The following is a 113642-nucleotide window of genomic DNA, read 5'->3' as shown; positions in this document are numbered from 1 at the left end:
GGAAGAGTGGAAGGACTACTACAAGGCCAACGTCGAGTTCTTCGACGACCTCGGCTCCCCGGGCGGCGCCAGCAAGCTGGGCCTGATCGAGCGCGATCACCCGTTCATCGCCGCGCTGCCCCCGCAGGCCGAGTAGTCCGCACCGGCGGCCCGCCGCAATACCGTGCCGCCTCGGTCCCGTACGGCCTGATCACGCCCGATCGGCGCCGTACGGGACCGAGGCGTTTGCCGTACCGGCCGTACCGGTCGTACCGAAGAAAGTGAGCAAGGAACCGTGTCCGCAGTCTCCGACCGTCTGCCCACCTTCCCCTGGGACAAGCTGGAACCGTACAAGAAGACGGCAGCGGCGCACCCGGACGGCATCGTCGACCTGTCGGTCGGCACCCCGGTGGACCCGGTCCCCGACCTGATCCAGAAGGCCCTGATCGACGCGGCCGACTCGCCGGGGTACCCCACGGTCTGGGGCACCCCGGCGCTCCGCGACGCGATCACCGCCTGGGTCACCCGCCGCCTCGGCGCCCGGGACGTCACCCACCGCCACGTCCTGCCGATCGTCGGCTCCAAGGAACTCGTCGCCTGGCTCCCCACCCAGCTGGGCCTCGGCCCCGGCGACCGGGTCGCCCACCCGCGCCTCGCGTACCCCACCTACGAGGTCGGCGCCCGCCTGGCCCGCGCCGAATACGAGGTCTACGACGACCCGCGCGACCTGGACCCGGCCGGCCTGAAGCTCCTCTGGCTGAACTCCCCGTCCAACCCGACGGGCAAGGTCCTGTCCCAGCAGGAACTCACGGAGATCGTCGCCTGGGCCCGCGCCCACGGCATCCTGCTCTTCTCCGACGAGTGCTACCTCGAACTGGGCTGGGAGGCCGACCCGGTCTCGGTCCTGCACCCGGACGTCAACGGCGGCTCGTACGACGGCATCGTGGCCGTCCACTCCCTCTCCAAGCGCTCCAACCTCGCCGGCTACCGTGCGGCCTTCCTGGCCGGCGACCCGGCGGTCCTCGGCCCCCTCCTGGAGATCCGCAAGCACGGCGGCATGATGACGTCGGCCCCGACGCAGGCGGCGGTGGTGGCGGCCCTCTCCGACGATACCCACGTCCAGGAACAGCGGGAGCGGTACGCGGCTCGCCGTACGGCCCTCCGGGCGGCCCTCCTGTCCCACGGCTTCCGCATCGAACACAGCGAGGCCAGCCTCTACCTCTGGGCGACACGGGACGAGTCCTGCTGGGCCACGGTGGCCCACCTGGCCGAGCGGGGCATCCTCGTCGCACCGGGCGACTTCTACGGCGAGGCGGGCGAGAACTTCGTACGCGTGGCCCTGACGGCGACGGACGAGCGCATCCAGGCGGCGGTGGCACGGCTGGCCTGAGCGCCCCGTCAGGGGCGCGAGGAACTGCGCGAACAACCCCCACCGGCCCGCAGCCGAAACTCAACGGAAAGGGGCCCGGGGAAAACCCCGGGCCCCTCTCACATCACCGGCCGGACATCACCGGCGTAACGGCGTCAGCCCCCGATGGGGAGCCCCTTGACCGGCAGGCCCCCCTTGGCGAGCCCGTCCGTCGGCAGCCCACCCTTGGTCGCGGTGGACGCCGTCTCACCGAGCAGCCCACCGGCGGAGCCCGCCGCGTCGCCCGCGGTGTGCTGCACCACCGGCGCCGCCTTCTTGACGGCCTTGCCGCCGGTCTGGCCCGCGGCAGGCACCGCCGACTCGATCGCCGCGCCACCGGCGCGGCCGACGGTCCCGGTGACGGTCTGCGCCGCCGCGTCGGCGGTGTTGCCGACGCTCGCCCCGTCCAGCGCGGTCAGGCCGCCGAGGTTCGGGGTGGCGGCCGGCAGGCTCGGGGCCGCGCCGGCGGAGCCGGCCGCACCGACCCCGGCTGCCGCTCCCGCTGCGACGAGCAGCGCGGCACGGGCGATCCGGCGGGTCAGAGGGAGGGACATGATGCTCCATTCGACGGGAGGGAACGTGATCGCCGTGACTACCGCTCGAAGCCCGCGAAGGTTGCGGAGGCCCAAGGTAAAGAGTTGATAACGCATCGCATTATCGGGTGTGGAGAAAAACGGGCAAACGGCACGCCGTCGACGCTCTCGCAGAATCCTTACGTCCCAGCGCTCCCAAGGGATGTCACGCGTGCGCGAGTGACCATGCGAAAACGTGAGCACACCACGCGTGCGGCGTGTCCCGGCTGACCCGCCGGAGGGACCCCCCGAACTACTGCCCGGTCACGATCCGCACCGAGCCGGCGGACTTCTCCGCACCGCTCGTGCCCTGCGTACCGGACGCCGGCTGCCACTGGCTGTCCGTGCTCCCGGCGGCCCACTCCCGGCCCGCGTACGACACCCGCTCGATGTGCAGCGCCGACGAGTTGGCCACCGCCCAGTGCGCCAGCTGCCAGCCCCGCTCGCTCTCGGTGCGTCCCGACTTGTCGGTCTTCTTCCCCTCCGGCACCGGCACGGTCACGGTCCGCCCGTGCGCCGTGGCGGTCACGCTGGGGGTGGGGGTCGGCGTGGCCGACCGGCTCACCTCGGCGCCGGCCTCCTCGACCGCGTCCCGTCCGAAGTCCCGCACGAGCGCGGTCCGTACCGCGTCCGGACCCGTCGCCGCTGCCGCCGTCGCCGCGGTGGTGGCGGCCGGGCGCCCGTCGCAGGTCAGGGTGGCCGCCGCCTGCCCGGTCAGGGCCGCCGCGAGCAGCGTGGCGTCGGTCTCGTGCTTGGCGTACGCCTCCGGGTAACCGCTGCGCTGAACGCGCTGCGCGGCCACCGTCAGCGGCAGGGTCTCGTAGTCGCGCACCTTGGCCAGGTGGGCGTAGAACATGCCCGCCGCGTACGCCGGGTCCAGGATCTGCTTCGGGGTACCCCAGCCCTGCGAGGACCGCTGCTGGAACAGGCCCAGCGAATCCCGGTCGCCGTGCTTGATGTTGAGCAGCCCCGACTCCTGGATCGCGGTCGCCAGGGCGATGGCCACGGCCCGTTCGGGCATGCCACGGCCGGTGCCGACGGCGGCGATGGTCGCCGCGTTCACCGCCTGCTCGGGCGTGAACTGGTACGACTCGTCGTCGCTTCGGCCCGAGACGACCTTGCAGCCCTCGGCGCCACCGCCGCCGGTGACGTACTGGACGACCAGGTAGGCCGCGACGGCGCACAGGATGAGCAAGCCCGACACGAAACGCAGGACACGGCTGCGACGCTTGGGACGGATGGGGGACGGCTCTGGCACGCGTACAACATACTGGAGGGTACGAGCCGCTCACCCCTTGGGCCGGAAGCCTGTGAACCCGCCCGCGGGATCGCGCGCGCTAGGGTCGAGGCCATGGCCGACACCTCGCTTGACCTCACGCTGGACGCCGCCGCGCTCACCGCGCAGCTCGTCGACCTCCCCTCCGAGAGCGGCACAGAGAAGCCGCTCGCGGACGTGATCGAGAGCGCGCTGCGCGCCCTGCCGCACCTCACGGTCGACCGGTACGGCAACAACGTGATCGCCCGGACGAACCTCGGCCGCCCCGAACGCGTGATCCTTGCCGGCCACATCGACACCGTCCCGATCGCGGAGAACGTGCCCTCCCGTCTCGACCCGGACGGTGTCCTGTGGGGCTGCGGCACCTGCGACATGAAGTCGGGCGTCGCGGTCCAGCTGCGCATCGCGGCCACCGTCCCGGCCCCCAACCGCGACCTGACCTTCGTCTTCTACGACAACGAGGAGGTCGCCGCCGACCTCAACGGGCTCAAGCACGTCGCCGAGGCCCACCCCGAGTGGCTGGCGGGCGATTTCGCGGTGCTCCTCGAGCCCTCGGACGGCGAGGTCGAGGGCGGCTGCCAGGGAACCCTGCGCGTCCTGCTGAAGACCTCGGGCGAGCGGGCCCACTCGGCGCGCTCCTGGATGGGCTCCAACGCGATCCACGCGGCCGCCCCGATCCTGGCCCGCCTGGCCGCCTACGAGCCGCGCTACCCGGTCATCGACGGCCTGGAGTACCGCGAGGGCCTCAACGCGGTCGGCATCTCGGGCGGGGTGGCGGGCAACGTCATCCCCGACGCGTGCGTGGTCACCGTGAACTTCCGGTACGCCCCGGACCGTTCCGAGGCCGAGGCCGTCGCCCACGTCCGCGAGGTCTTCGCCGACTGCGGGGTCGAGGAGTTCGTGGTCGACGACCACAGCCCCGGCGCGCTGCCCGGCCTCTCCCACCCGGCCGCGGCCGCCTTCATCGAGGCGGTCGGCGGTACGCCGATGCCCAAGTACGGCTGGACCGACGTCTCCCGCTTCTCGTCCCTCGGCGTCCCCGCGGTCAACTACGGCCCCGGCAACCCGCACTTGGCTCACAAGCGGGACGAAAGGGTGGAAACCACCAAGATCCTGGCGGGCGAGGAGCGGCTGCGCACCTGGCTGACCAGCTGAGCCGCACGACGGCGCTGCGCACCCGACATGCCGACGTCCCGCGCCTGTAACCCGCACGGATCTACGCTGGGGCGGATACACCTGCAAGCGGAGGGAGCGCGCATATGCCTACCGGGAATCCCGAGGGGAAGAAGGTGCCGCCGGACGAGCAGCGCCTGGGACCGGTCCTCCGACGGCGCGGCCAGGTGACCGCGAGCACGACGGACCAGCGCCTGCTGGACGCGGGCGGCCCCTCCGACTGGGTCCACACGGACCCCTGGCGGGTGCTGCGCATCCAGTCGGAGTTCATCGAGGGCTTCGGCACCCTCGCCGAACTGCCGCCCGCGATCAGCGTGTTCGGCTCGGCGCGGACACCGGTCGACTCGGCGGAGTACGACGCGGGCGTGAAGCTGGGCCGCGGCCTGGTCGAGGCCGGCTGGGCGGTCATCACGGGCGGCGGGCCGGGCGCCATGGAGGCGGCGAACAAGGGCGCCCTCGAAGCGGGCGGCGTCTCGGTCGGCCTCGGCATCGAGCTCCCCTTCGAACAGGGCCTCAACCCGTACGTCGACATCGGCCTCAACTTCCGCTACTTCTTCGTGCGGAAGATGATGTTCGTCAAGTACGCACAGGGCTTCGTGGTCCTGCCCGGCGGCCTCGGCACCCTCGACGAACTCTTCGAGGCCCTCACCCTCGTCCAGACCCAGAAGGTCACCCGCTTCCCGATCGTCCTGTTCGGCAGCGGCTACTGGGGCGGCCTCGTCGAGTGGCTGAAGAACACGCTGGTCGCCCAGGGCAAGGCGGCGGAGAAGGACCTCCTGCTCTTCCATGTCACGGACGACGTGGAGGAGGCGGTGGGCCTGGTCTCGAAGGAAGCGGCCCGCTAGGACCGGCCGTTGCCCACCCACCCACCCACCCACCCACCCGACTCGGTCTCTTGAGGAGTGGACCTCGAACGGTCTTTCTGCCTCGTCTTTTCAATCGACCGAGTCGGGTGGTGGGTGGGCGAGGAAATCGGGGGTCTGGGGGCGGAGCCCCCAGGACTCGGCGCGGACGCCGGACTACGCCAGCCCCCGCCGGGCCACCGCCGGAGGGCGGTGGCCGGCGATCGACGCCACCATGTCCAGCACCTGACGCGTCTCGGCGACCTCGTGCACCCGGTACACCTGCGCCCCCAGCCACGCCGACACCGCCGTCGTCGCCAGCGTCCCGATCACCCGCTCCTTCAGCGGCCGGTCCAGGGTCTCGCCCACGAAGTCCTTGTTGGACAGGGAGACCAGCACCGGCCACCCCGTCTCCACCATCTCGCCCAGCCGCCGCGTCGCCTCCAGGCTGTGCCGGGTGTTCTTGCCGAAGTCGTGCCCGGGATCGATCAGCACCGACTCCCGCGGCACCCCCAGCGCGACGGCCCGTTCGGCCAGCCCCAGGGTCACCCGCAGGATGTCGGCCACGACGTCGTCGTACCTCACCCGGTGCGGCCTCGTCCGGGGCTCGGCCCCGCCCGCGTGCGTGCACACCAGTCCCACCCGGTACCGCGCCGCGACCTCGGCCAGCCCCGGGTCGACCCCGCCCCACGCGTCGTTCAGCAGATCCGCCCCGGCCTCGCAGGCGGCCTCCCCGACCGACGCCCGCCACGTGTCCACGCTGATCACGACGTCCGGGAAGCGCCTGCGCACCTCCGCGACGAACCCGACGATGCGCCGTGCCTCCTCCTCGGCGGTGACCTCCTCGCCCGGCCCGGCCTTCACCCCGCCGACGTCGATGATCGCGGCACCCTCGGCGACCGCCTGCTCCACGCGCGCGAGGGCCGGCTCGTCGCGGAAGGTCGCCCCCTGGTCGTAGAAGGAGTCCGGCGTCCGGTTCACGATGGCCATGATCACCGGTTCGTTCGGCGCGAATTCCCGCCTGCCCAGCCTGAGCATCGCCTGTGACCTCTCGTAGTAATTCCCTCGGTGCGACCGCCTGCGACCCTAACTGTCAGACTCGCATGGCACGATCGGACACAGACACATTCGACACCGAGCACGCTGAGCACACTGAGCACCACGAGTGCTGCTGCACCGAGCTTCACCGAGCCTGGGGGCCCACCGCGATGGTTATGTTCCTGTTCCTCGTCGTCGCGCTCGCGGTCGTGGTCGCCGCGGTCACCCTCTCCGTGGTGGGCGGCGGCGAGAGCGGACCGCTGCCCGAGGTGGCGCCCGAGCGGTTCGAGGACCCGCTGCCCCCGGACCGCCCGGTGAACCGCGCGGACGTGGAGAGCATCCGCTTCCCGCTCGTCCCGCGCGGTTACCGCATGGCGGATGTCGACGACGCGCTCAGCCGCCTCGGCGCCGAGCTCGCGGAGCGCGACGCCCGGATCACCGACCTGGAGTCCGCGCTGGCCGGCGTCCAGGCCGCACCGCACAGCCCGCACGCCCCGCACGCCTCGCACACGTCGCTGGACAAGCCCGAGCCGGAGGACCGGTCATGAGCGAGATGACCGACATGATCGAAGGAGCGGCGGTTCCCGGGCCGGACGGCAGGCTGCGCTGCCCCTGGGCGCTGTCCACCGAGGACTACGTGGCGTACCACGACGAGGAGTGGGGCCGTCCGGTCCACGGCGACGACGCCCTCTACGAACGCCTCTGCCTGGAGGCCTTCCAGTCCGGCCTCTCCTGGATCACGATCCTGCGCCGCCGCGCCGGCTTCCGGACCGCCTTCGCCGACTTCCACATCGAGAAGGTGGCCGCGTTCACCGACGAGGACCGCGAACGCCTGCTGGCCGACCCCGGCATCATCCGCAACAGGGCGAAGATCGACGCGACGATGGCCAACGCGAAGATCCTGGCGGAGTGGGGGCAGGGCGAGCTGGACGAACTGATCTGGTCGCACGCCCCGGCGCCGGGTACGTACCCCGCGCCGAAGACCATCGCCGACGTACAGGCGGTGACCCCCGAGTCGACGGCCCTGTCCAAGGCCCTGAAGAAGCGGGGCCTGCGCTTCATCGGCCCCACGACGGCGTACGCCTTGATGCAGGCGTGCGGCTTGGTCAACGACCACCTGGAAACATGCGTGGCGAGGAGCGCCCCTTAGGGGCGCCGGGGGTACCCCCGGCCGAAGGCTGGGGGGAACTGCGCGACCAGCCCCCACGCACCCGCAGTCCGCGACTCTGCTCCCCGCCCCCTCTCTCACCGCCCCAGATACTTCGGCTTCTCCTTGTTCACGAACGCCTGCACGGCAATCCCGTGATCCTCGGAGGCCCCGGCCCTTGCCTGCAGCTCGTCCTCCTTGTCCAGCGTCTCGTCGAGGGAGTGCGTGAGCCCGTAGGCCACCGCTTCCTTCAGCGCCGCATAAGCCACCGTCGGCCCCTCCGCCAGCTTCCGCGCGATCTTCTCGCCCTCGGCCCGCAGGTCGGCGGACGGCACGACCTTGTTCGCGATGCCCAGCTCGTACGCGTCCTGCGCACTGATGCTCCGGGGAAAGAGCAGCAGGTCGGCGGCGCGGCCCGGTCCCACGACCCGCGGCAGCGTCCACGAGACGCCGGAGTCCGCGGTCAGCGCCACCCCCGCGAACGACGTGTTGAAAGCGGCCGTGTCGGCGACCACCCGGTAGTCCGCCGCGAGGGCGAACCCGAAACCGGCGCCCGCGGCCACCCCGTTCACGGCGGCGACGACCGGCTTCGGCGCCGACACCAGCGCCCGCACGATCGGGTTGTAGTGCTCCCGTACCGTCGTCATCGTCTGCCCCGCCCCGGTCTCCCGGTCGGACGCGAGCAGCGTGATGTGCTCCTTGAGGTCCTGGCCCACACAGAACGCCCGGTCTCCGGCGGCGGTCAGCAGGATCGCCCGGACGGCCGTGTCGGCCGCCGCCTCCTGCGCTGCTTCCCGAAGAGCCACCTTCGTCGCGATGTTCAGCGCGTTCATCGCCTCGGGGCGGTTCAGCGTGATCGTCGCGAGCCCGTCGCCCACCTCGTAGAGCACGGTGTCGGTCATGGAGCGTCCCCTCCGTCGTCGTCGTTCGTCTTCGTTCGGCTGCGTCGTCGCGGCTGACGTACCGCTCAGTACGTCCCTGTCCGAAGGACAGCATGGCGGAGATCGTCGTCGTGGGACCGGAGCGGGCGTGTGACCTGCGTCAAAGAATTCCGGAGCCGACTCGGTCGGCGTAAGGACACGAGGTGGCGAAGTATCGCAGTCACATCGCCGAATTGAGTGGTTTTGCTCGCGTGCGTTGCCCAAGCGATGCCGACTGATGTTGGTCATCGGGTCCTGAGATGCGGGATAATGGCTTGGAAGCAATGTGTTCGATGCCGGAGTCGCGTGTCCCGCCAGAGACCGCGCGTGCCCTCGGGGGCCGTCGGCAGACGATGAGCTGTTTTCAGGAAGGGGAACCAGCATGGCGGCCATGAAGCCGCGGACGGGTGATGGCCCGCTCGAGGTGACCAAGGAGGGGCGGGGCATCGTCATGCGCGTTCCGCTCGAAGGCGGCGGTCGGCTCGTCGTCGAGCTGACCCCTGACGAGGCCGCGGCGCTTGCCGACGCCCTCAAGAACGTCGTCGTCTGAGGCGTCAGCGACCATACCCTTTCGGCCGCCCCGGCATCCTAAGCGGTGCCGGGGCGCTGCCGTTTTTCCGGGCCCCCGGCGCTGACCCGGACCCGGCCCCGTTCTCTGCCCGCGAGGGCTACCGCTTGACCGCGCACAGCAGCCCGTCGCCCACCGGCAGCAGCGACGGCACCAGCTCCGGGCTCTCCCGGACCGTGCGCAGCAGTTCGCGCAGCCGCAGCACCTCGGTCGGCTGCGGCCCCGAGTCGACGGTGCGGCCGTTGGCGAAGATGCCCTCGAAGACCACCAGGCCACCCGGACGCAGCAGGCGCAACGATTCAGCGAGATAGTCGGAGTACTCCTGCCGGTCCCCGTCGCAGAAGACGAGGTCGTAGCCGGCGTCCGCGAGACGGGGCAGTACGTCGAGGGCCCGGCCGGGGATGAAGCGGGCCCGGTTGCTGGCGAAGCCGCAGGCGCGGAAGGCCTGCCGCGCGAACTGCTGGTGCTCCGGCTCCGGATCCACGGTGGTCAGCACGCCGTCCGGGCGCATGCCGTGCAGCAGGTACATCCCGGAGACACCGCACCCCGTGCCGATCTCGGCGACCGCCTTGGCGTCCACGGAGGCGGCGAGCATGCGCAGCGCGGCGCCCGTGCCGGGCGACACCGAGCGCAGCCCTGCCTCGCGGGCCCGGTCACGGGCCCACCGCAGTGCTTCGTCCTCGGCGACAAAGGCGTCGGCGAACGCCCAGCTCGTCTGCCGGTTGCCGGTAATGACCCTCTCCTGTCCCCGTGGTTGCCTGGGCGTGACTGTATCCGTTGGCGTCGGGAACCCGCAGATGGGACCGGGCGTTTAGAGGGGTGGAAGACAAGGCGGGGGGACACGAATGGATCACGGCGGAGAGACGGCGGCCGACCACCCGCTGTCGCGGCTGGATGAGCCGTACCAGCACAGATCAAATTCTTGTAAAACCGCTTATCCGGTGCTAACGGGCGAGGTGGCTATGGTAGGGGCTCCACTGGACACCACCAGAGCCGACAGGGGAGGTGCGGCTGCGCCTGGGGATCGGGGAGGAGTGCTGCGGCGCTTCCTCGGATCGGCAGGCAGGCCGAAATCCGTGAACGACACCGCTGCTGACCCAAGCCACGCCGCCGCGCTCGCCATGGGCGAGGACCGGACCGCGACCTTCTCCACCGACGCGGACGGGCAGGCATGGACTCCGCCCACGTGGGAGGAGATCGTCAGCACGCACAGCGGCCGCGTCTACCGCCTGGCCTACCGCCTGACCGGTAACCAGCACGACGCCGAGGACCTCACCCAGGAGGTCTTCGTCCGCGTCTTCCGCTCCCTGTCGACCTACTCCCCGGGCACCTTCGAGGGCTGGCTGCACCGCATCACCACCAACCTGTTCCTCGACATGGTCCGCCGCAAGCAGCGCATCCGCTTCGACGCCCTCGGCGAAGACGCGGCCGAGCGCCTGCCCAGCCGCGAGCCCACCCCCTCGCAGGCCTTCAACGACGCGCACTTCGACGCCGACGTCCAGCAGGCCCTGGACACCCTCGCGCCCGAGTTCCGCGCCGCCGTCGTGCTCTGTGACATCGAAGGCCTGTCGTACGAGGAGATCGCCGCGACCCTCGGCGTGAAGCTCGGCACGGTCCGCTCCCGTATCCACCGCGGCCGCTCCCAGCTGCGCAAGGCCCTCGCGCATCGCTCCCCGGAGGCCCGCAAGGCCGAGCGCCGTTCCTTCGTGCCCCGTGTTCCCGCACTGGGAGGAGGGGGCGCGACCGCGTGAGTGGATCACGACCGAAACCGGCCGAGCGACAGCTCGCCGAGCAGCACCTGGGAGACCGACTCTCCGCCCTGGTGGACGGAGAGCTCGGTCATGAGACGCGTGAGCGCGTCCTGGCCCACCTGGCGACCTGCGCCCGGTGCAAGGCCGAGGCGGACGCCCAGCGCGCCCTGAAGAACGTCTTCGCGGCGGCCGCCCCGCCGCCGCCCTCCGAGAGCTTCCTGGCCCGCCTCCAGGGGCTGCCCGCGGGCGGTGACCCGGACGGCGGCGGTTCGCCGTTCGGCGGGGGAGACCCCTCGGGACGCGGATCCGACAGCGGGGTCTTCGGCATGGGCCGGGACGACCGCTTCGAGTTCGGCTACGTCCCGGCCCGTCCGCACGACCCGGCCGCGGCGGCCGGCCGGGGCTTCCGCATCCACCCCGTCGGCCGCCCGGACGGCGACCGCTCCGCCTCGCGCGGCATGCGGTTCGCGTTCGTCGCCGCCGGCGCGGTCTCGCTCGCCGCCGTCGCCCTCGGCGGCGTCACCGCGGGCCTCCCCGGCACCCCGGCCGCCGACGCCCGCAGCGGCACCGGCGGCGGCAGCGTCGCCCCGGCCGGCACGGCGGGCTCGGGCACCAGCGGGGCCGCCGACTCGCAGCGCCGCCGCCTGCTCACGCCGCTGCTGTCGTCCGGCACGCTGCTCGGCGGCCCTCCCGTCATGCCCACCTCGGTGTCCGCGCCGCTGCTGCCCGGAGTGCCCTCCCCGGCCGCCGCGCAGCAGAAGCTGCGGGAACTGGCCGCACCGGTGATGGCCGGCGCGGCCGCGGTCTCCCCGCTGATACGACCGCTGAGCACCAACCCGCCGTTCGCCCTCACCTCGTGGACCACCGTCCCCGAGGCGACCAGCACCAGCCTGCTCGCCGCACCCGTCCCCGACACCACCTCCGCCCCCTCCCCGTCCCGCTCCTCCCGCGCGGCCCACTGACCGGTCGCTGCCCACCTGCTGAACGGCCCTGCGCGGCGACTCGCGAACCTGGTTGAATCCTGTGAACCAGCCATGCCCGTGGCGCCGCTGCGGGCACGGAGCCGACCTTCCGCGAGCCCGCCCGTGCGCGTACAGGGCCACAGGGCTGCGGTGAGCCCGCGAGGAGAACATGGACGAGGGGATACCGGCGGCGTCCGGCGCCACCACCGGCAGCGCTCCGTCCCTCCCGCAGGGCGATGCGGCCGGGGCCGCGGTACAGCGGCGGCGGTCGCGGAGCCGGCGGACGTTCGCCGCGGGTGCGCTGGCGCTCTCCCTGCTCTCCGCTGCGGCCGGCGGGCTGGTCGGCGGCTACCTGGAGCGCACCGGCGGCCTGGAGACCGTACAGCTGCCCCAGGCCGGTCCGCCCCAGCACCAGCCGGGCCCGCCGCCGCCCGGACGGCCGCCCGGCAGCGCCGCCGGGATCGCCGCGCGGGCGCTGCCCAGCGTCGTCACCCTCCAGGTCACCGGCACCGGCGAGCAGACCACCGGCACCGGCTTCGTCCTCGACACCCGCGGGCACATCCTCACCAACAACCACGTCGTCGCCCCCGCTGCCGCCGCGGGCGGCCGGATCACCGTGACGTTCAGCAGCGGAGCCACCGCCCGGGCGACCGTCGTCGGCCGGGACACCGGCTACGACCTCGCCGTCGTCCAGGTGTCCGGCGTGCAGGGCCTCACCCCGCTGCCGCTCGACGGGCCCCACGACGGCCAGCACGTCCGCCCCGACTCTTCGGACAGGAACTGACAGAAACGTCACAGGCAGGGCCCCACCCGTGCCCCGACTAGGCAAACAACCCGGAAAACCGGTCGTACACACGCAGTCGGACACCTCGGGGCAGTACCGGTCGGACAGGTCCGCCGGGTACCGTGGACCCGGCCCGGACCACGGAACACCCGCAACAGCGACCGGAGGGCCGAGGACCGAGGACATCGCAAGGAGCTTCAGGTGTTCAATGACATAGGACCACTCGAGCTGGTGACGATCATTGTGCTCGCCGTGCTCGTCTTCGGTCCGGACAAGCTCCCGAAGGTCATCCAGGACGTCATGCGGACCATCCGTAAGATCCGGGAGTTCTCGGAGAGCGCCAAAGAGGACATCCGGCAGGAACTCGGCCCGGAGTTCAAGGACTTCGAGCTCGAGGACCTCAACCCCAAGACCTTCATCCGCAAGCACCTGGACAGCGACGAGCTGGGGCTGAAGGAGATCCGCAACGGCTTCGACCTGAAGAAGGAGATGGCCGAGGTCACGGACGCGGTGCACAGCCGCGAGACCGACGCCTCGCCGTCGTCCTCCGGGAGCGGCTCTTCGGGGAGCGGCCGGATCGACATGACCAAGAAGCCGGAGGATCCGGGCACGGACGACCGTCCGCCCTACGACGCGGACGCCACCTGAGTCCGGATCACCCGACCCGCGCATGAGCGGCGCACGTGACGCGTTTCATACCGCGTGTGCGCCGCTCATTCGTCTCTTACGGCCCGAACCAGCCGCCCGTGCGACCCACGCACCGGGCGGTTTCGCGGCTGGTCCCAGCGGTGTCGATATGCTGCCGAGTTGTTGTGCGGACCGGACGAGTGCGCCCGAAGGGGGGCGGGCCGCCCCGGACCGACGAGAGCTAGGAGGCGTCCGGGCAGATGGAGACGACAAGTCGGGTGGACGGACAGGCGCCGGTCGTGGAGGGCGGGCAGCAGGCCCCCTCCGCCCGCCGCACGGTCGACGGCTACCTGGAGGCGCCCTTCCCCTGGTACGGCCTCGACGAGGCGTTCACGGGGCCGCGCTGGCTGATGCAGGTGGGTGCGGCGGCCGACGGCGCGGTGGAGCACGGGTCGATCGGGCACGGCGACGAGCCGTCGGTGCGGAACGAGCATCTCGCCTCGGCTGTCGGTGAGCCGCGGGAGAAGTTCGCGGTCGTCGTGACCGTCGCGGCGAGTCCCTCCCGGCGCAGCGCCGACGGGACGGGGCTGCTGGAGGCCACGTCGGTGTCGTCCGCCGCGTGGCTGGCCGGGGTCGGGCTGCTGTCCTTCACCTGGCCGGGGCAGATGGACCACAGCCTGCGGGACGACTGGCTGGAGCAGCAGACCGAGACGGCGTGGGAGCTGGCGGACGAGCTCGGCGGGCCGGAGTGGTCGACGCTGTCGCTGCCGGTGGACGGGGTGGCGACGCCGTTCCACTACCGGGAGTCGGAGTTCGGGTGGGTGCTCGCCGGGTCCACGGAGGAGGGCGTGCATCTGGGGGCGTACGGGCGGGGGATGTCCGCGTACGGGCTGGGGTTCGCGGTGATCAAGGACGTTGCCGCGTACGCATGACAGCAAAAAGGGGCGCCGGTGGTGTGTGGCGCCCCTTCGCCGTAGGGGTTGCGGGTTGTGCGCGGCTGCGGGTGCGTCGTGGTTGCTCGCGCCCACGCGGCGGAGCCGCATATTGAAACAGCCCCGCGCCCCTTTCAGGGCGCTATGGGTCCCCTCTAGAACTTGTTGCGCGGCGTGATGCCCAAGGACATGCCCGAGAGGCCTCGCTGCCTGCCGCCGAGCTTGCCGGCGATGGCGAGCAGGGCCGCGCCGGCCGGGCTGTCCGGGTCTGTCAGGACCACCGGCTTGCCCTCGTCGCCGCCTTCCCGGAGGCGGACGTCGATCGGGATCGAACCCAGGACCGGCACGGTCGCGCCCGTCGTACGGGTCAGGCCGTCCGCGACCGTCTGGCCGCCGCCCGTGCCGAAGACGTCGACCATCTCGCCGCAGTGCGGGCAGGGCAGGCCGGACATGTTCTCGACGACGCCGACGATCTTCTGGTGGGTCTGGACCGCGATGGAGCCCGCCCGCTCCGCGACCTCCGCGGCGGCCTGCTGAGGCGTCGTCACGACCAGGATCTCGGCGTTCGGGACCAGCTGGGCGACCGAGATGGCGATGTCGCCGGTGCCGGGCGGGAGGTCGAGGAGGAGGACGTCCAGGTCGCCCCAGTAGACGTCCGCGAGGAACTGCTGGAGGGCGCGGTGCAGCATCGGGCCGCGCCAGACGACCGGGGCGTTGCCCGGGGTGAACATGCCGATGGAGATGACCTTCACGCCGTTGGCGGACGGCGGCATGATCATGTTCTCGACCTGGGTCGGGCGGCCGTCCGCGCCGAGCATGCGCGGGACGGAGTGGCCGTAGATGTCCGCGTCGACCACGCCCACCTTGAGGCCGTCGGCGGCCATCGCGGCGGCGAGGTTGACCGTGACCGACGACTTGCCGACGCCGCCCTTGCCGGAGGCGACCGCGTAGACACGCGTGAGGCTGCCGGGCTTGGCGAAGGGGACCTCGCGCTCGGCCTGGCCGCCGCGCAGGGCGGTGGCCAGCTCCTTGCGCTGCTCGTCGCTCATCACGTCCAGGGTGACGTCGACGCGGGTGACGCCCTCGACCCGGGAGACCGCCTCGGTGACGCGCTGGGTGATCGTGTCCCGCATGGGGCAGCCGGAGACCGTCAGGTACACGGTGACCGCGACCGCGCCGTCCTCCCCGATGGCCACCGATTTGACCATCCCCAGTTCGGTGATGGGTCGGTTGATCTCGGGGTCGTTCACCGTCGCCAGTGCCTCGCGCACCGCGTCTTCGCTAGCCATACCCCCGATGGTACGGCGCGGCGCAGGGCCCCTATAACGCCCCTCAGCGGTCGTCTACGTCACGCCTGGCCGACCGTTCTGCCGGGAATACGGCATGTTCGTGATGCCCGTCCCGCCGCTCGTCCATGTCCTTCAGCAGATCCTGGAGCTCGGAGCGGATCCAGTCCCGGGTCGCCACCTCGCCCAGTCCCATGCGCAGGGCGGCGATCTCCCGGGTGAGGTACTCGGTGTCGGCGATGGACCGCTCGTTCTGCTTGCGGTCCTGTTCGAGGTTGACCCGGTCGCGGTCGTCCTGCCTGTTCTGCGCGAGCAGGATCAGCGGGGCCGCGTAGGAGGCCTGCAGGGACAGCGCCAGGGTCAGGAAGATGAACGGGTACTCGTCGAAGCGGAACCGGCCGGGTGCCGCGATGTTCCACAGCACCCAGAGGATGATCACGAACGTCATCCAGACGATGAACCGCCCGGTGCCCAGGAAGCGGGCGATGCGCTCGGAGAGCCGCCCGAAGGCCTCCGGGTCCCACTCGGGCAGCAGCCTGCGCCGTGGCGCGCGCGGCTGGTCCAGGCGGTGACCGCGCGACCGGCCGGCGGCGGTGGCGCCGGACGGCGTCCGCTCCCGGGTGCTCTCGCGCTCAGGCGCCATGGATCCCCGCCCCCTTCTCCGCCGCCTGCTCCTTCTGCTCCTCCTCGTCCAGGTGGAACTCGGTCTCCCGCCAGTCCTCCGGCAGCATGTGGTCGAGCACGTCGTCCACGGTCACCACGCCCACCAGCGACCCCGCCTCGTCCACCACGGGCGCCGCGACCATGTCGTACGTGGCGAAGAACCCGGCGATGACCGGGAGCGTGGCGTCGGGGTCGAGGGGTTGCAGGTCGTCGTCGGCGACGAGCGAACTGACCAGGGTGTACGGGGGATCGCGCAGCAGCCGCTGGAAGTGCACGGTGCCCAGGTACTTGCCGGTCGGGGTCTCGTCGGGCGGCCGGCAGACGTAGACCTGGGCGGCGAGAGCCGGGGAGAGGTCGGCGTTGCGGACCCGGGCGAGGGCGTCGGCGACGGTCGCGTCGGGGCGCAGGACGATCGGCTCGGTCGTCATCAGACCGCCCGCCGTGTGTTCCTCGTACGACATCAGGCGCCGCATCTCGGCCGCGTCCGCCGGCTGCATCAGGCTGAGCAGCCGTTCCTTGTCCTGTTCGGGGAGTTCGGCGAGCAGGTCGGCCGCGTCGTCCGGGTCCATGGCCTCCAGGACGTCCGCCGCCCGCTCCTCCTTCAGCTTGCCGAGGATCTCGATCTGGTCGTCCTCCGGGAGCTCTTCGAGGACGTCGGCCAGGCGGTCGTCGTCGAGGGCCGCGGCCACCTCCGCGCGGCGCTTGGCGGAGAGGTGGTGCAGCACGTTGGCGAGGTCGGCGGGGCGCAGCTGCTCGAAGGTGGCGAGCAGGCTCTCGGCGCCCTGGCCGTGCTCCTCCAGGGAGAACCCGGTGACCTGCGACCACTCGACGGTGAGCGTCTCTCCCCTGGTCCGCCGGAAGGTGCCGGTGCGGCCCTTGCGGACGAAGACCCGGTCGATCTCCCAGTCCCGGCGGGCCGGCAGCTGCTGCACGGCCAGGTCGAGGACGGTGACCTCCTCGCCGGTCTCGGCCAGCTGGACGCGGCGGTCGAGGAGTTCGCCGAAGACCAGGCGTTCGGTGGGGCGCTGCTCGAAGCGGCGGACGTTGACCACACCGGTGGTGATGACCTGGCCGGACTCGACGCCGGTCACGCGGGTCATGGGCAGGAAGACGCGGCGCCGGGTGGACAGTTCGACGACCAGGCCGAGCAGCCGGGGCGGGCGGCGGCCGACGCGCAGCATGACGACGAGGTCCCGGACCCGGCCCACCTGGTCGCCGGTGGGATCGAAGGCGGGGACACCGGCGAGGTGCGAGACGAAGATGCGGGGAGCGCCGGCTGCCATGGGGTTGCTTCCTTTACCTACCGAAGTACTGCTTGCGTGGTTTTCGGTCCCTTCTGCCCGCTCGGTGGGCTTCAGGCTAGCCCGTACCGATCGGATACGCCCTGGTGAGCGGTCCGGACGGACCGGCTCCGCCGGGCGGGTGGGGCACCGGTACGCTGCGGTACGCCCTGCCGGACCCCTCTGAAAGGTGGCCCCGTCTGTGACCGCAATCGCTCCGGGCCGTACTCGCCACGCCGCACTGGTCACCGCAGTGTGCGCACTGGCCGTCCTCACCGGATGCGGCGGGGATCCGGACGCGGGGACGAACGGGGTGGGCAAGCTGGCGCCGGACGTCATCCAGTCGAAGACGCGGACGGCGGCCACGTCGGTGGCGACGGTGCGGATGGCGGGGACGGTGGTCACGAGCGGGCGTACGTACGAGCTGGACATGCGCCTGAACAAGGAGGGCGGGACCGGGTCGGTCACGTCGAAGGGCTCGACGTTCCAGCTCCTGAGGGTCGGCGACACGCTGTATCTGCAGGCCGACTCGGGGTTCTGGAACCACGCCGACGGCAGCGACACGACCGCGGCGAGCAAGCTCGACGGCAAATACGTCAAGGTGCCGCGGACGGATCCCGCGTACAAGAAGTTCAGCGGCTTCACGGACAAGGACGTTCTCCTCTCGGGCCTGCTGACCCTGCACGGCTCGCTCTCGACGGCCGGTCACCACGAGCAGTCGGGTACCCCCACGATCCGCATCACCGGCGACGGCGGCTCCGGCGGCACCCTCGACGTCTCCCTGGAGGGCAAGCCGTACCCCCTCCGTCTGGAACGCGGTGGCGGCGCCGGCACCCTCACCTTCTCCGACTGGGGTAAGGACTTCAGCGTGGTCGAGCCGGAGAAGGGTGAGACGGTCGACTACGGGAAGCAGCTGCCGACGTCGTAGGGGCGGCGGGGGTACGGCCGTTCGACGCAACGGCGGGTGGTCCCCCGGATCCCGCCGCACCGGCGATCCGCGACGGCGGTCCTGTCCGGCGGTGCCGAACTCGGCTCAGGCGTCCGCTACCTGGCCTTCCGGCGCCTCGCAAGCAACCGTGGCAGGGCGGCCGGGACCGGGCGCCGGGTCGTTGCCGGGGAGGAGAGCGGGGGCGCTGCCAGGTTCCCCTCCGGCAGGGGCGCTGTCGTCCCCGTCGGTGTCAGGCGCAGCACCCTGCACTCCCTCGCCCAGCGGTCGGTCATCGCCTCGCCGTCGGGGGCGTTGAGGCGTTTGCCCTTCAGTTCCGCCACCGCCGCGTCCCACTCCGGGGTGCCGGCGGGCAGTTCCGTGACCGTCGCCGTCCAGGTGACCAGCCGGCCCCCCTTGTCCTTGCTGCGGACGGTCACCTCCGCCGACCCGCCGTCGGCCAGCTCACCCAGCGGCTGCTCGGCGCCGTCGCCGACCAGGCACACACCCCCGTCGGCCCACGCGTGCCACACCGCACGCGCCGTCGCCGCCCCGGCGCCCCGCACCCAGATGAGGCCGGACTTCTTCGTGGCCTCCTCGACGAGGGCCTGGTCGAGCAGCTCGCTTGTCATGGCGACCAGCCTAGAGCCAGCCGTTGCGCTTCAGCGTGCGGTGGATGCCGAGGCAGATGCAGACCGTGATGCCCATGATCACCGGGTAGCCGTACTTCCAGTGCAGCTCCGGCATGTACTTGAAGTTCATGCCGTACACACCGCACACCATCGTCGGTACGGCGATGATCGCGGCCCATGCCGTGATCTTCCGCATGTCCTCGTTCTGCGCCACGGACGCCTGCGCGAGGTTGGCCTGGAGGATCGAGTTGAGGAGTTCGTCGAAGCCGACGACCTGCTCCTGGACGCGGGCGAGGTGGTCGGCGACGTCCCGGAAGTACTTCTGGATGTCGGGGTCGACCAGCCGCATCGGCCGCTCGCTCAGCAGCTGCATGGGGCGGAGGAGAGGAGAGACGGCGCGCTTGAACTCCAGTACCTCGCGCTTGAGTTGGTAGATCCGCGCCGAGTCGACGCCTCGGGAGACCCCGCCCTTGCGGCCCGGCGTGAAGACCTCGGTCTCCACCTCGTCGATGTCGTCCTGGACGGCGTCGGCGACCGCGACATAGCCGTCGACGACGTGGTCGGCGATGGCGTGCAGCACGGCCGAGGGGCCCTTGGCGAGCAGCTCGGGGTCGTCCTGGAGCCGGTGCCGCAGCGCCCGCAGCGAGCCCTGCCCGCCGTGCCGGACGGTGATGAAGAAGTCCCGGCCGGTGAAGCACATGACCTCGCCGGTCTCCACGACCTCGCTGTTGGCGGTGAGCTGGTCGTGCTCGACGTAGTGGATGGTCTTGAAGACGGTGAAGAGGGAGTCGTCGTACCGCTCCAGCTTCGGGCGCTGGTGGGCCTGGACGGCGTCCTCCACCGCCAGCGGGTGGAGCCCGAACTCGCTCGCGATACCGGCGAATTCGGCCTCGGTCGGCTCGTGCAGGCCGATCCACACGAACCCGCCGTCGCGGCGCACCAGCCGCATCGCCTCGTGCGGGGTCAGCGGCTTGCCGGTCTCGACGCGGGCGCCGTCACGGTAGACGGCGCAGTCCACGACGGCCGACGGCGTGCCGGGGTCGCGGGTGGTGTCGTACGCGCCGTTGTCCGGCCGCAGGCTCTTGCGGAGCGAGGGGCGGGAGGGGCGGACCACGGCACGGAGGTCGCGGATCATCGACATGGGCAGGCTCCTTCGCGACAGGCAGCGGAAGTCCGCCGAGGAACGGGTGGAACTACCCGGAATGAGGACGTCCTGGCTTCGGATGTTTGGCACGTCCACAAAGCGGGGAGCACCGCACCGTTGCGGTGGCGACTTCGCTACTGATTCAGATCAGACGAACGGATCCGGACAGGTCCGGAACGGACCGGTCAGAGGGATCGGGCAAGCGAAACGAAGTGCTCTTCCGAACGACAACGCGCACGAGAAGGCGGGCAGCCAGCCAGAGAAGAAATCAGAGGCCGGAAGAGCGAGTGGTACTGCACGGGTGACTTCGATCCATGACAGCCCCACCTCCTCCAGCCGGTCCCTCGTAAGGGAGTCCTGTGGGCGTCGGGGTCTGACCGCGACGCGCTGCGTGCTGCCCCGAACCACCGCGGTCAGAGTAGCAGCAGCCCTCAGTGTCAAGGCGCTGCTTTGCCCGGTACTGACGAGTTCTATGCTCACGGCATGGCTGAAGTTCTTCCTCTGGTCGAGGCCCGGTTGACCACCGCACTGGGCGAACCGGACGCGCGCGCGGCGGTCACCTTCCTCGGTACGGACCGCATCGAGGTGCTCCGTTTCCACGAGGATCTCCAGGGCGAGAACGTGGTCCGCTACGCCACGCTCGGCATGTCCGCGCACCCCATGACCGACCCCACCGCGATGGTCGCGGACCCCGTCAAGGGACCGCGCGCCGAGCTGGTCCTGTCGGTCCGGTCCGGGCTCGCCGAGACCGACAAGGTGGTCCGCGCACTCGCCGTACTCGCCGCGTCCCCGCAGGTGGAGGGCCTGGTCGTGACGCCGGGCGCGTCCTTGGACGTCGGTGACCCGCTGTGGCCGGGCGCGCCCTTCACCTCCGTCCTGGTCGGCGAGCCGGGCGGCCTCGTCGAGGATCTGGAGCTGGACGAGCCCCTCGACCCCGTACGGTTCCTGCCGCTGCTGCCGATGACGCCGAACGAGGCCGCCTGGAAGCGCGTGCACGGTGCCGGTGCCCTCCAGGAGCGGTGGCTCGCGAACGGGGCCGACCTCCGGGATCCGCACCGGAAATCCGTCCCGCTGGACTGACGCGGGTGGTGAGCAAGCTCACCAAGCGGCATGCACCGGCGGTCAGTTGGCAAAGAGGGTGACGCTGTCGCCGGAGGCGTGCCGCACGGCGGGAGCCGTTCGTCCACGCGGCCGCGTGCGCTGGACGGGTGATCGTCCTTGACGTGGGGGATCCGGGGTAGGACCGTGGGGCTCTATGAGGGGCGAACCCAGTTGCCCGAAGTGTGGTGGCCGGGTCAGGGCTCCCGGACTCTTCGCCGACACCTGGCAGTGCGATGTCCACGGGACCGTGCATCCGGTACAGCCCGTGATCCCGCCCAGCGTCGAGGCCCTCGGTGTGGTGATGCACCGCACCCAGGTTCCGGTGTGGATGCCCTGGCCGCTGCCGGTCGGCTGGCTGTTCACGGGCGTGGCGTGTGCCGGCGACGACCGCAGCGGGGGCCGCGCGACCGCCGTCGCCTGCTCAGGTCCCGCGCCGCTCGGCGGCATAGGGGAGATGATCCTGGTCGCCGAGGAGCTGGGGGTCGGTCTCGGGGCCCGGTACGCGGGGATCGACGGGCCGGATCCGGGGCGGTACATGACCGTGGAGAAGCCGCCGCAGGCGAAGGTGCTGGCGGCGGGGCGGCCGACGCCGCTGTGGCACGTCTCCGGCGCGCCGGACGACCGGGCCGTCTTCGCGGGCGAGGCCCGCGGGCTGTGGCTGTGGGCCGTGGTGTGGCCCGAGCAGACGGGTCTGCTGATGTACGACGAGTTGGTGCTGACCGATCTGCGGGACGCGGGGGCCGAGCTGGACCTGGTGCCCTGCGGGGCGTTGTCGCCGCGTTTGCTGGAGCCGTGAGCCGTGAGCCGTGAGCCGTGAGCCGTGAGCCGTGAGCCGTGAGCCGTAGGGCCGGTGCGATCGGTCGTCCGCGGGCCGGTGGGGCTGGTCGCGCCCGCGCGGCGGAGCCGCATGTCGAATACAGCCCCGGGCCCCTTCGGGGCGCGTCGTGCTGTGCGTCGGCTGTACGGGGCACCCCCCGTTGTCGGGTGTGACAGGGCACCCTCGGCCGACCGTTATCCTTGACGCGTCCCTTCCGTACCGTCCCGCTGGAGTCTGTGTCGTGCGCATCGATCTGCACTGCCACTCCACCGCCTCCGACGGTACGGACACCCCGGCCGAGCTGGTGCGCAACGCCGCCGCTGCCGGTCTTGACGTCGTCGCGCTGACCGACCACGACACCACCCGCGGGTACGCCGAGGCCGTTGCCGCGCTGCCCGAGGGGCTCACCCTGGTCACCGGGGCCGAGCTGTCCTGCCGTGTCGACGGCGTCTCCATGCACATGCTGGCCTACCTCTTCGACCCCGAGGAGCCCGCCCTGCTCGCCGAGCGCGAGCTGGTCCGGGACGACCGGGTGCCGCGCGCCCAGGGCATGGTCGCGAAGCTGAACGCGCTGGGGGTGCCGGTCACCTGGGAGCAGGTGCTGCGGATCGCCGGGGACGGTTCGGTCGGACGGCCGCACGTCGCCTCCGCGCTCGTCGAGCTCGGTGTCGTACCGACCGTGAGCGACGCCTTCACCGAGGAGTGGCTGGCCGACGGTGGCCGGGCCTTCGTGGAGAAGCACGAGACCGACCCGTTCGAGGCGATCCGGCTGGTCAAGGGCGCCGGCGGGGTGTGCGTCTTCGCGCATCCCGGGGCCGCGAAGCGCGGGCGTACGGTCCCCGAGTCGGCGATCGCCGAGCTGGCCGCGGCCGGTCTCGACGGCATCGAGGTCGACCACATGGACCACGACGACGACACCCGCGCACGGCTGCGGGGGCTCGCCGCGGACCTGGGGCTGCTGGTCACGGGGTCGTCCGACTACCACGGCAGCCGCAAGACGGTGACGCTGGGCGAGTACACCACCGACCCCGAGGTGTACGGCGAGATCACCCGCCGGGCGACCGGTGCGTTTCCGGTCCCGGGGACCGGCGGAGCCTGAGGCCCGGCCCTCGCCCGTCCGAGTCCCTCCTCCCGCAAGGCCTGTAGCAGCCCCATGTTCGATCTCGCCGTCTTCGGCTCCCTCTTCCTGACCCTCTTCGTCATCATGGATCCCCCGGGGATCACCCCGATCTTCCTCGCCCTCACCGCCGGCCGGCCCGGCAAGGTGCAGCGGCGGATGGCCTTCCAGGCCGTGTGCGTGGCGGGCGGTGTGATCACGGTCTTCGGGCTGCTGGGGCACCAGATCCTGGACTACCTGCACGTCTCCGTGCCCGCGCTGATGATCGCGGGCGGGCTGCTGCTCCTGCTCATCGCCCTGGACCTGCTCACCGGCAAGAACGACGAGCCGAAGCAGACCAAGGACGTCAACGTGGCGCTGGTGCCGCTGGGCATGCCGCTGCTGGCCGGCCCCGGTGCGATCGTGTCGGTCATCCTCGCCGTGCAGAAGGCCGACAGCGTGGCCATGCAGGTGTCCGTGTGGACCGCGATCCTCGCCATCCATGTCGTGCTGTGGCTGGTGATGCGCTACTCGCTGCTGATCATCCGGGTCATCAAGGACGGCGGCGTGGTCCTGGTGACGCGGCTCGCGGGCATGATGCTCTCCGCGATCGCCGTGCAGCAGATCATCAACGGCGTCACCCAGGTGATCAAGGGCGCGTAGCGCGGCGTAGGGGCGGCGCAGGGGGGCGTAGGGGGCCCGCAAACGCAGAGCCCCCGCACGGCGTCGGTGCCGTACGGGGGCTCTGAAGACTGTGCGGTGCTCCGCGTGTCGTCGGTGTGGCTGTTCTCGTCTGTCGTTGTCGCGTCGTCTTGTTGCGAAACCTCGTTACGAGGCCTGGGTCTCGGCCGGTCGGATCCACAGGCGCTGCCCCACGGCGGCGGCCTGCTGCACGATCCTGCTGACGGAGGCGGCGTCCACGACAGTGCTGTCCACGGTGGTGCCGTCGACCTCGTCGAGTCGCATGATTTCGAAGCGCATGGCCTCTCCCTTCGTCGTCCTGTTCCGTAGGAGTCAACGGCTTGCGTGTTACAAACATTCCCTACGCTAAAGAAATTTTTCGAACGTCTAATTACTGACCGGTAAGAGTGTGCGGGAGACTGACCGGGACCGGTTGTGTTCGCAGCGTGACCGCCGGGACAATGGAGGCGATGAACGACGACCTCGACGCCCTCCGGGCCCGTATCGACCGCACGAACGAGCTGCTCACCCGCATGCTCGCCGAAGTGGCCAAGACGCCCTCGACGCACGCCATCTTCGTGGACGCGGGCTACCTCTACGCGGCCACGGGCCGGCTCGTCGCCGGGACGGAGGACCGCCGCGCCTTCGACCTCGACGCCGAAGGGCTGATCGAAGCGCTCATCGACAAGGCGCGCCAGATCTTCGCCGACAGCCGCCTGCTGCGCGTCTACTGGTACGACGGCGCCCGCCGCCGCATCCACACCGCCGAGCAGCAGGCCATCGCCGAGCTCCCCGACGTCAAGGTCCGCCTCGGCAACCTCAACGCCAACAACCAGCAGAAGGGCGTCGACTCCCTGATCCGCACGGACCTGGAGTCACTGGCCCGGCACCGCGCCATCAGCGACGCGGCCCTGCTCGGCGGCGACGAGGACCTGGTCTCGGCGGTCGAGGCCGCCCAGGGCTACGGCGCCCGCGTCCACCTGTGGGGCATCGAGGCCCCCGAGGGCCGCAACCAGGCCGAGCCGCTGCTCTGGGAGGTCGACAGCCAGCGCACCCTCGACCTCGAGTTCTTCAAGCCGTACGTCTCCAGACGTGCCGCCCCCGCCTACGAGGCCGGCACCACCAGACCCGCCCGCGAGGACGTCCGGTTCGTCGGTGCGCAGATCGCCGCGAAGTGGCTGTCCGCGCGGGGCCGCGAGGCGCTCGTCGAACTGCTGCCCGGCCACCCCTACCTGCCGGGCTCCGTCGACCAGGACCTCCTCGTCGAGGCCGAGGGGATGCTCCAGTACTCCCTGCGCGGCCAGGCCGACCTGCGCCGCGCCCTGCGGGACGGCTTCTGGGGGCACCTCCAGACGCAGTACTAGCCCCGGTTCCGGTCCGAGGCGTCGGCGGTGCTGTCCCAGGAGCCTGCTATCGCCTCGGCGGTGGCGGCGGGCCGGTCGGTGTTGGGCGAGTGCTCCGCCCCCTCGACGACCGTCCGGTGGGCCCGCAGCCGCAGCGCCATCTCGTCCAGCAGCGGTACCGGCCAGGTGTCGTCCCGCGCGCCCGACAGGACGTGGAACGGCAGCGGTACGGCGGCGAGTTCCGCGACGCGGTCCGGCTCGATGCACAACTGGCGTCCGGTGGCGAGGAGTTGGGCCGGCTTGTTGCCCAGCCAGCGGCGCCGCAGATCCTCGCCGTCCTCCAGACCTTCCTCCGGCGCGTCCGGTTCCTCCAGCTCCTCCGGTGCCTCCATGGCCTGCATGGCGTCCCACACCTCGGCCATCGACATCACGGCGAGCGCGTCCCGCAGCAGCTTCACGCGCTGCTGCTGGGAGGAGGAGATCTGCGCCGGGCCCGAGGACATCAGGGTCAGCGAGCGGAACGGCGTGCGGTCGAGGAGCACGGCCGCGCGGGCGATCTGACCGCCGAGGGAGTGCCCCAGCAGATGCACCGGCCGGCCCGCGCCGACCACCGCCGCCTGCGCGAGCACGTCCCGCGCCAACTCCTCCTGGGCGTAGACCGATTCGTCGTCCGCCGGCCCGTCCGACTCGAACTGCCCACGCCCGTCCACGGCGACCGTCCGGTACCCGCGCCGGCCCAGCGGTACGTGCAGCCGGTTGAAGTCCTCCTTGCTCCCGGTGAACCCGGGCAGCAACAGCGCGATCCCCCTGGGCTCGACCCCGGTGGCCACGGGCGCGTCGACGACGGCGAACTCACCCCGGTCGGTGGCGAGCGCGTACGCACGGGCACCGGAGGGCGGGACGAAGGTGCGAGGCCTGCTCATGGGGAGAGGTTATCCGGCGGCGGGGCCGGGGCTCGGTGGGGGCGGCGGGCGAAGGCGGTCATGGGACGGCGGGGTATGTAGTTGCGGGGGGTCGCGGGGTCGGGTGGGGGAGCGGGGAGCGCCTCCGGCGTGGTGGGAGGCGGGGATGCGGGCGGCGCGGCGTCGACCGGTGCCGAGGACATCGTGCGCGTCACCTCACGAGGTGCGACAGGCTGCTCGGCGTCGGCCTCCGTGTGGCCGTCGGCCGGCCCGGAGGCGCCGTGTTCGCCGTCCCGCGACGGACTTTCCGCGATTGCGGGCTCCTGCCGGGTGTAGGCCAGGTCCGGTTCCGGAGAGCTCTCGTCCAGCGGCCGGTGCCCGCCGAGACGGGTCAGCTCCTCGATCACCTCGTCCGCGGAGGACCGCGCGGCCGGATCCTTGCGCAGCAGCGCGGTCAACAGGGGCCTGAGCGGCTCGGGTACGTCGTCGAACCGCGGCTCCGAGTCCAGCACGGCCCGCATCGAGGCCCACGCGCTGGAAGCAGCGAAAGGCGCACGGCCCGTCACCGCGGCGTACAGCGTCGCACCCAGCGACCAGAGGTCACCCGGTGGCCCGTCGACGCCGCCCGTCAGGCGCTCCGGAGCCATGTAGCCCGGAGTACCGACCAGCACGCCGGTCGTGGTCAGGGTGGTTTCTCCCGGGGCGCGGAGGGCGGCGATGCCGAAGTCCATCAGCACCACGCGGCCACTGGGCTCCAGATGCACGTTGGCGGGTTTGACGTCCCGGTGCAGAACGCCGGCGGCGTGTACGTCACGCAACGCCGTGGCCAGGCCCAGCCCGATCCGTACGGTCTCCCGCAGCCCCAGCGGGCCCTTTCCGGCGACCTGGGCCAGGGAGGGGCCCCGGACCAGCTCCATGACGATCCACAGCCGCCGGTCCTCCTCGACGACGTCGTAGATGCGCACGACGTTCGGGTGGTTGATACGGGCGGCCGCGCGGGCTTCCCGGCGCGTCCGCTCGTACCGGACGCGCTGCCCGGTGGTGTCGGCCGACGGGTCGGGGATGATCTCCTTCACCGCCACCAGCCGGTCCAGCATCTCGTCCCGCGCCCGCCAGACCTGCCCCATGCCGCCCTGGCCGATCCGCTCCAGCAGCCGGTAGCGGCCCGAGACGATCGGGTGCGCCCGGCCCGGTTCGACCGCTCCGCTCATTCCTGGGACCTGCCCTTCCAGAAGGCGAGCTGGTTCCGGATGACCTCGGTGTGCGGATGGCGGCGGCCGAGCACGCGCAGGGTGTCCGGGAACAGCTCCGACAGATGGGCCGCCGCCGCGGACGTGTCGCCCGCGACACCCCGCCAGGCCGCGAGGTTGCAGCGGATGATCAGCGTGTACATGTGGTCCCGGCCGAGGAGCCGCACCGCGTCCGACAGCAGGGCGTCGAAGTCCGCCATCGCGCCTGTGACATCCCCCGAGACGCCCCGCCACTGGGCCAGGTCGCTGCGGGTGGCGAGGGTGTCCGGATGCTCGCTGCCGAGCACGCGCCGACGATGGGTCAGCAGGTCGTCCAGTGCGTCGGCGGCCCCCGTGGCGTCCCCCGCCTCACCCCGCCACACGGCGAGGGCATGCCGTACCGCCAGGGTGTCGGGATGGTCCGCCCCCAGCACCCGTATGGCGTCCGGCAGCAACGCGGCGAAGCCGGCCGCCGCCGCGTGGGGGTTGCCCAACGCGCCTTGCCAGTGGGCGAGGTTGTGGCGGGTGGCCAGGGTGTCGGCGTGGTCGGCCCCCAGAACGCGCTCGCGGTGGGTGAGCAGCTCGGCGAGGGCGGCGACCGCACCGGCCGGATCGCCTGCCTCGCCCCGCCAGGCCGCCAGGTTGTGCCGCGCGGTCAGGGTGTCCGGGTGGTCGGCGCCGGCGTGCTGCGACTGGGCGACGACGAGCTCCGCGTACAACCGCACGGCCTCGGTGATCCGGAAGGCGTCGGCGGCGGCCGAGGCCTCCGCCCACATCTCTGGGAGTTCGTGCGCCTCCACGGGGGACGGGCCGGCCGCGTCGGTGAAGAGGCGTGCCGTCGCTCTTTCGGGCGAAGGCGCACGGTGGGCGTGTCCGGACCGTTCGTGTCCGGGCTGGGCGGGGCCAGTGTGCGGGTCGGCCTCGGCGACCCGGTGCCGACCGCCGTCGCCGTCCTGAGCGACGTTGTCCCGGTTGTCCGGCGGGACGACGGGGTTGTCCGGGACAACCCCGGACAACCCCAGGAGAGTCAGCCGCTGCGTCAACTGCTGAGTGCGGTCGCGCTCCTGGGCCACCGACCGCTCGGCCGCCTGCTGCCTCTCCATCGCCTGTCTGGTCTCGGCCGCCGCCTGGTCGCGGGCTGCCTCGGCGCGGGCGAGTAACTCGCGGACCTGGTTCAGCTCCCGGGTGTGCCGCTCCTCGCGCTTGAGCCGCTTCCGTTCGCCCTTGAGCGCCGCGACTTCCAGCTCCAGCTCCATCCGGCGCTGCAGCAGGCGGGCGAGGTCCGAGCCCGGCGCCCAGGGCGAGGGTGGCTGGGGTGCGGCGGCCGGGTCCGGCGCGGCCCGGGTGTCCCGCAGCGAACGCCGCGCCTCGGCCAGCAACTTCAGCGCACGCCGCTCGTCGCGAACCCGGGACGCCGGGTCCTGCGCGGTGGCGCCGAGCAGGGCGACGACGAAGCCCTCGTGCGGGACCTTGCCGCTCAGGAACTCCGAGATCTGCGTGCGGGACACGTAGATCTCCTGCGCGAGCTGACGGTATGTCTTGCCGCTCAGGTCGACTCGCTCCCGCAGGAACACGGCCAGTTCGCGGGCCTCTTCGGACGCCGCTCGGACAGGCCCCCTGGGGCGTCCGCCCTTCCAGTCCGAGACCACGATCCCCCCTCGCACTCGCACTCGCGCTCGCCCGGCCGCTGTCCTGGACAACGGGTGGACCATCCGAAACTACTCCCGGATCGGGGCGGCCAACTGCAGGTCGCGACAAGGTCGTTGTCGGCGGCCGCGGACTCCTCCGGGCCGGGTTAGGAGACCACGATGTCTGTTCAGTCCCCCGGCACGGAGCCGGTCAAGCCCTCGGGGCCCGGGTGGCCCCACCTCGTACTCGCCGTCCTGCTCGCGGCGATCGGCAACGGCTGGAGCGCGGCCGAGGTCAGGACCCTCGGCTTCGTCCTGCTGGCGCTGGTAGCCGTCGGCGCGGTCGCGAGCCGTGACCGGTAGCGGTGGGTCGGCACCGTGTGGCGGAACGCCGACGGCCCGGCCCACACGAGGTGGGCCGGGCCGTCACGGGGCTCGGTTCGGTTCCGGCCGTCGTCAGGCCTCGGGGGCCGCGGCGGTTGCCTTCCGGGTCCGGCGGGCCTTCGGCTTCGCCTCTGCGTCGGCCGCCTCGACGGATCCGGCGGTCTCGGCGGACTCCGTCGCCTTGCGGGTGGTGCGTCGCCTCGGCTTCGCCTCCGGCTCCTCGGTGGCCTGCGCCGGGATCTCCGCGGTGGCGGCGGCTGCCGTCTTCCGGGTGCGGCGGGGCTTGGCCTCGGTGGCCTCGGCGGTGTCGACGGCGGCCTCGGCCGTCTTCCGCGTGCGGCGCGGCTTGGGCGCGGCTTCGGCCTCGGCGGTCTCCGGGGCGGCGGCCGCCGTCTTCCGGGTCCGACGGGGCTTCGCCTCGGTGACCGCCTCGGCCGTCTCCGGCTCGGCGTCGGTCGCCGTCGCCTTGCGGGTGCGGCGCGGCTTGGCCTCCGTGCCCTCGGCGGTGTCCACCGCGGCCTCGGCGGCTGCGGCCGTCTTGCGGGTGCGGCGCGGCTTGGGCGCGGCCTCGGCTTCCGCCTCGGCGCTCGCCGGCTGCGGTTCGGTCACCGCGGGCTCGACAGGCTCGGCTGCCTTGCGGGTGCGGCGGCGGGCCGGGGCCACCGGGGCCTCGACGGCCTCCGCCGGAGCCTCCGCGACCTCGGCCACGGGCTCGGCGGCCTTACGGACACGGCGGCGGGGCTTGGCCTCGGTGGCTTCGGCGGTGTCCACCGCGGCCTCGGCGGCGGCAGCGGCCGTCTTCCGCGTGCGGCGCGGCTTCGGCTCCGCCACGGTCTCGACCGCCTCGACGGCTGCCGCGGGGGCGGCCGTCTCGGGAGCCTCGACCGTCTTGCGGGTGCGGCGGCGTGCGGGGGTCGCCGGTGCCTCTTCGGACTCCGGAGCCTCGGTCACCACCGGCGTCGTCGCCTCCGCCACCGGCGCGGCCTCCGCGGACCTGCGGGTGCGGCGACGGCGCGGCTTCTCGGCCGCGGCCGGTTCCACGACGGCCTCGACCGTCTCGACGACGGCCTCCGGCGTCACGGCCTCCGGCGGCACGGTCGCCTGGGCGGCGGCCGCCACCGGCTCCTGCGACGCCCCGTTGCGCGTACGGCGACGGCGGCGCGGGGTCCGGGTGCCCGTCGGCTCCGACGCCGCGACGGCGTCGTCGGCGGAGACGGGCGACGCGGACTCGGCGGCCGGCGCCGTGGACGCCGTACCGGATGCCTGCTCCAGGGCCGTACCGCCCCGGGTGCGACGGCGGCGGCGCGGGGTGCGGGCCGGACGCTCGCGCTCCTCGGTACGGGCCTCGGCACGGGGCTCGGGGCGACCGCCCCGGCCACCGCGACCGCGGCCACCGCGACCACCGGTCTCGCCCAGGTCCTCCACTTCCTCCGCCGCCAGCCCGGCGCGGGTGCGCTCCGAGCGCGGCAGGACACCCTTGGTGCCCGCGGGGATCTTGAGGTCCTCGAAGAAGTGCGGGGAGGTCGAGTACGTCTCCACCGGCTCGGGGAACTTCAGGTCCAGCGCCTTGTTGATGAGCTGCCAGCGCGGGATGTCGTCCCAGTCGACGAAGGTGATCGCCGTACCCGACGCGCCGGCGCGGCCGGTACGGCCGACCCGGTGCAGGTACGTCTTCTCGTCCTCGGGGGACTGGTAGTTGATGACGTGCGTCACGCCCTCGACGTCGATGCCGCGCGCGGCGACGTCGGTGCAGACGAGGACATCCACCTTGCCGTTGCGGAACGCGCGCAGCGCCTGCTCGCGGGCGCCCTGGCCCAGGTCGCCGTGGACGGCGCCGGAGGCGAAACCGCGGTGCTGGAGCTGGTCGGCGATGTCGGCGGCGGTGCGCTTGGTGCGGCAGAAGATCATCGCGAGCCCGCGGCCCTCGGCCTGCAGTATGCGCGCGATCATCTCGGGCTTGTCCATGGAGTGCGCGCGGTAGACGAACTGCGCGATGTTCGCGACGGTCGCGCCCTCGTCGTCCGGCGCGGTGGCGCGGATGTGGGTGGGCTGGCTCATGTACCGGCGTGCGAGGCCGATGACCGCGCCCGGCATGGTCGCCGAGAACAGCATGGTCTGGCGCTTGGCCGGAAGCATGGCGATGATCTTCTCGACGTCGGGCAGGAAGCCCAGGTCGAGCATCTCGTCGGCCTCGTCGAGGACGAGCGACTTGATGTGCTTGAGGTTGAGCTTCTTCTGGCCCGCGAGGTCGAGCAGGCGGCCCGGGGTGCCGACGACCACGTCGACGCCCTTCTTCAGGGCCTCGACCTGCGGCTCGTAGGCGCGGCCGCCGTAGATGGCGAGAACGCGTACGTTACGGACCTTGCCGGCCGTCAGCAGGTCGTTGGTGACCTGGGTGCAGAGCTCGCGCGTGGGGACGACGACGAGCGCCTGGGGGGCCTCGGTGAGGGCCTCGGGGGCGGCGCGGCCGGCCTCCACGTCGGCGGGGACGGTGACGCGCTCCAGGAGCGGCAGACCGAAGCCGAGGGTCTTGCCGGTGCCGGTCTTGGCCTGGCCGATGACGTCGGTGCCGGACAGGGCGACCGGGAGTGTCATCTCCTGGATGGGGAAGGGGTTGATGATGCCGACGGCTTCCAGGGCCTCGGCGGTCTCGGGAAGGATTCCGAGTTCACGAAACGTCGTAGTCAGGGTGCTGCCTCTTCTGTGTGGCGCGGCGCGAGGCGAGCGCGGGGGTCTTTGACGGACCGTGCCGGGGGACGTCGGCTGCCTTACGTGCGGGCCGTGGGGGGCACGCCGTAGTGCACGGGACCTCTGCCGACGCTCTAGCGCTCGTACCGCTGAGGGTGTGTCCCTCCGGTCGTCGTACGCACAGTGCCGTACGAGCCGGGAGGGCTGTCGGGTCGGAGCCGATCGGGCCACCGACCGGGCATCCTCATACGTGCGGCCTGTCGAGGTACGTCGGAATTCGACGGCGTACCAGCAGGCGCATTACCACCATACCCCGGAATCGTGCACATGCGATGGCCGATTTGGTCACGTCGTGGTAGTCACAGTGGTTGACCAGGGGCTTCCCCGGGACTTCTCCGGGGCGCCCTGAGACTTTCCGGGGTCGGCCCGGAGCTTCCGCAGGACTTCCCCAGGGCTTCTCCGCGGCGGCGGGCGGGCTATTGTGCGCTTCATGACGAGCTCTGACAAGCCTGAGACCGCCTCCGCCGAACCGACCGGTGTCGCCGCCCAGGACTGGGCGCGGGCGGCCGCCGACCCGCACTACCGCGCCGCGGTCGTGGACCTGCTCGGCGCCCTCGCGTACGGCGAGCTCGCGGCGTTCGAGCGGCTCGCGGAGGACGCCAAGCTGGCGCCCTCGCTGGTGGACAAGGCCGAGCTGGCGAAGATGGCGTCGGCGGAGTTCCACCACTTCGAGCGGTTGCGGGACCGGCTGACGGAGATCGGCGAGGACGCCACGCAGGCGATGGAGCCGTTCGTCGCGGCCCTAGACGGCTTCCACCGGCAGACGGCGCCGTCCGACTGGCTGGAGGGCCTGGTCAAGGCCTACGTCGGCGACTCGATCGCCAGTGACTTCTACCGGGAGGTCGCGGCCCGCCTCGACGCGGACACCCGCGAACTGGTACTGGCCGTCCTCGACGACACCGGGCACGCCGGGTTCGCGGTGGAGAAGGTGCGCGCGGCCATCGACGCCGACCCGCGGGTGGGAGGCCGACTGGCTCTGTGGGCGCGGCGGTTGATGGGGGAGGCGCTGTCGCAGTCCCAGCGGGTGGTCGCCGACCGGGATGCGCTGTCGACCATGCTGGTCGGGGGTGTGGCCGACGGGTTCGACCTCGCCGAGGTGGGGCGGATGTTCTCGCGGATCACCGAGGCGCACACGAAGCGGATGGCCGCGTTGGGGTTGGCCGCGTAACGCCCTGTGAGGGGCGGTTGCGGGGAGTCGCGCGACCGCGGGTGCGTCGGTGGCCGGTCGTGCGGTTCCTCCCCCAGCCGTCGGCCGGGGGTACCCCCAGCGCCCCTTGCGGGGTGCTACGCCGGGATCGATCGTCGGCGCAGGTGGCGGCCCGCCGGGCGGAGCAGCAACGACAGGGACGCCGCCGAGACGATCGCCGCGCCCAGAAGAGTGACCAGGACCGTGCCGGGGCCGAGCGCGCTGTGGGTGACGAAGTCCCCGAAGAGGGCTCCCGCGACGCCCGTGCAGAACACCAGGGGACGGGCCGGGAGCCGGTGGGACAGCCGACTGGTCGCGGCCCACGACAGGGCCAGGCCGAGCAGGGCGGATCCAAGGACTTCCAGGAGCATCACGAGGGGTCCCTCCCACGGCCGGCTGGTGCTTCACGGTCGTAGCCCGTCATACCCGTGACCTGCGGAATGCAATCCTCCTCTGTGGACGACTTGTGGGCCACGTGTGGAAGGCGGACACGGCGGAGGGGCCGGGCGGACACACGTCCACCCGGCCCCTCCGTGCTGCTGCTGTGGTCAGACCGCGCTGAAGCCGACCTTGCGCACCGTCGGCTCGCCGAGCTCGATGTACGCCAGGCGGTCCGTCGGGACCAGGACCTTGCGGCCGCGCTCGTCCTCCAGGGACAGCACCTGTGACTTGCCGGCCAGCGCGTCGGCGACGAGGCGCTCGACCTCCTCGGCGTTCAGACCGCTCTCCAGAACGATCTCGCGGGGCGCGTGCTGCACGCCGATCTTGACCTCCACGGCTATGTCCCTCCGACGGTCAGTGAAGTGCGCGACCTTCCGCGCTGTACGCAGCACACATTAGCCCGGTGAGGGGACGTACACGCTGCGCACGTCCACGCCAGGAGCGAACAGCGAACGGGAATTCCTCCCGACGGTGCTGTCAGCGGCGTTGTCAGTGGTGCGCGTCGATGCCGTGCAGCGGGAATCCCGCGATGCCCCGCCAGGCCAGCGAGGTCAGCAGCTGGACCGCCTGGTCGCGCGGAACGGTGTGGTCGCTGTGCAGCCAGGAACGGGCCACCACCTGGGCGAGACCGCCGAGGCCGGAGGCCAGCAGCATCGACTCGGCACGCGGCAGACCGGTGTCCTCGGCGATGACCTCGCAGATAGCCTCGGCGCACTCGGTGGTGACCTTGTCGACGCGCTCGCGTACCGCGGGCTCGTTCGTCAGGTCGGACTCGAAGACCAGGCGGAAGGCCCCGCCGTCGTCCTCGACGTACGCGAAGTACGCGTCCATGGTCGCCCGGACCCGCTGCTTGTTGTCGGTCGTCGACGCGAGCGCGCCGCGCACCGCCTGGATCAGCGCCTCGCAGTGCTGGTCCAGCAGGGCCAGGTAGAGGTCGAGCTTGCCCGGGAAGTGCTGGTAGAGCACCGGCTTGCTGACGCCGGCGCGTTCGGCGATGTCGTCCATCGCGGCCGCGTGGTACCCCTGCGCGACGAATACTTCCTGGGCAGCGCCCAGGAGCTGGTTCCGTCGGGCACGGCGCGGCAGGCGCGTGCCCCGCGGGCGTGCTGCCTCTGTCTGCTCGATGGCTGTCACGCCGCCTCCCAAAGTCGTCCACATGAGTCGTCCACATGCGGATCGCTCCGCGCGGCCATCGTACTTTTCGGTAACCGTGCTGTGCGCGGTGCGAGCGCAGAATTTCACGTACCGGACGACAGCGAAAGCCGCACCGGGAAATACCTGGACATGCGAACAGTCCAGGTGGACAAGCCGGAGGCCGGCCGGGGTCAGCGGTAGTCGTCCTCGTCGAGGGAGACCACGCGTGCCTGCTCGATCAGATCGGCCTCGTTCGCGCGGTCCGGGTCCACACCGGTGAGCGGGTCGTCGTGGGACGGCGTGACGTCCGTGTGCTGCTCGGCTGCGTCGCCCTCAGGAGCCTCGACATCGATCTCCGGGGCGTCCGCCGCCTCCAGATCGTCGAGTACGTCGGGGTCGGTGGGGTCATGCGCCATGGTGGGCTCCCTTCCTTGGAAGATCCCTGGCGGAGCAGGGGGCCACAAACGGGTGCCCTGCTTACGAGCGTAGGAGACACCGGATGCGGACGCTATGCCATCTCCAGGGCCGTTCGCCCCGGATCTCAGCAGGCCCTTCGCCCGTGGCCGACGCGGCTTGCGCACCCGGAGCCGACGCGGCTTGAGCACCCCGGGCGGTACGCGCCTCGCGCGCGGCTCGCCCGGGCGAATCTGTGACGGCGAACACATGAATCACTGTGTGATCGTCTCGTAACATTGGCCCATGTCTTCGACCGAGCTGCCCTCCGTGCCGCCCACCAGCGTGCTCCCCGAGGCGGCGGCAGTCAGAGTCGCGGAGGGCGAGCGGCTGCGGTCGGTGGGACTGCCCGGAGTCACCCTCTCGGTCCGTTCGCGTCCGCCCGCGCGCGAGGGCCTGCCGCCCGCCCTCTACATCCACGGGCTGGGCGGCTCCTCGCAGAACTGGTCGGAGCTGATGGAACAGCTCGAAGGCGTCGTGGACGGCGAGGCGATCGACCTGCCGGGCTTCGGCGACTCGCCGCCGCCGGACGACGGCGACTACTCCGTCACCGGGCACGCGCGCGCGGTCATCCGCTATCTCGACGCGGTCGGCCGCGGGCCGGTCCATCTCTTCGGCAACTCCCTCGGCGGCGCGGTCGCCACCCGCGTCGCCGCCGTCCGCCCGGACCTCGTGCGCACCCTCACCCTCATCTCGCCGGCCCTGCCCGAGCTGCGCGTGCAGCGCACCGCCGTGCCGACGGTCCTGCTCGGCCTCCCCGGCGTCGCCGGGCTCCTCACCCGTACGACAGGTAAGTGGACCGCCGAACAGCGGGTACGGGGCGTGCTGGCCCTCTGCTACGGCGATCCCAGCCGGGTGACGCCCGAGGCGTTCGAGCACGCGGTGGAAGAGCTGGAACGGCGGCTGCGGCTGCCGTACTTCTGGGACGCGATGGCGCGGTCCGCGCGCGGGATCGTCAACGCGTACACGCTGGGCGGCCAGCACGGGCTCTGGCGCCAGGCCGAGCGCGTCCTCGCCCCGACCCTGCTGATCTACGGCGGCCGTGACCAGCTCGTCGGCTACCGCATGGCCCAGAAGGCCGCGCGCAGCTTCCGCTACTCCCGGCTGCTCTCCATGCCGGACGCCGGGCATGTGGCGATGATGGAGTACCCGGCGGCGGTGGCCGGGGCGTTCAGTGAACTCCTCGCTTCCGCCGACAGGCTGGGCCACGGACCGGCTTCCGGGACCGTCGGCGGCGGTCCGGTCACGCCGGGCGCGGGGAGCTGAGGGGCGAGTGGGACGCCACAGCCGCCGCGGGCCGGCACCCAAGGACGACGCGGCGGACATAGCGAACGGGCGCGCGGCCCGGAAACAGAGCCCGGGCGACCGCGAGCGCGGTCCTGCGGGGCCGACGGTGCCGCGCCCGGCCGACGGAACTCCCGCGGGCGGGGTACCGCGGTTCGCGGACGGAACCCCGGCGCACGGCGTCCCGCGCTTCCCGGACGGGACCCCGGCGCACGGCGTTCCACGCGTCCGTGGCGGTCACCCGCAGCAGCGTGAAGCGGGCGGTGGCTGGGGCCGGTTGGGTGGGGTGGCCGGTGCTCCCTCCGGGCCCGGCGGTACCGCTTCAGGGCCCGCCGGTACCGCTTCCGGGCCTGCCGGTGCCGCCTTCGGGGCGACCGGTGTGTCGATACCGCGGCAGCGGCAGAGCGGGCCCGGCGGTCCGCGGCAGGACTACGTCGACGCCTTCGGTGAGGACGTCGACGTCTTCGCACCCCGCCCCGGCATCGGCGCCCAGCGCGCGGAAACGTATCCGCCCGGCTCCGGTCCGCACACGTCCCCGCTCCCGTCCGGCATCGACGGCGGTGCGGGCGATGCCGACGACGCGCCGCCCACCGGCGAGCCCGCGCAGCCCAAGGGCGGCAAGGGCCGGGCCTTCGCGGGGGTCGCGGCCGCCGCCGTCACCACCGTGCTCGCGGTGATCGTCGCCGGGCAGGTGATCGACGGCCGGGACGGCGACGCCGTACGGTCGCAGTCGGCCGCGGGCGGGACGCGGGCCACCGACGGTGCCGCCTCGCGCGGGGACAGCCGTACGACGCCGTCCGCGTCGGCTTCCGCCTCGCCGGGCGTGGTGACGCTGTCGTACGAGCAGGCGATGGGTGAGAAGTACCCGCTCAGCGCCAAGCTGGCCGGGTCCGGGAAGTTCAGCACCGTGCCCGGGAGCGCGAAGGCGCCGGGCAAGGGGCGGAAGTACACCTACCGCGTCGATGTGGAGCAGGGGCTGGGGCTGGACGGGAAACTGTTCGCCGAGGCCGTGCAGAAGACGCTCAACGACGAGCGCAGCTGGGCCCACGACGGCGCCCGTACCTTCGCGCGCGTGTCCACCGGCAAGCCCGACTTCGTGATCACGCTCGCCAGCCCCGGCACCACCGCCAAGTGGTGCGCCAAGTCCGGCCTCGACACGACCGAGGACAACGTCTCCTGCGACTCGGCGTCGACCGAACGCGTCATGATCAACGCGTACCGATGGGCCCAGGGCAGCACGACGTACGGCGACAAGATCCACGCCTACCGGCAGATGCTGATCAACCACGAGGTCGGCCACCGGCTCGGCTACGGCCATGTGACCTGCGACAAGGACGGCGAGCTGGCGCCGGTCATGCAGCAGCAGACCAAGTTCCTCGACCACGACGGAATCCACTGTCTGCCCAATCCCTGGCCGTATCCCAAGAGTTGACAGGTGGCTCATACATCACATTGACATGCGCAGAAAGTTCGTACATATTTCTGGGCATGTCGTCCCTTCACGCCTCCGCGCGCGCCGCCATCGAGCTGGCGCTCATCGGCGTGACCGCGCTCTGCGTGGCCGACATTCACTGTCGCTGACGTCCGCCCTCGGGCGTTCGCGTCGCGATCTCTCTCTGTTGCCGTGACCTGGGTCACGGCTCTTTCGGCGACCTGACGCCCGGGCAGACGTCTGTTCACTTTCGTCTCACTCCTCGTCAATCTGTCTCACCAATCGAGACTCGCCTTCCGAGAGGTCGTCATTCCGATGCGTCACCCGTCCGTAACCAGCGCCCGCGCGGCGTACGTTTCGCTTGCCCTGGTCGTGGCAGCGGGCGCCGCTGCCTGCGGGCCGAAGGACAACGATGCCAACGGCTCCAGTGGCGACTCCACGCCGCACAAGGGCGGCACGCTCACCGTCCTGAACTCCGACCCCCAGACGGACTTCGACCCGGCCCGCCTGTACACCTCCGGCGGCGGCAACGTGCCCTCCCTGGTCTTCCGTACGCTCACCACCCGCAACCGCGCGAACGGCGCCGCCGGCACCAAGGTCGTCCCCGACCTGGCCACCGACACCGGGCGCCCCAGCAAGAACGCGACCGTGTGGACGTACACCCTGAAGGCGGGCCTCAAGTACGAGGACGGCACCGCGATCACGTCCGCCGACATCAAGTACGGCATCGAGCGCTCCTTCGCGCCCGAGCTCTCCGGCGGTGCGCCCTACCTGCGGGACTGGCTGGTCGGCGCCGCCGACTACCAGGGGCCGTACAAGGACAAGAAGGGGCTCTCGGCGATCGAGACGCCGGACAGCCGGACGATCGTCTTCCACCTCAACAAGCCCGAGGGCGAGTTCCCGTTCCTGGCCACGCAGACGCAGTTCACGCCGGTCCCGCAGGCCAAGGACACGGGCACCAAGTACGAGGAGCACCCGGTCTCGTCCGGCCCCTACAAGGTCGTGAAGAACGAGAACGACGGTGAGCACCTGGTCCTGGAGCGCAACAAGTACTGGTCCGCGGCCGTCGACGACCAGCGCAAGGCGTACCCGGACAAGATCGACGTGCAGTCCGGCCTCGACTCGTCCGTGATCAACCAGCGGCTGTCGTCGTCCCAGGGGACGGACGCGGCCGCCGTGACGACGGACACCAACCTCGGCCCGGCCGAACTCGCCAAGGTGACCGGCGACAAGGAACTCGCCGCGCGCGTCGGCACCGGCCACTTCGGCTACACGAACTACATAGCGTTCAACCCGAAGGTCAAGCCGTTCGACAACCCCAAGGTGCGGCAGGCGATCTCGTACGCCGTCGACCGGTCGTCCGTGGTCAACGCGGCGGGCGGCAGCGCCCTCGCCGAGCCCGCGACCACGTTCCTGCCCAACCAGAAGTCCTTCGGCTACACGCCGTACGACCTCTTCCCGGCGGGTGACACCGGCAACGCGGCCAAGGCCAAGGAGCTGCTGAAGGAGGCCGGTTACCCGAACGGGCTCACCGTCACGCTGACCCACGACAACGCCGACAACTTCAAGACGAGCCCCGAGATCGCGACCGCGATCCAGGACGCCCTCAAGAAGGCCGGCATCACGGTCAAGCTCCAGGGTCTGGAGGACAACAACTACTCCGACACCGTCCACAGCGTGAAGACCGAGCCCGGCTTCTTCCTCGCCGCGTGGGGTGCCGACTGGCCCTCCGGCGGCCCCTTCCTCGCCCCGATCTTCGACGGCCGCCAGATCGTCAAGGACGGCGCCAACTTCAACGCCTCCCAGCTCAACGATGCTTCGGTCAACGCCGAGATTGATGCGATCAACAAGTTGACGGATCTTGACGCGGCCGCCAAGCGGTGGGGTGCACTGGACCAGAAGATCGGCGCCCAGGCCCTGACCGTGCCGCTGTTCCACCCGGTCTACAAGCGACTGGTCGGCAAGGACATCAAGAACGTCGTGATCAGCGACTGGACCGGTGTCCTGGACATCTCCCAGGTCGCGGTGAAGTAGCACCGTGAGCGAGGCACTTGTCGCCCCCCAGGCCCCCGAGGCACTCGCCTCGGGGGCTTCGGGGGCTCGTCAGTTCTGGCGGCGGCTGCGTGCGCAGCGGGCCGCCACGGTCGCGGCGGGGATCGTCGCGCTGCTCGTCCTGGTCGCGCTCGCCGCGCCGCTGCTCACCGCCCTGGAGGGCCAGGACCCGACCACCTACCACCCCTCCCTCATCGACTCCGCGCGCGGTGGCGTGCCGATCGGCTCCCTCGGCGGCATCTCCGCCGACCACTGGCTCGGCGTGGAGCCGCAGACCGGGCGGGACCTGTTCGCACGGCTGGTGTACGGGGCGCGGGTGTCCCTGGGCGTCGCGTTCGCGGCGACCGTGATCCAGGTCCTCCTCGGTCTGATCGTCGGCGTGGCGGCCGCGCTCGGCGGTGGATGGATTGATCAACTGTTGAGCCGGATCACGGAAATCATCGTCGCGCTGCCCCTGATGATCATGTCACTGGCACTGCTCGCGATCGTGCCGCAGAGCTTCCCCCGGCCCGTCCTGGTCACCCTCGTCATCGGGCTCATCTCCTGGGGCAGCATCGCGAAGATCGTGCGCGCCCAGACCCTCACCCTGAAGGGGCTCGACTACGTCGCCGCCGCGCGGCTCAGCGGCTGGGGTGCCTGGCGCATCGCCCGCCGCGAGCTGCTGCCCGGCCTGGCGGCGCCGGTCATCACGTACGCCTCGATCCTCATCCCGGTCAACATCAGCGTCGAGGCGGCCCTGTCCTTCCTCGGCGTCGGCGTGAAGCCGCCGACGCCCTCGTGGGGCCAGATGCTCACCGCCGCCGACGTCTGGTACCAGGCGGCCCCGCAGTACCTGCTCCTGCCGGCCGGTGCGCTGTTCGTGACCGTCCTCGCGCTGGCCGTCCTCGGCGACGGCGTCCGCACCGCCCTGGACCCGCGCGCCGCCTCCCGGCTCGGCGTCGGCACCGGCCGCAGGCGCGCGGCCGGGACGGCGAAGGAGGAATCCGCGTGAACGGCTTCGGCGGCTTCCTGCTCCGCCGCACCATCGGCACCCTGGCGACCCTGCTCGCCATCTCGGTGATCGTCTACGTCGTCTTCTACGTCACCCCGGGCAACGTCGCCCAGATCACCTGCGGCCCGCGCTGCTCCCCGGAGCAGGTGCACCAGGTGGCCCAGCAACTGCACCTCGACGACCCCCTGTACGTGCGCTACTGGCACTTCCTGGAGGGCCTGGTCGTCGGCCAGGACTACTCCACCGGCACCTCCGTGGAGCACTGCTCCGCGCCCTGCCTCGGCCTGTCCTACCAGACCGACCAGCAGGTCCTGAGCATCATCCTGACCAGGCTCCCGGTCAGCCTCTCGCTGGTGACCGGAGCGATGGTGCTGTGGCTGATCCTGGGCGTCGGCACGGGCGTGCTCTCCGTCTGGCGCCGCGGCCGGCTCACCGAGCGGGTGCTGACCGGCCTCACGCTGGCGGGCTGGGCCACGCCGGTCTTCGTCATCGGCCTGGTGCTGATGATCGTCGTCTGCGGCGAACTGCAACTGCTGCCCTTCCCGCAGTACGTGAAGTTCACCGACGACCCCGAGCAGTGGGCGTGGAACCTGCTGCTGCCCTGGCTCTCCCTCGCCCTCATCGAGTCCGCCTCGTTCGCCCGGATGACCCGGGCGTCGATGCTGGAGACCCTGGCCGAGGACCACATCCGCACCTTCCGCGCGTACGGCGTCGGCGAGCGGTCGATCGTCGGACGGCACGCCCTGCGCGGGGCGCTCGCGCCGGTCATCGCGCTGAACGCCAACAACTTCGGCTCGGCCGTCGGCGGTGCCGTGCTCACCGAGACGCTGTTCGGACTGCCCGGCCTGGGCCAGGAACTCGTCCACGCCGTCAGCGTGGTCGACCTGCCCGTCGTCGTCGGCATGGTCCTCGTCGTCGGCTTCTTCGTGGTCCTCGCCAACGCCGTCGCGGACGTGCTGTACGCGGTGGCCGACCGACGGGTGGTACTGACGTGAGTCTCGTCCAAGTCACTGATCTGACCGTCCAGTTCGGCGACCTGCGGGCCGTGGACGGGCTGTCGTTCACCCTGGAGCGCGGCGCCGCCCTCGCCCTGGTCGGCGAGTCCGGCTCCGGCAAGTCCACGGTCGCCTCGGCCCTGCTGGGCCTGCACCACGGCACGGGAGCGCTGCTCGGCGGCTCGATCGAGGTCGCCGGCACCGACGTACAGGCCGCCTCCGACGGCGAACTGCGGAAGCTGCGCGGCGCGAAGGCGGCGATGGTCTTCCAGGACCCGCTGTCGTCCCTCGACCCGTACTACGCGATCGGCGACCAGATCGCCGAGGTGTACCGCGTGCACACGCGCGCGTCCCGGCGCGCCGCACGCGTGCGTGCCGTGGAGGTGCTCGACCGGGTCGGCATCCCGGACGCCCCGCGCCGGTCCCGGTCCCGCCCGCACGAGTTCAGCGGCGGCATGCGGCAGCGCGCGCTGATCGCCATGGCGCTCGCCTGCGAGCCCGAGCTGCTCATCGCGGACGAGCCCACCACCGCCCTCGACGTGACCGTCCAGGCCCAGATCCTCGACCTGCTGCACACCCTGCGCGAGGAGACCGGCATGGGCCTGCTGCTGGTCACCCACGACGTGGGCGTCGCCGCCGAGAGCGTCGACCGGGTGCTCGTCATGCGGCACGGGCGCGTGGTCGAACAGGGGCCGGTCGCCGCCGTGCTCGGCGCGCCCGCCGAGCCGTACACCCGGGAACTGCTCTCCGCCGTCCCGCGCGTGGACGCGGTGCGCGCGCCCTCACAGGCCTCCGAGGAGGTCGTCCTGGAGGCGAAGGGCCTGCGCCGCGAGTTCGGACGTGGGAAGCGGGCGTTCGCGGCCGTGGACGACGTCACGCTGACCGTGCACCGGGGCGAGACCCTCGGCGTCGTCGGCGAGAGCGGCAGCGGCAAGACCACCCTCGGCCGGATGCTGGTCGGGCTGCTGGAGCCGACGGCGGGGGAGGTCCGTTACGACGGCCGCGCGCGCGTGGGCGTGAACCCGGCCGTCCAGATGGTCTTCCAGGACCCGGTGTCCTCCCTCAACCCGCGGCGCAGCGTCGGCGAGTCGATCGCCGACCCGCTGCGGGCGCGGGGTGAGCGGGATGAGGGGCGCATCCGGGGGCGCGTGATCGAACTGCTGGAGCGCGTGGGGCTCGAAGGGGCGCACTACCAGCGCTACCCGCACGAGTTCAGCGGCGGCCAGCGCCAGCGCGTCGGCATCGCGCGGGCACTCGCGGCCGACCCGCGCGTCATCGTCTGCGACGAGCCGGTCTCCGCGCTGGACGTCACCACCCAGGCCCAGGTCGTCGCCCTGCTCGGCGAACTCCAGCGCGAACTCGGGCTCGCGCTCGTCTTCGTCGCCCACGACCTCGCCGTCGTGCGTCAGGTGAGCGACCGGGTCGCGGTCATGCGGCGCGGCCGGATCGTCGAGACCGGGCCGGCCGACGAGGTCTACGACAACCCCCAGGACCCGTACACCAGGCAGTTGCTGGCCGCCGTACCCGCTCTGGACCCCGAGGCCGCGGCCCGGCGGCGGGCGGCGCGCCGGGAACTGGCGTCGGCGTGACGTTTCCGCAGTTCTGCACACGGATCCGGGGGTGACGTTCCGCCGCCGCTCGGTCGCCTAGCGCGACCGAACGCGACCCGCACGGGAAAGTTACGACCGTTCACCCCTTTTGGTGGCGCGATGGACAACCGTCCGTCGCGCCACCGCCTTGTCCGCATACCTTCGTCCCGCTGCGAGCCGCCGAGCCACGGTGGCTCCCCATACGGGAGATCGATCGGGGGTGCACACGTGCGCATCGGACTGGTTACGGAGGGTGGCTATCCGTATGTGGGCGGTGACGCCGGACTCTGGTGCGACCGGCTCGTGCGCGGGCTCGGGCGGCACGAGTTCGACCTCTACGCGCTCAGCCGCACCCGGCGCCAGGAGGACGAGGGCTGGCTGCCGCTACCGTCGCACGTCAGCCGGGTCCGGACGGCTCCTCTGTGGACCGCGGACGAGGACGGTGTCAGGTACGGACGGCGCGCGCGCCGGCGCTTCGCCGAGAGCTACAGCGAGTTCGTGGGGGTGCTGTGCGCCGGTCCGGCCGCGTACGGAACGGATGACGGGGACGGCGCGGTCGGCTTGAACGGCCCGGACGGCTCGAACGGGCCGGGCGACGCGGTCGGCCCCCGGGCCGTGCCCGATTCTCTGACGGACCGTTTCGGCAACGCGCTCCACGGACTCGCCGAACTCGCCCGTGACGAGGGCGGCCTGGCCGGGGCGCTCCGCTCCGACACCGCCGTGCGCGCACTGGAGCGCGCCTGTCGCGCACCCGGCGCACTCGGTACGGCCCGCGACGCGCGCGTGCCCGATCTGCTCGCCGTCGCCGCACACCTCGAACGCGCCCTGCGCCCCCTCTCCCTGGACTGGTACGGCGACGACGGCCTCGGCGCGGCCGATCTCTGCCACGCCACCGCCGGCGGCCCGGCCGCCCTGGCCGGCCTGCTCGCCGGGCACTTCTCCGGCGTGCCGCTGCTGGTCACCGAGTACGGCGTGCAGCTGCGCGCGCACTACCTCGCCGCCGGCCCCGACGCGGCCACCCCCGCCGTACGCGCGCTGCTCGCCGCCTTCCACGGCCGGCTCGCCGCCGAGGTCTACCGCCGCGCCGCGATCATCACGCCGGGCAACGCGCACGCCCGTCGCTGGCAGGAGCGCTGCGGCGCCGACCGCGCCCGCATCCGTACCGTGCATCCCGGCATGGAGGCCGCCCGCTTCACCGAGGTGGGCGAGGCCCCGGACCGGGCCGATCCGGACACGCTCGTGTGGGTCGGCCGGATCGAGCCGGCCAAGGACCTGGTGTCGCTGCTGCACGCCTTCGCCGAGGTCCGCAAGGAGGAGCCCAAGGCGCGACTGCGGGTCGTGGGCGCCCCGGCGGGGCCGGCGGGCGAGGCCTATCTGGGGCACTGCAGGGCGCTCGCCGCACAGCTCTTCCCCGACGAGGCCGAGGGCGTGCACGCCGTCGGCGACAACCCGGTCTCCTTCGACGAGATAGGCGGCCCGGAGGCGCCGACCCTCGCCGACGCCTACGCGTCCGGCGCGGTCGTCGTCCTCTCCAGCGTCGTCGAGGGCTTCCCGGTGGGACTCGTCGAAGCGATGTTCTGCGGCCGGGCGACCGTCTCCACGGACGTCGGCGCCGTGGTGGAGGCCATCGGCGGCACCGGGCTCGTCGTCCCCCCGCGCAATCCGCGGGCACTCGCGGAGGCGTGCGTGGCGCTGCTGCGGGACCCCGAGCGCCGGGAGCGCCTCGGAGCCGCCGCGCGCGCCCGGGCGCTCGAACTGTTCACCGTCGAGCAGAACATCGCGGCATTTCACAGCATTTACCTGGAGATCGTCTCGCACTGTCCGGTACGCCGGGTCGTTCTCGACCAGGCGGGCGAGCCCCTGCCGTTCGCCGTCCCGGCCGAGGCCCACGTGCCGGGCCGTTGGACCGGCCCCACGGCCCGCGTCGCGCATCGCGCCGGGCCCGGCTGGGCCCTGGGTACCGCCCTGCGGCCCACCCCCGTACGGGCCACCCCGCTCACGGCCACCGAGGGGGCGCTGTGAACGGCGACGAGGGCGGCACGGTGAGCGGCGGCCTGGGAGAGCTGGACCGGCCCGGGCGTCCCGGCGCGGCCGACGCCTGGGACACGCGGTCGGAGGGGTGGCTCCTGGGAGCGGACGAGGAGGTCCCGGGGCACGCCTTCCCCGCGAGCGGGACACCGGTGTCCGGCGGGGTCGCCCCGGGCGGCCCGGCTGCCGCCGAGGACCCTGGGCCGGGCCTCATCGGCAGCCGCAGAACGACACCTCGCCGAGGCGCCGCCGCCGACCCGGTGAAGGCGCTGATGCACCGGCACCGCGCACTCTGCGAGCGGGCCGTGGACCCGCTGGAGATCGCGGCCGGCCTCGAAGTGCACGGCGTCACCGACCGCACCGCCGCCCGCTTCCGGCACCGTGACGTCTTCTCCCTCGCGGAAGAGCTCTACGCGCGCGTGCCCCGCGACGGCGACCGACGCCCGCCTCCCGAACCGGAGCCCGTGCCCCGCGTGCGCGCCGACCGGGTACTGCTCACGCTTCTCCCCGGCGCCGTGTGCGCGGCGGCCGTGACCGGCGTACGGCTCACCGAGGGCCGCCCCCGCCTCCTCGCGGCAGCCGCCGGCGTGCTCGCCGTCGCCCTGGCCGTACGCCCGGTCCTGCGCCGCGGCCCCCTGGCCGCACCGGCCCGAACGCCCGCCTGGCGCACCGCCACCGGCACCCGCGGGTGGACCTGCTGGCTCCTCGCCTACGCCCTGCTCGGCGACGGCCTGCTGCGGGCCGTCGTGGACGGCGGCCCCGACGGCCTCCCGACCGGTGCCGCCGACGGCCCCTGGCCGGTGACCACGGCCCCCGTCCTCGCGCTCACCCTGGCCTGCGCCCCGGCCGCCTGGAGCGCCCGCCTCTTCACGGCGGGCGCCCGCCGCAGGCTTGCGGCGAGCCGGGGCCTGGAGGAGTTCACCGGGGCCGTACAGCCGTTGCTGCTCTGCACGTTCGCCCTTTTCCTCGGCGCCCTCACCGCCCTGCTCGCCCTGTGCGGCGCCGCCCTCGGCGAACCCGCCGGCTACCCGGCCGCCCTCGCCCTCGGCGCCCTCCTCCTACTCGCCCGCCTCCTCGCCGTCCACAGCGTCCCGCTGGGACCCGTACTCGCCGTCGCGGCCGCCACGGAAGCGGCGGCCGTGGCCCTCGTTCTGGCCGGCCGACTGCCCGGCTGCGCCTTCCTGGCCGCCCCCGTCGACGCCCTGGTCGACGCCTGGGGAGCGGGCAGCGTCCCGGCCCTCGTCTGCGGCGCCGCCGCCCTCGCGCTGCTGTTCCGCGCGACCCGCACCCTCACCCGGGCCTCGGCCCACGCGCCGACGGGAGATCCGGAATGAGCAGAACCGCCGACGACCTCGCACGCCTCACCGAGCCGCCCCGGCGGCGGGCCCCCGGCACCCCGCCTGAGGCAACCGCACCACCCCTTGAAGGAGACCACCAGATGACCACCTCCCGACCCGGACCCGGAGCGTCCGGAACCACCGGAAGCGCCGGAACCACCGGAGTCGCCGGAGCACACACCCCGGGAGCCGCGCGATGAGGGTTCTGCTGATCGGAGCCAACGGATACCTCGGCCGCTTCGTCGCCGACCGGCTGCTCGCCGACCCGGCCGTCCAGCTCACCGCGCTCGGCCGCGGCGACGACGCCGACGTCCGCTTCGACCTCGCCACCGGCAGCCCCGGCGCGCTCACCCGCTTCCTCGACGCGGTCCACCCGGGCGTCATCGTGAACTGCGCCGGCGCCACCCGCGGCGGCGCCCGGGAACTCACCCGGCACAACACCGTCGCCGTCGCCACCGTCTGCGAGGCCCTGCGCCGCAGCGGCTGCGGCGCCCGCCTGGTGCAGGTCGGCTGCAGCTCCGAGTACGGCCCGAGCCAGCCCGGCTCCTCCACCGCCGAGGACGCCGTGCCACGCCCCGGAGGCCCGTACGGGGTCAGCAAGCTCGCCGCCACCGAACTCGTCCTCGGCTCCGGCCTCGACGCCGTCGTCCTGCGCGTCTTCTCGCCCGCCGGACCCGGCACGCCGGCCGGCTCACCCCTCGGCCGCCTGGCCGAGGCGATGCGCCGCGCCATGCAGTCCGGCGACGGCGAACTCAAACTCGGCGGACTCGGCGCCCAGCGCGACTTCATCGACGTACGCGACGTCGCCCGCGCCGTCCACGCGGCCTCGCTCTCCGCCGCCCAGGGCGTCATCAACATCGGCTCCGGCCGCGCCGTCCGGCTCCGCGACGCCGCCGCCGTCCTCGCCCGGGTCGCCGGATACGGCGGCGCCCTGCACGAACTGGACGGCCCGCCGGGCCCGCTGCGCGGCGCCATCGGCCACCCCCGGATGGACGGCGAGCACACGGGCCCCGTCGCGTACCCGTACCCGGACGGCTGCGGCAGCTGGCAGCAGGCCGACGTGCGCTGTGCCCGCGACCGGCTCGGCTGGCGCCCCCGCATCAACCTCGAGGAGTCCCTCGCGGACATCTGGATGGAGGCGGCGTGCCGCATCTGACCAGTACCAGGGCGGGCGCCGCGACCACCGGCGTCCGCCCCGCCGTCGGCGTCCCCGGCTACGCCCACCCCCTCCTCGCCCCCGCCCAGTGGGCCGAACTCACCCGCCCGGGCACACCCCTGCACTGGGTCGTCCTCAACGTGGCGAACGGCCCCGGCAGCCTCCCCGACCCGCACTGCCTGGAGGCGGCCGGCCGGCTCCGCAACGCGGGCGTCCGCGTCCTCGGCCACCTGGACACCACCTACGGCGCCCGCTCCCACGGCGACCTGATCACCGACGCCCAGCACTTCCACGACTGGTACCGCGTCGACGGCTTCCTGCTGGACCGCTGCCCCACCGAGCGCACCGCGCTCCCCGAGATCCGCCGCGCGGTCGCCGCGCTCCGCGCCATCGGTGACGACACCCACATAGTCCTCGGGCACGGCACCCACCCCCACCCGGGCTACGCCGAGAACGCCGACCAGCTGGTGACCTTCGCCGGTCCCTGGAGCGACTACCGCTGGTCCCAGGTCGCCGAGTGGACCGCCGACTACCCGCCCGACCGCTTCTGCCACTTCGTGCACGGCGTGCCCCTCGGCCACCTCGACGAGGCACTGCGCATCGCCCGCTGGCAGGGCGCCGCCACCATCTACTTCACCGACCGGACCGATCGCTGGGGCCGGGCCGATCCCTGGGAGGCCATGCCCGGCTACTGGGACGAATTCGTCTCGCGGATCGGAACAGGTGTCTCGGAATGAAGAAGCCCGTGGCAGTGTTACAGGGAGAACAACTGTAGTGATAGACCGATCAACGGAGTCCCCGTGTCGCTGCCACCCCTGGTCGAGCCAGCCTCTGAGCTCACCGTAGACGAGGTCCGCAGGTACTCCCGCCACCTGATCATCCCCGACGTCGGGATGGACGGGCAGAAGCGGCTGAAGAACGCCAAGGTGCTCTGTGTGGGCGCCGGCGGCCTGGGCTCGCCGGCGCTGATGTACCTGGCCGCCGCGGGCGTCGGCACCCTGGGCATCGTGGAGTTCGACGAGGTCGACGAGTCGAACCTGCAGCGCCAGATCATCCACAGCCAGGCCGACATCGGCCGCTCCAAGGCCGAGTCCGCCCGTGACACGGTCAAGGGCATCAACCCGTACGTGGACGTGATCCTTCACGAAGAGCGGCTCGAGGCCGAGAACGTGATGGACATCTTCAGCCAGTACGACCTGATCGTCGACGGCACGGACAACTTCGCCACCCGCTACCTGGTGAACGACGCCTGCGTGCTGCTGAACAAGCCGTACGTCTGGGGCTCCATCTACCGCTTCGACGGCCAGGCCTCGGTCTTCTGGTCCGAGTACGGCCCCTGCTACCGCTGCCTGTACCCGGAGCCCCCGCCGCCGGGCATGGTCCCCTCCTGCGCCGAGGGCGGCGTCCTGGGCGTGCTGTGCGCGTCCATCGGCTCCATCCAGGTCACCGAGGCCATCAAGGTCCTCACCGGCACCGGTGAGCCCCTCCTCGGCCGCCTGATGATCTACGACGCCCTGGAGATGCAGTACCGCCAGGTCAAGGTCCGCAAGGACCCGAACTGCGCGGTCTGCGGCGAGAACCCGACCGTCACCGAGCTCATCGACTACGAGGCCTTCTGCGGCGTCGTCTCCGAGGAGGCCCAGCAGGCGGCCGCCGGCTCGACGATCACTCCCAAGCAGCTCAAGGAGTGGATCGACGACGGCGAGAACATCGAGATCATCGACGTCCGCGAGCCGAACGAGTACGAGATCGTCTCCATTCCGGGCGCCAAGCTGATCCCGAAGAACGAGTTCCTCCTCGGCACCGCCCTGGAGGGCCTGCCCCAGGACAAGAAGATCGTCCTGCACTGCAAGACGGGTGTCCGCAGTGCGGAGGTCCTCGCGGTCCTGAAGTCCGCGGGCTTCGCGGACGCCGTCCACGTCGGCGGCGGCGTGATCGGCTGGGTCAACCAGATCGAGCCGTCGAAGCCGGTCTACTGAGCACAGGCTCCACGGTGGGCGGGGGCTTCGGGCACGACAGGTGCCCGAAGCCCCCGTCTTCGTCATGAGCAGACCGTGCCGTCCTTCGGGACCGTGCCGCTCACCAGGTAGGCGTTCACCGCCGAGTCCACGCAGTCGCTGCCGCTGCCGTAGGCCCCGTGGCCCTCGCCCTTCCAGGTCAGCTCCACACCGACACCCTTGCCCAGTTCGTCGGCCATCCTCCGGGCGCCCTCGTACGGGGTGGCCGGGTCGCCGGTGTTGCCGACCAGCAGGATCGGTGCCGCGCCCGGTGCGCTCACCTCCGGTGTGTCCCACTGTCCCGCCACCGGCCAGTCGTGGCACCAGCCGGCCGAGTCCCAGCCCAGGAAGTCCCCGAAGACGGGCGAGACCTTCTCGAACTCCGCCAGCCGCTTCTTCGTCTCGGCGAGCGTCGGCCGCTCCTTGTCGTCCAGGCACGATATGACCCGTTGGGAGTGCGTGGTCGTGCCGTAGTGCCCCGCGGAGTCACGCTCGTTGTACTGGTCCGCCAGTGACAGCAGCTCCGAGCCGTCACCCTCCTCGGCCGCCTTGAGTGCGCTGGTCAGCGTCGGCCAGCTGTCCTGGCTGTACAGCGGCAGCACGATGCCGGTGACCGCGAGGCTCTGGGTCAGCTTCCGCCCGGAGGACGTGGGCAGCGGTGTGGCGTCCAGCCGCTTCAGCAGATCGACGATCTTCCGGGAGCCCTGTTCCGGGTCCTGGCCGGTGGACTTGAGGTAGTCGTCCAGGGCCCGCTGGAAGCCGGCGGCCTGGTTCTTCTCCTGGCCGACCGAGTCGGCCGTCGGGTCCACCACCGCGTCCAGGATCAGCCGCCCCACCTTCTTCGGGAACAAGTGGGCGTAGACGCCGCCGAGTTCGGTGCCGTAGGAGATACCGAAGTAGTGCATCTTCGTGTCGCCGAGGACCTGGCGCATCAGGTCCATGTCGCGGGCCGTGTCGGTCGTCGAGACATGCGCGATCAGCTTGCCGGCGGCCTTCTCGCAGCCCTTGCCGAAGTCCGCGGCGTCCTGGAAGTACGCTGTCTCCTCCGCCGGGGTGTCCGGGGTGGCGTCGATCGACTCGGCGCTCTGGACGTCCTTGTCGCTGCGGCAGCGGATCCCCTCGCTGGCCCCCACCCCGCGCGGATCCCAGCTCACCAGGTCGTACCGCTCGCGCAGCGCGGAGACGGTGGTGGCGAAGTACGGCATCGTCGAGACGCCGGAGCCGCCCGGTCCGCCGAAGTTGAACAGCAGCGAGCCGATCCGCTTCCCCGAACCCCCGCTCGCCTGCTCCCGGATCAGCGCCAGCCCGATCGTCTCCCCGTCCGGCTTTGCCCAGTCCAACGGCACCTTGAGCGTCGCACACCGCCACTCGTCCCCCGGCGCGGCCGAGTCCGACGTGGCCTTGCAGCGGCCCCAGTCGAGCTTCTGGGAGGTGAGGGAGGCGGGCAGGGCGGCCGAGCCCGTGGCGGCGGACGTCGCCGCCGACGGCTGCCCGGACGAGGCCTTCCCCTCGTCCTCGTCCCCACCCGACGACCCACTGCTGCACCCGGCCACGAGCAGCCCCGCGGCAACAGCGGCCGCCCACCGTACATATCGCAACATGCGCGCACACCCCCCACACAGGCTCTCCGCGCATTCGTTGCGGGAGAGCGGTCAGGTCATAGTAGGCGGAGCGGGCGAAGGCCGTTCAAGCCTGTGGATAACCGTCTGACCTGCGGTTCTGCAGCGCCCCCAGAGGGGCGCGGGGAACTGCGCGCTCAACCACGATGGTGCCGCAGACGACATAGTGCACTGCACGGCACTCTCAAAGCGCCCTCACGTACAGATCGCTCCCGCCTTCGGCACCGTCCCCTCCAGCAAATAGCCGTTCACGGCCCCCTGCACGCACTTGTTCTTGCTGTCGTACGCCCCGTGCCCCTGCCCCTTGTACGTCAGCTCGACCCCGACGCCCTTCCCGAGCGCGTCCACCATCTTCTTCGCGCCCTCGTACGGTGTCGCCGGATCCCCCGTGTTGCCCACGACCAGGATCGGCGCCGACCCGGGCGCGCTGACGTCGGGGTGGTCGGCGGCCCCCGGCACCGCCCAGTTGGTGCAGCTGACCATGCCCCAGGCGAGGTAGTCGCCGAACAGCGGCGAGGCGGCGCGGAACTCGGGCAGTTTCTGCTGGACGTAGTCGGCGGTGTACCGCGGCTTCTCGTCGGCGCAGTTGATGGCGATGTTCGCCGCCGTGATGTTGCTGTACTCGCCGTTCTCGCTGCGGCCGTTCATCGAGTCGGACAGCAGCATCAGGATCTTCCCGTCGCCGTCGTACGCCTCTTCGAGCCCCTCGGTGAGGTACTCCCAGAAGTCCTTGGAGTACAGGGACTGCGCGATGCCGTTGGTGGCGGCGGACTGGGTGAGCTGGCGGGGCAGGATGCCCGGGATCGGCTTCTTGTCGAGGTCCGCGAGGAGCTTGGCGATACGGTCCTTCACGTCCTGCGGGGTGTCGCCGATCGGGCACTCCGTCTGCTTCGACGTGCAGTCCTCGGCGAAGTTGTCGAGCGCCAGCTGGAAGCCCTTCGCCTGCCCGAGCGAGCTCTGCTCCGTGTCCTGGGTGGGGTCGACGACGCCGTCGAAGACGGCCCGGCCCACGTTCTTCGGGAACAAGTGGGCGTAGACGCCGCCGAGTTCGGTTCCGTAGGAGATGCCGAAGTAGTGCATCTTCGTGTCGCCGAGGACCTGGCGCATCAGGTCCATGTCACGGGCCGCGTCGGTGGTGCGGACGTGCGGCAGGATCGCCCTGGAGTTCTTCTCGCAGGCGGCGTTGAACTGCTTGGTGCGGTTGATCAGCTGGGTGCGCTCGGCGCTGCTGTCGGGCGTCGCGTCCTGCTGGAAGTAGTTGTCGAGCTGGGCGTCGTCCTCGCACTCGACGGGGTCGCTGCGGCCGACTCCGCGCGGGTCGAAGCTGACCAGGTCGTAGCGGGTCCGCAGGGCCGCGTAGTCGGAGCCGAACGCGGGGAGCGTGGTGACGCCGCTGCCGCCGGGCCCGCCGAAGTTGAAGATCAGGGAGCCGATCCGTTTGCTCGCGTCGCCGCTGGCCCTGGCCCGGATCAGGGCGAGGCCGATGGTGGCGCCCTTCGGTTTCGACCAGTCCAGGGGCGCCTTCATGGTGGCGCACTGCCAGGTGCCGCCGCTGGGCAGCGGTGACGGCGCTTCGCCGCCGCCCTCGGCCTCGTCGGGCGCCGGGCAGTTCTTCCAGTCCAGCTTCTGCGCCGTCAGATCCCCGCCCGCGGAACCGTCGCTGCACCCGGTCGGCAAGGTGGCCAGCACCAGGGCGGCGGTCAGGGTGGCGACACGGATCCGGAAGGGGTTCGGCATGCTCCCATCCTGGGGTCGCGCACGGCCACGCGCGCGGGGCGCGAGCCGTCCGAGGTACGGCCCTAGAGCGCGCCCTTGCGGGAGAGGTGGTTGAAGGCGAGCCAGCCGGGCAGGACCGGCAGCCACAGGGTCAGCAGCCGGTACAGCAGGACGGCGGGCGCAGCGACCTCCTTGGGCAGGCCGACGGCGATCAGGCCGACGGTCAGGGTCGCCTCGACCGCGCCGACACCGCCCGGGGTCGGCGCCGCCGAGCCGAGCGCGTTGCCGGCGAGGAAGACGACGGCGACGCTGGCGATGCTGAGCGAGCTCGAATCGTCGCCGAACGCGCGGATGGAGGCGTCCAGGCACATCACGAAGCAGGCGGTCAGCAGCAGCATGCCGCCGATGCCGGTGACGAGCTTCTGCGGCCGCTGGAGCACGTCCAGCATGCGCGGCACGACACCGGCGAAGAGCGACCGCACGCGCGTGCTGACGAACTTCCGCAGGAACGGCACCGAGGTCACCACGAGGACCAGTACCGCGACGGTCAGCAGGCCCGCGATGACCGTGCGGGACGGCGACAGCGACGGGGTCTTCTCGGTGCCGGTCAGATAGCCGAAGGACAGCAGCATCAGGATGTGACAGCCGAGCGAGAACAGCTGCGAGGCGCCCACGCTCGCGACCGCGAGCCCCGGGCGCACGCCCGCGCGCTGCAGGAAGCGCGTGTTGAGGGCGACACCGCCGACCGCGGCGGGCGCGACGATCTTCACGAACGACCCGGCGAGCTGCGCTGCCACGGTCCGCACGAACGGCACCCGCTCCGGCACGAACCCGAGCAGCGACATCGCGGCGGCGACGTAGCTGATCGCCGAGAACAGCACCGCGGCGAGCACCCAGCCCCACTGGGCGTTTGCGACCAGGGGGCCGAACTCGATGTGGGTGAGCTGGGTCAGCAGGTAGTACCCGCCGATCGCGCCGGCGAAGACGCTGATCAGCGTGCGCGGCCGCACCCGCTCCAGGCGGGCCGGCTCGACGGGTGCCTGCGGCCTGATCTTCAGCACCTGGTGCCGGATCTGGGTGAGCAGGTCCTCCTCGCGGGCCTCTTCCAGCGCGTCGTCCAGGGCCCGCTTCTCGGCCCGCTGCTCGGCGCGCACCGTCTTCTTGTCGGGCTTCTCGGCCTCCTCCGCGCGGGCCTGCTTGGCCTGCCGGGACGCCTCCAGGACCGCGTCCCGCTCGCGCTGGGCGCGCTCCCTGGCCAGTCTGCGCAGCGTCGCGCGCGTGGAGCGCGTCAGCGCGATCGGCTGGAGCATCGGCAGACAGTCGGCGACGGCGTCGGGGCCGAGCACGCCGACCGCCGAGGCCACCGCCCGCTCGGCGCCCACCCGCAGCCCGAGCGTGGTGACCAGCTGGGCGACGTCCATGCGCAGCAGCAGTTCACCGGCCGCGATCTCGCCGCCGCGCAGGTCGGTGAGGATCACCGTGCCGGAACGATCCACCATGATGGCGTCGCCCGCGAGCCTGCGGTGCGCGATCCGGCGCGACTGCAACGCCTGCACCTGGTGCCAGGTGTGGCGCAGCAGTTCGTCGGTGATCTCCTCGTCGGCCAGCGAGTCGAGCGTGCGGCCGCCGGTGTGCTCGTAGACGAGCATCACGGCGTCGGGGCCCAGCTCGGAGGTGGCGATCAGCTTGGGCGCGTTGGCGCCGGCCGCGATCGCCGCGTACGCCAGCAGCGCCTCCTGCTCCAGGGCCTGGCGCAGGGACTGGAGGCTGGAGCGGGTGGCGAAGCCGCGCAGGGTCAGGTTGCGCCACGCCCGGTAGAAGAAGCCCTGGGCCTGCTGTTCCCGGTCGACGACCGTGACGTCCAGCGGCGGGCCGTCCTCCAGGGTGACGAAGTAGCGCCGGCCCCGGTCGCCGTTCTCGGTGTCCAGGGCCTCCTCGCGGGCCGCGCCGACCGGGTGGAAGCCGACGTGCCTGAGGCCCGCCAGCAGGGTCCGTCCGGTGGGGCGGACGTTGGGGGAGCCGACGGCGTACAGCGTGCCGTAGGCGACGGTCCAGCCGATCAGCACCGTGAGGATGATCGAGAACGGTGTGGTGTAGCCGGTGACGAGCATGGAGAACGCGTCGAGCAGCAGCACGATCCACAGCACCGCGCGCCATCTCGGCCGCCGGGACATGCCGACGGCCGTCATGTAGGCGATGACGGGCGCGAGATAGCCGTGCACCGGGTCGGTGAGGGCGTGGATGTCACCGGGGGAGGGCTGGGTGAGCGCCTCCTGGATGGAGTCCGGGGCGGCCCTGGCCACCCACAGGTCCGTGGCGAGAGTCACTCCGTGGGCGAGGACGGCCGCGAGCACACCGTCGGCGATGCGCAGCCCGTCCCGCTTGATCAGCCGCTCGATCGCGAACGCGACCGGCACCAGCAGGATCGCGATGCTGGAGGCCAGCCCCGCGAACCTGATCAGCAGGTCCGGGGCCTGTCCGGTGCCCTTGTTGATGTCCTGTTCGAGCCCTGAGGTGGTGCCGTGCGCGAACGCGGCGATGCCGAGCAGGACGGCGACGGCGAGCACCCCGACCAGGAGCCGCATGAGGTCGGAGGGGCGGTGCACGCGTGCGGGGAGCAGCGGTTCGTCGCCCTCCACCTCGTCGGCGTGGGCCTCGTCGCACCCGTGTTCCGCCTCGGCTTCCGCTTCGACGGCGCCGGGGTCCGCGGTGTCCGGGTGCGCGGAGTCCGGGTGCGCGGTGTCGGATCCGGGCGCGTCCGGGCGTGCGGCAGCGTCAGAGGTGCCCGCCCCGCCCTCGGGGTGCACGCCCTGCTGCTCGGTCGTCTCTTCTTGATCTCGTATCACCAGTCACCGCCCGCACGATGGTGGCATGCTCCGCCGACACCCGAGGGCATCAGGGTGCAGATGCGGGGGCGCACAGTCTGCCCCAAGCGCGGCGGGAGGGCGAGGCGGAGGCCCGCCGCGGACCGCGCCGGTTGTCGGTGGGGTGCGGCAGGATGGGGCGAATGAGCGAGCAGAGCCTTCCCGAGGACACCCGAGAGGGGTACGCGGACGAGCTGCCCGAGTACGCCGAGCGGGTCCTGGAGGTCGCCGAGCGGATCCCGCCGGGGCGCGTGATGACGTACGGCGACGTCGCGGAGTGGCTGGACGAGGGAGGCCCGCGCCAGGTCGGGCGGGTGATGTCCCTCTACGGCGGTGCCGTCCCGTGGTGGCGGGTGGTGCGCGCCGACGGGGTGCTGCTCCCGGGGCACGAACTGGGCGCGCTGGACCACTACCGCGCCGAGGGCACCCCGCTGAAGGACGCGAGCAGGGCCGCGGAGGGCCATCTGCCGCGGCTCGACATGAAGCGGGCGCGGTGGGACGGCGGCGCGGACGCGGGGGCTCACACCTGACAGCTTCCGCCATCGGAGGCCCTCGGGGGGAACCCGTGGCCCGTACGAGGGACACCGGGGACGTCCGTGGCATGACGTACGTTCGTGAGGTGTGCGGCGCGCGTGCCGCGAGCGCCGCACGAGGCGGACGGGAAGAAGCGGAAGCTCTGCTTCCGCCCGGTTCGTCGGCGTAGCGTCGGCTGCGCGTGTCCCGCTCACCCCGCGGCCACCCCCGCGCACGCGCGACCGCGCACCGACCAGCACACCCACCAGGACCGGCGAACCACGTGAGCTCCTCTTCCTCCACCAGGCGCCTGCCGCACCAACAGGGGCGGCAGGGGAACCGTGGCGCTTACCGACTGGTCCGTACCCCGCCGGCCGACGTGGATCCCCCTCGTCTGGACGCCGCACAGCATGCCGTGGTTGACCACGGGTCCGGGCCGCTCCTCGTCCTCGCGGGTCCCGGCACCGGCAAGACCACCACCCTGGTGGAGTCCGTGGCCGCGCGGATCGCCCGTGGCGCGGACCCCGAGCGGATCCTGGTGCTGACGTTCAGCCGCAAGGCCGCCGTCGAGCTGCGCGACCGCATGGCCCTGCGGGTGGGCGCGGCCCGCGCGCCCCGGGCGACCACCTTCCACTCGTACTGCTACGCGCTGGTCCGCGCCCACCAGGACAGCGGCCTGTTCGTGGACCCGTTGCGGCTGCTGTCCGGACCCGAGCAGGACGTCGCCGTCCGCGAGCTGCTGGCCGGCCAGCCCGACCTGGAGCGGCTCTGGCTGAACCACGTGCGCTGGCCCGACGAGCTGCGCGCCTGCCTCACCACCCGGGGCTTCGCCGACGAGGTCCGCGCGGTCCTCGCCCGCAGCCGCGAACTGGGCCTGGACCCGGCCGCCCTGGACGCCTTCGCCCGCCGCATCGGGCGCCCCGACTGGGGAGCCGCGGCCGCCTTCCTCGCCGAGTACCTCGACGTCCTCGACCTCCAGGGCGTCCTCGACTACGCCGAACTCGTCCACCGCGCGGTGCTGCTCGCCCACCGCCCCGAGGTCGCCCTGGACCTCGCAGGGCGTTACGACGCCGTGTACGTCGACGAGTACCAGGACACCGACCCGGCCCAGGTGCGCCTGCTGCACGCCCTGGCCGGCGGCGGCCGCACGCTGGTCGCGTTCGGCGACCCGGACCAGTCGATCTACACATTCCGCGGCGCCGACGTGAACGGCATCCTGGACTTCCCGTCGGCCTTCGCGCGCGTGGACGGCCGTCCCGCCCCGATGGAGGTGCTGCGCACGTCCCGCCGGTCCGGGGCCGGCCTGCTCGCCGCGACCCGGCTGCTGACCCGACGGATGCCGCTGACCCGGCTGCCCGCCGACAAGGTGCGTGCCCACCGCGAGCTCACCGCTGCGCGGGACGGCGGCCGCGTCGAGGTCTACACGTACCCCACGTCCGGCACCGAGCTGGACAACATCGCCGACATCCTGCGCCGGGCGCACCTGGAGGACGGCGTCCGCTGGAGCGACATGGCCGTCCTGGTGCGCGCCGGCTCCCACACCATCCCGACGGTCCGCCGCGCCCTCACCGCGGCCGGCGTGCCCCTGGACATCGACGGCGACGACGTGCCGCTGCGCCACGAACCGGCGGTGGCGCCCCTGCTGACGGCACTGCGGGCGGTGGCGGCTGCGGATGCCGCGAGCACCCAGGAGGAGGTCGCGAGCGCCCAAGAGGATGCCGCGAGCGCCCAGGAGGAAGCGCCCGAAGCGCCCTCCTGCTGGCTCGACACCGAGACCGCGCTGACCCTGCTCACCTCGCCCCTCGCCGGCATGGACGCCGCCGACCTGCGCCGCCTCGGCCGTGCCCTGCGCGACGAGGAGCGGGCGGCTGGCAACGCGTTCCCGCCCCCGTCGGACGAACTGCTCGCGCGGGCGCTCGCCGAGCCCGAGCGCCTGGCCGTGCACGACCCCGGGTACGCGCGCGGGGCGCAGCGGCTCGGTGCGCTGCTCAGGAAGGCCCGGGAGCGCCTCGCGGGCGGCGGTACGGCCGAGGAGGCGCTGTGGGTCCTGTGGAACGGCACGCCCTGGCCCTCCCGTCTTGAGCGCTCCGCCCGGCGCGGCGGCGCGGCCGGCCGCAACGCCGACCGTGATCTGGACGCCGTGTGCGCCCTGTTCGCCACCGCCGCCCGCGCGGAGGAGCGCAGCGGCGGCCGGGGCGCGCTGAACTTCCTCGCGGAGATCGAGGCCGAGGACATCGCCGCCGACACCCTCGCCGGCCGCGCGGTACGCCCCGACGCCGTCCGCCTGATGACCGCGCACCGCGCCAAGGGCCTGGAGTGGCGCCTGGTTGTGGTGGCCGGCGTCCAGGAGGGCCTGTGGCCGGACCTGCGCCGCCGCGGCTCGCTCCTGGAGGCCGACCGCATCGGCCGCGACGGACTCGCCGAACCGCTCACCCCGGGCGCGCTGCTCGCCGAGGAGCGCCGCCTGTTCTACGTCGCCGCCACACGCGCGCGTGAACGCCTGGTCGTCACCGCCGTGAAGGCCCCCGCGGACGACGGCGACCAGCCCTCCCGGTTCCTCACCGAGCTGGGCGTCGAACCCCAGGACGTCACCGGCCGGCCCCGCCGTCCGCTCGCCGTGGCCGCCCTGGTCGCCGAGCTGCGCGCGACCACCGTCGACCCGCGCGTGTCCGACGTCCTGCGGGAGGCCGCCGCCCGCCGCCTGGCCCGGCTGGCCGCCCTCGCCGACGAGGACGGCCGCCCCCTGGTGCCGTCCGCCCACCCCTACCGCTGGTGGGGCATGTACGAGCCGACCGAGAGCAAGGTGCCGCTGCGCGACCGCGACCAGCCCGTGGTGCTCTCCGGCAGCGCCCTCGACCAGCTCGCCAACACCTGCAGCCTGCAGTGGTTCCTGGGCCGCGAGGTGAAGGCCGACGCGCCCGCCACCACCGCGCAGGGCTTCGGCAACGTCGTGCACGTCCTCGCCGACGAGGTCGCCTCCGGACGCACCCCCGCCGACCTCGCCGTCCTCATGGAGCGGCTGGACTCGGTGTGGAACGCGCTCGCCTTCGACGCGCCCTGGAAGTCGGCGCAGGAGAAGGACAACGCGCGCGTGGCGCTCGAACGCTTCCTGAAGTGGCACGTCCTGGCCCGCACCGCCCGCACCCCGGTCGCCAGTGAGCAGGACTTCGACGTCACCCTCGGAGCGGGCGACTACGAGGTGCGCATCCGCGGCCAGATGGACCGCGTGGAGGCGGACGGCGAGGGACGCGCGTACGTCGTCGACTTCAAGACCGGCAAACAGGCGCCCAGCACGGCCGAGGTGGCCCGGCACCCGCAGCTCGCCGTCTACCAGCTCGCGGTCCGCGAGGGCGCGGTCGACGACGCCTTCGACGGCGCCCGGCCCGAGCCCGGCGGCGCCGAACTGGTCCACCTCAGACAGGGCGCGGCCCAGCGGGACGGCGGCGAGACCCTGCCCAAGGTGCAGGCGCAGGAGCCGCTGGAGGGGGAGTGGGTCGGAGAGCTGCTGGCCACCGCCGCCGGCAAGGTCCTCGACGAGCGGTTCGCGCCGACCACCGGCCAGCACTGCACCCACTGCGCCTTCCGCGCCTCGTGCAGCGCTCGGCCGGAGGGGCGGCACGTGGTGGAGTGAGCGCTGTGTAGGCGATTGCGCTGTTTCGTCGATTGTCAGTGTCCGCCGCTAGCCTCTTTCCTCATGCCCGCCCGTATCACCGACCCCGAGCAGCTCAAGGAGCTCCTCGGCATCCCGTTCACCCCGGAGCAGACGGCCTGCATCATCGCGCCGCCCGCCCCGCAGGTGATCGTGGCCGGGGCCGGGTCGGGCAAGACGACGGTGATGGCGGCCCGCGTGGTCTGGCTGGTCGGCACCGGGCAGGTGGCCCCGGAGCAGGTCCTCGGCCTGACCTTCACCAACAAGGCGGCCGGCGAACTCGCCGAACGCGTCCGCAAGGCACTCGTCAGGGCCGGCGTCACCGACCCGGACGTCATCGACCCCGACAACCCGCCGGGCGAGCCCGTCATCTCCACGTACCACGCCTTCGCGGGCCGGCTGCTGACCGACCACGGCCTGCGCATCGGCCTGGAGCCGACCTCCCGGCTGCTCGCCGACGCCACCCGCTACCAGCTGGCCGCGCGCGTGCTGCGCGAGGCCCCCGGCCCCTATCCGGCCCTCACCCGCTCCTTCGCCGACCTGGTCAGCGACCTGCTCACCCTCGACTCCGAGCTCGCCGAACACCTGGTACGCCCCGAGGACCTGCGGGCCTGGGACGCCGGACTGCTGAACACCCTGGCAGGCGTGAAGCTCGGCAACGCCGACCTGCGCAAGGTCCCCGAGGCGGCCGCCGCGCGCCGTGAACTGGCCGAGCTGGTCGTCCGCTACCGGGCCGCCAAGCGGGAGCGGGACCTGCTCGACTTCGGCGACCAGATCGCGCTGTCCGCGGTGCTGGCCGGCATCGCCGAGGTGGGCAGGCTGCTGCGCGACGAGTTCCGGGTCGTCCTCCTCGACGAGTACCAGGACACCTCGGTTGCCCAGCGCGTGCTCCTGGCGGGCCTGTTCGGAGACGGCACCGGCCACCCCGTGACCGCGGTCGGCGACCCCTGCCAGGCCATCTACGGCTGGCGCGGCGCCTCCGTCGCCAACCTGGACGACTTCCCCGAGCACTTCGCGCACGCCGACGGCCGCCCCGCCACCCGCCAGGCGCTCAGCGAGAACCGGCGCAGCGGCGGCCGTCTCCTCGACCTCGCCAACGGCCTCGCCGAGCCGCTGCGCGCCCTGCACGCGGGCGTGCAGGCCCTGCGCCCCGCCCCGGGCGCCGAGCGGGACGGCATGGTCCGCTGCGCCCTGCTGCGCACCCACGCCGAGGAGATGGACTGGATCGCCGACTCGGTCGCCCACCTCGTCCGCACCGGCACGGCACCCGGCGAGATCGCGGTCCTGTGCCGCACGGCGACCGACTTCGCGGAGATCCAGGGCGCCCTCGTCGCCCGCGACGTCCCCGTCGAGGTCGTCGGCCTCTCCGGGCTGCTGCACCTGCCCGAGGTCGCCGACCTCGTCGCCGTCTGCGAGGTGCTCCAGGACCCGGGGGCCAACGCCTCCCTGGTCCGGCTGCTGACCGGCCCGCGCTGGCGCATCGGCCCCCGCGACCTCGCCCTCCTCGGCCGCCGCGCCCGGCTGCTGGTGTCCCGCGCGCGCGTGGGCGACGCCGACGACCCGGACCGCAGGCTCGCCGAGGCCGTCGAGGGCGTCGACCCCGCCGAGGTGATATCCCTCGCGGACGCCCTGGACACGTTCCTGGAGCTGCCGTTCGACGGCGAACGGGCCGGACAGGGGGACGACGGGCTGCCGTTCTCGCCGGACGCGCGCGTGCGCTTCGCCCGCCTCGCCACCGAACTGCGCGAGCTGCGCCGCTCCCTGTCCGACCCGCTGATGGACGTCCTGCACCGCGTCCTCGCCGTCACCGGCCTGGAGGTGGAGCTGTCCGCGTCCCCGCACGCGCTGGCCGCCCGCCGCCGCGAGACGCTGTCCAACTTCCTGGACGTCGCCGCGTCCTTCGCGGCCGGCGACCAGGAGGCGACCCTGCTCGCCTTCCTCGGCTTCCTGCGCACCGCCGCCCAGTACGAGAAGGGCCTCGACAACGCCCTGCCCGGCGGCGAGAACACCGTCAAGGTGCTCACCGCGCACAAGTCCAAGGGCCTGGAATGGGACGTCGTCGCCGTCCCCGGGCTGGTCAAGGGCACCTTCCCGAGCAGTCAGGGCCGCGAGAAGTGGACCGCCCAGGCCAAGGTGCTCCCGCACGCCCTGCGCGGCGACACCGCCACCCTGCCCGACGTCGAGGCCTGGGACTCGCGGGGCATGAAGGCCTTCCACGAGGCCATGAAAGAGCACCAGCACACCGAGGAACTCCGCCTCGGCTACGTCACCTTCACCCGCCCCCGCTCCCTGCTCCTCGGCTCGGGCCACTGGTGGGGCCCCAGCCAGAAGAAGCCGCGCGGCCCGTCCGACTTCCTCCAGGCCCTGTACGAGCACTGCACCGCCGGGCACGGCGAGATCGAGACCTGGGCCGACGAACCCGAGGAGGACGAGGAGAACCCGGCCCTGCACGCGGTGAGCGCGGACCAGGTGTGGCCGCTGCCCCTGGACGAGGCCGCCCTGGCCCGCCGCCGCGCGGCCGCCGAGACCGTCCTCGCCCACCTGGACGCGCTCACGGCCGGCACCGACGGAGGCGCTCCCGCCGACCACGATGGGGCCGCCGTCGAGGACCCGGACTGGCCCCCGCCGCCCGAGGACGAGGAACCCGCCCCCTACGCGGACGACTTCCCGGACGCGGACTCCGCCGACTGGGACTCCTGGAGCACCGACCGCCCCACGGTCCCGCACCAGGCCACGCCCCCAGACGTGCCCGCCGAGCGCACGCCGGCACCTGACAGCACCCCGGAACCCGAGCGCATCCTCCCCACTTCGGAGGAAGCCCTCCTCACCCCCGAGGAAGCCCGCACCATCGCCGCCTGGGACCGCGACCTCGACGCGCTCGCCGGAGAGCTGCTGCGCGCCCGCCGGAACATCACCGACGTCCCCCTCCCCGCCACGCTGTCTGCGAGCCAGCTGATGCGGCTGGCCGAGGACCCGGACGGGCTCGCACAGGAACTCGCGCGCCCCATGCCACGCCCCCCGCAGCCGGCCGCACGCCGGGGCACCCGGTTCCACGCCTGGGTCGAGGCACGCTTCGAGGAGCTCACGCTGCCCATGCTGGAGCCCGACGAGCTGCCCGGCAGCGACGCCGAGATCGCCGACGAACGCGACCTCGAAGCCCTCAAGGAGGCCTTCGAACGCACCGAGTACGCCCACCGCACGCCGTACCGCGTCGAGGCCCCCTTCCAGCTCTCCCTCGCGGGCCGGGTCGTCAGAGGCCGTATCGACGCCGTCTACCGGACGGACCACGGCGACGGGGCCACGTACGGGACGACGTACGAGATCGTCGACTGGAAGACCAGCCGCACCCGCCCCGCCGACCCGCTCCAGCTGGCGATCTACCGGATCGGCTGGGCCGAGCAGCAGGGCGTGCCGCCCGAGTCGGTCACGGCCGCGTTCGTGCACGTACGCACCGGCGAGGTCGAACGACCGGACGGTCTGCCGGACCGGGCCGCCCTGGAAAGGCTGATCGTCGGACAAGCCGAGTGTGACGAACCGCCCGCCGAGGATGTCGGTCCGGGCCGATAGGCTCGTGACCATGAGCCAGACCCCGGACAGCGCCGTCCGTACGTACATCGAGCAGCACCGCGCCGCCTTCCTCGCCGACCTCGCCGAATGGCTGCGGATCCCCTCTGTGTCGGCTCAGCCCGACCACGCTCCCGATGTACGCCGCAGCGCCGACTGGCTCGCCGCCAGACTGACGGAGACCGGCTTCCCGACCGCCGAGGTCTGGGAGACACCGGGCGCCCCGGCCGTCTTCGCCGAGTGGCCCGCCGGCGACCCGGACGCGCCCACGGTCCTGGTCTACGGCCATCACGACGTCCAGCCCGCCGCCCGCGAGGACGGCTGGGACAGTGACCCCTTCGAACCGGTCGTCCGGGACGACCGGCTCTACGCGCGCGGGGCGGCCGACGACAAGGGCCAGGTGTTCTTCCACACACTCGGCGTCCGCGCCCACCTCGCCGCCACCGGCCGCACCGCACCCGCCGTCAACCTCAAGCTGTTGATCGAGGGCGAGGAGGAGTCCGGCTCGCCGCACTTCCGGGCCCTGGTCGAGCAGCACGCCGAGCGGCTCGCCGCCGACGCCGTGATCGTCTCCGACACCGGCATGTGGTCCGAGGACACTCCCACCGTGTGCACGGGCATGCGCGGGCTCGCCGAGTGCCAGATCGTCCTGCACGGCCCCGACCAGGACATCCACTCCGGAGCCTTCGGCGGTGCCGTCCCCAACCCCGCCACCGTCGCGGCCCGCCTGGTCGCCGCCCTGCACGACGAGCACGCGCGCGTGGCGATCCCCGGGTTCTACGACGGCATCGTCGAGCTCAGCGACCGCGAGCGGCAGCTGTGGGCCGAGCTGCCGTTCGACGAGGAGAGCTGGCTGCGCGAAGCGCATTCGTACGCCACCGAGGGCGAGGCCGGGCACACCACCCTGGAGCGCGTCTGGGCCCGCCCCACCGCCGAGGTCAACGGCATCGGCGGCGGCTACCAGGGCCCCGGCAGCAAGACGATCATCCCGTCCTCGGCCCTGCTGAAGCTTTCGTTCCGGCTGGTCGCCGGACAGGAACCAGAGCACATCGAGAAGATCGTCCGGGCCTGGGCCACCGAGCGGATCCCCGCCGGGATCCGCGCCGAGATCACCTTCCTGCCGGCCACGCGCCCGTGCCTGACACCGCTCGACCACCCCGGCCTCCAGTCGCTCGCCCGCGCCATGGGCCGGGCCTTCGAGGGACCGATCCGGTTCACCCGATCGGGTGGCTCGGGACCCGCCGCGGACCTCCAGGACGTTCTCGGCGCACCCGTCCTCTTCCTGGGCATCTCCGTCCCCTCCGACGGCTGGCACGCCCCGAACGAGAAGGTCGAGCTGGACCTCCTCCTCAAGGGCGTCGAGACCAGCGCCTACCTGTGGGGCGACCTCGCCGAGAACTGGCGCCATGCCCCCTGAGCCACCGACGCCGTCCGGAGCGGCACCGTGGGCGGGGCACACTGGAAGGGCCGCCCCGCCCGCCCCGCCCCACCCGTTCTCCTCCCGCCCTTCGTCCCGCTGAACCGCCCGCTGAAACATCCGTTGCACTGGGGGAGTTGGAAGCACCCGTGACCACCTGGACCGACCACACAGCCGACCGACCCATCTCGCTCACCGCCCCGAGCGGCATCGACCGCGCCGCCCACCACCGGCTCGACGAAGCCTGGCTCGCGGCGGCTTGGAGCCACCCCGACACCCGCTGTTTCGTGGTCTCCGGCGGCCAGGTCCTCATCGACGAGACGCCCGACGGCCGCACCGAACTCGTCATGACGCCCTCCTTCGAGGCCCCCCTCACCGAGGCGCACCGCTACTTCCTGGGCACCGACGAGGACGGCGTCAGCTACTTCGCCCTCCAGAAGGACGCCCTGCCCGGCCGTATCGACCAGTCCGCACGCCCGGCCGGCCTGCGCGAGGCCGGACTGCTGCTGTCCCCCCGGGACACCGGCCTGATGGTGCACGCGGTCGGCCTGGAGAACTGGCAGCGCACCCACCGCTTCTGCTCCCGCTGCGGCGAGCGCACGGTCATCGCCGCCGCCGGCCACATCCGCCGCTGCCCCGCCTGCGGCGCCGAGCACTACCCGCGCACCGACCCCGCCGTGATCATGGCCGTCACCGACGAGGACGACCGCATCCTGCTCGGCCGCCAGGTCCACTGGCCCGAGGGCCGCTTCTCCACGCTCGCCGGCTTCGTGGAGCCCGGCGAGTCCATCGAACAGGCGGTGCGCCGCGAGGTCTTCGAGGAGGCCGGGATCACCGTCGGCCCGGTCGAGTACGTCGCCAGCCAGCCCTGGCCGTTCCCGTCCAGCCTGATGCTCGGCTTCATGGCCCGCGCGACCTCGACCGAGATCAACGTCGACGGCGACGAGATCCACGAGGCCCGCTGGTTCTCGCGCGACGAACTCCGCGCGGCCTTCGACTCCGGCGACGTCCTGCCGCCGTACGGCATCTCGATCGCCGCCCGCCTGATCGAGATGTGGTACGGCAAGCCGCTGCCGACGAGGAGCTTCGTCTGAGACGGCCGTCATGACCGCAGAGGAGTACTGGAACCACAACGTCCACTACCACCCCGTGGTACTGGACGCGGTGCCGCACGGCTGCCGCGCCGCCCTGGACGTCGGCTGCGGCGACGGCCTGCTCGCCGCCAAGCTCGCGGCCAGGGCCGAGTCGGTGACCGGCGTGGACCGGTCGGCGGAGATGATCAGGAAGGCGCGGAAGCGGGACGTCGGGAACGTCACCCTCGTCGAGGGCGACTACCTCGACGGGGCCGCCCTCGACGAGGAGGGCTACGACTTCGTCAGCGCGGTCGCCGTCATCCACCACGCCCCCTTCGACGACGCGATCGACCGACTGGTGGGGCTGCTCGCACCCGGCGGCCGGCTGGTCGTCGTCGGCCTGGCCCACAACCACACCCTGCTGGACTGGGTCATCAGCGGCTGCGGGGTCCCCGCGAGCCTGCTGACCGCGCGCCGGCACGGTGGCAAACGGGGCCCCGCCGACATGCCCGTCGAGGACCCGATCATGACCTGGCGAGAAGTCCGGCAGTCCACCGCACATCTGCTCCCCGGGCGCCGGTTCCGGCGCCGGTTGCTGTGGCGCTACACGCTGGTGTGGGACAAGCCGGTCTGAACCGGTCTGAACATACGAAAGCGGCCCCTGAAACGAGCCAGGGGCCGCTGCGTGCCGGGAAACCTACGCGCTGATCTTCTGCTTCACCTGGGCCAGCGACGGGTTCGTCAGCGTCGAGCCGTCGGCGAAGAGCACCGTGGGGACCGTCTGGTTTCCGCCATTCGCCTTCTCCACGAATACGGCCGACTCCGGGTCCTGCTCGATGTTGATCTCGGTGTACGCGATGCCCTCGCGGTCCAGCTGGCTCTTCAGCCGGCGGCAGTAGCCGCACCACGTGGTGCTGTACATCGTCACAGTGCCCTGCATCTCGCTCGCACTCCTTCGGCAGGTCGGGGAAGTTCGTCCAGGGAAGGAACGTACGCGACCCGCCCGCCATTCCCGCAGCACGGGCCCGAGGGACGCCTGCCGCATTAGTACGACTGCGCGGGGCCGCCTGTGGACAACCGGCACAGCCGTCTCCGGCGACCTGGCAGCATGGCCATGTGACAGCAGCAACGCACTCCTCCCTCTTCCCGCCGGTACCGGACTCTGCCGACGCGGTGCTCGAAGGGCTCGACCCCGAGCAGCGCGCGGTGGCGACCGCCCTGCACGGTCCGGTGTGCGTGCTGGCCGGAGCCGGTACCGGCAAGACCCGGGCGATCACCCACCGGATCGCCTACGGGGTGCGGGCCGGCATCCTCCACCCGTCCAGCGTGCTCGCCGTCACCTTCACCAACCGCGCCGCCGGGGAGATGCGCGGCCGGCTGCGCCAGCTCGGCGCCCAGGGGGTACAGGCCCGCACCTTCCACTCGGCCGCGCTGCGTCAGCTCCAGTTCTTCTGGCCGAAAGCGATCGGTGGCTCCCTGCCCCGGCTCGTCGACCGCAAGATCCAGCTCGTCGCCGACGCGGCCGCCGCCTGCCGCATCCGCCTCGACCGGGGCGAGCTGCGGGACGTCACCGCCGAGATCGAGTGGTCCAAGGTCACCCAGACCGTCCCCGCCGACTACCCCCTTGCAGCTGTGAAGGCCGGCCGGGAAGCCCCCCGCGACCCGGCCGAGATCGCCCAGCTCTACTCGGCGTACGAGAACCTCAAGCGTGACCGCACGGTCATCGACTTCGAGGACGTCCTGCTGCTGACCGTCGGCATCCTGCAGGACCGGCACGACATCGCCGACCAGGTCCGCGCCCAGTACCAGCACTTCGTCGTCGACGAGTACCAGGACGTCAGCCCGCTCCAGCAGCGGCTGCTGGACCTGTGGCTCGGCGACCGCGACAGCCTGTGCGTCGTCGGCGACGCCAGCCAGACCATCTACTCGTTCACGGGAGCAACCCCCGACCACCTGCTCGACTTCCGCACCCGCCACCCCGGGGCGACCGTGGTCAAGCTGGTCCGCGACTACCGCTCCACACCCCAGGTCGTCCACCTCGCCAACGGGCTGCTGGCCCAGGCCCGAGGCCGGGCCGCCGACCACCGCCTGGAGCTGATCTCCCAGCGCCCCGCCGGGCCCGAGCCCGTCTACACCGAGTACACCGACGAGCCCGCCGAGGCCGAGGGTGCCGCCCGCTGCATCCGGGAACTCGTCGACGCCGGGGTCCCGGCCGCCGAGATCGCCATCCTCTTCCGGACGAACTCCCAGTCCGAGACCTACGAGCAGGCTCTCGCCGACGCCGGGGTGCCCTACCAGCTGCGCGGCGCCGAGCGGTTCTTCGACCGGCCCGAGGTGCGCAAGGCGGGCGTGGCCCTGCGCGCGGCGGCCCGCTTCGGCGGCAACGACGCGCTGCTCGACGACACCGTGGACCTGCCCTCCCAGGTGCGCGCCGTCCTCTCCGGGGAGGGCTGGACGACCGAGCCCCCGGCCGGCTCCGGAGCGGTCCGGGAGCGCTGGGAGTCGCTGGCCGCCCTGGTCAACCTCGCTCACGACGTCGCCGCCGCCCGGCCCGCCGCCACCCTCGCCGACTTCGTCGCGGAACTCGACGAGCGCGCGGGCGCCCAGCACGCCCCGACCGTCCAGGGCGTCACCCTCGCCTCCCTGCACTCGGCGAAGGGCCTGGAGTGGGACGTCGTCTTCCTGGTCGGCGTCGCCGAGGGCATGATGCCGATCACCTACGCGAAGACCGACGAACAGATCGAGGAGGAACGCCGTCTCCTCTACGTCGGCGTGACCCGCGCCAGGGAACGGCTCCACGTCTCCTGGTCCCTCTCCCGCACCCCCGGCGGCAGACCCGGCCGCAGGCCCAGTCACTTCCTGGACGGTCTGCGCCCCGGCTCCACCGGCACCGTCGGCCGTGCGGGCGGCACCGGTGGCGGAGGTGTCGAACGCGGCTTCACCGGCGGCCCCGTGACCGCGCCCCGACGCACCCAGCGCAGCCCCGCCCGGTGCCGGGTCTGCGGACGCACGCTGACCGACGCCGGCGAGATGAAGCTGATGCGCTGCGACGGCTGCCCGTCCGACATGGACGAGGGCCTCTACGAGCGGCTGCGCGAATGGCGTGCCGACCAGGCCCGGCTCAGCGGCCAGCCCGCCTTCTGCGTCTTCACCGACAGGACGCTGATGGCCATCGCCGAGAGCGCTCCGGACGACGACCGCGAGCTGGCCCGCATCCCCGGTGTCGGCATGCGCAAGCTCAACCGTTACGGCGCCGATGTTCTGGCCATCTGCGCAGGCCAGGAGCCCGAGGGAGAAGAAGTGGGGGACTGATGCGAACTCGTCGAAAAAATAGTTTGCGCATGCCCCAGCAATCCCCATAGGTTCTAGGCACGGAAGCGGCGGCCTTCTCGAAGGCCCGGTTCCGTGTTGTACTTGCATATCCGAGCGGATCGGCTCAACGCCGGTCCCCTAGACGCCGAGAGGAGGCGAGTCCAGTGATCAGCATCAAGACCAGCAGCAACATCAGCGCGGCCAAAATGACCGATCTCTCGGCCGTCTCCGTGTGCATGCTCGGCGTCTCGAACCTGGGCACCGGTCTGTCCGGCATTCCTGCCGTGCGTCCGGCGTCCTCCGTTTCTCTCGCGGGTCTTCCCGTCCGTGAGCGCAATGAGCGACCGACGAAGGCACTGGAAGCAGTAGCGGCACAGGCACAGGCCTATGCCTTTACGGCAGCCGGTGCCGGAAGCCGGAAGCAGACGACGCAGCACCACCTGATGTGGGCCTTCCGTGGGCCAGAACCCTGGAGTGATCCAGCCTGATCGATCAGGCCGGCGCCTTCAGGGCCGCGGAACCCCATCCGGGATCCGCGGCCCTTCTGTTTTCCCCGAACGGGGAGAGCGGACCGAAGGGGCCTCGGGGCAAGAGCAGAACCCGGTACCAGCCGCCAACCGGTCCAACCCGACCGGCACGACCAGACGAGGAAGAACAGCCGTGCAACTCGAAGCGCACGCCCCGTCCGTACCGCCTTCCGAAACGATCCCCCCGCCCGGCCTCACGGAGGACTCCACCTTGATCCCGCTCACTGCGCTCACCGCGCTCGACGACGCCATCGAGAACCTCGGTGTACCCGTCCCCTGCCGCTCCTACGACCCGGAGGTCTTCTTCGCCGAGTCGCCGGCGGACGTCGAGTACGCCAAGTCCCTCTGCCGCACCTGCCCGCTGATCGAGGCCTGCCTCGCCGGGGCCAAGGAGCGGCGCGAGCCCTGGGGCGTCTGGGGTGGCGAGCTGTTCGTCCAGGGCGTCGTCGTCGCCCGGAAGCGGCCGCGTGGCCGCCCGCGCAAGAACCCGGTCACGGCATGAACATCCACGGAACGATCGACCGCCCCCTCACGCACGATCCCAAGAAGCAGGCCCCGATGAAGCCGTCCATCAGCGAGCCCGCAGGCTCCGCGATCCCAGACTTCACCACCGCCGGTACCGCCACCGGCTCGCGTCAGAACAGGACCCGAGAGATGCAACTCATCCCAGAAGCCCTGGCTCGTGCGCATATGCACGAGCGACTGCACGAGGCCGAGCAGGAACGCCGGGCCGTGCGCCTGGCGACCGCTCGCCGGATGCAGCGCCGGGCCGAGCGCGCCTCGATGCGTGCTCGCCGTGCGCTCGCCATGGCCGTGATGCAGTAACCCAGCACACCTGAAGCGGTGGCCTCCCGACCCCGGGAGGCGAAAGCTCCCCCGCGGGGGCCGGTCCGGCCGAACGGACCGGCCCCCGCGGTGCGTTGTGCCCGCCGATCCACCCGCGGCGGAGTTATCGTCACCGGGTGACGAGTCTTTCCGGCGGCAGTGATCACGGCGGCTCCGCCACGGAGCCCCACCCGCTCGCGTGCGCCCGCTGTGGCACCCCGGCCGACGGCCCCCCGCCCGTCACCTGGACCTGCTCCGTGGAGAACGGCGTCCGCCAGTTCCTCTGCGAGGCCTGCTCCAGGGACAACCTGAGAGCGATCGAGGGCCGGCTCGACTCGTCCTGGTGGTGAACACCGCTCCCTACTGCGCCTCCACGGCCGCCCCGGCCTCTGCCACTTCCCCCGCTTCTCCGCCCGCCACGACCTCTGCGGCCTCGCCGAGTTCTCCGAGTTCTTCGAGTTCTTCGAGTCCCTCGGGCTCCTCGGGCACGAACCCGGGCAGCCATGCCTCCAGTTCCTCCCGCAGCCGCACGGTCGCGCCCAGCTGGCACAGCACGCCGATGGTGCTCAGGGTCACCCGGTGTATCAGGAGGTAGGCCGGCGGCAGGTTGAGCTGCTTGCCCAGCTGGTGGGCGGGGTTGCGGGGGTCCGCGATGCGGGCCGCCTGGCTGCGCATCCAGTTGCGGGTGAAGGTGAACTCGTCGACCTGGGCCGGTTCGATGATCGGCAGCAGATAGTCCAGGACGGCGTCGGGATCCAGCTCTATGGACTCCTTGACGAACCCCTCCGCGCACAGCAGCTCGTAGACCGCCTCGGCGTCACCGTCCAGCGTCATCCGCAGAGAGTCGCCGATCGGGCTGGGCAGGCCGCCGGAGAGACGGTCGACGGTGCCGAAGTCCAGGACGCCGAGACGCCACTCCTCCTCGTCCTCCGGCTCACCGGGCAGCAGGCGGAAATTGCCGGGGTGCGGGTCGGCGTGGAGGAGGCCGGTGCGGGCCGGGCCCGAGAACAGGAAGCGGGCCAGGAGCTGACCGGCCCGGTCGCGCTGCTCCTGCGTACCCTCCGAGATGATCTCGGAGAGCGGTATTCCGTCGATCCACTCCGTGACCAGCACCTGGTCGCACTGGTGCACCACCGCCGGCACCACCACATCGGGGTCGCCCTCGAACTCCTCCGCGTGCGCCGCCTGGGCCTGCGCCTCCAGGGAGTAGTCCAGTTCCTCGGAGACCCGGTCGCGGAGCTCCGCGATCAGCGGCTTGATGTCCATACCGGGGATCAGTGGCCCCAACAGGCGGGCGAAGCGGCTCAGTTGCCCCAGGTCGGAGAGCAGGGCCTCGCCGGCTCCCGGGTACTGCACCTTGACCGCCACCGCCCGGCCGTCCTGCCACACCGCCCGGTGCACCTGACCGATCGAGGCCGCCGCCGAGGGCTTGTCCTCGAACTCCAGGAACAGCTCCCGCCAGTCCTCCCCGAGGCGCTGGGTGAGTACCGCGTGCACGGTGCGGGTCGGCATCGGCGGCGCGGCGTCCTGGAGTTTGGTGAGGGCCGCCCGGTAGGGGCCGGCGATCTCCTCCGGGAGGGCCGACTCGAAGACGGACATCGCCTGCCCGAACTTCATCGCCCCTCCCTTCAACTCGCCCAGCACCTTGAACAGTTGCTCCGCCGTGCGCTGTTGGAGCTCCCGGCCGACGATCTCCGCGGACTCGCCCACGATGCGCTTGCCCAGACCCCAGGTGGCCCGGCCGGCGAAGCCGAGCGGGAGTGCGGCGAGCTTGGCGGTCCGGGTGACCGCCTTCCGGGGAAGATCAGACATGCGCCCTCCAAGTCCCAGTCGGCCGTGCCGCGTCCGCGTGCCCTCGTCGCTCCGCCGACGGCCGTTGCACCACCATTGTCGCGTGTGGATCCCCGTTGGTTGAGGAGTGTTCCCCCTTAGCTTTCTCCGCCGCTCCGCACGGGCATGCGGGGTGCGGCCAGACCGGCCGCGCGTGCCAGTGCAGAACCGGTACGGACGCCTCCCAGCGCGCCCCCGCGACGGCAGGCGACTCCCCGTCGAGGAAGGCCAGGGCGTGCGCGGCGGCCAGCCCGGCCACGGCCGCCGCCAGCGTCTGATCACAGGCGCCCACCCGCCGCGCCTGCCCGGACCGCCACTGGGCGATCAGGCGCGGCCAGGCCGGATCCCGGTCCGTGCGGTGCTCGTGCAGACAGCGGGCGCAGCCCGTCCCGCCGGGCAGGACGAGGGGGCCGACCACGCCGGTGCCCTCCACGACACCCGTGTAGAGATGAGGGGTTCCCGAGGCCATGAGTGGCTCGGCGGCGCGCGCGTCCGGGGCGTGCACCAGGACGTCGTCGCGCGGGGCGATGATCACCAGCGCCAGGCCGGGCTCCGCCCCGGCCGGGTCCGGGCGGCGGGGCGGGCGGTCCGGGGCCGCCCGGCGGACGACTCTGCGCGCGGCCTCGGCACGGGTCTCGCCCACCGTCTCCGCCGGCAGCCCGCCCGGCGCCACGTCCCACGGCTGGACGCGGCCCACGTCCCGCACGTCGACCTCGCCGACGCCCGCGCCCGACAACAGCGCGGCCAGCGTGACCCCGACCCGGCCCGCGCCCTGCACCCGCACCCGCAGCGCCCGCCGGGCCGCCAGCCGGTCGATCGCGCCGCCCGGCTCCGGAGTGATCAGGGAGAGCGAGGCGAGATCCGGGCGCAGCCGCTCCAGCACCTCCTTCTTCTCGCGCAGGTCCTCCGCCGCAGGCCCGCCGCCCTGTGCGTCGTCCACCAGCCCGGCCCGGGACAGCCGCTCCACCAGCGCGTCGACATGGCCGTCCGGCAGGTCCATGCGCCGCCCCTCCTCGCGCAGCAGCTCCAGCCCCCGGGCGCCGTTGAGCAGGTCCAGGAAGCTCCCGGTCGCCGTGTCCATCGGCCCCAGTGTCATCGCGTGCGCGGGAGTCATCCCGAACTGCACGGTGTTGAGGTCGCGCCAGCCGCGCCGCAGCGCGGGCTTCACCAACGGATGCATGACAGGCCCCCGTAGCCGTCGAAAGGTCACAGAACGTCCCCGTGTGCCGGTGGAGCCGGTCCCGCTCCGCCGACGAGTGCCAGAATGCCGGTCCAGCCCGGCGGGCGGCGAAAGTTGTCCACAGGCGGTGAGTATTCGTCGTACAAATCAGACGCATGGTGGGGGATCGGCACCGAACCGTCCCGGACCCGGGACTTCCCCCATGTGCAGCGGGTAACGTCGGGGCGTGCCCGCCGACCCACTGCACCGCGCCGGAAAGCCACAGCGCAGCACGACGAGCCAGCCGCCCAGCGGCTTGGGGGCGAGCGCGATCGAGGTTCGCAGGAGCACCCGGCGCCGCCGGACCGTTTCTGCGTACCGCGAGGGCGATCGCACCGTCGTGCTGATCCCCGCCCGGATGTCCGAGGCGGAGGAGAAACGCTGGGTGACCGTCATGCTCAACAAACTCGCCGCCCAGGAGAGCAAGCGAGTGCTGGGCGACGCCGAACTGTCCGAGCGCGCCGAGCGGCTTTCGGCCCAGTACTTCGGCGGCCGGGCCCGCCCCGCCTCGGTGCGCTGGGTCACCAACCAGAACACCCGCTGGGGCTCGTGCACCCCGTCCGAGGGCAGCATCCGCCTCTCGCACCGGCTCCAGGGCATGCCCGAGTACGTCGTCGACTACGTGCTCTGCCACGAACTGGCGCATCTGCTGGTGCCGGGGCACGGCCCCCGGTTCTGGCGGCTGCTGGAGGCGTATCCGCGGACCGAGCGCGCCCGCGGCTACCTCGAAGGGGTGGTCGCGGCCGACCGGCTGCCCCACGTGCCCGGCGCGCGCGATGAGTGACACACCCCGGGAACGCTCCCTTCGGGATCGCTGAGCGCGGTTGTGTACCGGGTCTGTACCGACTTCTTCCGATGTCCGAGTTAGCCGTTAGCCTGGCGCGACGCACTCACATTCGGGATGGGGGACGGTCGTAACGCATGGCCAGGGAATTCCAACGCGGCCACAAGGCCAGGATCAGTGACCTCACGGCCGGCACGGATCTGTACGTAGGCGTGCAGATCTCCGGCCCCGGGCTGACCTTCGACATCAGCTGCTTCGGCCTCGACGCCGACGAACGGCTGTCGGACGACCGCTACTTCGTCTTCTTCAACCAGCCGAAGTCGCCCGAGGAGTCCATCCAGCTGCTGGGTACGCAGGCGGGCGACACGGAGTCGTTCCGGATCACGCTGGACCGGATCCCGCCGCAGATCCAGAAGCTGGCGTTCACGGCGACCATCGACGGCGCCGGGCAGATGTCTCAGGTCGCGCCCGGATACATCCGGATCGTCGCGGGCGGCGAGGAGGTGGCCCGGTACTCCTTCAACGGCTCGGAGTTCTCCACCGAGCGTGCCGTGATGCTCGGCGACTTCTACCTCAAGGACGTGTGGCGCTTCGCCGCCGTCGGCCAGGGCTTCGACGGTGGTCTGGAGGCGCTGCTGAAGAACTTCGGCGGCGAGGTGATGGAGGAGGAGGCGCCCGCCGCGCCCGAGCCGCAGCCGGCGCAGGCCGGGCCCGCGCCCGGATTCGCGCCGCCCGCGTTCGCCGCCCCGCCCGCCCCGGCGCCCGCGCCGGCTGCCCCACCCGCTCCCCAGGGCTTCACCCCGCCTCCGGCCCCCGGTCCCGTGCCGGCCCCGAACATGCACGGCGCGCCCACCGTCATCGCCCCGATGACCCCGCCCGTCGGCGGCACCGTGCCGCCCCCGGCCCCGGCGCCCGCGCCCTACGGCCAGCCGCCCGCACCGGGTGCGCCCATGCCGCCGCCCGGCTACGGTCAGCCCCCGGCGCCCCCGCAGGCCCCGGGCCCGCCGCCCGGATACCCGCAGGCGCCCCAGGCCCCGACCCCGCCCCCGGGCTACGGCCAGCAGCCGCCGTTCGGTCAGGTCCCCGGGCAGGGGCAGCAGACCTACGCGGTCCCGCAGGGCGCTCCCCAGGGCGGTGCCGGTGTCGGTGCCGCGCTGCAGAAGTTCAAGGAGACGCCCACCGGGCAGCGCTGGACCCCGCAGAACAGCAAGCTCATCCGCGTCGACCTCGGGATGGGCGGGCAGCCGGTGCTGGCCCGGCAGGGCAGCATGGTGCTCTATCAGGGCAAGGTCGACTTCAGCTACAAGGGCGCCGGGTTCGCCGGCCGGATCGTGGGCAACGCCACCGGCCAGGAGATGCAGCTGATGCGCTGCACCGGTAACGGCCAGGTGTTCCTCGCCGAGAACTCCGCCCATCTGCACCCCATCGAGCTCCAGGGCGACGCGATCTGCGTCTCGGCCGAGAGCGTCCTCGCCTTCGACGAGGGCCTCCAGTACGAGGTCCGCCGGATCGAGGGGCACGGCATCCCCGGCGGCGCGCTGTTCACGATGCAGTTCCAGGGCACCGGCACGATCGTCGTCAAGACGCACGGCACGCCCGTCGTGCTGCCCGTGACGCCGACGACGTTCGCCGACTGCAACGCCGTGGTCGCCTGGTCCGCGGCCTCCCAGGTGATCGTCTCCAGCCAGGTGCGGATGCGCCGCAACGCCTACCCGGGCGACACCGGGGAGAGCGTCAACCTGCAGTTCCGGGGCGCGCCCGGCAACTTCATCGTGGTCCAGCCGTACGAGGTCTGAGGGAGCCCGTCATGAACCAGCCGCTCGCGGGCTACGCCCCCGCACCCGTCACCGCCCGCATGGAGAACCACGGCAACAACATGCTGAAGGTCGCCATGCAGACCGGAAGCGACCTCCTCGCGCGCGTGGGCTCGATGGTCGCCTACGAAGGCTTCATCCAGTACGAGCCCAACCCGCCGGCCGTCCGCCAGATCGCCAGAGACTGGATGACCGGCGAGGGCGCCCCCCTGATGAAGTGCTCCGGCGACGGCCTGCTCTACCTCGCCGACTACGGCGCCGACGTCGTCGTCATCAACCTCAACGGCGACGGCATCTCCGTCAACGCCACCAACCTGCTCGCCTTCGACGCGCATCTGACGTGGGGCGTGGAGCGGGTCAAGGGCCTGGCGAAGTTCGCCGGTCAGGGCCTGTGGAACACCAAGATCTCCGGGCAGGGCTGGGTCGCGCTGACCTCCCGGGGCAAGCCGATCGTCGTCGACTGCGGCGGCGGCGAGGACGAGACGTACGTCGACCCGGACGCGCTGGTCGCCTGGTCCCCGAACCTCAAGGTCAAGGGCAAGCGCAGCTTCAAGGCGCAGTCGCTGATCGGCCGGGGCAGCGGCGAGGCCTACCAGATGGCCTTCTCCGGTCAGGGCATCGTCGTCGTCCAGCCCAGCGAGGACAGCACCGACCGCCTCCGGTTCCGGGGCTGAGGGGGAGTCAGGAAACCATGCAGAGCCCGCTTTTCGCCTTCAACGACTCCCAGGCCCGGGACCGCTACAGCCTGCAGAACAAGCAGATGCTGCGGGTCGTCCTGGAGGGCCATGACGACATCCTCGCCCGCAAGGGCACCATGGTCGCCTACCAGGGGCTCGTCGAGTTCGACGCCGAGTACCAGGGCCACAACCAGGCACGCGCGCGTGCGTACACCGGCGAGGGCCTGGACCTGATGCGCTGCCACGGGCAGGGCACGGTCTACTTCGCCAACCTCGCCCAGCACATCCACGTCCTGGACGTCGAGCAGGACGGTCTGACCGTGGACAGCGGCTACGTCCTCGCCATGGACTCCTCGCTGCACTACGAGGTCGTCGCCGTCGACAGCCTCTACGGCATCTCCGGGTCCGGGAAGTACCAGCTCAACATCACAGGACGCGGTCAGGTCGCCCTGATGACCTCGGGCGCGCCGCTGCTCATGCAGGTCACGCCCGACAAGTACGTGAACTGCGACGCAGACGCGATCGTCGCCTGGTCCACCGGGCTGCGGGTCCAGATGCAGGCCCAGACGCATTCCTCGGGTGTGTGGCGGCGCCGGGGCAGCACCGGGGAGGGCTGGGAGCTGAGCTTTATGGGAAGTGGCTTCGCGTTGGTCCAGCCGAGTGAACTGCTGCCGCCGCAGCACGCCCAGATCGGTCAGGGCGTCGCCGCCCAGTTCGGCATGGGCCAGCAGGGAGCGCGCGGGATGAACCAGGGCAACGTCTGGAGCTGAGGGCAGCGAAGACCCGCAAAGTAAGGGGCGCCGGCCATGGGCGGGCGCCCCTTACACATGCGTCGATGTCTCTGAAATCCCAGGTCAGAGCCGCGCGCGTGTCCCTTTCAGCAGCCGTACGACCGAGTCGTCGGCGGCCTCGGGTACCTCGTCGTAGGCGAACCAGCGCAGGTCGAGGGACTCGTCGCTGATCGTGTGGGCGGCGCCGCGCGGGGCGAGGGCCGCGTACTGGACGTCGAAGTGCCAGTGGCAGGGCGCCGGGATCGGGTGCCGGTCCAGGCGGACCGGGCCGCCCGGCAGCAGCGTCAGCCCGGGGATGCCGGACTCCTCGGCCGCCTCCCGCAGCGCAGCGGCCGCCAGTGTGGTGTCGCCGGGCTCGCAGTGGCCGCCCATCTGCAGCCACATCCGCAGCTTCCGGTGCAGGGTCAGCAGCACCCGCCCGTGCTCGGGGTCGACGACCAGCGCGCTCGCCGTGACATGGCCGGCGTGACAGGCCTTCCACATGCCGTCCGGGTGTGCCGCGAGGTGGTCCAGGTAGGTCTGGCGCAGCTCGTCCTGGCCCTCGTACCCCTTGAGAACGAGGACCGCGTCGTCGTACAGGCTCACTCGGTGTCGTCGCCCTGTTCCTGGTCGCCCTTGTCCTGGGCGTCCTTCTTGCGCAGGTCGGGCTTCTGCGCGGCCTCGCCGAGCATCTTGTCCAGCTCGGAGAAGTCCAGCTGCTCGCGGTGCACGAAGCCGTCCGGGTCGTCCAGGTCGGACGCCGTCGGCAGCATGTCCGGGTGCGCCCACAGGGCGTCCCGGCCGTCGACACCGCGCGCGTCCGTGAGCGAGGCCCACAGGCGGGAGGCGTCGCGCAGGCGGCGCGGGCGCAGCTCCAGGCCGATCAGGGTGGCGAAGGTCTGCTCCGCGGGGCCGCCCGTGGCCCGGCGGCGGCGCAGGGTCTCGCGCAGCGCGTCGGCGGACGACAGACGCGGCTTGGCGGCCGCGTGGACCACCGCGTCGACCCAGCCCTCGACGAGCGCCAGAGCCGTCTCCAGACGGGCCAGGGCGGCCTTCTGCTCGGGCGTGTCCTCCGGCTGGAACATGCCCTGCTGAAGGGCGTCCTGGAGCTGCTCGGGGTTCTGCGGGTCGAACTGGCCGACCACGTCCTCCAGCTTGGCCGTGTCGACCTTGATGCCGCGGGCGTACCCGTCGACCGCCCCGAACAGGTGCGAGCGCAGCCACGGCACGTGCGCGAACAGGCGCTGGTGGGCCGCCTCGCGCAGGGCGAGATACAGCCGTACCTCCTCCTTCGGCACGCCGAGGTCCTTGCCGAACGCCTCGATGTTCACCGGCAGCAGCGCGGCCTTGCCGGCCGGGCTCAGCGGCAGGCCGATGTCGGTCGAACCGACGACCTCGCCCGCGAGCACGCCCACGGCCTGCCCGATCTGGGTGCCGAACATGGCGCCGCCCATCGAGCGCATCATGCCGATCAGCGGGCCCGCCATGGCCTGCATCTCCTCCGGCAGGACGTCGCCCATCGCGGCGCCGACCCGCTCGGCGACCGGGTCGACCAGCTCCTGCCAGGCGGGCAGCGTCGCCTCGACCCACTCCGCGCGCGACCACGCCACGGCCGAACCGGAACCCGACGGCAGTGACGTCGCGTCGTCCAGCCACAGGTCGGCCAGCCGGACGGCCTCCTGGACCGCGGTGCGCTCGGCGGGACCGACGCTCGCGTCCTTGACGCCGTCCGAGGTGCCCTGGGAGACCGTCTGGCGGGCGATCTGCTTGGCCATGTCCCAGTTCACCGGGCCGCCCTCGTACGAGAGCATCTGGCCCAGCTGCTGGAAGGCCGCGCCCAGGTCGGTGGGGTTCAGCGAACCGAACATGGCAGCGAACGGATTGTCGGCGCCGGGGCTGCCGAAGCCACCGGCTCCGGGTGTGCCGAAACCGAACGGGTTGGCCGGTCCCTGCCCACCACCGCTCTGCTGGTCCTTCTTCTTGCCCTCGTCGCCGTCTTCCGGCTCCTCCGGCGGAAGGCCGAAACCGAATGGGGTGTCACTCACGGGAATCCTCGGCTGGTAAGGCCACCGGTTCTCTCCGGCGGCGCGGCTGCCCGACAACACCACCCAGCGTAGACACCCCGACCCGATCGGGCCTCGGTGCTTCGCCGACAGTCGGCCTGCGGCAGGATGGATGCCACCTGGTACGTACGCGTCACTCACGCTCGTACTGAAGACAACCGCTGGAGACGCCCGGTGAGTTCCCCAGATCCGCAGGTTCGCGCAGCGCGAAACCACTCAACCCCTCCCGCGGTGCGCGGGCCCGTCGTCGCCGTCACCGGCGCCGCGACCGGGGTCGGCGCGCTGCTCACCGAGCGGCTGGCCGCGTCCCCGGAGGTCAGGCAGGTCATCGCCATCGACGAGCGGCGCGGAGAGTGCGCGGACGCCCAGTGGCACATCCTCGACGTACGGGATCCGGCCATCGCGGACAAGCTGCGCGGGGCCGATGTGGTGGTGCACCTCGCGCTCGACCTGGACCTGGAGACCGATCCGGCGGCGCGCACCGCCTACAACGTGCGCGGGACGCAGACCGTGCTGACCGCGGCTGCCGCGGCCGGCGTGCACCGCGTGGTGCTGTGCACCTCCGCGATGGTCTACGGCGCGCTTCCGGACAACGAGCTGCCGTTGTCGGAGGACGCGGAGTTGCGCGCCACCGCGGAGGCCACCGGCGTGGGCGACCTGCTGGAGATCGAGCGGCTCGCGCGCCGGGCGCCCCGCGCGCATCCCGGGCTCAACGTCACCGTCGTGCGCCCCGCGGTGCTGGTCGGGGGGACGGACACCGCGCTGACCAGGTACTTCGAGTCTCCTCGGTTGCTTGTCGTCGCGGGGTCGCGGCCTGCCTGGCAGTTCTGCCATGTCGAGGATCTGTGCAGCGCGCTGGAGTACGCCGTCCTGGAGAAGGTCGACGGGGAACTCGCCGTCGGGTGCGACGGGTGGCTGGAGCAGGAGGAGGTCGAGGAGCTCAGCGGGACCCGGCGGATGGAACTGCCGTCGGCGGTGGCGCTGGGGGCGGCGGCCCGGCTGCACCGGATCGGGCTGACGCCGTCGCCGGCCGGTGATCTCGCGTACACGATGTATCCGTGGGTGGTGAGCGGGAGCCGGCTGCATGATGCCGGGTGGCGGCCGGGGTGGACGAACGAGGAGGTGCTGGCCGAGTTGCTGGAGGAGGTGGCTGGGCGGCACACGGTGGTGGGGCGGCGGCTGGGGCGCAAGGACGCGACGGCGGCGGGGGCTGCGGGGGCGACGGTGGCGTTGCTGGGCGCGGCGGCTGTGGTGCGGCGGGCGCGGAAGGCTCGGCGGCGGATCTGAGGGGGGTCACTCTGAGGGGGTGTCGCCCCCGCCGCCCCTACCCGTCCCGTCCTCCAGGGGGTGTGCCCCCTTCGACCCCCCGGTTGCGGCCGTCCGATTCGGGGGCTGCCGCCCCCGGACCCCCGCTTCGGCCTGAACGGCCTCGTCCTCAAACTCCCCCAGAGGGGGTACCCCCAGACGGGCTGGATTGGGTGCGGACCGGCTCGAGTCCTCGGACACCGGACGGGCTGGATGTGAGTGCCGACGCTGTAGGAGTCTCCAAAGCAGCACACGCGTGTGCCTGGTGTTGGTCGTATTCCGTGTGGCCGTGGGCGTGCGGCACGATGGGGGTATGACTGCTGTGAGTGATCATCCTGGGGAGCGGGGCGCTGACGATCCCGTGAAGCTGATCGGGATTCGGGAGAGTGCGCTCTCCTTGGACGAGGTCTTCGCGGCGGTGGGGGACGACGCGGCCGGTGGGATCGCGCTGTTCGTGGGGACGGTGCGGAACCACGACGGGGGCGCCGATGTGGACGCGCTCGGCTATTCGTGTCACCCCAGTGCCGAGGCCGAGATGCGGCGGATCGCCGAGAAGGTCGTCGCCGAGTACCCGGTGCGGGCGCTGGCCGCCGTGCATCGGGTGGGGGACCTGCGGGTGGGTGATCTCGCCGTGGTCGTCGGTGTGTCGTGTCCGCATCGGGGGGACGCCTTCGAAGCTTGTCGAAAGCTGATCGACGACCTCAAGCACGAGGTGCCCATCTGGAAGCACCAGAAGTTCTCGGATGGGACGGAGGAATGGGTCGGGGCCTGCTGAAGGGCCCCTGTCCGGCCTCCGCTTGCGTAACCGAACCCCTCGCGTGAGCGTTGTCAGTGCGGGTGATTAATCTGCTGATCAGTCAGTCGCGGACGCTCACGGGGTTGGGAGGTCGGCATGGCGGCGCTCGTCTGGTTGCTGATTCCGCTTGTGGTGGCGGTCGGTGCCGGTGTGTGGGGCAGCTGGGCCAACAGGACCAGGAGAGCGCGCAGCGACGGGCCGGAACTCGACGGGTACGCGCGCTTCCGCGAGGCCATGGAGAAGTCCCGCTCGGGCAGCTGAGGGCAGCCGTGCGCAGCCGGGGCGCGTGCGACGGGTGGCCCTGACGGTGCGCTGACAGACCCGTCCCGTACTGTCTTCGCATGCCACGCCGCACCGCGACGATGCTCGCCTCCACCCTGATGCTGATCGCGCTCCTGTGCGCCGGAGTGCTCATCAACGTGCCGTACTCGGAGATGTCTCCCGGCCCGACCGTGAACACGCTCGGGGACCACGACGGCGAGCCGGTGCTGCAGATCTCCGGTCACAGGATTTACGCGACCTCCGGGCACCTGAACATGACCACGGTGCGGGTCACCAGCGCCGACTACAAGATGAACCTCGTCGAGGCCGTCTACGGGTGGCTCTCGCACGACAACAAGGTCGTGCCGCACGACACGCTCTACCCGGACGGCAAGACGGAGCAGCAGTCCACCCAGGAGAACGCCGAGGAGTTCAGCCAGTCCCAGGAGAGCGCCAAGGTCGCCGCGCTGAAGGAGCTGGGCGTCCCGGTGAGGTCCTGGGTGATCGTCTCCACGGTCCTCAAGGGCTCGCCGGCCGAGGGCAAGCTGCACGCCGGTGACGTGATCAAGGCTGTCGACGGCACGGTGGTCAAGCAGCCGGCCGATGTCGCCACGCTGGTGACCAAGCACAAGCCGGGCCAGGACGTGGTCTTCACCGTCGTGCCGGCCAAGGAGCAGGCCGCCGCCGAGAAGGCGAACAAGACGGCCACCAAGACCGAGAAGGTCACGGTCACCACGACCACCTCCGACGACACCGGCGAGAAGCGTGCCATCGTCGGGATCTCCGCCGGGACCGATCACACGTTCCCGTTCTCCATCGACATCAAGCTCGCCGATGTCGGCGGACCGAGCGCGGGGCTGATGTTCTCGCTCGGCATCTACGACAAGCTCACCCCGGGCAGCCTCACGGGCGGCAAGTTCGTCGCCGGTACCGGCACGATCGACGACGCCGGCACGGTCGGCCCGATCGGCGGCATCTCGATGAAGACCATCGGCGCGCGCAGCAAGGGCGCCCAGTACTTCCTGACCCCGGCCGACAACTGCGCCGAGGCCGCCAAGGACACCCCGAGCGGGCTCACCCTCGTCAAGGTGAAGACCATCGACGACGCCCTCGGCGCCCTCAAGGACATCCGCAGCGGGGACACCGGCGCCCTGCCGAAGTGCACCACCAAGGGCTGAGAGGGCGTACACGCAGCCGGGGGCGCCCTTCCTGGCGAGGGGCGCCCCCGGTGCCGTGCGGTGTGCCGTCCGGCGACGGTCTCAGTCCTCGAACGTCGCCTTCAGCGCGTCCGCCAGGCCCGGGACCAGGTCGGGGCCGGTGAGTACCTCCGTCGGCGAGTCCTTCTCGCGCAGCCGTACCGCCGAGTCGCGGCTGCCGTCGCGCAGCACCGCGACGGTCATCCGGACCTCCTGGCGCTCGGGGTGGCTCGCCACCCACTTGGCCAGCTTCGCCTCGCTCAGCCCCTCGGGGACCTGGGACTCGGCGGACGGCGGCAGCATCAGCCGCTCCACGGTGAGCGCGCAGCCGACCACGGCGTCCGGCCAGGCGATGGTGCCCAGGAACTCGTCCAGCGCCTTGGCCGTTGGCACTTCGTCCTGCTCGATCGGGGTGAGGCCGGTGGTCGCGGACTCGTCCTCCAGACCGAGCTGGGCGGCGAGAGCCGGTTCCTGGGCGCGCAGCCGTGCGGTGTCGACGAGGGCGAAGAGGCGAGCGGGCTGGTCCCAGCCGAGGCCGGAGGAGTACTCGTCGATCTCGAGTACGGCCCGGGTGAGTGGGTTCGCTGCCATGGGAGTGTTGGACATGGTCACAATCCTGCCTCGTTCATGGCCGGAATCGGGAACCGAGTAAGCCGTGAGTAAGTTGCATAGGTGTGGCCCCGCGATCACGGGGGGCCACGTCCGGCCCGCGAACAAGAGGGCCTGACGCAACAACAACGGATCAACAGCGGATCAAACAGCGAACTTCGAGGTGCGCACCTTGGCTTTCCAGATGCCGGACCGCGGCGGAGGCCCGACGGGGCCACGGATCAGAGCGACCGGACGTCCGTCCCGGCGGGTCCGGACCCTGCTCCTGACACTGGGCGTCCTTGCCGTGCTCGGCATGGCGTTCACGATGTTCGCGGGCTTCTGGACGGACTGGCTCTGGTACCGGTCGGTGCACTACTCCTCGGTGTTCACCACCACCCTGTGGACCAAGATCGGGCTGTTCTCCGTCTTCGGTCTGCTGATGGCGGCCGCGGTGGGCTTCAACATCTGGCTGGCGCACCGGCTGCGCCCCCCGCTGAGCGCCATGTCCATGGAGCAGCAGAGCCTCGACCGCTACCGGATGGGCATCGCGCCGTACAAGAAGTGGCTGCTGCTCGCGGTCACCGCGCTGGTCGGGCTGATCGCCGGCGCGTCCGCGGCCGGCCAATGGCGCACCTGGCTGATGTGGGTCAACGGCGTGCCCTTCCACCAGAAGGACCCGCAGTTCCACCTCGACGTCTCCTTCTACGCCTTCGACCTGCCCTGGTACCGCTTCCTGCTGGGCTTCGGCTTCGCCACCGCGATCCTCTCCCTGGTCGCCTCCGCGCTCACCCACTACCTGTACGGCGGGCTCCGGGTCACCAGCCCCGGCGCGCGCGCCACCGGTGCCGCGACCGGCCACCTCTCGGTGCTGCTCGGCCTCTTCGTCGCCCTCAAGGCGGTCGCCTACTGGCTCGACCGCTACGGACTGGCCGTCAAGTCCAGCGACTTCAAGGCCACCGGCAACTGGACCGGTCTCCGGTACGTCGACGCGAACGCCTATCTGCCGGCCAAGACGATCCTGTTCTGCATCGCGGTCATCTGCGCGCTGCTGTTCTTCGCCACCCTGTGGCGGCGCACCTGGCAGTTGCCCGTCATCGGCTTCGGCCTGATGGTCCTGTCCGCGATCCTGATCGGCGGCCTCTACCCGGCGATCGTCCAGAAGTTCCAGGTCCAGCCCAACGAGCAGGCCAAGGAAGCCCCGTACGTCCAGAAGAACCTCAAGGCGACCCGCGAGGCGTACGGCATCGACGACACCCAGGTCACCGAGTACACGGGCAAGAGCACCACCACGGACAAGACCAAGCTCCGGGACGACGTCGACTCCACGGCGAGCATCCGGATCATGGATCCGAACATCGTGTCGCCCACGTTCCAGCAGCTCCAGCAGATGCGGAACTACTACGCGTTCCCGACCAATCTGGACGTGGACCGGTACCCCAAGGACGGCAAGGTCCAGGACACCGTCATCGGTCTGCGCGAGCTGAACCTGGCCGGCATCCCGAAGAACAACTGGATCAACGACCACTTCCGTTACACCCACGGCTACGGCGTGGTCGCCGCCAAGGGCACCGAGGCCGACAACCAGGGGCAGCCGGTCTTCACCGAGTCCGACCTGCCCTCCTCGGGTGACCTCGGCACGTACCAGCAGCGCGTCTACTACGGCGAGAAGACGACCACGTACTCGATCGTCGGCGGTCCCCAGAAGGAGATCGACTACTCCGACAACAGCGGCGAGGAGACCACCAGCTACCAGGGCAAGAGCGGGGTCAGCCTCTCCAGCCCCGTCAACCGTGCCGCGTACGCGGTGGCCTTCAACGAGCCGCAGATCCTCTACTCCGGCGCGATCGGCAAGGGATCGCGGATCCTGTACAATCGCACGCCCAAGGAGCGCGTCGAGGCGGTCGCCCCCTGGCTGACCATCGACGGTGACGCCTACCCGGCCGTGGTGAAGGGCCGTATCCAGTGGATCGTCGACGCCTACACGACGTCGAACGGCTATCCCTACGCCTCCCGGACGACCCTCGGTGACACCACCGCCGACTCGCTGACCGCGACCAACAACTCGCGCGCGGTGGTCGCCCAGCAGAACCAGGTCAACTACATCCGCAATTCGGTGAAGGCGACCGTCGACGCGTACACCGGCGCGGTCAAGCTCTACCAGTGGGACACCGAGGACCCGGTGCTGAAGACCTGGATGAAGGCCTTCCCCGGCACGGTGCAGCCGAAGAGCGCCATCTCGCAGGACCTGATGGACCATCTCCGGTACCCGCAGGACCTGTTCAAGGTGCAGCGCGAGCTGCTCACCCGCTACCACGTGACGGACGCCCAGACGTTCCTGACCGGCAGCGAGGTGTGGCAGGTGCCCGACGACCCGACCAACAACTCGGGCGACGCGGTGCCGCCGTACTACCTGAGCATGAAGATGCCCGACCAGAGCGCGCAGGCGTTCTCGCTGTCGACGACGTTCACGCCCAACGGCCGGGACAACCTCAGTGCGTTCATGTCGGTCGACTCCGAGGCGGGTTCCAAGGACTACGGCAAGATCAGAATCCTGAAACTGCCGACCAGTACGACCGTCGACGGACCCAAACAGGTCCAGGGCAAGTTCAACTCCGAACAGGAAATCGCCGCCGCCATCAAACTCCTCAAGGGCGGCGACTCCGACGTCGAGTACGGCAATCTGCTGACCGTGCCACTGGACGGGGGCCTGCTGTACGCGGAACCGGTCTACGTACGCGGCGCCGGGGTCAAGTACCCCTTCCTGCGCAAGGTGTTGGTGACCTACGAGGGCAAGACCGCCTTCGAGAACACCCTCGACGAGGCGCTGGACAAGGTGTTCGGGACGAACAGTTCGGACACGGGATCCTCGGACACCGGGACGACTTCACCGCCGACGTCGTCCGGCAACCCCACCGTTCAAGAGGCGCTGAACGACGCACAGAAGGCCTTCGAGGCGGGCCAGGAGGCCCTGAAGAAGGGCGACTGGACGGCGTACGGCAAGGCGCAGGACGAACTGCAGGACGCGCTGAAGCGGGCCGAGGAGGCGCAGGCGAAGGCCGACAAGACCAGCGGTGGCGGTGCGACGGCGAGCGGCAGTCCGAGTCCGAGTCCGAGTCCGAGAGCGAGTGCAAGCGCCAGTAGCAGTCCGAGTCCCAGCGGGAGCTCCAGCCCGAGCGGGTGACCCCAGGCTGGTGATCAAGCCCGCCCGCGCCGTGATACGGTTTGAACACAACGGCGCGGGGTGGAGCAGCTCGGTAGCTCGCTGGGCTCATAACCCAGAGGTCGCAGGTTCAAATCCTGTCCCCGCTACTGAAGTCGAAGGCCCGGATCCTCTTGGGATCCGGGCCTTCGTGCGTGCGCGTGCGCGGACGGACTGCCCGTGATGCCCGGCCGAACGGCTCCCGGTGTCCGGACGGGCGGCGAACGCATGTACCGATGGACTGGGTCGCCGTGCCGCTGTGGGGAGTTGAGGGAGATGTGTTTGACTTGTCGTTCTGTGGGCATGTCGACAAAACGCTGAAGTGACCTCACGGTCTGCGGTATACGTGGTGTACCCAGGTTGCAGGTGGTGCGACGATGAACGTTATGGGGGACAAGGCAACTCTGTTCGAGACAGGGCGATTTGTGCAGCCTTCGGGCGAGGAGCCGACCCGCGACGAGGCCGCCGAGGCCGCAGAGGAGGCACGTCACCGGCTCCAGGCCGAGGCCGGTGACGTCGAGTCGATGAGTGTGCTCGGCGCCATGCTGCTGCGCCGTGGCGACCTCGACGGAGCCGAGCCGCGGCTGCGCGCGGCCACCGCCGCCGGTGACCGGGCCGCCGCCAACAACCTCGGTGTCCTGCTGCACCAGCGCGGCTACCCCGAGGAGGCCGCCGGCTGGTGGCGGATCGCCGCCGTCGCCGGATCCGCGGCCGCCGCCCACGCGCTGGGCCGCCACCACCGCGAACGCGGCGACGAACCCGCCGCCGAGTACTGGCTGCGCCAGTCCGCCGAACAGGGCCACGCGCTCGGCGCCTACGCACTGGCCGACCTGCTGGAGCACCGGGGGGACACGGACGCCGGACAGTGGATGCGGGCCGCCGCCGAGCGGGGGCACCGGGAGGCGGCGTACCGGCTGGCGCGCGCGCTCGACCGCAGGGCGGCCGTGAGCGAGGGCGAGACCGGGTCCGACAACGGTGTCGACACGGAGACCGGGGCCGCGGAGACCGACGAGGCCGAGCAGTGGTACCGGCAGGCCGCCGCCCGCGGCCACCGGCGGGCCGCGCTGCACCTCGGCGCGATCCTGGAGAAGCGCGGCGAGCTCAGGGAGGCCGGGCGCTGGTACCTGACCTCCGCCAAGGACGGCGAGGCCCGGGCCGCCTGCGCGCTCGGCTTCCTGCTGCGCGACGCCGGGGACACCGAGAGCGCCGCCGTGTGGTGGCTGCGGGCGGCGCAGGACGGTGACGGCAACGCGGCGAACGCGCTCGGCGCACTGCACGCCGAGCGCGGCGAGACGCAGACCGCCGAGCGCTGGTACCGGGCGGCGATGGACGCAGGCGACGACAACGGGGCGTACAACCTCGCGCTGCTCTGCGCCGAGCAGGGGCGGACCGCGCAGGCCGAGCAGTGGTACCGGCGGGCCGCGTACGCCGGGCACCGCGAGGCCGCGAACGCGCTCGCCGTCCTGCTGCTCCAGGGCGGCGACACGAGCGGCGCCGAGCCGTGGTTCTCCAAGGCCGCGGAGGCGGGCAGCGTGGACGCCGCGTTCAACCTCGGGATCCTCTACGCCGGGCGCGGCGAGGAGCGGGTCGCGCTGCACTGCTACGAGCGGGCGGCCGCCGCCGGGCACACGGAGGCGGCCCTGCAGGTCGGCATCGCCCGGCTCCGCGAGGGCGACGAGGCGGCCGCCGAGCGCCATCTGCGGTGCGCGGCGGGCGGCGGCAGCGCCGAGGCCGCCTACCGGCTCGCCGCCGTCCTCGACGCACGCCGGCCGGCGGTGTCCGAGCACGAGCTCGGGGAGTCGTCCCTGAACGTGAAGACCGAGTGCGAGGAGTGGTACGAGCGGGCCGCCACGCAGGGGCACCGGCGGGCCCAGGTGCGGGTCGGGATGCTGGCCGCCGCGCGCGGGGACGTGGTGGAGGCCGCGCGCTGGTACCGGACGGCGGCCGAGGCAGGGTCGCGCAACGGCGCGTTCAATCTCGGGCTGCTACTGGCCCGGGAGGGCAGCGAGCCGGAGGCGGCCGTGTGGTGGGAGCGTGCGGCCGACGCGGGTCACGGACGGGCGGCGTTGCGGCTCGCCCTGGTCTACGCGCGTCGTGGCGAGCTCGCGGTGGGGCAGCGGTGGGCCGACCGGGCGGTGGCGCTGGGTCCGGCGGAGGTGACCGAGCGGGCGGGGCGGCTCCGGGATGCCCTGCGGGAGGAGCTGTCGGCGTAGGCCGGGGCGTTTTCGCAGGTCAGGAGGGCTGACCGGTATTGATTTGCATCCGCCCGCGTCCCTCACGTAATGTTCAGTTCACCGACGCGGGGTGGAGCAGCTCGGTAGCTCGCTGGGCTCATAACCCAGAGGTCGCAGGTTCAAATCCTGTCCCCGCTACTGAAGGCCGAGGGCCGGAGTCCGGAAACGGACTCCGGCCCTCGGTGTTTTCCGGGCCGACACCCACCAGGCCGGAGCACGACAGAGGCCCCGGTGCTCATCAAGAGTGCCGGGGCCTTCAGGAACGTTCGCTCGTCAGACGGCCGTCGCGCAGTCCGGGCACAGGCCGCGGTACGTCACCTCGACGTCGGAGATCGTGAAGCCGAACCGCTCCGAGGTGGGGAGGTCGGCCATCGGGTTGCCGGTCGGATGGACGTCGCGGATCGAGCCGCAGTGGGCGCAGACCAGGTGATGGTGCGGCTGGTGCGCGTTCGGGTCGTACCGCTTGGCGCGCTTGTCTGTCGAGACCTCGATGACCTCACCGAGCGAGACCAGCTCCCCCAGCGTGTTGTAGACGGTCGCCCGGGAGATCTCGGGCAGCTTGGCCACCGCCCTGGCGTGCACCTCGTCGGCCGTCAGATGGACGTGCTCGCCGTCGAGTACCTCGGCCACGACGCGTCGCTGCGCGGTCATCCGCCATCCGCGTCCACGCAGCCGTTCCAGAAGGTCACTCATGGAATTCAGCCTAACAGCAGGGGCTCCTTTTTCCGAACAGGTGTGACTTTGGAACCTTGCTTGACTTGGACTGAGTCCAATGTAGGATCGAGTTCGGGGCCAGCAAAGCGACAGGAATGGTGTGAAATGGCGCAGGAGACGCAGGGCACAGGACGGGGCACAGGTGTGAGGCAGGGGCAGTTGACCACGGAGGCGGGGGCGCCGGTGGCCGACAACCAGAACAGCGAGACCGCGGGCATCGGCGGTCCGGTCCTGGTCCAGGACCAGCTGCTGCTGGAGAAGCTCGCCCACTTCAACCGTGAGCGCATCCCGGAGCGCGTGGTGCACGCGCGCGGTGCGGGCGCCTACGGCACCTTCACGGTGACCGCCGACGTCACGCCGTACACCCGCGCCGCCTTCCTCTCCGAGGTCGGCAAGGAGACCGAGACCTTCCTGCGCTTCTCGACCGTGGCCGGCAACCTCGGGTCCGCCGACGCCGTGCGCGACCCGCGCGGCTGGGCGCTGAAGTTCTACACCGAGGAGGGCAACTACGACCTCGTCGGCAACAACACCCCGGTGTTCTTCATCAAGGACGCCATCAAGTTCCCCGACTTCATCCACACCCAGAAGCGCGACCCCTACACGGGCAGCCAGGAGGCGGACAACGTCTGGGACTTCTGGGGGCTCAGCCCCGAGTCCACGCACCAGGTGACCTGGCTGTTCGGCGACCGCGGCATTCCGGCGTCGTACCGTCACATGAACGGCTACGGCTCGCACACCTACCAGTGGAACAACGCGGCCGGCGAGGTCTTCTGGGTCAAGTACCACTTCAAGACCGACCAGGGGATCAGGAACCTCACGCAGGCGGAGGCGAACCTCCTCGCCGGTGCGGACCCGGACTCGCACCAGCGTGACCTGCGCGAGGCCGTCGAGCGCGGGGACTTCCCGACCTGGACCGTGCAGGTGCAGATCATGCCGGCGGCGGACGCGGCGACCTACCGGTTCAACCCGTTCGACCTCACCAAGGTGTGGCCGCACGTGGACTACCCGCCGATCGAGATCGGCCGGCTGGAGCTGAACCGCAACCCGCAGAACGTCTTCGCCGAGGTCGAGCAGTCGATCTTCTCCCCGGCCCACTTCGTGCCCGGCATCGGCCCGTCCCCCGACAAGATGCTCCAGGGCCGCCTCTTCGCCTACGGCGACGCGCACCGCTACCGCGTCGGCATCAACGCCGACCACCTGCCGGTCAACCGCCCGCACGCCGCCGAGGCGCGCACCTACTCCCGTGACGGCTCGCTGTACGACGGCCGGCACGGGGGCGCGAAGAACTACGAGCCGAACAGCTTCGGCGGACCGGCGCAGACGGACCGCCCGCTGTGGCAGGCGTACGACGGTTTCGCCGGCGGCACCGGCAACCATTCCGCCCCCGTCCACGCCGAGGACGACGACTTCGTGCAGGCCGGCAACCTCTACCGCCTGATGTCCGCGGACGAGCAGGAGCGGCTGGTCGAGAACCTGGCCGGCTTCATCGCCAAGGTGTCGCGCGACGACATCGCCGAGCGCGCGATCGGCAACTTCCGTCGGGCCGACGGAGACTTCGGCAAGCGGCTGGAGGCCGCGGTCCAGGCCCTGCGCGGCTGACCATCCAGTACCAGTACTGGACCGCTTGTCGTGGGCGGGCGGGCCGGATCCCCGGGAGGTCGGGGTCCGGCCCGTTCGTCGTGCCCGGAGTGCTAGACGGGTTCCGGTGCGCGGGCCGGGGCCCAGCAGCGGATGATGTCGCGGACCGAGACGATGCCGGCCGGTTCGCCGTCGTCCAGGACGATCAGATGCCGGAAGCCGCCGTGGGCCATCGCCCGGGCCGCCTCCTCCAGCGTCCAGGTCGGGGTGGCGAACACGACGTCGTTGGTGGTGTGGGCGTGGATGGGCTCGGTGTCCGGGTTCTGGCCGAGGCCCACGGAGTTGAGGATGTCGCGTTCGGTGAGGATCCCGATGCCGCCGGCGTCCGGGTCGTGGACGATCGCCGCGCCCACGCGGCGCGCGGACATCAGGGCGGCTGCCTGGCGGAGGGTGTGGGCGGGGCCGACGGTGAGGACCACCGTGCTCATGGCGTCACGGACGAGCATGAAAGTGCCACCTCCTAGGGAAATCGCCGGGATAGTTCAGCGATTCACAAATGCACAAGTGAGGGTTCTCTCAGGGTGGCAGGTAAAGCGAGGGTCAACAAGGGGGTGCGTGCAGCCAATTGAGGGCGCACGCGCTCATATGTGAGGGGAGCAGTGAGCCCGTTTGGGTCCGTTGTGCCTCAGAAGACCGTTTCAGTAACGCTGGGTGAGGTACGACAGCAGCTCGTCGTGGAGGAGGCCGTTGGACGCGGCCGCGTTGCCGCTGTGCGGGCCCGGACGGCCGTCGAGGCCGGTGAAGGTGCCGCCGGCCTCCGTCACCACGATCGCGTTGGCCGCCATGTCCCACAGGGACAACTCCGGCTCGGCGCAGATGTCCAGGGATCCCTCGGCGACCATCATGTACGGCCAGAAGTCGCCGTACGCGCGCGTGCGCCACACCTCGCGGGTGAGGTCCAGGAAGCCGTTCAGCTGCCCGCGCTCCTCCCAGCCGCCGAGCGAGGAGTACGCGAAGGAGGCGTCGGCGAGCTTCGAGACCTTGGAGACGCGCAGGCGGCTCGCCGAGGACAGGCTGCGGCCGGTGAAGGCGCCGTGGCCCTTCGCGGCCCACCAGCGGCGGCCGAGCGCGGGGGCGGAGACCATGCCGACGACCGGCTGGTAGCCGCCCTCGGCCGCCTCCGTCAGGGAGATCAGGGTCGCCCAGACCGGGACGCCGCGTACGTAGTTCTTGGTGCCGTCGATCGGGTCGACCACCCAGCGGCGCGGGCCGGTGCCCTCGATGCCGTACTCCTCGCCGAGGATCGCGTCCCGCGGGCGGGCGCGCTGCAACTGGCCGCGGATCAGTTCCTCGGCGGCCTTGTCCGCCTCGCTCACCGGGGTCATGTCCGGCTTGGTCTCGACCTTGAGGTCGAGGGCCTTGAAGCGGTCCATGGTCACGGCGTCGGCCGCGTCCGCGAGCACGTGGGCGAGACGCAGGTCATCAAGGTAGTCCGGCATGTGACGAACGGTATCTGCCGGGGTGGGCGCGGGGCTACCAGGGGAGGCCGGGCGATGCCGGCAAGTGATCGGGCGGCGACCCCCGTTGGCCCGCGGTACGCCTGTGGCGCGCCCGCGCGTGTTGGCCGAAGGGCGCCCCCCGGTGCCTTCGCGAACCCTTGACAGTCGATCCGTGCGCGTCAAATCTGGGCGCAGAGTCGCTCGCCCCAGGGAGGCGATGATGCCTGCAGCCCGGGAATCCCTTCTGGACGCCGCGTACGCGGCGCTCGCGCGTCGGCCGTGGGCTGCCGTGCGGATGGTCGACGTGGCGGCGGCGGCCGGGGTGTCCCGGCAGACGCTGTACAACGAGTTCGGCAGCAAGGAAGGCCTGGCGAGGGCGCTGGTGCGCAGGGAGGCCGACGGGTATCTCGCCGGGGTGGAGCGGGCGTTGGGGAGCCATGCCGAGGCGCGGGAGCGCCTTACGGCCACGGCCGAGTGGATGGCGGTGGCGGCTCGGGACAACGTGCTGGTGCGGGCGATGCTCACGGGATGCTGGAGCGAGCGGTTGCCGTCGCCGACGCTGTCCGCGGTGCCGTCCTCGTCGGCGGTGCCGGCGCAGCGGAGGGCGGACGGGCCGTTGCCTTCTCCCGGGGACTTCGTGCAGATCGTGCGGGATCGGGCGGTGGCGGTGCTTTCCGGGGCGGGTGCCGGGAAGGGGAACGGTGAGCTGGCCCGGTCGTGCGAGCTGGTGGTGCGGCTCGCGTTGTCGTGTGTCGCGGCGCCGCCGGGGGAGGGCGGGGGCGGGGTGGCGGAGCTGGTGCGTGGGGCGCTCTATCGGCAGCCGGTGTGACGAAGAGGCAAGAGGTGGTGCGGGTCGTGGGTACCCGCGGGTGCGTGGGGGCTGGTCGCGCCCGCGCGGCGGAGCCGCACATCAGATACAGCCCGGTGCCCCTTGAGGGGCGCCTCAGTGGGCGGAACCGGACAGCTGGAGGCCGATCACGCCCGCGATCACCAGGCTGATGGAGATGATCTTCAGGGTGGAGACCAGGTCGCCGAGGAAGACCATGCCGTAGATCGCCGTGCCTGCCGCGCCGATGCCGGTCCAGACCGCGTAGGCCGGGCCCACGTCCAGTTTCTTCAGGGACAGGGTCAGCAGGCCGAAGCTGCCCAGGGCGAAGGACGCGAAGGCTATCGTCGGCCATAGTCGGGTGAAGCCGTGGGAGAGTTTGAGGCACACGGCGAAGCCGGTCTCCAGGATCCCGGCCACGATCACCAGCAGCCACGCCATGTGCTGTCCTCCCGTACGTCCAGCTCGGTGCGATTATGCACTTACCGAACTCCGGTCATGACAAACACCCCGGTGGTCAGTCGCCTTCCTTGCGGTCCCGGGTCGCCAGCAGCCGCCGCAGCGAGTAGAGGCGGGCCGGGTCCGCGTGGCCCTCGGCGACCCACTCGTCCAGCGCGCACTCCGGCTCGTCGTGGCTGCACGCGCGCGGGCAGTTCACGGTGCCGGGTTCCAGGTCGGGGAAGGCGTGGATCACGCGGGACGGGTCGATGTGGGCCAGGCCGAAGGAACGGATGCCCGGGGTGTCGATGACCCAGCCCCCGTCGTCGGACAAGGGGAGGGCCAGGGCGGAGGTCGTGGTGTGGCGGCCCCTGCCGGTCACCGCGTTCACGTGGCCGGTCGTGCGGCGGCGGTCCTCCGGGACCAGGGCGTTCACCAGCGTGGTCTTGCCGACGCCCGAGTGGCCGACGAACGCCGTGATCTTGCCGTCGAGATGCTCCCTGACCTGGTGGGCGGCTTCCCCCGCAGCCAGTTCCTCGCGGCTCGTGACCACGTGCGGGATCTCCAGGTGGCTGTACAGCTCCAGGAGCTTGTCCGGCGGGGCCAGGTCCGACTTGGTCATGACCAGCAGGGGGGTGAGGCCGCCGTCGTAGGCCGCGACCAGGCAGCGGTCGATGAGCCGGGGGCGGGGTTCCGGGTCGGCCAGGGCCGTGACGATCGCCAGCTGGTCGGCGTTGGCGACGACCACCCGCTCGAACGGGTCGTCGTCATCGGCGGTACGGCGGAGCAGGGACGTGCGGTCCTCGATGCGCACGATACGGGCGAGGGTGTCCTTCTTGCCGGACATGTCGCCGACCAGGGCCACCCGGTCGCCGACCACCGCTGCCTTGCGGCCCAGCTCCCGGGCCTTCATCGCCAGGACCGTACGGTCCTCGACCAGGCAGGTCAGGCGACCCCGGTCCACGGTGAGGACCATACCCTCGGCGGCGTCCTCGTGTGCGGGGCGGATGTTCGTCCGGGGCCGGGTGCCCTTGCGGTTGGGACGGCTGCGGATGTCGTCCTCGTCGGTGTGCTTGCCGTAGCGGCGCATGGTGTACGCCCCTACGCCCCGTCGCTCCGGAGCATCCCGGTCCACAGGTCGGGGAAGTCCGGCAGGGTCTTCGCCGTCGTCGCCACGTTCTCGATCTGTACGTCGGCCACGGCCAGGCCGATGATCGCACCGGCCGTCGCCATGCGGTGGTCCTCGTAGGTGTGGAAGACGCCGCCGTGCAGCCTGCGCGGGCGGATGCGCAGGCCGTCGGCGGTCTCGGTGACGTCGCCGCCGAGCTCGTTGATCTCCTTGGTGAGCGCGGCCAGCCGGTCGGTCTCGTGCAGCCGCAGGTGGGCGACCCCGCGCAGGGTGGAGGGGGTGTCCGCGAGAGCGGCGACCGCCGCGATGCCGGGGGTCAGCTCGCCGACGTCACCCAGGTCGACGTCGATGCCGTGGATCCGGCCCGAGCCGGTGAACTCCAGGCCGTACTCGGTCAGTTCGCAGGAACCGCCCATCTCGGTGAAGATCTCGCGCAGCCGGTCGCCCGGCTGGGTCGTCCGGGACGGCCAGTCCGGGATCACGACCCGGCCGCCCGTCACCAGGGCCGCGGCGAGGAAGGGCTGGGCGTTCGACAGGTCCGGCTCGACGGTCAGGTCGCGGCCCAGCAGGGCGCCGGGCGTGACCCGCCAGACGTTCGGCTCGCCGCCCGACTCGGGGGTGTCCACCTGGGCGCCGACCGCGCGCAGCATGTCCACCGTCATGCGGATGTGCGGGAGGGAGGGGAGGGTCGCGCCGGTGTGGCGGACCTCCACGCCCTGGTTGAAGCGCGGGCCGGACAGGAGGAGGGCCGACACGAACTGGGAGGAGGACGAGGCGTCGATGGACACCGGGCCGCCGTCCAGGGCGCCGCTGCCGTGGACGGTGAGGGGGAGCGCGCCGCGGCCGTCGTCGTCGATGCGGGCGCCGAGGACGCGCAGGGCGTCGATCACGCCGTGCAGGGGGCGTTCGTACGAACGGGGGTCGCCGTCGAAGCGGATGTCGCCTGCGGCGAGGGTGGCGACGGGCGGGAGGAAGCGCATCACCGTGCCGGCGTTGCCGACGTCGACGGTGGCGGGGCCGCGGAGCCCTGCGGGGAGCACCCGCCAGGCCTCGCCGGAGCCGTCGGGGCCGACGCCCTCGTCGATGCCGACGCCCATCGCGCGCAGGGCGCCGGCCATCAGCAGGGTGTCGCGGGAGCGGAGGGGGCGGCGCAGCCAGCCGGGTTCGGAGGCGAGGGCGGCAAGGACGAGGGCGCGGTTGGTGACCGACTTGGACCCGGGCACGTGAACCGTCGCGTCGACGGCTCCGCGCGCGTGGGGGGCGGGCCAGAGGGCGGTTGGTGCGGTGGGGTTTGCGGCCATGGGGTCACTTTAGTGCGCGGCCGGGGTCGGGGTGCGGTGGCGGTGGGCTGGGGTGGTCGGTCGGGTGCGGCGCCGTGGGGGCTGGTCGCGCAGTTCCTCCCCCAGCCTTCGGCCGGGGGTACCCCCAGCGCCCCTTCAGGTGGGCTGTCGCCCCGTCGGCGGCGATGTGCTGCTCACATCCCCAACAGCCACCTGCCCCCGCCGATCAGCGAGCACAGTGACACCGTGTGGAACAGGAACAGCCATACGCCAGCCGGGAGATGGGTCAGCCTCGACAGCTGGTCCGCGTCCGAGTCGCCGGCGCCGCCGCGGGAGCGCTTCGCCTGCAGTTCGAAGGCCGGGCGGACTCCGCCCAGCAGCAGGAACCACACCACCGCGTACGCGAACGCCGCCTGCACCTGCGGTCCGGCCAGCCAGGACACCAGCAGGAACGTGCCGCCCGTCAGGAACACCGTCAGAACGCCGTACGCGTTGCGGATCATCACCAGCATCACGAGGAGCAGGGCGGTGGCGAGCCAGAGCAGGAGGGTGATGCGGCCGGCGCCGAGGAGGGCCGCGCCGCCCAGGCCGAGCAGCGGGGGAGCCGTGTAGCCCGCCGCCGCCGTGAGGATCATGCCGATGCCGTGCGGCTTGCCCCGGCTGAGCGTGAGGCCGCTGGTGTCGGAGTGCAGCCGGATGCCGGTCAGCTGGCGGCCGGAGAGCAGTGCGGTCAGGCCGTGGCCGCCCTCGTGGGCGATGGTGATGGCGTTGCGGGATATCCGCCACAGGTTGTGCGGGACGACCACCGCGACCGCGGCGGCCAGGGTCGCGAGCACCACCCACAGGTCGGGGTCGGACTGGGTACCCGTCAGACGGTCCCAGAGGTCGGGCAGCGCGAGGGCGGCGGTGCTGTCCATGGTGCGGTGGTTACTCCCTCTGGTCAGTCGAAAAGGTGCCGGCGCGTAGCGCCGTCGTTGCGGGGTGGTGGTCGGGCGACGGGCGGGCCTGGCAGTGTTGCACGTATGTGCGGACGGTATGCATCCAGTCGTGGGCCCGAGGATCTCGCAGGAGTCTTTGAAATAGAGAAGTGGGAGCCCGAGGAGACCCTGGAGCCCGACTACAACGTGGCTCCGACCAAGGAGGTCTACGCCGTCCTCGACCGTCCGGTGAAAGACGCCGACGACCCCCGTCCGGTTCGCCAGCTGCGCAAGCTGAAGTGGGGGCTCGTGCCCTCCTGGGCCAAGTCGCCCGAGGGCGGCGCCCGGATGATCAACGCGCGCGCGGAGACCGTGCACGAGAAGCCGTCGTACCGCCGCGCCTTCGCCACCCGCCGCTGCATCCTGCCCGCCGACGGCTACTACGAATGGGTCACCGACCCGGAGGAGCGGGACCTGGAGGTCGAGGGGAAGAAGAAGCGGCCGCGCAAGCAGCCGTACTTCGTGCTGCCCGCCGACGGCTCGGTGTTCGCGATGGCCGGGCTGTACGAGTTCTGGCGGGACCGTACGCTGCCCGACGAGCACCCGCTGGCCTGGTGGGTGACGTGCTCGGTGATCACCACGGAGGCGGAGACCTCGCCGCTGGCCGTGGCGCCCGCAGAAGGGCCGCGGTCGCTGCACGACATCCACCCCCGGATGCCGCTGATGCTGACCCCGGACCGCTGGGACGCCTGGCTCGACCCGGCCCGGACGGACGTCGAGGACCTGCGCTCGCTGCTCGCCCCGCCGCCGGAGGGCCTGATGCGGGCCTACCCGGTCTCCACGGCGGTCAGCAACGTCCGCAACAGCAGCCCGGAGCTGCTGAAGGAGCTGGAGGGGCCCGAGGAGGGCACGCTCTTCTAGCCTTCTCACGTGACCACAGCGAAGATCGTCGGTACGGAGGCGGGGGACGCCCGCATCACCTGGCACGAGGCGGAGCAGGCACGGCTGGTGCTCGCCGTCGGCCATGGGGCGGGCGGGGGCGTCGAGGCGCGGGACCTGCGGGCGATCGCCGCGGTCCTGCCGGAGCACGGCGTGACCGTCGCGCTCGTCGAGCAGCCCTGGCGGGTCGCCGGGAAGAAGGTCGCGCCCGCGCCGAAGACGCTCGACGTCGGCTGGCGCGGGGTGTGGCCCGCGCTCGCCGCGCCGGGGCTGCCGGTGGTGTCCGGCGGTCGCAGCGCCGGAGCCCGGGTCGCCTGCCGTACGGCGACGGAGCTGGGCGCCGCCGCCGTCCTCGCGCTCAGCTTTCCGCTGCACCCGCCCGGGAAGCCGGAGAAGTCGCGGGCCGGGGAGCTGCTCGGTGCCGGGGTGCCCACGCTCGTCGTGCAGGGCGGGAACGACCCGTTCGGGAAGCCGGCCGAGTTCCCGGAGGGGGAGTACGACCTCGTCGAGGTGCCCTACGGGGATCACGGGTTCGCGGTGCCCAAAAGGGCCGAGATCGGGCCGGAACAGGCAGTGACCATCATCACGGACGCGGTCGTCGCATGGACCGCGGCTCTCGGGTGACGCCCGGGAATGTTGGGCGGCGGACCACTGTTGAGGCGGACAGAAGTGCTGGGACGCCAGCGCCGACGCCGAAGGAGAGGAAGTCCGCCGCATGGGTTCGACCATCTGCCCGAGCCGTACCAGCAGCGCTGACCTGGACTGGACGGTGCTGCACGCGGCCAAGACCGCTCCTATTCGAGCGGCGGCAGGCACGGGTCGTGTTCTATCCTCCGAGACGAGTGGGATCGGTTTTGGTCCTGCCCGGGATCTTGAGGAGGTGGGTCCGGTCACCGGTACCGACGCAGGGACCGACAACGGCCAGGCGGAGCTGCCCGAGGGCCAGGGCGTCAGCGCGGAGTCGACGTCGGAGCGCACCGCGCGCTTCGAGCGGGACGCGCTCGAATTCCTCGACCAGATGTACTCGGCCGCACTGCGCATGACGCGCAACCCGGCCGACGCCGAGGACCTGGTGCAGGAGACCTACGCCAAGGCGTACGCGTCCTTCCACCAGTTCCGTGAGGGCACCAACCTCAAGGCGTGGCTGTACCGCATTCTCACGAACACCTTCATCAACTCGTACCGCAAGAAGCAGCGCGAGCCCCAGCGCTCCGCGGCCGAGGAGATCGAGGACTGGCAGCTCGCCCGCGCCGAGTCGCACATGTCGACGGGCTTGCGCTCCGCGGAGTCGCAGGCGCTCGACCATCTGCCGGACTCGGACGTGAAGGAAGCGCTGCAGGCGATCCCCGAGGAATTCCGCATCGCCGTCTACCTCGCCGACGTAGAGGGCTTTGCCTACAAGGAGATCGCGGACATCATGGGGACACCCATCGGTACGGTGATGTCCCGGCTGCACCGGGGCCGTCGTCAACTGCGCGGCATGCTGGAGGACTACGCGCGGGAGCGCGGGCTCGTCCCGGCCGGCGCCGGAGAGTCGAACGAAGCGAAAGGCTCGGGCTCATGAGCTGCGGAGAGCCGCACGAGACGGACTGCAGTGAGGTACTCGATCATCTGTACGAGTTCCTCGACAGTGAGATGCCGGACGTCGATCGCGTCAAGTTCAAGCAGCACTTCGACGAGTGCTCCCCCTGCCTGGAGAAGTACGGGCTGGAGGAGGCCGTGAAGAAGCTGGTCAAGCGGTGCTGCGGGCATGACGACGTGCCCACCGACCTGCGGTCCAAGGTGCTGGGGCGGCTGGACCTGATCCGCTCCGGCCAGGCCGTCCCGGAACACGACGTCACGGCTGCCCGGGCCGCCCAGCCCGTACGGGTCACGCCGGAGAGCTGACCGCGGCAGCGCCGCCCGCAGGCGGCGCCCAGCGGTTCCCGCCCCGGTGTTCCGTCACCCGAACGTGCTAATCCTCCGGTCATAAGCCCCCGAACCCGCCGGCTCCCGCCCTAGGCTCCGGAGCCTGGACAGGCATGGTCGGGGGAGGGGCGAGATGGAGGCGGTCCCGGTACGGGTGCGCGCGTACGTGACCTGCGTCGCCCTCGCCGCCCTGCTCTGTCTGCTGCCGCTGCCCGGCCTGCGTACGCCCTGGTGGGCCGTCGCTCTCCTCGCCGCGCTGTACGCGGCCTGCGAGCACGTCGTACGGCGCCGTCTCGGTGGCACCTTCTACCCGGTGCTGCTCGCCGGTGCGTTCCTGCTGCCACCGCCGGCCGCCGCGCTCGTACCGCTGCCGGGTGCGCTGCTCTCGTGTGCCGAGCAACGGCCGCAGGCGCTGCGCCGGATCTGGCGGGCCGCCGAGCTGGGGCTCGCCGTGTGGGGCGCGGGGCGTGTGCACTGGGCGCTGGGCGGGCGGGACTCGGTGGTGGGCTGCGACTTCCCGTACGCGCTGTTGCCCTGCGCCGCGGCCGTACTGGCCTTCTGCGTGGTTCTCGCCCTGCTGGACGGCGGGATTCTCGCGGTCGCCGAGCGGGTGCCGGTACGCCGGGCCTGGCGCGGTCTGCTCTCCCGCTCCCTCGCCCCGGTCGGGGTGCACGGGCTGGCCGGGCTGATGATGGCCGTGCTCTGGCGCAGCCCCTACGGTCCCGTCGCCGCGCTGCTCGTCCTGCTGCCGATGTGCGTGTCCTGGTGGGTGTTCGCCCAGTACCACCGGGAGCGCGCCGCCCACCAGGCCACCATCCGCGCGCTCGTCCAGGCCGTCGACATCAAGGACGGGTACACCCGCGGGCACAGCGAGCGGGTCGGACAGGCCTCCGTGATGATCGCGCGCGAACTGGGCATGGCCGACGACCGGGTGGAGGTGCTCCGCTTCGCCGGCATCCTCCACGACGTCGGAAAGCTGGGCGTCCCCACCCGGCTGCTCCGCAAGAACGGGCCGCTCACCCCGGAGGAACGCCGGATCATCGAACTGCACCCCGAGTACGGCCACGAGATGGTGCGCGGGATCTCCTTCCTCGGGGAGGCCCGTGCGGCGATCCTCCACCACCACGAGCGCATCGACGGCAGCGGCTACCCCTACGGACTGGCGGGCGGCCAGATCCCGGAGTCCGCCCGCGTGGTGGCCGTCGCCGACGCGTTCGACGCGATGACGTCGACGCGCTCCTACAGCCGGGCCCGGCCGGTGGCGGCCGCCGTGGCGGAGCTACGGCGGTGCGCGGGGCGGCACTTCGACGCGGGGATCGTCGACGCCCTGGCGCGAGCGCTGGCCAGACACGGCTGGCACCCCGCGGTCACCGCCGACGTCCGGCCACCGGACCCGGCCGACCCGGCCCTCTCCGGTCCGCCGAGCGGTGACCGCGAAAGCGTCGGGCGAGGTACCCCGTGACGTCCGGGGCCCCGGCGTTCGCCCCGGGACCGGCGGCCAGTGGCAGTGGCAGAGGCAGTGGCCGCGGCAGCGGTTTCGCCGGTCCGGCCGCGGCCCCTCGCTCCCGCCGCCCCGCCGCGCTCGGGTGCATCCGTCTCGCTGCCCTGCTGCTCGCCCTCGGCTGTCTCGCCGGCACCCTCTGGGAAGGCCTCGACGACCGCGGCATCGCCCTCGCCTTCGGCGTGCTCGTCGGCATCGGGGAGTGGGCCCGGTGGACCGGCGCCGAGGTGCGCGAGGCCGCCCCGCTCGGGGCCGCCGGCGGGCTCGCCTACGCCCTGCTCGGCGCCGACGCCGGGGCCGTGACGCACGACGGGGCGTTCCAGGTCGTCACCGTCGTCTGCGCGGCCTCGCTGCTCGGCAACGTCCCGCACATAGCCGACGGGCGGCGGCCCACCCTCGACCACCTCACGCGCCGCGTCCTCACCGTCGGCTTCGCCGCCGTCTGCTTCCAACCCCTCTACAGCAGGGGCGCGTTGGAACACTTGGGCGGACCGGCGTACGCCCTGCTGCTCGTCGCGCTCCTCGTGCTCACCGCGCTGTGCGACGCCGTGCTCGCCGCCGCGCAGGCCCACGCGCGGACGGGCTGGCCGTTCGGACCGCTGCTGCGGGACGAGCTGCGCGGGCTGCTCGGCATCGGGTCCGCCGTCTGCGCCACCGGGGCCGTGATCGCGCTGGCCGTCGCCGTCGTCGGGCTGTGGGCGCTGCCCGTGTTCTGCCTGCCCCTCCTCCTCACCCAGCTGTCCCTGCGCCGGTACGCGGCCGTCCGGGCCACCTACCGGCAGACCATCGCCTCCCTCGCCCGCGCCACCGAGATAGCCGGGTACACCCCGGCCGGGCACGCCCGCCGGGTGGCCACGCTGAGCCAGGCCGTCGGGCGGGACCTGGGACTGTCCGGGGCGGAGCTCACCGTGCTGGAGTACGCGGCGCTCATGCACGACATCGGCCAGCTCAGCCTCGTCGACCCGGTGCCCGCCGGGGCCACCGCCGGGCTGCCCGCGGCGGAGCAGCGCCGGATAGCCCTGCTCGGCGGCGCCGTCGTACGGCAGACCGGGGTGGCCGCGGCGGTCGCCGTGGTGGTGGAGCGGCAGGCCGACCCGTACCGGGAGCAGCCGGTCGCCGCGCGGATCGTGCGGACCGTCAACGCGTACGAGGAGAAGGCCCGGGATTCCGGGCCCGGCGGGCCGCTGACGGCACTGGAGGAGTTACGGCTGGCGACCGCCGGGGACTACGCTCCGGAGGTTGTGGAGGCCCTGGCCCGCGTGCTCTCCAGAGACTGTCTGACCTTGCGCGCGGCTGGGTAACCCATGGGTAATGAGCGGCCCTCCCGTCGTACGTGGTTGGATGCGAGGGAGAGGGTGATGTCCGGGGGCACAAGCCAGCCCACTGTGCGGAACTGGAACTGGCAGGCGGGAATCGTGAGGATCTTCGGCAAGGGACGGCACCGGCCCTCCGCCTCCTGGCGGCAGGCCACCGACCGCGCGTTCACGCTGATCGGCGACGGCCGGTACGAGGACGCGGGCGAACTGCTGACACGCGCCGCCGACCTGGAACCCTGGCTGTCGGAGTCCTGGTTCAACCTCGCCCTGCTGCACAAGTTCCGGCACGACTGGGAGCAGGCTCGCGCGGCCGGGCTGCGGGCGGTGGCCCTCCTCGACCGGGAGACTGGGGCGCCCGACTGGTGGAACGTGGGCATCGCGGCGACCGCGCTGCAGGACTGGCCGCTGGCGCGGCGGGCCTGGCAGGCGTACGGGCTGCGGGTGCCGGGCGGCGCCACCGCGTCCGGTGAGCCGGACGGCATGGACCTGGGCAGTGCCGCCGTACGGCTGTCCCCGGAAGGGGAGGCCGAGGTGGTGTGGGGGCGGCGGCTGGACCCCGCCCGTATCGAGGTGCAGTCCATCCCGCTGCCCTCGTCCGGGCGGCGCTGGGGCGAGGTTGTCCTCCACGACGGGGTGCCGCACGGCGAGCGGACCACGGCGACCGGGCACGCGTACCCCGTCTTCGACGAGATCGAGCTGTGGGCGCCGTCGCCGGTGCCGACCTGGGTGGTGCTGCTGGAGGCGGCGACGGAGGCGGACCGGGACGCACTGGAGCAGCTGGCGGGGGATGCCGGGTTCGCGGCGGAGGACTGGTCCTCTTCGGTGCGGTTGCTGTGCCGGATGTGCTCCGAGTCGCGGATGCCGTCCGACGAGGGGGACGGGGTGCATCTCGATCCCCACGACCACAGTGAGCCGGGGCATCCGGGGCCGCTGGGGCATCGGACCGACGGGCAGCTGTGGGTGCCGGAGCGGGAGTGCGGGATCGCTGCGCCGGCTTCGCTGGTGAGGGGGTTGCTGGACGGGTGGGTTGCGGACAGCCCTGATTCCAGGGATTGGCGGGATCTGGAAGAGGTTTGCTGAGCGTCGCTGGTCGGGTGCGGGCCGGTGGGGGCTTGTCGCGCCCACGCGGCGGTAGCCGCATATCGGATACGGTCCCGCGCCCCTGACGGGGCGCATCCACGTACCCTGTATCAGCAACATCTCCCCCTGTTTTACCTAGGAAGGCTTACGTCGGTCATGGCCCAGCAGGACACCGATCAGCAGCACGCGGGCGTGCTCCCCGTGGACGACGAGGGATTCGTCGTCGACACCGAGGGGACCGAGGAGCGCGAGAACGCCTGGCGTGAGCGGGGGACGTCGCGGCCCATCACCGTCGTCGGGAACCCGGTGCTGCACAAGGAGTGCAAGGACGTCACCGAGTTCGGGGCGGAGCTGGACCAGCTCGTCGCCGACATGTTCGCCAGCCAGCGGACCGCCGAGGGTGTCGGCCTCGCCGCCAACCAGATCGGCGTCGACCTGAAGGTCTTCGTCTACGACTGCCAGGACGACGAGGGCGCCCGGCACGTCGGTGTGGTGTGCAACCCGAAGCTGGTCGACCTGCCTGCCGAGAAGCGGCGGCTGGACGACAGCAACGAGGGGTGCCTGTCGGTGCCCACCGCCTACGCCCCGCTCGCCCGGCCCGACTACGCCGAGGTCACCGGGCAGGACGAGAAGGGCAACCCGATCAAGGTGCGCGGCACCGGCTACTTCGCTCGGTGTTTGCAGCACGAGACCGACCACCTGTACGGCTACCTGTACATCGACCGGCTCTCCAAGCGCGAGCGCAAGGACGCGCTGCGGCAGATGGCCGAGAACGAGCCTCGCTACCCCGTGGTCGCCAACGACTGATACTCAGGGAACGCTGTAGGACAGTTGTGACGCCTGGTCGGGCCTGCACCGACCAGGCGTTCGTCATGTTCGGTCAGACTCGCTCGCCTGTGCGTCGTACATTCGATCCTTTGTACACCCCTAGCGATCCCTAATCAGTCACACAAGGGGAGATTCTCGGCACTGTGGGGTAGTGAGTGAAGCAAATCCGTTCCCAGACCGGTCAGTCGTGGTGCTGAATGGGAACTGCGGGGATACGCAACGGCGCACGCCCGGCACAGCGGGAGGGGCGTGCGCACCTGGCTCGGCTGAGAGGGGTTTGTTCGTGCATGCTTTCTCACACAGCACCACATCGACGCCGACGGCGGTCGCGGTTCCACCGCAACTCGCCCTCCCGGTGATCGAGGCCGAGTTTCCCCGGCAACTGCATCCGTATTGGCCACAGCTACAGGAGAAGACCCGCCTCTGGCTGCTGGAAAAGCGGCTGATGCCGGCGGACAAGGTGCGGGAATATGCCGATGGTCTTTGCTACACCGACCTCATGGCGGGGTACTACCTGGGCGCGTCCGGCGAGGTCATCCAGGCGATATGCGACTACAGCGCCTGGTTCTTCGTCTGGGACGACCGGCACGACCGTGACGTCGTGCACGGCAGGACGGCCGACTGGCGACGGCTGCGGTTCCGGCTGCACGCGGCCCTCGACGCGCCCCTGCACCACCTGCACCACCCGGACACCCTGGTCGCGGGGTTCGCGGACAGCATCGCGCGGACGTACACGTTCCTGCCGGGGACCTGGAACCGGCGGTTCGCCCGGCACTTCCACGAGGTGATCGAGGCGTACGACCGCGAGTTCCGCAACCGCACCTCGGGATACGTTCCCGGGGTCGACGAATACCTGGCCCTGCGGCGCCTCACCTTCGCCCACTGGATATGGACGGACCTGCTGGAGCCGAGCGCCGGGATCGAACTCCCGGACGCCGTACGGAAAAACCCGGCGTACCGCCGGCCGGCGCTGCTCAGTCAGGAATTCGCCGCCTGGTACAACGACCTCTGCTCGCTGCCGAAGGAAATAGCGGGCGACGAGGTGCACAATCTCGGAATCAGTCTCGTCACTCATGAGGGAATGAGCCTGGAGCAGGCGGTCGAAGAAGTAAGGCGGCGCGTCGAGGAATGCATCAGCGAATTCCTGGTCGCCGAGCGGACCGCACTGCGGTTCGCCGAGCGGCTCGACGACGGCACCGTGCGCGGAAAGGAAATCGGCGCCGCCGTCGCGGCCTGCATCGGCAATATGCGGAACTGGTTCAGTTCCGTCTACTGGTTCCACCACGAATCCGGCCGTTACATGGTCGACAGCTGGGACGACCGGTCCACGCCCCCGTACGTCAACAACGAAGCGGCAGGTGAGAAATGACCGTCGAGTCCGTGAAGCCCGCGACCGCGGAGGCTTCCGAACACACCGAACTGCGCGAACCGCCCCTGGCCGGCGGCGGGGTGCCGCTACTCGGGCACGGCTGGCGGCTGGTCCGCGACCCGCTGGCCTTCATGACCCGGCTGCGCGCCCACGGCGACATGGTGCGCCTCAGGCTCGGCCCCAAGGAGGTGTACGCCGTCACCACCCCGGCGCTCACCGGCGCCCTAGCCCTGAACCCCGACTTCATCATCGCCGGGCCGCTGTGGGAGTCCCTGGAGGGACTGCTCGGCAAGGAGGGCGTCGCCACCGCCAACGGCCCCCGCCACCGGCGCCAACGCCGCACCATCCAGCCCGCGTTCAACCTCTCCGCGATCCCCGACTACGGACCGGTCATGGAGGAGGAGGCGCACGCGCTGACCGAGCGCTGGCAGCCCGGCTCCACCGTCGACTGCACCTCGGAGTCCTTCCGGGTCGCCGTCCGCATCGCCGCCCGCTGCCTGCTGCGCGGCGAGTACATGGACGAGCGCGCGGAGCGGCTCAGCGTCGACCTCGCGAGCGTCTTCCGCGGTATGTACCGGCGGATGGTTGTACCACTCGGCCCGCTGTACCGGCTCCCGTTGCCCGCCAACCGCGAATTCAACCGGGCGCTGGCCGATTTACATCTCCTCGTCGACGAGATCGTCGCCGAGCGCCGGGCATCTGGTCAAAAGCCGGACGATTTGCTGACGGCATTGCTCGCGGCGAAGGACGAGAATGGCGACCCCATCGGGGAACAGGAGATCCACGACCAGGTGGTCGCGATACTCACCCCCGGCAGCGAAACAGTCGCCTCCACGATCATGTGGCTGCTCCAGGTCCTCGCCGAACACCCGGAACACGCCGAGAAGGTACGGACCGAGGTCGAATCCGTGACGGGCGGTCAGCCGGTTGGTTTTGAGCACGTGCGCCGGCTCACGCACACCAACAATGTCGTCGTCGAGGCGATGCGTTTGCGGCCGGCCGTATGGATATTGACGCGGCGGGCCAAGACCGACACCGAGCTCGGTGGCTATCGCATTCCGGCCGGGGCCGACATCGTCTACAGCCCGTACGCCATCCAGCGCGACCCGCACTCGTACCCCGGGCACCTCGACTTCGACCCGGACCGCTGGCTTCCGGAGCGGGCGGGGGACGTGCCCAAGTACGCCATGAGCCCCTTCAGCGTCGGCAACCGCAAGTGCCCCAGCGACCACTTCTCCATGACCCAGCTCAGCCTGATCACGGCGGCGTTGTGCGCCAAGTACCGCTTCGAACAGGTCGCCGGGTCGAACGACACCACCCGGGTGGGCATCACCCTGCGCCCGCACCGGCTGCTGCTCGCACCCGTGCCCTGGTGACCTGCCGACCGGCGGATCACGCCTGATACCGGCGCGCGCTCAGGCGGCCTCCGGGCCCCGGAACGCGCGCCGGTAGGCGTTCGGCGTGGTACCCAGCGACTTCACGAACTGGTGCCGCAGCGCGGCCGCCGTCCCGAAGCCGGTCCGGCCCGCGATCGCGTCCATCGTCTCGTCCGTCCCCTCCAGCAACTCCTGCGCCAGCAGCACCCGTTGCCGCAGGATCCAGCGGTACGGCGTGGTGCCGGTCTCCTGCTGGAAGCGGCGCGCGAAGGTGCGCGGGGCCATCAGGGCGCGGGCGGCCAGTTGCTCGACGGTGACCTCCTCGTCGAGGTGCTCCGTCATCCAGGCCAGCACCCCGCCGACCGTGTCGCAGGGCCCCTCCGGCAGCGGACGCTCGATGTACTGGGCCTGGCCGCCGTCCCGGTGCGGGGGCACCACCATCCGCCGGGCGATCTTCGTGGCGACCTCGGGGCCCTGCTCCTTGCGCACGATGTGCAGACAGGCGTCGATGCCGGCCGAGGTGCCCGCCGAGGTGATCACCGGGTCCTCGTCGACGTACAGCACGTCCGGCTCGACCCGGGTGCGCGGGTACCGGCGGGCCAGCAGGTCCGCGTGCCGCCAGTGCACGGCGCACCGGCGCCCGTCCAGCAGCCCGGCCGCGCCGAGCACGAAGACGCCGGAGCAGACGCTGAGCACCCTGGCCCCCCGGTCCACCGCCCGGCGCAGCGCGTCGAGCAGCTCGGGCGGGTAGTCCCGGGCGACGTTGGCGTCCGAGGCCGGCACCGCGATCAGATCGGCCTCGTCGAGCCGGTCCAGGCCGTACGGCGTGGAGACGGTGAGGCCCGGCACATGGGTGCCGAGCGACGGCCCCTCCGCCGAGACCACCGCGAAGTCGTACACCGGCAGCCCCTCGTCGGAGCGGTCGAGTCCGAAGACCTCGCAGACCACTCCGAGCTCGAAGGGGTGCACACCGTCCAGGAGTACCGCGGCCACGTTCGTCAGCATGCTGCCAGTGTGCCTCGCCGATGGCAGTAATTCGAGGGTGTGTGGCAGTGCTGCCACTCACGGTAAGGAGCATTCGGCGCGACAGTAGTGTCCATGAACGGAAACCAGATCGAAGGTCTCGTCGGAATGGTCCTGGTCCTCGGCATCCTGGTCCTCATGGCCCTCCCCTCCGTGCTCGGCATCCTGCGCGACAGGCGCATCGACCGGCAGATCAGGGAGGCCCACGAGGACCGCGGGGAGCGGGATACCCCGAAGGCTCAGCAGGCTCAGAAGTCTTCGTCCAGGTCGACGGTGCCCTCCACCGCCACCTGGTACGCGGACGGACGCCGCTCGAAGAAGTTCGTCAGCTCCTGAACGCCCTGCAGCTCCATGAAGGAGAACGGGTTCTCCGAGCCGTACACCGGGGCGAAGCCCAGGCGGCCGAGCCGCTGGTCGGCGACGCACTCCAGGTACTGGCGCATCGAGTCGGTGTTCATGCCGGGCAGGCCGTCACCGCACAGGTCACGGGCGAACTGCAGCTCGGCCTCGACGGCCTCCCGCAGCATGTCGGTGACCTGCTGCCGGAGCTCGTCGTCGAAGAGCTCCGGCTCCTCCTTACGCACCGTGTCGACCACGTCGAACGCGAAGCTCATGTGCATCGTCTCGTCACGGAACACCCAGTTGGTGCCGGTGGCGAGACCGTGCAGCAGGCCCCGGCTGCGGAACCAGTAGACGTACGCGAAGGCGCCGTAGAAGAACAGGCCCTCGATGCACGCGGCGAAGCAGATGAGGTTGAGCAGGAAGCGGCGGCGGTCGGCCGTGGACTCCAGGCGGTCCAGGTTCTCCACCGAGTCCATCCACGTGAAGCAGAACTCGGCCTTCTCGCGGATGGAGGGGATGTTCTCGACCGCCGCGAAGGCGGCGGCGCGGTCCTCCGGGTCGGGGAGGTAGGTGTCCAGGAGCGTCAGATAGAACTGGACGTGCACGGCCTCCTCGAACAGCTGCCGGCTCAGGTAGAGCCGCGCCTCGGGCGAGTTGATGTGCTTGTACAGCGTCAGCACCAGGTTGTTCGCGACGATCGAGTCGCCGGTGGCGAAGAACGCGACCAGCCGGCCGATCAGGTGCTGTTCCATCGGGGACAGCTTCGCGAGGTCGGCGACGTCCGAGTGGAGGTCGACCTCCTCCACGGTCCAGGTGTTCTTGATGGCGTCCCGGTAGCGCTCGTAGAAGTCCGGGTAGCGCATCGGGCGGAGCGTGAGCTCGAAGCCGGGGTCGAGAAGGTTCTTGCTGGACATTACTGGCAGGCCTCGCAGGACTCGGGGTTTTCCAGGGAGCAGGCGACGGCGTCTTCGGGGGCCGCCTGCTGGACGGGGATGGTGGCTTGGGCCTGGGCGGCGCGGGCGATCCGGGTCGCCGGGCGCGAGCGCAGGTAGTACGTCGTCTTCAGGCCCGACTTCCAGGCGTACGCGTACATCGAGGAGAGCTTGCCGATGGTCGGCGTCTCCAGGAAGAGGTTCAGCGACTGGGCCTGGTCCAGGTACGGGGTGCGGGCGGCGGCCATGTCGATCAGGCCGCGCTGCGGGATCTCCCAGGCGGTGCGGTAGAGATCGCGCACCTCCTCGGGGATCCAGACGAAGTCCTGCACCGAGCCGTTGGCCTCGCGCAGCGCCTCGCGGGTGCGGGCGTCCCAGACACCGAGGGCCTTGAGGTCCTGCACCAGGTAGGAGTTGACCTGGAGGAACTCACCGGAGAGCGTCTCGCGCTTGAAGAGGTTCGAGACCTGCGGCTCGATGCACTCGTAGACGCCCGCGATCGAGGCGATGGTGGCGGTGGGCGCGATGGCGAGCAGCAGGCTGTTGCGCAGGCCCGTGGTCGCGATCCGCGCGCGCAGCGCCGCCCAGCGCTCCGGCCAGGTGAACTCGACGCCGTAGTGGTCGGGGTGCAGCACACCCTGCGCGGTGCGGGTCTTCTCCCAGGCCGGCAGCGGGCCGCCGCGCTCGGCGAGGTCGGCGGAGGCCTCGTACGCGGCGAGCATGATCCGCTCGGCGATCCGGGTGGACAGCGCCTTCGCCTCGGCGGAGTCGAAGGGCAGCCGCAGCTTGAAGAAGACGTCCTGGAGGCCCATGGCGCCGAGGCCGACCGGCCGCCACCTGGCGTTGGACCGGCCCGCCTGCTCGGTCGGGTAGAAGTTGATGTCGACGACCCGGTCGAGGAAGGTGACGGCGGTGCGGACGGTCTCGTCCAGCCGCTCCCAGTCGATGTCCCCGGTCGCCGTGTCGACGAACGCACCGAGGTTCACGGACCCCAGGTTGCAGACGGCCGTCTCGCCGTCGTCCGTGACCTCCAGGATCTCCGTGCAGAGGTTGGAGGAGTGGATGACGTGTCCGGGCAGGGCCGTCTGGTTGGCGGTCCGGTTGGCCGCGTCCTTGAAGGTCATCCAGCCGTTGCCGGTCTGCGCGAGGGTCCGCATCATCCGGCCGTACAGGTCACGGGCCGGGATGGTCCGGCGCGCCAGCCCGTCCGCCTCGGCCTTGCGGTAGGCCGCGTCGAACTCCGCGCCCCACAGGTCCACCAGCTCCGGCACATCGGCGGGGGAGAACAGCGACCACGGCTCGTCGGCGTTCACCCGGCGCATGAACTCGTCCGGGACCCAGTGCGCCAGGTTCAGGTTGTGGGTACGGCGGGCGTCCTCGCCGGTGTTGTCGCGCAGCTCCAGGAACTCCTCGATGTCGGAGTGCCAGGTCTCCAGGTAGACCGCGGCCGCGCCCTTGCGACGGCCGCCCTGGTTCACGGCGGCGACCGAGGCGTCCAGGGTCTTCAGGAACGGCACGATGCCGTTGGAGTGCCCGTTGGTGCCGCGGATGAGCGACCCGCGGGAGCGGATGCGGCTGTACGACAGCCCGATGCCGCCGGCGTGCTTCGAGAGCCGGGCGACCTGGTGGTAGCGGTCGTAGATCGAGTCCAGCTCGTCCATCGGGGAGTCGAGGAGGTAGCAGGACGACATCTGGGGGTGCCGGGTGCCGGAGTTGAAGAGGGTGGGGGAGGACGGGAGGTAGTCGAGGTGGCTCATGAGCCCGTAGAGCGCGGCGACTTCGTCCACGGAGCGCGGGGTGTCGTCCTCGGCGAGACCGGCGGCGACCCGGAGCATGAAGTGCTGGGGCGTCTCGATCACGCGGCGGGTGATCGGGTGCCGGAGCAGGTAACGGCTGTGCAGCGTGCGCAGGCCGAAGTAGCCGAAGCGGTCGTCGGCGGCCGGGTCGACGAGCGTGTCGAGGCGGGTCGCGTGCAGCCGGACGAACTCGGCGGTCCGGTCGGCGATGAGGCCCTCGCGGTGCCCCACCGCCACGGACTCGGTGAAGGACGTCACACCCTGCGAGGCGGCCTCGGCGCGGATGGAGACGGTGAGCAGCCGTGCGGCCAGCCGCGAGTAGGCGGGGTCCTCCGAGATCAGGCCGGCGGCGGCCTCGGTGGCCAGCTCGCGCAACTCCGACTCGTCGGCCCGCGCGGACCGGCCGCGCAACGCGGCGGCGGCGACCCGGCCGGGGTCGGCGTCGGGGAGGTCGGCGGTCAGCTCGGTCAGGGTCCGCAACAGCGCGGTACCGGGACCGTCTTCTTCCACGGAGATGGTCGCTGAGGCCGGGTCGGCTGGCGCGATGGTCACGTGGGGCTCTCCCTCGCTGGGCACGGGGCCTGGCGGAGGGCAGCGGGCAGCACGAGCGTGCGCGGGCACGCGTCGAGACCCCGGCCCACTCCACGAGGCCCGGACGTCAGAACGCCCGAACCGGGTGGCTGGGCGTGCTGTCGGCAGGTCCTCGGACTGACTCCTGTGCACGAACATGCACAAGTACACCGTTGCGGGACAGTTCCGGATTCGCACCGGATTCCCCTGCGACGACAGCGAGCATGAGCATACATCTAGTGCCGGGCTGTCGCGTCACCCCCAGATGTTGTGTCGCGGCGGTGTCGGAGCGTCAACTCGTAGGTGAGGAGAGTGATGTCGTCCGGGTAGGGCACGGGATTCCGGTCCCGCTCTGGTGTGCGGACGAAGCCGAGGCGTTCGCAGCGCCGGCGGGCGGTGGGCGTGCCGCGCCGGCCGAGGGTGTCGTATGCGATGGGACGCGCTTCGCGGATCACCGCTGACCAAGGCGGGTTCCGCGGTGGGCCTGGTGCCGTGCGGGCTGTCCTGCCGGGACACGCTGCGGCTGGAGGCGGGCATGCCGCTGTACGGC

104 protein-coding genes, 2 tRNA genes and 1 riboswitch (1 of these 107 running past the window's edge) are annotated in these 113642 nt (G+C 71.7%); of the genes, 68 read left to right on the top strand and 38 right to left on the bottom strand.

What is annotated here, in order from left to right:
* Together fdxA and ABT137_RS21515 are read left to right on the top strand one after the other, a co-directional pair.
* Positions 1–136 carry the 3' portion of a ferredoxin gene (gene fdxA, locus ABT137_RS21520; RefSeq protein ID WP_089098949.1) on the top strand. Its footprint begins 185 nt before the window's first position, so 136 of the gene's 321 nt are visible here — the last part of the coding sequence; the start codon falls outside the window, past its left edge; the stop codon is at positions 134–136.
* 138 nt (positions 137–274) lie between these two features.
* A complete protein-coding gene (locus tag ABT137_RS21515; protein WP_351711147.1) occupies positions 275–1369 on the top strand; it encodes a bifunctional succinyldiaminopimelate transaminase/glutamate-prephenate aminotransferase in 1095 nt (364 codons plus the stop codon).
* Between the two features lie 134 nt (positions 1370–1503).
* Here ABT137_RS21515 and ABT137_RS21510 read toward each other — a convergent pair whose 3' ends face one another.
* Both ABT137_RS21510 and ABT137_RS21505 read right to left on the bottom strand, forming a co-directional pair.
* Entirely contained in the window at positions 1504–1941 is a 438-nt protein-coding gene (locus ABT137_RS21510) for an ATP-binding protein (protein ID WP_351711145.1), read from the bottom strand.
* Between the two features lie 271 nt (positions 1942–2212).
* Entirely contained in the window at positions 2213–3217 is a 1005-nt protein-coding gene (locus ABT137_RS21505) for a VldE C-terminal domain-containing protein (RefSeq protein ID WP_502984557.1), read from the bottom strand.
* Positions 3218–3310: 93 nt separating this feature from the next.
* Here ABT137_RS21505 and dapE point away from each other — a divergent pair, with 93 nt between their 5' ends.
* On the top strand, positions 3311–4390 hold the full coding sequence (dapE, locus tag ABT137_RS21500; RefSeq protein WP_351711141.1) for a succinyl-diaminopimelate desuccinylase: 1080 nt from the start codon (positions 3311–3313) through the stop codon (positions 4388–4390).
* A 104-nt stretch (positions 4391–4494) separates the two neighbouring features.
* The gene (locus ABT137_RS21495) at positions 4495–5253 is read left to right on the top strand and encodes an LOG family protein (RefSeq protein ID WP_351711139.1); all 759 of its coding nucleotides are present in this window, start codon (positions 4495–4497) and stop codon (positions 5251–5253) included.
* A gap of 174 nt (positions 5254–5427) precedes the next feature.
* Here ABT137_RS21495 and folP read toward each other — a convergent pair whose 3' ends face one another.
* A complete protein-coding gene (folP, locus tag ABT137_RS21490; protein WP_351711137.1) occupies positions 5428–6288 on the bottom strand; it encodes a dihydropteroate synthase in 861 nt (286 codons plus the stop codon).
* Between the two features lie 170 nt (positions 6289–6458).
* On the opposite strand from folP, the gene ABT137_RS21485 reads away from it, so the two are divergent.
* Complete coding sequence (locus ABT137_RS21485; RefSeq protein WP_351711135.1) at positions 6459–6836, top strand: DivIVA domain-containing protein; 378 nt, start codon at positions 6459–6461, stop codon at positions 6834–6836.
* Between the two features lie 14 nt (positions 6837–6850).
* Positions 6851–7438 carry a DNA-3-methyladenine glycosylase I gene (locus ABT137_RS21480; RefSeq protein WP_351711363.1) on the top strand — a complete coding sequence of 196 codons (588 nt, stop codon included), beginning with the start codon at positions 6851–6853 and terminating at the stop codon, positions 7436–7438.
* A 95-nt stretch (positions 7439–7533) separates the two neighbouring features.
* Here ABT137_RS21480 and chcB read toward each other — a convergent pair whose 3' ends face one another.
* Positions 7534–8337 carry a 2-cyclohexenylcarbonyl CoA isomerase gene (gene chcB / locus ABT137_RS21475; protein WP_351711133.1) on the bottom strand — a complete coding sequence of 268 codons (804 nt, stop codon included), beginning with the start codon at positions 8335–8337 and terminating at the stop codon, positions 7534–7536.
* 400 nt (positions 8338–8737) lie between these two features.
* On the opposite strand from chcB, the gene ABT137_RS21470 reads away from it, so the two are divergent.
* Positions 8738–8905: a DUF3117 domain-containing protein gene (locus tag ABT137_RS21470; RefSeq protein ID WP_004950282.1), complete on the top strand. Its 168-nt coding sequence runs from the start codon at positions 8738–8740 to the stop codon at positions 8903–8905.
* A 118-nt stretch (positions 8906–9023) separates the two neighbouring features.
* Here ABT137_RS21470 and ABT137_RS21465 read toward each other — a convergent pair whose 3' ends face one another.
* On the bottom strand, positions 9024–9722 hold the full coding sequence (locus tag ABT137_RS21465; RefSeq protein WP_351711361.1) for an O-methyltransferase: 699 nt from the start codon (positions 9720–9722) through the stop codon (positions 9024–9026).
* 235 nt (positions 9723–9957) lie between these two features.
* Between ABT137_RS21465 and sigE the strand changes: the two genes are divergently transcribed.
* The 5 genes from sigE to ABT137_RS21440 all read left to right on the top strand — a co-directional run bounded on the left by sigE (position 9958) and on the right by ABT137_RS21440 (position 13979).
* The gene (gene sigE, locus ABT137_RS21460; RefSeq protein WP_089098938.1) at positions 9958–10674 is read left to right on the top strand and encodes an RNA polymerase sigma factor SigE; all 717 of its coding nucleotides are present in this window, start codon (positions 9958–9960) and stop codon (positions 10672–10674) included.
* On the top strand, positions 10671–11636 hold the full coding sequence (locus ABT137_RS21455; RefSeq protein WP_351711131.1) for a zf-HC2 domain-containing protein: 966 nt from the start codon (positions 10671–10673) through the stop codon (positions 11634–11636). The genes sigE and ABT137_RS21455 overlap by 4 nt, the downstream gene beginning before the upstream one ends.
* Positions 11637–11805: 169 nt before the next feature.
* Positions 11806–12420, top strand: coding sequence for a trypsin-like peptidase domain-containing protein (locus ABT137_RS21450; RefSeq protein WP_351711129.1), 615 nt, complete (start codon positions 11806–11808; stop codon positions 12418–12420).
* A 201-nt stretch (positions 12421–12621) separates the two neighbouring features.
* Positions 12622–13068 (top strand): sec-independent translocase, encoded by a 447-nt coding sequence (locus tag ABT137_RS21445; RefSeq protein WP_351711127.1) that lies wholly within the window; start codon positions 12622–12624, stop codon positions 13066–13068.
* 239 nt (positions 13069–13307) lie between these two features.
* Positions 13308–13979 (top strand): hypothetical protein, encoded by a 672-nt coding sequence (locus ABT137_RS21440; RefSeq protein WP_351711125.1) that lies wholly within the window; start codon positions 13308–13310, stop codon positions 13977–13979.
* Between the two features lie 155 nt (positions 13980–14134).
* Here ABT137_RS21440 and ABT137_RS21435 read toward each other — a convergent pair whose 3' ends face one another.
* The 3 genes from ABT137_RS21435 to ABT137_RS21425 are packed head-to-tail and all read right to left on the bottom strand — an operon-like array spanning position 14135 to position 17211.
* Positions 14135–15268 (bottom strand): Mrp/NBP35 family ATP-binding protein, encoded by a 1134-nt coding sequence (locus tag ABT137_RS21435; protein WP_351711123.1) that lies wholly within the window; start codon positions 15266–15268, stop codon positions 14135–14137.
* A gap of 43 nt (positions 15269–15311) precedes the next feature.
* The gene (locus ABT137_RS21430) at positions 15312–15908 is read right to left on the bottom strand and encodes a DUF1003 domain-containing protein (protein ID WP_351711121.1); all 597 of its coding nucleotides are present in this window, start codon (positions 15906–15908) and stop codon (positions 15312–15314) included.
* Positions 15898–17211: a magnesium transporter MgtE N-terminal domain-containing protein gene (locus tag ABT137_RS21425; protein WP_351711119.1), complete on the bottom strand. Its 1314-nt coding sequence runs from the start codon at positions 17209–17211 to the stop codon at positions 15898–15900. The genes ABT137_RS21430 and ABT137_RS21425 overlap by 11 nt, the downstream gene beginning before the upstream one ends.
* A 199-nt stretch (positions 17212–17410) precedes the next feature.
* Between ABT137_RS21425 and ABT137_RS21420 the strand changes: the two genes are divergently transcribed.
* On the top strand, positions 17411–18136 hold the full coding sequence (locus tag ABT137_RS21420; RefSeq protein WP_351711117.1) for a LolA-like protein: 726 nt from the start codon (positions 17411–17413) through the stop codon (positions 18134–18136).
* A 116-nt stretch (positions 18137–18252) separates the two neighbouring features.
* Here ABT137_RS21420 and ABT137_RS21415 read toward each other — a convergent pair whose 3' ends face one another.
* Both ABT137_RS21415 and ABT137_RS21410 read right to left on the bottom strand, forming a co-directional pair.
* Positions 18253–18765 carry a hypothetical protein gene (locus ABT137_RS21415; RefSeq protein WP_351711115.1) on the bottom strand — a complete coding sequence of 171 codons (513 nt, stop codon included), beginning with the start codon at positions 18763–18765 and terminating at the stop codon, positions 18253–18255.
* Positions 18766–18775: 10 nt separating this feature from the next.
* The gene (locus tag ABT137_RS21410) at positions 18776–19906 is read right to left on the bottom strand and encodes a magnesium and cobalt transport protein CorA (protein ID WP_351711113.1); all 1131 of its coding nucleotides are present in this window, start codon (positions 19904–19906) and stop codon (positions 18776–18778) included.
* A 486-nt stretch (positions 19907–20392) separates the two neighbouring features.
* Between ABT137_RS21410 and ABT137_RS21405 the strand changes: the two genes are divergently transcribed.
* From ABT137_RS21405 to ABT137_RS21390, 4 genes are all read left to right on the top strand, one after another.
* Positions 20393–20989 carry a suppressor of fused domain protein gene (locus ABT137_RS21405; protein ID WP_351711111.1) on the top strand — a complete coding sequence of 199 codons (597 nt, stop codon included), beginning with the start codon at positions 20393–20395 and terminating at the stop codon, positions 20987–20989.
* A 175-nt stretch (positions 20990–21164) separates the two neighbouring features.
* Entirely contained in the window at positions 21165–21806 is a 642-nt protein-coding gene (locus ABT137_RS21400) for a DUF6758 family protein (RefSeq protein ID WP_351711109.1), read from the top strand.
* Positions 21807–22068: 262 nt separating this feature from the next.
* A complete protein-coding gene (locus ABT137_RS21395) occupies positions 22069–22926 on the top strand; it encodes a PHP domain-containing protein (RefSeq protein WP_351711107.1) in 858 nt (285 codons plus the stop codon).
* Between the two features lie 54 nt (positions 22927–22980).
* Entirely contained in the window at positions 22981–23586 is a 606-nt protein-coding gene (locus ABT137_RS21390; RefSeq protein ID WP_351711105.1) for a MarC family protein, read from the top strand.
* Positions 23587–23751: 165 nt separating this feature from the next.
* On the opposite strand, the gene ABT137_RS21385 is transcribed toward ABT137_RS21390, so the two are convergent.
* Positions 23752–23904 carry a DUF8834 family protein gene (locus ABT137_RS21385; RefSeq protein WP_089098921.1) on the bottom strand — a complete coding sequence of 51 codons (153 nt, stop codon included), beginning with the start codon at positions 23902–23904 and terminating at the stop codon, positions 23752–23754.
* Between the two features lie 161 nt (positions 23905–24065).
* On the opposite strand from ABT137_RS21385, the gene ABT137_RS21380 reads away from it, so the two are divergent.
* Positions 24066–24968, top strand: coding sequence for an NYN domain-containing protein (locus tag ABT137_RS21380; protein WP_351711359.1), 903 nt, complete (start codon positions 24066–24068; stop codon positions 24966–24968).
* Here ABT137_RS21380 and ABT137_RS21375 read toward each other — a convergent pair.
* Genes ABT137_RS21375 through ABT137_RS21365 form a run of 3 tightly spaced genes read right to left on the bottom strand, consistent with a single transcriptional unit; the run spans position 24965 to position 28727 of the window.
* Complete coding sequence (locus ABT137_RS21375) at positions 24965–25870, bottom strand: alpha/beta fold hydrolase (protein ID WP_351711103.1); 906 nt, start codon at positions 25868–25870, stop codon at positions 24965–24967. The two genes, ABT137_RS21380 and ABT137_RS21375, sit on opposite strands and share 4 nt — an antisense overlap.
* Positions 25867–27060 (bottom strand): serine/threonine-protein kinase, encoded by a 1194-nt coding sequence (locus ABT137_RS21370; protein WP_351711101.1) that lies wholly within the window; start codon positions 27058–27060, stop codon positions 25867–25869. Before ABT137_RS21370 ends, ABT137_RS21375 begins: the two co-directional genes overlap by 4 nt.
* Positions 27057–28727 (bottom strand): tetratricopeptide repeat protein, encoded by a 1671-nt coding sequence (locus ABT137_RS21365; RefSeq protein ID WP_351711099.1) that lies wholly within the window; start codon positions 28725–28727, stop codon positions 27057–27059. Before ABT137_RS21365 ends, ABT137_RS21370 begins: the two co-directional genes overlap by 4 nt.
* 159 nt (positions 28728–28886) lie before the next feature.
* Between ABT137_RS21365 and ABT137_RS21360 the strand changes: the two genes are divergently transcribed.
* The gene (locus ABT137_RS21360; RefSeq protein ID WP_351711097.1) at positions 28887–29069 is read left to right on the top strand and encodes a hypothetical protein; all 183 of its coding nucleotides are present in this window, start codon (positions 28887–28889) and stop codon (positions 29067–29069) included.
* 93 nt (positions 29070–29162) lie between these two features.
* Here ABT137_RS21360 and ABT137_RS21355 read toward each other — a convergent pair whose 3' ends face one another.
* Entirely contained in the window at positions 29163–31685 is a 2523-nt protein-coding gene (locus ABT137_RS21355) for a DEAD/DEAH box helicase (protein ID WP_351711096.1), read from the bottom strand.
* Positions 31686–32259: 574 nt separating this feature from the next.
* Here ABT137_RS21355 and ABT137_RS21350 point away from each other — a divergent pair.
* On the top strand, positions 32260–33006 hold the full coding sequence (locus ABT137_RS21350; protein ID WP_351711094.1) for a ferritin-like fold-containing protein: 747 nt from the start codon (positions 32260–32262) through the stop codon (positions 33004–33006).
* A 116-nt stretch (positions 33007–33122) separates the two neighbouring features.
* Here the strand turns inward: ABT137_RS21350 and ABT137_RS21345 are convergent, their stop codons facing one another.
* The 4 genes from ABT137_RS21345 to ABT137_RS21330 all read right to left on the bottom strand — a co-directional run bounded on the left by ABT137_RS21345 (position 33123) and on the right by ABT137_RS21330 (position 35015).
* A complete protein-coding gene (locus tag ABT137_RS21345; RefSeq protein WP_351489712.1) occupies positions 33123–33395 on the bottom strand; it encodes a hypothetical protein in 273 nt (90 codons plus the stop codon).
* A gap of 177 nt (positions 33396–33572) precedes the next feature.
* Positions 33573–33800, bottom strand: coding sequence for a DUF3107 domain-containing protein (locus tag ABT137_RS21340; RefSeq protein ID WP_046730492.1), 228 nt, complete (start codon positions 33798–33800; stop codon positions 33573–33575).
* 154 nt (positions 33801–33954) lie between these two features.
* The gene (locus ABT137_RS21335) at positions 33955–34599 is read right to left on the bottom strand and encodes a TetR/AcrR family transcriptional regulator (protein WP_351711093.1); all 645 of its coding nucleotides are present in this window, start codon (positions 34597–34599) and stop codon (positions 33955–33957) included.
* Positions 34600–34790: 191 nt separating this feature from the next.
* The gene (locus ABT137_RS21330) at positions 34791–35015 is read right to left on the bottom strand and encodes an Rv3202a family protein (protein WP_351711091.1); all 225 of its coding nucleotides are present in this window, start codon (positions 35013–35015) and stop codon (positions 34791–34793) included.
* A 283-nt stretch (positions 35016–35298) separates the two neighbouring features.
* Here ABT137_RS21330 and ABT137_RS21325 point away from each other — a divergent pair, with 283 nt between their 5' ends.
* The 12 genes from ABT137_RS21325 to moeZ all read left to right on the top strand — a co-directional run bounded on the left by ABT137_RS21325 (position 35299) and on the right by moeZ (position 49895).
* Positions 35299–36318, top strand: a complete 1020-nt coding sequence (locus tag ABT137_RS21325) for an alpha/beta fold hydrolase (RefSeq protein ID WP_351711089.1) — start codon at positions 35299–35301, stop codon at positions 36316–36318.
* Positions 36319–36325: 7 nt separating this feature from the next.
* A complete protein-coding gene (locus ABT137_RS21320; protein WP_351711087.1) occupies positions 36326–37768 on the top strand; it encodes a DUF3152 domain-containing protein in 1443 nt (480 codons plus the stop codon).
* Positions 37769–37824: 56 nt separating this feature from the next.
* On the top strand, positions 37825–37917 hold the full coding sequence (locus ABT137_RS21315; RefSeq protein WP_351321593.1) for an Ms4533A family Cys-rich leader peptide: 93 nt from the start codon (positions 37825–37827) through the stop codon (positions 37915–37917).
* Positions 37918–38083: 166 nt separating this feature from the next.
* Positions 38084–39802 carry an ABC transporter substrate-binding protein gene (locus ABT137_RS21310; protein ID WP_351711085.1) on the top strand — a complete coding sequence of 573 codons (1719 nt, stop codon included), beginning with the start codon at positions 38084–38086 and terminating at the stop codon, positions 39800–39802.
* Between the two features lie 4 nt (positions 39803–39806).
* Positions 39807–40811, top strand: coding sequence for an ABC transporter permease (locus tag ABT137_RS21305; protein WP_351711083.1), 1005 nt, complete (start codon positions 39807–39809; stop codon positions 40809–40811).
* On the top strand, positions 40808–41806 hold the full coding sequence (locus ABT137_RS21300) for an ABC transporter permease (protein ID WP_351711081.1): 999 nt from the start codon (positions 40808–40810) through the stop codon (positions 41804–41806). The genes ABT137_RS21305 and ABT137_RS21300 overlap by 4 nt, the downstream gene beginning before the upstream one ends.
* Entirely contained in the window at positions 41803–43395 is a 1593-nt protein-coding gene (locus ABT137_RS21295) for a dipeptide ABC transporter ATP-binding protein (RefSeq protein WP_351711079.1), read from the top strand. The genes ABT137_RS21300 and ABT137_RS21295 overlap by 4 nt, the downstream gene beginning before the upstream one ends.
* A gap of 228 nt (positions 43396–43623) precedes the next feature.
* Entirely contained in the window at positions 43624–45417 is a 1794-nt protein-coding gene (locus tag ABT137_RS21290; RefSeq protein WP_351711077.1) for a DUF3492 domain-containing protein, read from the top strand.
* Positions 45414–46757: a hypothetical protein gene (locus tag ABT137_RS21285; protein ID WP_351711075.1), complete on the top strand. Its 1344-nt coding sequence runs from the start codon at positions 45414–45416 to the stop codon at positions 46755–46757. Before ABT137_RS21290 ends, ABT137_RS21285 begins: the two co-directional genes overlap by 4 nt.
* Positions 46758–46956: 199 nt before the next feature.
* Positions 46957–47916, top strand: coding sequence for an NAD-dependent epimerase/dehydratase family protein (locus ABT137_RS21280; protein ID WP_351711073.1), 960 nt, complete (start codon positions 46957–46959; stop codon positions 47914–47916).
* Positions 47904–48653 (top strand): spherulation-specific family 4 protein, encoded by a 750-nt coding sequence (locus ABT137_RS21275; protein WP_351711071.1) that lies wholly within the window; start codon positions 47904–47906, stop codon positions 48651–48653. The genes ABT137_RS21280 and ABT137_RS21275 overlap by 13 nt, the downstream gene beginning before the upstream one ends.
* A gap of 63 nt (positions 48654–48716) precedes the next feature.
* A complete protein-coding gene (moeZ, locus tag ABT137_RS21270; protein ID WP_351711069.1) occupies positions 48717–49895 on the top strand; it encodes an adenylyltransferase/sulfurtransferase MoeZ in 1179 nt (392 codons plus the stop codon).
* A gap of 62 nt (positions 49896–49957) precedes the next feature.
* On the opposite strand, the gene ABT137_RS21265 is transcribed toward moeZ, so the two are convergent.
* The 3 genes from ABT137_RS21265 to ABT137_RS21255 all read right to left on the bottom strand — a co-directional run bounded on the left by ABT137_RS21265 (position 49958) and on the right by ABT137_RS21255 (position 56094).
* Positions 49958–51514, bottom strand: a complete 1557-nt coding sequence (locus ABT137_RS21265) for an alpha/beta hydrolase (protein WP_351711067.1) — start codon at positions 51512–51514, stop codon at positions 49958–49960.
* Positions 51515–51727: 213 nt separating this feature from the next.
* Positions 51728–53269 (bottom strand): alpha/beta hydrolase, encoded by a 1542-nt coding sequence (locus tag ABT137_RS21260; protein WP_351711065.1) that lies wholly within the window; start codon positions 53267–53269, stop codon positions 51728–51730.
* A 62-nt stretch (positions 53270–53331) separates the two neighbouring features.
* On the bottom strand, positions 53332–56094 hold the full coding sequence (locus tag ABT137_RS21255) for a lysylphosphatidylglycerol synthase domain-containing protein (RefSeq protein WP_351711063.1): 2763 nt from the start codon (positions 56092–56094) through the stop codon (positions 53332–53334).
* A 161-nt stretch (positions 56095–56255) separates the two neighbouring features.
* Between ABT137_RS21255 and ABT137_RS21250 the strand changes: the two genes are divergently transcribed.
* The 6 genes from ABT137_RS21250 to ABT137_RS21225 all read left to right on the top strand — a co-directional run bounded on the left by ABT137_RS21250 (position 56256) and on the right by ABT137_RS21225 (position 66962).
* The gene (locus ABT137_RS21250) at positions 56256–56642 is read left to right on the top strand and encodes an MGMT family protein (protein ID WP_351711061.1); all 387 of its coding nucleotides are present in this window, start codon (positions 56256–56258) and stop codon (positions 56640–56642) included.
* 266 nt (positions 56643–56908) lie between these two features.
* A complete protein-coding gene (locus ABT137_RS21245) occupies positions 56909–60256 on the top strand; it encodes an ATP-dependent helicase (RefSeq protein ID WP_351711059.1) in 3348 nt (1115 codons plus the stop codon).
* Between the two features lie 63 nt (positions 60257–60319).
* Positions 60320–63841, top strand: coding sequence for an ATP-dependent helicase (locus tag ABT137_RS21240; RefSeq protein ID WP_351711057.1), 3522 nt, complete (start codon positions 60320–60322; stop codon positions 63839–63841).
* Between the two features lie 10 nt (positions 63842–63851).
* Complete coding sequence (locus ABT137_RS21235; RefSeq protein WP_351711055.1) at positions 63852–65255, top strand: dipeptidase; 1404 nt, start codon at positions 63852–63854, stop codon at positions 65253–65255.
* A gap of 149 nt (positions 65256–65404) precedes the next feature.
* A complete protein-coding gene (gene nudC, locus ABT137_RS21230) occupies positions 65405–66349 on the top strand; it encodes an NAD(+) diphosphatase (RefSeq protein WP_351711053.1) in 945 nt (314 codons plus the stop codon).
* Between the two features lie 10 nt (positions 66350–66359).
* Positions 66360–66962: a class I SAM-dependent methyltransferase gene (locus ABT137_RS21225; RefSeq protein ID WP_351711051.1), complete on the top strand. Its 603-nt coding sequence runs from the start codon at positions 66360–66362 to the stop codon at positions 66960–66962.
* 63 nt (positions 66963–67025) lie between these two features.
* Here ABT137_RS21225 and ABT137_RS21220 read toward each other — a convergent pair whose 3' ends face one another.
* Positions 67026–67268 carry a mycoredoxin gene (locus ABT137_RS21220; RefSeq protein WP_351711049.1) on the bottom strand — a complete coding sequence of 81 codons (243 nt, stop codon included), beginning with the start codon at positions 67266–67268 and terminating at the stop codon, positions 67026–67028.
* Between the two features lie 176 nt (positions 67269–67444).
* On the opposite strand from ABT137_RS21220, the gene ABT137_RS21215 reads away from it, so the two are divergent.
* From ABT137_RS21215 to ABT137_RS21195, 5 genes are all read left to right on the top strand, one after another.
* A complete protein-coding gene (locus tag ABT137_RS21215; RefSeq protein ID WP_351711047.1) occupies positions 67445–69640 on the top strand; it encodes an ATP-dependent DNA helicase UvrD2 in 2196 nt (731 codons plus the stop codon).
* A 164-nt stretch (positions 69641–69804) separates the two neighbouring features.
* Positions 69805–70128 (top strand): hypothetical protein, encoded by a 324-nt coding sequence (locus tag ABT137_RS21210; protein ID WP_351711045.1) that lies wholly within the window; start codon positions 69805–69807, stop codon positions 70126–70128.
* A 172-nt stretch (positions 70129–70300) separates the two neighbouring features.
* Entirely contained in the window at positions 70301–70669 is a 369-nt protein-coding gene (locus ABT137_RS21205; protein ID WP_010984500.1) for a WhiB family transcriptional regulator, read from the top strand.
* Positions 70666–70992 carry a putative WhiB-interacting protein gene (locus ABT137_RS21200; RefSeq protein WP_351711043.1) on the top strand — a complete coding sequence of 109 codons (327 nt, stop codon included), beginning with the start codon at positions 70666–70668 and terminating at the stop codon, positions 70990–70992. The genes ABT137_RS21205 and ABT137_RS21200 overlap by 4 nt, the downstream gene beginning before the upstream one ends.
* Positions 70993–71129: 137 nt before the next feature.
* The gene (locus tag ABT137_RS21195; RefSeq protein ID WP_351711041.1) at positions 71130–71342 is read left to right on the top strand and encodes a hypothetical protein; all 213 of its coding nucleotides are present in this window, start codon (positions 71130–71132) and stop codon (positions 71340–71342) included.
* A 10-nt stretch (positions 71343–71352) separates the two neighbouring features.
* On the opposite strand, the gene ABT137_RS21190 is transcribed toward ABT137_RS21195, so the two are convergent.
* Both ABT137_RS21190 and ABT137_RS21185 read right to left on the bottom strand, forming a co-directional pair.
* A complete protein-coding gene (locus tag ABT137_RS21190; RefSeq protein WP_351711039.1) occupies positions 71353–72804 on the bottom strand; it encodes an ABC1 kinase family protein in 1452 nt (483 codons plus the stop codon).
* On the bottom strand, positions 72797–74002 hold the full coding sequence (locus tag ABT137_RS21185; RefSeq protein ID WP_351711037.1) for a TOMM precursor leader peptide-binding protein: 1206 nt from the start codon (positions 74000–74002) through the stop codon (positions 72797–72799). Before ABT137_RS21185 ends, ABT137_RS21190 begins: the two co-directional genes overlap by 8 nt.
* Before the next feature lie 226 nt (positions 74003–74228).
* On the opposite strand from ABT137_RS21185, the gene ABT137_RS21180 reads away from it, so the two are divergent.
* The 4 genes from ABT137_RS21180 to ABT137_RS21165 all read left to right on the top strand — a co-directional run bounded on the left by ABT137_RS21180 (position 74229) and on the right by ABT137_RS21165 (position 78086).
* Entirely contained in the window at positions 74229–74825 is a 597-nt protein-coding gene (locus ABT137_RS21180; RefSeq protein WP_351711035.1) for a M48 metallopeptidase family protein, read from the top strand.
* Positions 74826–74962: 137 nt separating this feature from the next.
* Positions 74963–76621 (top strand): TerD family protein, encoded by a 1659-nt coding sequence (locus ABT137_RS21175; RefSeq protein ID WP_351711033.1) that lies wholly within the window; start codon positions 74963–74965, stop codon positions 76619–76621.
* Positions 76622–76632: 11 nt separating this feature from the next.
* A complete protein-coding gene (locus ABT137_RS21170) occupies positions 76633–77313 on the top strand; it encodes an AIM24 family protein (protein WP_351711031.1) in 681 nt (226 codons plus the stop codon).
* A 17-nt stretch (positions 77314–77330) separates the two neighbouring features.
* The gene (locus ABT137_RS21165) at positions 77331–78086 is read left to right on the top strand and encodes an AIM24 family protein (RefSeq protein ID WP_351711029.1); all 756 of its coding nucleotides are present in this window, start codon (positions 77331–77333) and stop codon (positions 78084–78086) included.
* Positions 78087–78170: 84 nt separating this feature from the next.
* Here ABT137_RS21165 and ABT137_RS21160 read toward each other — a convergent pair whose 3' ends face one another.
* A complete protein-coding gene (locus ABT137_RS21160) occupies positions 78171–78692 on the bottom strand; it encodes an NUDIX hydrolase (RefSeq protein ID WP_351711027.1) in 522 nt (173 codons plus the stop codon).
* Positions 78689–80131: a zinc-dependent metalloprotease gene (locus ABT137_RS21155; RefSeq protein WP_351711025.1), complete on the bottom strand. Its 1443-nt coding sequence runs from the start codon at positions 80129–80131 to the stop codon at positions 78689–78691. The genes ABT137_RS21160 and ABT137_RS21155 overlap by 4 nt, the downstream gene beginning before the upstream one ends.
* A gap of 192 nt (positions 80132–80323) precedes the next feature.
* On the opposite strand from ABT137_RS21155, the gene ABT137_RS21150 reads away from it, so the two are divergent.
* From ABT137_RS21150 to ABT137_RS21135, 4 genes are all read left to right on the top strand, one after another.
* Positions 80324–81436 carry an SDR family oxidoreductase gene (locus tag ABT137_RS21150; RefSeq protein ID WP_351711023.1) on the top strand — a complete coding sequence of 371 codons (1113 nt, stop codon included), beginning with the start codon at positions 80324–80326 and terminating at the stop codon, positions 81434–81436.
* A gap of 331 nt (positions 81437–81767) precedes the next feature.
* Positions 81768–82229 carry a molybdenum cofactor biosynthesis protein MoaE gene (locus ABT137_RS21145; RefSeq protein ID WP_351711021.1) on the top strand — a complete coding sequence of 154 codons (462 nt, stop codon included), beginning with the start codon at positions 81768–81770 and terminating at the stop codon, positions 82227–82229.
* A 117-nt stretch (positions 82230–82346) separates the two neighbouring features.
* On the top strand, positions 82347–82511 hold the full coding sequence (locus tag ABT137_RS21140) for a hypothetical protein (RefSeq protein ID WP_351711019.1): 165 nt from the start codon (positions 82347–82349) through the stop codon (positions 82509–82511).
* Between the two features lie 80 nt (positions 82512–82591).
* Entirely contained in the window at positions 82592–83689 is a 1098-nt protein-coding gene (locus ABT137_RS21135; protein WP_351711017.1) for a YlbL family protein, read from the top strand.
* Between the two features lie 81 nt (positions 83690–83770).
* On the opposite strand, the gene ABT137_RS21130 is transcribed toward ABT137_RS21135, so the two are convergent.
* Positions 83771–84313, bottom strand: a complete 543-nt coding sequence (locus ABT137_RS21130; protein ID WP_351711015.1) for a PPA1309 family protein — start codon at positions 84311–84313, stop codon at positions 83771–83773.
* Between the two features lie 187 nt (positions 84314–84500).
* Between ABT137_RS21130 and ABT137_RS21125 the strand changes: the two genes are divergently transcribed.
* The 4 genes from ABT137_RS21125 (at position 84501) to ABT137_RS21110 (ending at position 89869) form a co-directional block, all read left to right on the top strand.
* Complete coding sequence (locus tag ABT137_RS21125) at positions 84501–87479, top strand: UPF0182 family membrane protein (protein ID WP_351711357.1); 2979 nt, start codon at positions 84501–84503, stop codon at positions 87477–87479.
* A 54-nt stretch (positions 87480–87533) separates the two neighbouring features.
* Positions 87534–87607: transfer RNA gene (locus ABT137_RS21120), tRNA-Met, on the top strand.
* Between the two features lie 267 nt (positions 87608–87874).
* Complete coding sequence (locus ABT137_RS21115; RefSeq protein WP_351711013.1) at positions 87875–89710, top strand: tetratricopeptide repeat protein; 1836 nt, start codon at positions 87875–87877, stop codon at positions 89708–89710.
* Positions 89711–89795: 85 nt separating this feature from the next.
* Positions 89796–89869 (top strand) — tRNA-Met (locus tag ABT137_RS21110).
* A 135-nt stretch (positions 89870–90004) separates the two neighbouring features.
* Here the strand turns inward: ABT137_RS21110 and ABT137_RS21105 are convergent.
* Positions 90005–90424 carry a Fur family transcriptional regulator gene (locus ABT137_RS21105; RefSeq protein ID WP_351711011.1) on the bottom strand — a complete coding sequence of 140 codons (420 nt, stop codon included), beginning with the start codon at positions 90422–90424 and terminating at the stop codon, positions 90005–90007.
* Between the two features lie 126 nt (positions 90425–90550).
* Between ABT137_RS21105 and ABT137_RS21100 the strand changes: the two genes are divergently transcribed.
* Positions 90551–92044, top strand: a complete 1494-nt coding sequence (locus ABT137_RS21100) for a catalase (protein ID WP_351711009.1) — start codon at positions 90551–90553, stop codon at positions 92042–92044.
* Between the two features lie 92 nt (positions 92045–92136).
* Here ABT137_RS21100 and ABT137_RS21095 read toward each other — a convergent pair whose 3' ends face one another.
* Both ABT137_RS21095 and hisN read right to left on the bottom strand, forming a co-directional pair.
* The gene (locus ABT137_RS21095) at positions 92137–92529 is read right to left on the bottom strand and encodes a CBS domain-containing protein (protein WP_351711007.1); all 393 of its coding nucleotides are present in this window, start codon (positions 92527–92529) and stop codon (positions 92137–92139) included.
* Positions 92530–92721: 192 nt separating this feature from the next.
* On the bottom strand, positions 92722–93522 hold the full coding sequence (gene hisN / locus ABT137_RS21090) for a histidinol-phosphatase (RefSeq protein WP_351711005.1): 801 nt from the start codon (positions 93520–93522) through the stop codon (positions 92722–92724).
* Positions 93523–93739: 217 nt separating this feature from the next.
* On the opposite strand from hisN, the gene ABT137_RS21085 reads away from it, so the two are divergent.
* Entirely contained in the window at positions 93740–94351 is a 612-nt protein-coding gene (locus tag ABT137_RS21085; protein WP_351711003.1) for a TetR/AcrR family transcriptional regulator, read from the top strand.
* A 114-nt stretch (positions 94352–94465) separates the two neighbouring features.
* On the opposite strand, the gene ABT137_RS21080 is transcribed toward ABT137_RS21085, so the two are convergent.
* The 4 genes from ABT137_RS21080 to ABT137_RS21065 form a co-directional block, all read right to left on the bottom strand.
* Positions 94466–94789 (bottom strand): DMT family transporter, encoded by a 324-nt coding sequence (locus ABT137_RS21080; protein ID WP_093499187.1) that lies wholly within the window; start codon positions 94787–94789, stop codon positions 94466–94468.
* Between the two features lie 76 nt (positions 94790–94865).
* The gene (gene rsgA / locus ABT137_RS21075; protein WP_351711001.1) at positions 94866–95876 is read right to left on the bottom strand and encodes a ribosome small subunit-dependent GTPase A; all 1011 of its coding nucleotides are present in this window, start codon (positions 95874–95876) and stop codon (positions 94866–94868) included.
* 11 nt (positions 95877–95887) lie between these two features.
* A complete protein-coding gene (gene aroA, locus ABT137_RS21070) occupies positions 95888–97216 on the bottom strand; it encodes a 3-phosphoshikimate 1-carboxyvinyltransferase (RefSeq protein ID WP_351710999.1) in 1329 nt (442 codons plus the stop codon).
* Between the two features lie 173 nt (positions 97217–97389).
* A complete protein-coding gene (locus ABT137_RS21065) occupies positions 97390–98112 on the bottom strand; it encodes a M50 family metallopeptidase (RefSeq protein WP_351710997.1) in 723 nt (240 codons plus the stop codon).
* Between the two features lie 105 nt (positions 98113–98217).
* Between ABT137_RS21065 and ABT137_RS21060 the strand changes: the two genes are divergently transcribed.
* The 10 genes from ABT137_RS21060 (at position 98218) to ABT137_RS21015 (ending at position 108429) form a co-directional block, all read left to right on the top strand.
* Entirely contained in the window at positions 98218–99033 is an 816-nt protein-coding gene (locus tag ABT137_RS21060; RefSeq protein WP_351710995.1) for an SOS response-associated peptidase, read from the top strand.
* A gap of 9 nt (positions 99034–99042) precedes the next feature.
* Positions 99043–99675: an alpha/beta hydrolase family protein gene (locus tag ABT137_RS21055; RefSeq protein WP_351710993.1), complete on the top strand. Its 633-nt coding sequence runs from the start codon at positions 99043–99045 to the stop codon at positions 99673–99675.
* 256 nt (positions 99676–99931) lie between these two features.
* A complete protein-coding gene (gene sigR / locus ABT137_RS21050; protein WP_189267612.1) occupies positions 99932–100615 on the top strand; it encodes an RNA polymerase sigma factor SigR in 684 nt (227 codons plus the stop codon).
* Positions 100612–100938, top strand: coding sequence for a mycothiol system anti-sigma-R factor (rsrA, locus tag ABT137_RS21045; RefSeq protein WP_351710991.1), 327 nt, complete (start codon positions 100612–100614; stop codon positions 100936–100938). Before sigR ends, rsrA begins: the two co-directional genes overlap by 4 nt.
* 154 nt (positions 100939–101092) lie before the next feature.
* Entirely contained in the window at positions 101093–102421 is a 1329-nt protein-coding gene (locus ABT137_RS21040; RefSeq protein WP_351710989.1) for an HD-GYP domain-containing protein, read from the top strand.
* A gap of 128 nt (positions 102422–102549) precedes the next feature.
* Entirely contained in the window at positions 102550–103761 is a 1212-nt protein-coding gene (locus ABT137_RS21035) for an HD-GYP domain-containing protein (protein WP_351711355.1), read from the top strand.
* A 114-nt stretch (positions 103762–103875) separates the two neighbouring features.
* Positions 103876–104856 carry a hypothetical protein gene (locus ABT137_RS21030; RefSeq protein ID WP_093508044.1) on the top strand — a complete coding sequence of 327 codons (981 nt, stop codon included), beginning with the start codon at positions 103876–103878 and terminating at the stop codon, positions 104854–104856.
* 156 nt (positions 104857–105012) lie between these two features.
* Complete coding sequence (def, locus tag ABT137_RS21025) at positions 105013–105663, top strand: peptide deformylase (protein ID WP_351710987.1); 651 nt, start codon at positions 105013–105015, stop codon at positions 105661–105663.
* A 304-nt stretch (positions 105664–105967) separates the two neighbouring features.
* Positions 105968–107053 carry an epi-isozizaene synthase gene (cyc1, locus tag ABT137_RS21020; protein ID WP_351710985.1) on the top strand — a complete coding sequence of 362 codons (1086 nt, stop codon included), beginning with the start codon at positions 105968–105970 and terminating at the stop codon, positions 107051–107053.
* On the top strand, positions 107050–108429 hold the full coding sequence (locus ABT137_RS21015; RefSeq protein ID WP_351710983.1) for a bifunctional albaflavenone monooxygenase/terpene synthase: 1380 nt from the start codon (positions 107050–107052) through the stop codon (positions 108427–108429). The genes cyc1 and ABT137_RS21015 overlap by 4 nt, the downstream gene beginning before the upstream one ends.
* Before the next feature lie 39 nt (positions 108430–108468).
* Here the strand turns inward: ABT137_RS21015 and ABT137_RS21010 are convergent, their stop codons facing one another.
* A complete protein-coding gene (locus ABT137_RS21010; protein ID WP_351710981.1) occupies positions 108469–109434 on the bottom strand; it encodes a helix-turn-helix domain-containing protein in 966 nt (321 codons plus the stop codon).
* A 93-nt stretch (positions 109435–109527) separates the two neighbouring features.
* Between ABT137_RS21010 and ABT137_RS21005 the strand changes: the two genes are divergently transcribed.
* Positions 109528–109788, top strand: a complete 261-nt coding sequence (locus tag ABT137_RS21005) for a hypothetical protein (RefSeq protein ID WP_351710979.1) — start codon at positions 109528–109530, stop codon at positions 109786–109788.
* On the opposite strand, the gene ABT137_RS21000 is transcribed toward ABT137_RS21005, so the two are convergent.
* Together ABT137_RS21000 and ABT137_RS20995 are read right to left on the bottom strand one after the other, a co-directional pair.
* Positions 109701–110708: a ribonucleotide-diphosphate reductase subunit beta gene (locus ABT137_RS21000; RefSeq protein WP_351710977.1), complete on the bottom strand. Its 1008-nt coding sequence runs from the start codon at positions 110706–110708 to the stop codon at positions 109701–109703. The genes ABT137_RS21005 and ABT137_RS21000 overlap by 88 nt on opposite strands.
* Positions 110708–113074: a ribonucleoside-diphosphate reductase subunit alpha gene (locus ABT137_RS20995; protein WP_351710975.1), complete on the bottom strand. Its 2367-nt coding sequence runs from the start codon at positions 113072–113074 to the stop codon at positions 110708–110710. The genes ABT137_RS21000 and ABT137_RS20995 overlap by 1 nt, the downstream gene beginning before the upstream one ends.
* Before the next feature lie 125 nt (positions 113075–113199).
* Positions 113200–113324: riboswitch (cobalamin riboswitch) on the bottom strand.
* Between the last annotated feature and the right edge of the window lie 318 nt (positions 113325–113642).

The organism is Streptomyces sp. NPDC001980, assembly GCF_040296885.1.
GTDB lineage: Bacteria > Actinomycetota > Actinomycetes > Streptomycetales > Streptomycetaceae > Streptomyces.
The sequence above is the reverse complement of the archived record's forward strand: the minus strand, read 5'-3'. Positions and strand labels throughout refer to the sequence as shown.

What these genes read in the sequence shown, in the direction of transcription:
- ABT137_RS21510 (WP_351711145.1), bottom strand. Translation starts at nt 1,941, where the DNA reads ATGTCCCTCCCTCTGACCCGCCGGATCGCCCGTGCCGCGCTGCTCGTC.
- dapE (WP_351711141.1), top strand. Translation starts at nt 3,311, where the DNA reads ATGGCCGACACCTCGCTTGACCTCACGCTGGACGCCGCCGCGCTCACC.
- ABT137_RS21495 (WP_351711139.1), top strand. Translation starts at nt 4,495, where the DNA reads ATGCCTACCGGGAATCCCGAGGGGAAGAAGGTGCCGCCGGACGAGCAG.
- folP (WP_351711137.1), bottom strand. Translation starts at nt 6,288, where the DNA reads ATGCTCAGGCTGGGCAGGCGGGAATTCGCGCCGAACGAACCGGTGATC.
- ABT137_RS21485 (WP_351711135.1), top strand. Translation starts at nt 6,459, where the DNA reads ATGGTTATGTTCCTGTTCCTCGTCGTCGCGCTCGCGGTCGTGGTCGCC.
- ABT137_RS21480 (WP_351711363.1), top strand. Translation starts at nt 6,851, where the DNA reads ATGATCGAAGGAGCGGCGGTTCCCGGGCCGGACGGCAGGCTGCGCTGC.
- chcB (WP_351711133.1), bottom strand. Translation starts at nt 8,337, where the DNA reads ATGACCGACACCGTGCTCTACGAGGTGGGCGACGGGCTCGCGACGATC.
- ABT137_RS21470 (WP_004950282.1), top strand. Translation starts at nt 8,738, where the DNA reads ATGGCGGCCATGAAGCCGCGGACGGGTGATGGCCCGCTCGAGGTGACC.
- ABT137_RS21450 (WP_351711129.1), top strand. Translation starts at nt 11,806, where the DNA reads ATGGACGAGGGGATACCGGCGGCGTCCGGCGCCACCACCGGCAGCGCT.
- ABT137_RS21440 (WP_351711125.1), top strand. Translation starts at nt 13,308, where the DNA reads ATGGAGACGACAAGTCGGGTGGACGGACAGGCGCCGGTCGTGGAGGGC.
- ABT137_RS21435 (WP_351711123.1), bottom strand. Translation starts at nt 15,268, where the DNA reads ATGGCTAGCGAAGACGCGGTGCGCGAGGCACTGGCGACGGTGAACGAC.
- ABT137_RS21430 (WP_351711121.1), bottom strand. Translation starts at nt 15,908, where the DNA reads ATGGCGCCTGAGCGCGAGAGCACCCGGGAGCGGACGCCGTCCGGCGCC.
- ABT137_RS21425 (WP_351711119.1), bottom strand. Translation starts at nt 17,211, where the DNA reads ATGGCAGCCGGCGCTCCCCGCATCTTCGTCTCGCACCTCGCCGGTGTC.
- ABT137_RS21415 (WP_351711115.1), bottom strand. Translation starts at nt 18,765, where the DNA reads ATGACAAGCGAGCTGCTCGACCAGGCCCTCGTCGAGGAGGCCACGAAG.
- ABT137_RS21410 (WP_351711113.1), bottom strand. Translation starts at nt 19,906, where the DNA reads ATGTCGATGATCCGCGACCTCCGTGCCGTGGTCCGCCCCTCCCGCCCC.
- ABT137_RS21405 (WP_351711111.1), top strand. Translation starts at nt 20,393, where the DNA reads ATGGCTGAAGTTCTTCCTCTGGTCGAGGCCCGGTTGACCACCGCACTG.
- ABT137_RS21400 (WP_351711109.1), top strand. Translation starts at nt 21,165, where the DNA reads ATGAGGGGCGAACCCAGTTGCCCGAAGTGTGGTGGCCGGGTCAGGGCT.
- ABT137_RS21390 (WP_351711105.1), top strand. Translation starts at nt 22,981, where the DNA reads ATGTTCGATCTCGCCGTCTTCGGCTCCCTCTTCCTGACCCTCTTCGTC.
- ABT137_RS21385 (WP_089098921.1), bottom strand. Translation starts at nt 23,904, where the DNA reads ATGCGCTTCGAAATCATGCGACTCGACGAGGTCGACGGCACCACCGTG.
- ABT137_RS21380 (WP_351711359.1), top strand. Translation starts at nt 24,066, where the DNA reads ATGGAGGCGATGAACGACGACCTCGACGCCCTCCGGGCCCGTATCGAC.
- ABT137_RS21375 (WP_351711103.1), bottom strand. Translation starts at nt 25,870, where the DNA reads ATGAGCAGGCCTCGCACCTTCGTCCCGCCCTCCGGTGCCCGTGCGTAC.
- ABT137_RS21370 (WP_351711101.1), bottom strand. Translation starts at nt 27,060, where the DNA reads ATGAGCGGAGCGGTCGAACCGGGCCGGGCGCACCCGATCGTCTCGGGC.
- ABT137_RS21360 (WP_351711097.1), top strand. Translation starts at nt 28,887, where the DNA reads ATGTCTGTTCAGTCCCCCGGCACGGAGCCGGTCAAGCCCTCGGGGCCC.
- ABT137_RS21355 (WP_351711096.1), bottom strand. Translation starts at nt 31,685, where the DNA reads ATGACACTCCCGGTCGCCCTGTCCGGCACCGACGTCATCGGCCAGGCC.
- ABT137_RS21345 (WP_351489712.1), bottom strand. Translation starts at nt 33,395, where the DNA reads ATGCTCCTGGAAGTCCTTGGATCCGCCCTGCTCGGCCTGGCCCTGTCG.
- ABT137_RS21330 (WP_351711091.1), bottom strand. Translation starts at nt 35,015, where the DNA reads ATGGCGCATGACCCCACCGACCCCGACGTACTCGACGATCTGGAGGCG.
- ABT137_RS21325 (WP_351711089.1), top strand. Translation starts at nt 35,299, where the DNA reads ATGTCTTCGACCGAGCTGCCCTCCGTGCCGCCCACCAGCGTGCTCCCC.
- ABT137_RS21315 (WP_351321593.1), top strand. Translation starts at nt 37,825, where the DNA reads ATGTCGTCCCTTCACGCCTCCGCGCGCGCCGCCATCGAGCTGGCGCTC.
- ABT137_RS21310 (WP_351711085.1), top strand. Translation starts at nt 38,084, where the DNA reads ATGCGTCACCCGTCCGTAACCAGCGCCCGCGCGGCGTACGTTTCGCTT.
- ABT137_RS21280 (WP_351711073.1), top strand. Translation starts at nt 46,957, where the DNA reads ATGAGGGTTCTGCTGATCGGAGCCAACGGATACCTCGGCCGCTTCGTC.
- ABT137_RS21265 (WP_351711067.1), bottom strand. Translation starts at nt 51,514, where the DNA reads ATGTTGCGATATGTACGGTGGGCGGCCGCTGTTGCCGCGGGGCTGCTC.
- ABT137_RS21260 (WP_351711065.1), bottom strand. Translation starts at nt 53,269, where the DNA reads ATGCCGAACCCCTTCCGGATCCGTGTCGCCACCCTGACCGCCGCCCTG.
- ABT137_RS21250 (WP_351711061.1), top strand. Translation starts at nt 56,256, where the DNA reads ATGAGCGAGCAGAGCCTTCCCGAGGACACCCGAGAGGGGTACGCGGAC.
- ABT137_RS21240 (WP_351711057.1), top strand. Translation starts at nt 60,320, where the DNA reads ATGCCCGCCCGTATCACCGACCCCGAGCAGCTCAAGGAGCTCCTCGGC.
- ABT137_RS21235 (WP_351711055.1), top strand. Translation starts at nt 63,852, where the DNA reads ATGAGCCAGACCCCGGACAGCGCCGTCCGTACGTACATCGAGCAGCAC.
- ABT137_RS21225 (WP_351711051.1), top strand. Translation starts at nt 66,360, where the DNA reads ATGACCGCAGAGGAGTACTGGAACCACAACGTCCACTACCACCCCGTG.
- ABT137_RS21220 (WP_351711049.1), bottom strand. Translation starts at nt 67,268, where the DNA reads ATGCAGGGCACTGTGACGATGTACAGCACCACGTGGTGCGGCTACTGC.
- ABT137_RS21200 (WP_351711043.1), top strand. Translation starts at nt 70,666, where the DNA reads ATGAACATCCACGGAACGATCGACCGCCCCCTCACGCACGATCCCAAG.
- ABT137_RS21190 (WP_351711039.1), bottom strand. Translation starts at nt 72,804, where the DNA reads ATGTCTGATCTTCCCCGGAAGGCGGTCACCCGGACCGCCAAGCTCGCC.
- ABT137_RS21185 (WP_351711037.1), bottom strand. Translation starts at nt 74,002, where the DNA reads ATGCATCCGTTGGTGAAGCCCGCGCTGCGGCGCGGCTGGCGCGACCTC.
- ABT137_RS21175 (WP_351711033.1), top strand. Translation starts at nt 74,963, where the DNA reads ATGGCCAGGGAATTCCAACGCGGCCACAAGGCCAGGATCAGTGACCTC.
- ABT137_RS21170 (WP_351711031.1), top strand. Translation starts at nt 76,633, where the DNA reads ATGAACCAGCCGCTCGCGGGCTACGCCCCCGCACCCGTCACCGCCCGC.
- ABT137_RS21165 (WP_351711029.1), top strand. Translation starts at nt 77,331, where the DNA reads ATGCAGAGCCCGCTTTTCGCCTTCAACGACTCCCAGGCCCGGGACCGC.
- ABT137_RS21145 (WP_351711021.1), top strand. Translation starts at nt 81,768, where the DNA reads ATGACTGCTGTGAGTGATCATCCTGGGGAGCGGGGCGCTGACGATCCC.
- ABT137_RS21140 (WP_351711019.1), top strand. Translation starts at nt 82,347, where the DNA reads ATGGCGGCGCTCGTCTGGTTGCTGATTCCGCTTGTGGTGGCGGTCGGT.
- ABT137_RS21135 (WP_351711017.1), top strand. Translation starts at nt 82,592, where the DNA reads ATGCCACGCCGCACCGCGACGATGCTCGCCTCCACCCTGATGCTGATC.
- ABT137_RS21130 (WP_351711015.1), bottom strand. Translation starts at nt 84,313, where the DNA reads ATGTCCAACACTCCCATGGCAGCGAACCCACTCACCCGGGCCGTACTC.
- ABT137_RS21125 (WP_351711357.1), top strand. Translation starts at nt 84,501, where the DNA reads ATGCCGGACCGCGGCGGAGGCCCGACGGGGCCACGGATCAGAGCGACC.
- ABT137_RS21115 (WP_351711013.1), top strand. Translation starts at nt 87,875, where the DNA reads ATGAACGTTATGGGGGACAAGGCAACTCTGTTCGAGACAGGGCGATTT.
- ABT137_RS21105 (WP_351711011.1), bottom strand. Translation starts at nt 90,424, where the DNA reads ATGAGTGACCTTCTGGAACGGCTGCGTGGACGCGGATGGCGGATGACC.
- ABT137_RS21100 (WP_351711009.1), top strand. Translation starts at nt 90,551, where the DNA reads ATGGCGCAGGAGACGCAGGGCACAGGACGGGGCACAGGTGTGAGGCAG.
- ABT137_RS21095 (WP_351711007.1), bottom strand. Translation starts at nt 92,529, where the DNA reads ATGCTCGTCCGTGACGCCATGAGCACGGTGGTCCTCACCGTCGGCCCC.
- hisN (WP_351711005.1), bottom strand. Translation starts at nt 93,522, where the DNA reads ATGCCGGACTACCTTGATGACCTGCGTCTCGCCCACGTGCTCGCGGAC.
- ABT137_RS21085 (WP_351711003.1), top strand. Translation starts at nt 93,740, where the DNA reads ATGATGCCTGCAGCCCGGGAATCCCTTCTGGACGCCGCGTACGCGGCG.
- ABT137_RS21080 (WP_093499187.1), bottom strand. Translation starts at nt 94,789, where the DNA reads ATGGCGTGGCTGCTGGTGATCGTGGCCGGGATCCTGGAGACCGGCTTC.
- rsgA (WP_351711001.1), bottom strand. Translation starts at nt 95,876, where the DNA reads ATGCGCCGCTACGGCAAGCACACCGACGAGGACGACATCCGCAGCCGT.
- aroA (WP_351710999.1), bottom strand. Translation starts at nt 97,216, where the DNA reads ATGGCCGCAAACCCCACCGCACCAACCGCCCTCTGGCCCGCCCCCCAC.
- ABT137_RS21065 (WP_351710997.1), bottom strand. Translation starts at nt 98,112, where the DNA reads ATGGACAGCACCGCCGCCCTCGCGCTGCCCGACCTCTGGGACCGTCTG.
- ABT137_RS21060 (WP_351710995.1), top strand. Translation starts at nt 98,218, where the DNA reads ATGTGCGGACGGTATGCATCCAGTCGTGGGCCCGAGGATCTCGCAGGA.
- rsrA (WP_351710991.1), top strand. Translation starts at nt 100,612, where the DNA reads ATGAGCTGCGGAGAGCCGCACGAGACGGACTGCAGTGAGGTACTCGAT.
- ABT137_RS21040 (WP_351710989.1), top strand. Translation starts at nt 101,093, where the DNA reads ATGGAGGCGGTCCCGGTACGGGTGCGCGCGTACGTGACCTGCGTCGCC.
- def (WP_351710987.1), top strand. Translation starts at nt 105,013, where the DNA reads ATGGCCCAGCAGGACACCGATCAGCAGCACGCGGGCGTGCTCCCCGTG.
- ABT137_RS21015 (WP_351710983.1), top strand. Translation starts at nt 107,050, where the DNA reads ATGACCGTCGAGTCCGTGAAGCCCGCGACCGCGGAGGCTTCCGAACAC.
- ABT137_RS21010 (WP_351710981.1), bottom strand. Translation starts at nt 109,434, where the DNA reads ATGCTGACGAACGTGGCCGCGGTACTCCTGGACGGTGTGCACCCCTTC.
- ABT137_RS21005 (WP_351710979.1), top strand. Translation starts at nt 109,528, where the DNA reads ATGAACGGAAACCAGATCGAAGGTCTCGTCGGAATGGTCCTGGTCCTC.
- ABT137_RS21000 (WP_351710977.1), bottom strand. Translation starts at nt 110,708, where the DNA reads ATGTCCAGCAAGAACCTTCTCGACCCCGGCTTCGAGCTCACGCTCCGC.